The organism is Streptomyces platensis (assembly GCF_008704855.1).
GTDB lineage: Bacteria > Actinomycetota > Actinomycetes > Streptomycetales > Streptomycetaceae > Streptomyces > Streptomyces platensis.
The window spans coordinates 7,784,837-7,900,179 of sequence record NZ_CP023691.1 but is presented as its reverse complement, the minus strand read 5'-3'; the positions used below and the strand labels follow the sequence as shown (position 1 = coordinate 7,900,179).

Genomic DNA, 115,343 nt, shown 5'->3' with positions numbered 1-115,343 from the left:
TGCATCCACCCCACTCCCCACACCACTGGAGCAGCCACCCCATGGACCTCAGCACCACCCCGGACGCCCGCACCCCCGACTCCGCCGCCGGCGGCCCCGCGGACCTCGTCTTCCTCTCCGGTCCCGTGCACACCGTCGACTCCGCGCGCACGCGGGCGAGCACCGTGGCGGTGCGCGGCGACCGCATCCTCGCCGTCGGACACGAGGAGGAGGTCCGCCCGCTGATCGGGCCCGCCACGGAGATCGTCGATCTGCACGGCAAGCTGCTGATCCCCGGTTTCCAGGACGCGCATGTCCATCCGGTCGGCGGCGGGCGGGAGTTGGCGCTGTGCGATCTGAGCGCGGCGGTCACGGCCGACGCGTACCGGGAACTGATCAGCGCGTACGCGGCGGCGCATCCGGAGGTCGCCTGGATCACCGGCGGCGGCTGGTCCATGGAGGCGTTCCCCGGCGGCACACCGACCCGCGAGTTCCTGGACGCGCTGGTCCCCGACCGCCCGGTGTTCCTGGTCAATCGCGACCACCACGGCGGCTGGGCCAACTCCTGTGCCCTGGAGCGGGCCGGGCTCACCGACCGTACGCCGGACCCGGCCGACGGGCGGATCGAGCGGGACGCCGACGGCCGGCCGACCGGCATGCTCCAGGAAGGCGCCATGCAGCTGGTGGCCGACCTGATCCCGGAACCGACGCTCGCCGAGCAGACCGAGGGCCTGCTCCGCGCCCAGCGCCTCCTCCACGCGTACGGCGTCACCGCATGGCAGGACGCGATGCTGGGCTACGCCCCGGGTATGCCCGACGCCACCCCCGCCTATGTGGCCGCCCGGCGCGACGGGAAGCTCACCGCACGGGTGACCGGGGCGCTGTGGTGGGACCGGGCCCGCGGGGCGGAGCAGATCCCCGAACTCATCGCGCGGCGCGCCGAGTTGACGGCGGGTCGGCTGCGGGCGACCAGTGTCAAGATCATGCAGGACGGCATCGCCGAGAACCACACGGCCGCCATGCTCACCCCCTACCTCACCGCATGCGGCTGTGCCTCCGACAACAGCGGCATCTCCTTCATCGACCCCGAGGCGCTGCGGAGCTACGTCACCCAGCTGGACGCGGAAGGCTTCCAGGTGCACTTCCACGCCCTGGGTGACCGGGCCGTGCGCGAGGCGCTGGACGCCGTCGAGGCGGCCCGGCGGACGAACGGGCTGCGCGACACCCGGCCGCACCTGGCCCACCTCCAGGTCGTGCACCCCGAGGACATTCCGCGCTTCCGCCGGCTCGGGGCGACCGCGAACATCCAGGCGCTGTGGGCGGCCCACGAGCCGCAGATGGACGAGCTGACCATCCCCTTCCTGGGGTCCGAGCGCGCCGCCTGGCAGTACCCGTTCGGTGATCTGCTGCGGTCGGGCGCCACCCTGGCGGCGGGCAGCGACTGGCCGGTCAGCTCCCCCGACCCGATCGCCGCACTGCATGTCGCGGTCAACCGCCGTGCGCCGGAGGACCCGCCGTCGGCGCCGGTCTTCCTGCCCGAGCAGCGCATCGACCTGGGTGCGGCGCTCGCCGCGTACACGGCCGGCAGCGCCTACGCCAACCACCTCGACGAGACCGGCACCATCCAGCCGGGGAAGCTCGCCGACCTGGTGGTGCTCGACCGCGACCCGTTCGACGGCGCCGACGAGGACATCGCCTCGACCCGGGTGCTGCAGACCTTCGTCGGGGGAGAGCGGGTGTACGCGGCCGATGACGCCTGAGGGCGACGCATAGCGGGCTCGCCCGTCGGCGCGTAAGGCAGGACCGCGTCCGACGGGCCCGGCCCTCCCCCTTCCGCAGGCTCGGGGACGGGCCGGGGCGCCGCACCGCCGGGCGCGTCAGCCACGCCCCGCCCGTGCCCGTGCCTCCAGTGCCGTCCGCCACCCCGGAACCGTCACCCGCTCCCCCGGTTCGGCGGACGGGGCGGCGCGTCGCCGGCCCCCGTTGGCGAAGAAGTCCGCCAGCGGCAGGGTCGCCGCGCCGACCGTGACGGCGTCGGGGCCGAGGGTGCCGAGGCCGATGGTGACCCGGCCGGCGGGGTGCGCCAGCGCGTAGGCGGTGGCATGGGCGCGGACGGCCGGGAGGAGGTGCGGGCCGAGCTGGAGGCCGGCCCAGCCGCCGATGAGGACCCGTTCGGGGCTGAAGAGGTTGATCAGGTCGGAGATGCCCGCGCCGAGGTACTCCGCGGTCTCGTCCAGGACGGCGCGCGCGACCGGGTCGGCGGCCGGACCGCCCTCCGGTGGGTGGGCGGCGGCGACCAGGGCCGCGAGCGCCGTCTCCTCGTCGGCGTCCGCGGGCGGTTGGCCGCCCGCTTCCTGCCAGCGCTCCAGTAGCGCCTCGGATCCGGTGTACGCCTCCAGACAGCCGCGGGCGCCGCAGCGGCACCGCCGGCCGCGGACGCTGACCGTCAGATGACCCCATTCCCCGGCGCTGTCGCGTGCTCCGCCGTCGATGACGCCGTCGGTGACGAGACAGGCGCCGACGCCGGAGCCGAAGAGCACGATGGCCGCGTTCCGGGCGCCGCGGCCGCCGCCGAACCACATCTCGGCCTGCCCGAGGGCCTTGGCGCCGTTGCTGAGGAAGAAGCCCACACCGGGCGGGAGTTCGACGCTGCGGTGCAGCAGCTCCTCCAGCGGGACGGCGTCCCAGCCGATGGTCTGACCGTGCACGACCGCGCCGCCGGACCGGCTCCGGTCGAGGATGCCGGGGACGCCGACGCCGACACCGAGCAGCCGGGCGGGCGACGCCCCGCTCTCCCGCAGCACGCTCGCGATGCCGTCGGCGACATGGCGGACGACCAGGTCCACGTCGTAGCCGTGATGCCGCAACGGGAGCTCCGCGCGGGCCAGTTCGCCCATCGCGAGATCGAAGAGCTCGACCCTGACCCGGGTCTCGCCCACGTCCACCCCGATCAGACAGCCGCTCCCCGGGGCGACCCGTAGCAGGGTGCGGGGCCGCCCGCCGTCGGACCCGACCACACCGGCCTCCTCCAGCAGTCCGTCCTCGGTGAGTTCGGCGACCACATTGCTGACGGAGCCTGAACTGAGGCCCGTTGCGGGTCCGAGTTCCTGCCGGCTCATCGGACCGTCGGCATACAGCCGTTGCAGCACCGCGGTGCGATTGGCCCTGCGCAGGTCACGCACGGTGCGTTGGGTGCGTTCGGCCATCTGGTTCCCCTCCCGGCCGGCCGGTGCCGGTTTTCGCTCTCTTGACGCGCCCTTCCCCCGGGCTTTAACTCACACCCTAAGTTAAGCCATGAGGCTGTTCAGGAACGGAACATGGCCGGCCTTCGGACTCCTCAGAGAGAGGCGTATCCGTCATGCGCATACTCCGAGCCGCGACCGTCACCGCCACCGTTACCGCACTCGCCGCCGTGGCGGCCGGCTGCGGCGGCGGGTCGGGCTTCGGCGGTGGTGGCAGTGACGACTCCCCCACGTCGCTGACGTATTGGGCGTCCAATCAGGGGCCGAACGTCGAGGCGGACAAGAAGATCCTCGGACCCGAGCTGAAGAAGTTCGAGCAGCGGACCGGGATCAAGGTCGAGCTGGAGGTCATCCCCTGGCCCGAGCTGCTCAACCGGATCCTGGCCGCCACCACGTCCGGCCAGGGCCCCGATGTGCTCAACATCGGCAACACCTGGTCCGCTTCACTCCAGGCCACCGGTGCGCTGCTCTCCTGGGACCGGAAGAACTTCGCGGCGATCGGCGGACGCGACCGGTTCCTGGCGCCGGCCCTGGAGGCGACGGGCGCGGCGGGCAAGGACCCGGCCGCGGTGCCGCTGTACTCGCTGGCCTACGCGCTCTACTACAACAAGCGGATGTTCCAGGAGGCGGGGATCAGCAAACCCCCGGCCACCTGGGACGAGTTGGTCGCGGACGGCAAGCGGATCTCCAGGGACGGCAAGTGGGGCCTGGGTGCCGAGGGCGGTCAGCTGACCAACAACATCCACCAGGCCTTCGCCCTCGGCAAGCAGCACGGCGCGGACTTCTTCGACTCCGCCGGGCGACCCACCTTCACCTCGGACGGCGCGGTCGCGGCGGTCAAGCAGTACATCGACTTCATGGCCAAGGACAAGATCATCGCCCCGGGCAACGCGGAGTACGGGCAGAACCAGTCGCTCAGGGACTTCGCCACCGGCCGGACCGCGATGGTGCTGTGGCAGGCCGCGGCCACCACCTTCAGCGCCGACGGAATGCAGCCCGGCGACTGGGGCGTCGCGCCGGTCCCCGTCCCGTCCGGCACACCCGGCACCGGCCGGCAGATCAACTCCATGCTCGCGGGCATCAATATCGCCGTCTTCAAGAACACCCGCAATCTCCGGGGCGCGCAGAAGTTCGTGCGGTTCATGACGAGCGACACCGAACAGCGGCTGCTCAACAAGGCCTACGGCTCCATCCCGCCCGTCAAGGCCGCCCAGCGGGACCCGGCCTTCAGCCGCAAGGACACCAAGGTGCTGCGCGAAACGCTCACCAGGAGCGCCGCGCCGCTGCCCCAGATCGCCGGGGAGTCCCAGTTCGAGACGTCCGTCGGCACCGCCATCAAGGACCTGTTCGCCGACGCGGCCGCCGGCCACCCGGTGACCACCGCCTCGGTCAAGGCGCGGCTGGCCAAGGCCCAGCAGCAGATGGCGCAATGAGGGGCCGCACCCGGCTGCGCCGCGTCGGCCTGCCGTATCTCCTGCTGCTTCCCGCGCTGCTCCTGGAGCTGCTGGTCCACCTCGTCCCGATGGTCATCGGCATCGTGATGAGCTTCAAGGAACTGACCCAGCTCCAGATCGCCCACTGGGGCGCGGCCCCCTGGAAGGCGCTGGGCAACTACCGCGTCACCGTGGACTTCGACGCCCCGGCCGGCGCCACACTGCTGCACTCGTTCGCCGTCACCTGCGCGTTCAGCGTGCTGACGGTGGGCCTGTGCTGGGTCCTCGGCACCGCGGCCGCGATCTTCCTTCAGGAGAACTTCCGGGGCCGCGGCCTGCTGCGGGCCCTCTTCCTCACGCCGTACGCCCTGCCGGTCTACGCCGCGGTCATCACCTGGGCCTTCCTCTTCCAGCGGGACAACGGCCTGGTCAATCACGTACTGCACGATCAACTGGGGCTGACCGGCGACCGGCCCTTCTGGCTGCTCGGCGACAACAGCTTCGTCGCGCTGCTCGTGGTCTCCGTATGGAAGACCTGGCCGTTCGCGTTCCTGGTGGTGATGGCCGCGCTCCAGAGCATTCCGAAGGACCTCTACGAGGCGGCGGCGCTCGACGGCGCGGGCATCGTCCGGCAGATCCGGCGGATCACCCTGCCGTCCTTACGACCCATCAACCAGGTGCTGCTGCTGGTGCTCTTCCTGTGGAGCTTCAACGACTTCAACACGCCGTATGTGCTGTTCGGCAAGGCCGCCCCGGAGGCCGCTGACCTGCTCTCCATCCACATCTACCAGTCCTCCTTCGTCACCTGGAACTTCGGTACCGGCTCGGCCATGTCCGTGCTCCTGCTGCTCTTCCTGCTGGTGGTGACGGCCGGCTACCTCCTTGCCACCTCGCGCGGAAGGAAGTCCGCCGATGTCTAGCCCCGTTGCCCGCGCGTCCCGCCCCGGCCGCCGCAGGCGCTCCCCCACCGCTCCGCCCCGCACCTTCCGCTGGACCCGACGGATCTTCCTCACCGCACTGACCGGCTTCGTCCTGCTTCCCGTGTATGTGATGCTCAGCAGCTCGCTCAAGCCCCTGGAGGACGTCTCGGGCGCCTTCCGCTGGCTGCCGAGCGAGCTGACCGTCCGTCCCTACCTCGACATCTGGCACACGGTGCCGCTGGCCCGGTACTTCCTCAACTCGCTGATCGTGGCCGGCTCGGCCACCGTCTGCTCGGTGCTCGTCGCGGTCTTCGCCGCCTACGCGGTGAGCCGCTACCACTTCCGCGGGAAGCGGATCTTCACCGTCACGGTGCTGTCCACGCAGATGTTCCCGGGCATCCTCTTCCTGCTGCCGCTCTTCCTGCTCTACGTCAACATCGGGAACACCACCGGTGTCGCCCTCTACGGCTCCCGCGGCGGGCTGGTACTGACCTATCTGACGTTCTCGCTGCCGTTCTCCATCTGGATGCTGACCGGCTACTTCGCCTCGGTGCCCCGCGAGCTGGACGAGGCCGCGTACGTGGACGGCTGCGGTCCGCTCGGTGCGCTCTTCCGCGTCGTGGTGCCGGCCGCGCTGCCGGGGATCATCGCGGTCGCCGTGTACGCCTTCATGACCGCGTGGGGCGAGGTGCTCTTCGCCTCCGTCATGACCAACGACACCACCCGCACCCTCTCGGTCGGCCTCCAGGGCTACGCCACCCAGAACGACGTGTACTGGAACCAGGTGATGGCCGCTTCCCTGGTCGTCAGCGTCCCGGTGGTCGCCGGATTCCTGCTGCTCCAGCGCAATCTGGTGGCCGGGCTCACCGCCGGAGCCGTCAAATGACCCCTGTCGAAAGGACCTCCGTGAGCGACCCGATCGACTTCGCCGCCCTGCCGGACGACTTCACCTGGGGCGTGGCCACGTCGGCGTACCAAATCGAGGGAGCGGTCGCCGAGGACGGCCGCGGCCCGTCCATCTGGGACACCTATGCCCACACCCCGGGCATGATCGACAACGGCGACACCGGCGACCGGGCCTGCGACCACTACCACCGCTGGCGCGCGGACATCGGCCTGATGCGTCAACTGGGCGTCGGCGGCTACCGGTTCTCGATCGCCTGGCCGCGCATCCGGCCGGAAGGGGACGGCCCCGTCAACGCCGCGGGCCTGGCCTTCTACGACCGGCTGGTCGACGGGCTCCTCGAAGCGGGCATCGCCCCCTTCGTCACCCTCTACCACTGGGATCTGCCGCAGGCCCTCCAGGACCGCGGCGGCTGGCCCGTGCGGGAGACCGCCGAGCACTTCGCGGCCTATGCCGCCGTGGTCGCCGGGAAGCTCGGCGACCGCGTCTCCCACTGGGCCACGCTCAACGAGCCGCTGTGCTCGGCCTGGATCGGCCATCTCGAAGGCCGGATGGCGCCCGGCCACACGGATCTCACCGCCGCGGTCCGCGCCTCGTACCACCTGCTGCTCGGGCACGGTCTGGCCGTCCAGGCGATCCGGTCCGCGGCGCCGGACGCCCGGGTCGGCCTCGTCAACAACCTCAGCACGGTCGAGCCCGCCAGCGGGTCCGAGGCGGATGCCGCGGCGGCCCGGCGGATGGACGGGCACACCAACCGCTGGTGGCTCGATCCGGTGCACGGCCGCGGCTTCCCCGACGACATGCGCGAGGTGTACGGCGTGCCGCTGCCGGAACGCGCCGGTGACCCGGAGACCCTCGCCCAGCCGCTGGACTGGCTGGGGCTGAACTACTACTCCCCGGCCGTGGTCGCCGCCGATCCGGACGGCCCGCCCCCGTTCGCCCGCCCGGTGCGCCGGCCGCAGGTCCCCCGTACGGGCATGGACTGGGAAATCGACGCGGACGGCATCGAGACCCTGCTGCTGCGGCTGACGCACGAATACGGGGCACGCACGCTCCATGTCACCGAGAACGGCTCCGCCTACCCGGACGTAATCCGCCCCGACGGCACCGTCGCCGACCCCGAGCGCACCGACTATCTGCACCGGCATGTGGCGGCCTGCGCCCGCGCGGCCCGTAAGGGTGCCCCGCTCGCCGGATATTTCGCCTGGTCACTGATGGACAACTTCGAATGGGCCTACGGCTACGACAAGCGCTTCGGCCTGTTCCATGTCGACCGGGCGACCCAGGTCCGCACCCTCAAGGACAGCGGCCGGCACTACGCCGGGCTGATCCGCGGCCATGCGCGCCGCGGCACCCCGGGCACCTCCTGAGCCCCCCTTCCCGGCGGACCGGCCCCCCGCACCCCCGCCGGGGCCGGCCCGCCGGGCAGCACGCCGCTACTCGATGACCAGCTCGACCTCGATGTTGCCGCGGGTGGCCTTGGAGTACGGGCAGAACTGGTGCGTCGCCTCGACCAGCTGCCGGCCGGTCTCGCCCGCGAGGCTCTCCGGCAGCTCCACCCGCATGACGACGCCCAGACCGAAGCCGGTGTCGTCCTTGCCGATGGAGACCTCGGCGGTGACCGAGACGTCCTTGGTGTCGATCTTCATCTGCCGGCCGACATTGCTCATCGCGCTGGCGAAGCAGGCCGCGTATCCGGCGGCGAAGAGCTGCTCCGGGTTGGTGCCGGCGCCGTTGCCACCGAGCTCGGGAGGCATGGCCAGGGCCAGGTCGATCCGGCCGTCGGAGCTGACGGCCCGGCCCTCACGGCCATTGGCGGTGGCGACAGCGGTGTACAGCGCGTCCATCACGGTTCCCCTTCGGTAGCGCAGCGGCCGTTCCCCGGCCGCCCGATGTCCCTCACCGTCGCACAGATCTAAATTGCGCGCAACTTAGTTGCGCACAACTAAATGACCCGGCGGGCTAACCTGGGTCCATGACCCCTGCGACCAGGCCCCCGGTACCCGACGCCGAACTGCTCCGCCTCGACCACCAGGTCTGCTTCTCCCTGCACGCCGCCTCGCGCGCCTTCGGCGGCGTCTACCGGGACGCCCTCAAGGGCCTGGGCCTGACCTACCCCCAGTACCTGGTCATGCTGGTCCTGTGGGAACACGGCTCCCAGCCGGTCAAAACCATCGGCGAACAGCTCCGGCTGGACTCCGGAACCCTCTCCCCGCTGCTCAAACGCCTGGAGGCGGCCGGACTGGTCCGCCGCGAACGGAGCACCGAGGACGAGCGCTCGGTCACCATCCACCTCACCCCGGCCGGCGACGAGCTGCGCGAACAGGCCCTGCCGGTCCCCCGCAGGATGCTGGCCGCGACCGGCCTCACGATCGAGGAACTGCGCACGCTCCAGAGCCTGTTGGGCCGGGTGACAAGCGCCCTCGACGAGGCCTGACCCCGGACGGTTCACGAGTCCGCCGCCCTTCGCCCCGTACCTCCCGGCGGTCCGCGGCGTTACGTACGTAGGTGCTTTCCGCGGTGTCCGCAAGGCGAGGTGCGGACACGTTGTCCACCCCGGTCGCTCATCACCCCATTGAGCTACCAAGGTTGGGGAGTCATCGGGACAAAGGCGTATAAAGGGTGGTCAAACCAGCCGGAGCCGCCGGTGATATCCCGCCCACGACGCGGTTGGCAGCATCGCCTACGACAAGCGGAGGAGCGCCACGTGAACGCGGCAGAAGTTGTCAACACCTTGCTGGTCCAACGATTCGGGGTTTCCCCCGCCGACATCACCGACGAGACTCCGCTGCGCAGCCTGCGACTGGACTCCCTGGCCCTGGAGGAGCTCCGCGTCCTCATCGAGGAGCGGCTGGACATCGACCTCGACGAGGTGTCGCTGACCCCGCGGAACACCGTGGGCCAGCTGGTGACGGCCGTCGACGGCAACGTTCCGGCATGACGGCCCGCCAGGAGCCGTTCTCCGCGGCCGTGACAGGACTGGGACTGGTGACCGCGGCGGGCGTGGGGGCGAAGGCCACCTGGCACACCGTCACCCAGGAAACCGTGCCCGGCGGCGTGAGCCACCAGGAAGAACTCGCCGATCTGCCCTGCGACTTCATGTACACCATCGCGGATCTGGACACGACCGAGCTGCTCGGTGTGGCCACCCAGCGGCTGATGGACCGCTTCTCGCAGCTCGCGGTGATCGCCGCCCGGGAGGCCGTCGCCGATGCCGGGCTGGACCCGGAGTCCTGGGACAGCGGCCGGGTCGCGGTGGTCATCGGCTCCGCGCACGGCGGGCTGCCGTTCTACGACCAGCAGCATGTCGCGATGGCCGGGCGCGGCGCCCGCCGGGTCTCCCCCAAGCTCGCCCCGCTGACCGTCGTCAACAGTGCCGCGAGCAGCGTCTGCATGGACCTCGGCGCGCAGGGCCCCAGCATGGGCGTGGCGACGGCCTGCTCGTCCGGCACGGTCGCCGTGGGCACCGCACACCAGCTGCTGCGCGCCGGGGTCTGCGATATCGCCATCGCGGGCGGCGCCGAGTCGGTGCTGTCCCGGCTGCTGATCGCCAGCGCCTGCCAGATGAAGGCGGTCTCCACCCGCCGGGACGACCCGGCCACGGCCTGCCGCCCCTTCGACGTGGGCCGGGACGGCTTCGTGGTCGGCGAGGGCGCCGGGCTCCTCGTACTCGAACGGCCCGAGCATGCGAGCGCCCGCCGGGCCCCTGTCCGTGCCCATGTCCGCGGCTACGGCGCGTCGAGTGATGCCTATGCGGCGGTGGCCCCGGACCCCGAGGGCAACGGCATCGAGCGGGCGCTGCGCAGCGCGCTGGCGGACGCGCAGGTGCAGGGCCGGGACGTCGGCCATGTCAACGCGCACGGCACCTCGACGATCGTCAATGACCGCGTCGAGGCCACCGTGCTGCGGCGGGTCCTCGGCGATCACGCGCTGGTCACCTCGACCAAGGGGATGACCGGGCACGCACTGGGCGCCGCCGGCGGGATCGAGACCGCGCTCACCGTGCTCGCCCTGGAACAGCAGCTGGTGCCGCCGACCGCCAACCTCGATGTGCCGGATCCGCGGATCCCGATCGACATCGTCCGCACGGAGGCCCGGCAGGCGGCGTTCGACTGCGCGGTCAAGACGTCGCTCGGCTTCGGCGGGCACAATGCCGCGCTCGTACTGACCCGCTAGGGCCTGTCCGCCACCGCGCGCCCTGTCCGCCGGTGCCCCGAGAAGGAATCTGCCATGTCCGAGGAAATGATCCGTTCTCTGTCGGTGCGCGGGGTGTCCTACTCCTACCGTCGGCTGCGCCAGCCGGAGCGGATCACCGAGCCCGTTCTGGTGCTGGGCGGCGCCCTCCAGGGGATGTACGGCTGGCCTCAGATGGAGGATCACGTGGGGCCGGTGGCGGACGTGGTCACCGCCGATCTGCCGGGCATGGGCAGCGCGGACCCGCTGCCCCCGGGGCCGAGCATCGATGTCGTGTGCGCGGCGGTCGAGCGGATCATCGACGATCTGGAGGTCCCGCGAATCAACCTCTTCGGGTTCTCGTACGGGGCGGGTCTGGCCTACGGGTGCGCCCGGCGGTTCCCCGGGCGGATCGCGCGGCTCGCTCTCGGCGGGGTGCCGGCGCATATCAGCGACGCCCAGGTCGAGCTGTGGCGGCGGGCCTCCGAGCATCTCGCGCGGGGCGACAACGAAGCCTTCGCCACCCTCGTCGCGCAGGGCCTGATGTGCCTCGACGACCGCCGGCACGTGACCCGCCGGAAGCTGGCCTACCGCTATGTCCGGCGCTCGATGCTGCACGCGGCCCGGAGCTCCCAGCACGCGGTCGAGTCGCTGCGCCGCGGAATCTCGGACCGCCCGGACTTCTCCGGCGGGCTGACCGACGTCCCCACCCTCGTCTTCAGCGGCGAGCACGACACGGTGACCTCCCCGGCTCGCCAGCGGGACTTCGCGGCCACCATCTCGGACAGCCGCTTTCTGACGATCCCCGATGCCGATCACTGGGTGGTGCTCGAACGCCCGCAAGAGGTCGCGGACTTGGCGGCCCGGTTCTTCACCGACGGCCCGCTGAGCTCGGCGCCCTGTCTGGCGCCGGTGGTGCGCGAGGAGCCGTCGCCGGCCGATCCGGCCTGTGTGTGAGCCGCGGGACCTCTCAGCTGCGGGAGGCCGGGCTCGCGAAGGTCTGGGCGGCGATCACCGACCCGGCACACCTCGGGCAGTAGTTCCCCTCCGAGGTCACCGTGGAGCTCCGTCCCGGCGGCGCGATGACCTTCGCCATGCCCGGGGTGAGCGATGTCGCCATGACCGGCACGGTCACCGACGCCGAGGAGCCGCGGCTGTTCGCCTTCGATCTCGGGCGCGGGGTGGTCGAGGACACCCCGGACGGGCCGCGGGTCCGTTTCGAGCGTCAGCTCGTACGGTCCACCGAGACCGTCTGGGCCGCGCTGACCTCAGGGGACGAGCCCGCCGCGGGGGCGCCCGCGCCGGCGGGCTTCACCAGCCGGCAGGCGCCGGCCGGGCCCGTCACCGAGGTCGCGGCCCCGGCGGTGCTCGCGTACCGCTGGCACCCGGAGGGCACGGTCCGCTGGGAGCTGGGCCAGGGCACCGGCCACGGCCCCCGGCTCGTCCTCACCCAGACCGGCCCGCAGGGCTTCGACACGGACGCCGCGCTGGACGCGTGGCACGAACGGATCGAGCAGCTCGCCGCGCAGCTGAGGGCGGGCTGAATTCCCGCCTCCCCCTTTACCGCCCCATGCAAGACGCCCCCTATGGGAGTCCCATAGGGGGCGTCTTGCATGGGGCCACTCCTGGGCATCGCCGCCCCCGACACCCGCCGCGGAAATTGCCCCCGCACGGTGTGAGCCAGGCAACTCCGCGGTGCCGTGAAACGGAATGCCGTGCCCTGGCCGCGTGATGCGTGGCACGCGACGTACGTCACGTACGAGCATTCCTAGTCGCGGCTCCACCCCGCGCTTACCGCGATTCGCGGTATTTACAACGGACATTCCGCCCAATCTCACGAAGATAGGTAGTACAAGGCATCTTTGCCACCATCCCGGGCCCGCGCTAACCATGTTTCCCGTTAGCACCGAGAACGAGCCCGCGATCTCAGCCGGAGCGGCGTAACGCGGCAATGACCCTCGGTCCTCACGCGCCAACCGAAGGCCGTTTCCCCCGCCACCAAGCCCTGGAAGAGGTCACCTCCGCATGCCCAACTTCACCCTGCCCCGCACTGCCCGCCTCACCCGTACGCACAAGGTCTCCGCCGCGCTCGTGGCGACCGCGGGCTGCGCCGCCGCCCTGGCGTTCACCGCGGCACCCGGCAACGCCGCGACCACCACGGCCGCCGACGCGCCGGCCGCGGTCAAGCCGGTCAGCGCCAACGGCATGCCGCTCACCGCGAAGGACCGGGCCGACGACGGCAAGCAGGCCCGTGCGGTCGCCTCCTCCGTCGCCGCCGGCCTCAAGGTGGCCCCGGCCGAGAAGCAGAGCCACGCCGCCGAGCAGGCCGCCAACCGCTCCATCGAGCGCAAGGCCCTGGTCGCGCCGAAGGCCGCCCCGAAGGCCGCCCCCAAGGCCCCGAAGGCCCCGAAGGCCACCCCGAAGCGCTACGCGAACAACCTTGACGGCTGGATCCGCGAGTCGCTCGACATCATGAAGGCCAAGGGCATACCGGGCTCCTACGAGGGCCTGCACCGCAACATCATCCGGGAGTCCGCGGGTGACCCCAACGCGGTCAACGACTGGGACATCAACGCCATCAACGGCGTGCCCTCCAAGGGCCTGCTCCAGGTGATCCAGCCGACCTTCGACGCCTACCACGTCTCCGGCACCCCGCATAAGCTCACCGACCCGATCGCCAACATCACCGCAGCGGCCAACTACGCCGCGGACCGCTACGGCTCGATCGACAACGTCAACTCGGCCTACTGAGCCGGGGAGACGCGACCGTCAGGACGGTCGGAGCAGACTGATCCGGGAGCCGCGCCGCGGCCCCGAACACAGCAACGGCAGTGGCCCTGCCCGCATCCCGCGGGTGGGGCCACTGCCGTTGCCGTCTGCGTTCCGGCACCGGCGCCGGGCCTCGGCGCCGGAGCCCGCCGGTCAGTAGCGGTCGCGCCGGGGCAGGCCCTCGCCGAAGAGCGCGTCGAGAACCTCGGAGGCGATACGGAGTCCGTGCCGCTCCTTGGCCGTGAGGCGGTCCTGGTGGCGGCCATCGACCGGCGCCGCGGCGGCCGCACCGGTCGCGAGGAAGCCGGTGACGAGAAGACCGGTGAGCACGACGGAAATACGACGGAGCATAAGGATGTCCCTACGGTGAGTGCTGACGGTGTGCGCTGCCACCTTCCGGGGGCGGCGGGCCCGGAGTCATGCGACAGCTCCGGGGGCTGCTGCGAACGGACCAGCGGCACCGCCGTATTGCCGTAGCGGAGCTTGCACCAACGGCCGAGCAGGTCCCGCCGTCTCCTGCTCCGCACCGCGGTAAAAAAAACCGGCCGTGTCCGATCGTGAATCAGGGCACAATTGCCGCTCTTTTGGCCGCCGCCACAGTGCCCTGCGCCACATTTACGGATTACCGGCCCGCGCGGCCGTGCCCACACCCGGCCGAATTCGCTGCGACCTGCGTCCGAACCGGCGCCGGACCGCGCTAATTCCGGTGTGAGCCAGGCAACTTATGGACGGGGGGCGAGCGGCCTTTGAGGCCGTTATCGGGTGACCCGAGGCACGCGATGTATGTCACTTACGAACCTGCCTAGTCGATACCCATGCGCCCATTCCGGGTCAACGGCGCCGGGAACGCTTACCACTTCCGCGATACGGGTTTATCTCACGAAGATGAGTAGTACAGAGCACCATTGCCTCGATTCGGGACCGGCGTTAACCATGGATTCCGACGCACCGAGAGCGAGTTTGCGGTTCACGCCCCACGGCGGACGCAACAAAGACCTCCGGTTCGTTACGCGCCGCCAAAAAGGCCGCCTCCCCGTCCCCAGTACCTGGAAGAGGTCACTCTGCATGCCCAGCTTCACCCTGCCCCGCGCTGCCCGTATCACCCGCATCACCCGTACCCACAAGGTCGCCGTGGCCGTTCTGGCCGCCGCGGGTGCCACCTCGGGCCTGGCCCTCACCTCCGCCCCGGACACCGCTCAGGCCGCTTCTGAGCACGCCCCCGCCGCGGTCAAGCCTGTCAGCGCGAAGGGTCAGCCGGCCAAGGCGGACGACGTCAAGACCGGCCGCCCGGTGACCGCCTCGGTCGCCGACCACGTGAAGGTCACCGCCGTCGAGAAGCAGCACAGCGCCCAGCAGGCCGCCAACCGCTCCGCCGAGCGCAAGGACGTCAAGGAGTACCCGAACAACCTTGACGGCTGGATCCGCGAGTCCCTGGACATCATGAAGGCCAAGGGCATCCCCGGCTCCTACGAGGGCCTGCACCGCAACATCATGCGGGAGTCCGCCGGTGACCCCAACGCCGTCAACGACTGGGACATCAACGCGATCAACGGCGTGCCCTCCAAGGGCCTGCTCCAGGTGATCCAGCCCACGTTCGACGCCTACCACGTCTCCGGCACCCCGCATAAGCTCACCGACCCGATCGCCAACATCACCGCAGCGGCCAACTACGCGGCCGACCGGTACGGCTCGATCGACAACGTCGACTCGGCCTACTGAGCCGACGGAGCAGAAGAGCCGTCACGGCACCCGAGGCCGGCCGAGCCAGATGAGGCGAGGGATATGACGGACCACACAAGCGAGCCGGCAGGCTCGGCATAGAGCAGCTTGCGAAGCGGCGGAATGGCGCGTTCGCCGCTGCGCGGTGGAGCGGGTCCCGGCGGTGCCGGGGCCCGCTTCGCTCTGTCGTGCGACCGGGAGGCCCGGAACGGGGGCGTGGGGATTCCGTTTCCGCCCGCCGGACGGGTGAGATGCAGGGCCGGTCGGCGGACTGACGGGTCATTGGGTCATAGAGTCAGGCGGTTCTGCGTATATGTCTCTTATCGGCAGGATTCTGCTCAAAAGCTGCCGAACCTGACTCAACCGAAGGCCTTCGGAGGCATGCGATGCCCTTGCGCAGATCCGGTCCGGCCCGCCGTACAGTCCCCCTTGCGGCCGGAACTCTCGTTTCTCTTCTCTCCGTGCTCGCTCTGCCCCTCGCGCTGCCCGGCTCCGCCACGGCGTCGGATGCCGAGAAGAGACCCGCCCACCCCGAACAGGACTGGATGGGTTCCACGATCATGGCCCATGAGGGCGGCGACCGGGCGGCGGCCGGCGGTTCCGGGGCGCGGGCCTGGTCCAGAAGAGGCGTATCCGGCGTCGACGTCTCCAGTCACAACAAGAAGGTCAGCTGGTCCTCGCTGCGCAGGTCCGGGGTGCGTTTCGCGTACGTCAAGGCCAGCGAGGGGACCAGCTACACGAACCCGTACTTCACGCAGCAGTACAGGGGCTCGTACCACTCCGGCATGATCCATGGCGCCTACCACTTCGCCCTGCCCGACCACTCCAGCGGAGGCTCCCAGGCGCGGTACTTCGCCGACCACGGCGGCGACTGGTCCGCGGACGGCAGGACGCTGCCCGGCGCGCTCGACATGGAGTACAACCCCTACGGCGCCACCTGCTACGGCAAGAGCCACAAGGCGATGGTCAACTGGATCCGCGACTTCACGCGGACCTACCGGGAGGAGACCGGCCGCCACGCGGTCATCTACACCTCCACCAACTGGTGGAAGAAGTGCACCGGCAACTCCGGAAAGTTCGGCCGGACGAACCCGCTGTGGATCCCGCGCTACGGCTCGTCCGTGGGCGCACTGCCGGCCGGCTGGCGCTTCCACAGCATCTGGCAGCACACCTCCTCGGGCCATATGGTCGGCGACCGGAACCGTTTCAACGGCTCGTTCACCCGCCTCCAGGTCCTCGCTGACGGCAACTGACACCACCCGCAACGGCCGGTCCCCGGCGCGCCCCCCGCGGCGCCGGGGACCGGCCGTTTCCGTGGCGCGGCGACGGTCGGGCACCGTTTTTGGACAACTGCTCCGGGATGACCGCGAATTCTTGCCGCGGTACAACCATCCACGGCCGAGCGCTGTCCAACACTGCGAAATGACCACGCGACGCAGTTCACCCAACGGGGGGTTTTCCATGAAGCGTTCTCGTGCCATCGCAGGAGCCGCGGCACTGGCCGTGGCCGGTATCGCCACGATGGCGACGGCCACCACCGCGTCCGCCGCACCGGCGGCCGCCGCCACGTACAACGGAGCCTGCGGAAGCGGCTACAGCGTAGTGAATTCCGTACCGGTCACCGGAAAGGGGACCGTGTACCTGACGTACAGCGCCAAGACCGGAAAGAACTGTGTCGTGACGGTGCGGAACAGCCCCGGCAAGAAGGTGTACATGTACACCTATCTCACGGCCACCGACGGCAGTTCCGACTGGGTTTACGACAGCGGTCAGTACACCTCGTACGCCGGTCCCGTCTATCTGCCCGGAAAGGGCATCTGTGTGGACTGGGGCGGCGCGATCGAGTCGGTCAGCGTCAGCGTTTCCGGCTCCAACTGCGGCCGGATGGCGGCCGGTGTGGTGACACACCACTGATCCCCCACGACGGCGGGTTCCCGGGCAGCGTCCGCCCGGGAACCCGCCGTCGGCGTATCACGGGGCGGGGCGTGGAACTCAACTCACGTGCCCGTGCGCCTACTTGGCGAGCTCGGCGTGCGGCGCGATCACGCCGGACGGCTCCGGTGCTCGGCCGCCGCGGCGGCCGCGATGTTGCGGGCCATGCCTCCGAACACCGCGGCATGGAAGGGGGAGACGGCCCACCAGTAGGCGTGGCCGGTCAGTCCGTGCGGGTGGAACAGGGCCCGCTGGCCGTAGAGCGTACGGCCGTCGGCGTCGCGGCCGACCGTCAGTTCCAGCCAGGCCAGGCCCGGGAGCCGCATCTCGGCGCGCAGCCGCAGCAGCCGGCCCGGCTCGACCTCCTCGACGCGCCAGAAGTCGAGCGAATCGCCGACCCGCAGCCGGCCGGCGTCCCGTCGGCCGCGGCGCAGCCCCACCCCGCCGACCAGCCGGTCCAGCCAGCCGCGCACCGCCCAGGCGAGCGGCAGGGAGTACCAGCCGTTGTCGCCGCCGATGCCTTCGACCACCCGCCACAGCGCCTCGGGCGGGGCGTCGACGGCCCGCTCCCGCCGGTCGGTGTAGAGGCTGCCGCCGGCCCAGTCGGGGTCGGTCGGCAGCGGGTCGCTCGGTGCTCCGGGCACCGCGGCGTTGGACCAGCGGGTGGCGACCTCGGCGTCCCGTACCCGGCGCAGCGCCAGTTCCAGCGCGTCGTCGAAGGCGATGGGGTGGCCCGGCGGGTCCGGGTCGGGGACGTAGCGGGCGATGTCGTGCTCGTGGCAGACGACTTCGTGGCGAAGCGATTCGGCGAGCGGGCGGGCCAGGCCGGGCGGCACAGGGGTGACCAGGCCGATCCAGAGGCTGGAGAGGCGCGGGGTGAGCATCGGCACGGGGAGGATCAGCCGTTCCGGCAGCCCGGCGACCCGTGCGTAGCGCTGCATCATGTCGCGGTAGGTGAGGATGTCGGGTCCGCCGATGTCGAAGGCCCGGCTGACGTCTCCGGGGAGGCGGGCGCAGCCCACCAGATAGCGCAGCACATCGCGGACGGCGACCGGCTGGATGCGGGTGCTCACCCAGCTGGGGGTGACCATGACCGGCAGCCGCTCGGTGAGATAGCGCAGCATCTCGAACGAGGCCGAGCCGGAGCCGATGATGACGGCGGCGCGCAGTACGGCGGTGGGGACGCCGGACGCCAGCAGGATGTCCGCGACCTCGGCACGGGAGCGCAGGTGGGGCGACAGTTCCTGCTCCGGGATGCCCTCAGGGGTGAGGCCGCCGAGGTAGACGATGCGGCGGACGCCGGCGGCGCGGGCCTGCCGGGCGAAGATCTGTGCGGCCCGGCGGTCGGTGTCCTCGAACCGGCTGCCACTGCCCAGGGCGTGCACCAGGTAGTACGCGACCTCGACACCGGCCATCGCGGTCCGGACCGAGTCCTCGTCGGTGACGTCGCCGCGCAGCACCTCCGTCAGCCCGGCCCAGGGGTGATCGCGCAGCTTCTCCGGTGTCCTGGCCAGTGCCCGTACGGCGTATCCGGCGGCCAGCAGCTCGGGGACCAGTCGGCCGCCGATGTAGCCGGTGGCGCCGGTGACCAGGACGCGCGGGGGTGCCGTGGGGTGCCGCCTGGCGCCTGTGCCGGCCATCCGCGCGGCCTCCTCCGGGCTCGGTAGCAGCGTGATCAGCCTGCCCGCCAAGTCTGTCACCGGTTCCGCCACCGGGCATCACGGCGCGGGTCAGCGGGTGTCCGGCCGGGCCGTCCTGATCAGGTGCACCTGGCGCAGCGGGCGGAGCGTGCGGTCCGGGTCGGGCTGCCAGCCGTGCTCCGCGGCGACCTCCTATGTGGGACGCCTGGGACGTGGACGCCTTCTACCGCAATGTCGTCACCGATCTGACGGGCGCGGACGAGGTCGTGCTCGGCGCGGTGTCCGGGGAGACGGCGACGGTGCGCGTCACCCCGGACCTTCGGCGCCTCCCGGGTGGTGCAGACACTGACGCCGGCACGCGGACAGCGGCGGCTGGATCTCGGCACCGAGGTCGACTGGCACAAGACCGAGAAGTTCCCTGCGGATGTGGCTGCGCCCGTTCCAGATCGTGACCGTACGGCTGACCCGGGCGGACGGCCGGTAGCGGGCGGACGGGGGGCGGAGCGCCCGGGGCGTGGGTTACGCCCGGGGCCCGCCCCATCGCGACCGGGCGTCCCGGCGCAGCTCCGGCCGCCGCTCACGTCCCGAGCCGCGCCCGTTGCCCGGGCCGCCGCCACAGTCCTGGTCGCGCCCCCTCTCATGGCCGTACGCCGCCTCATGGTCCGGATCACGGCTCGGATCCAGGCCCAGCATGTCCATCAACAACGACAGGTCGTCCGCGTTCCGCGCATGGCCGGCCAGCGCCTTCCTGGCGAGCCGTCGTTCCTCGTCACACGGCACGGCGCGCGGCGCGGGGTCCTCGGCACTGCGGTGTTCATCGCTCACCGCTGCATTCTCGGCCGGACCACGGGACCGTGCCCGTCGAGCGAGCCGGGGACCGCCCCGTGGAAACCGCCCGGGAGACGCTGCTCCATACGGGTGGCACGAGCCCCGCGGCCCGGCTCGCGGCATGGGAACCCGCGGCCCCCCTTTTCCCTCTTTATGAGCACTTGATCGTGATCACTCAGCCGCGGAGTCCCCTGTGAAACGCCCCCATGCCGTCGTGCTCGCCGCCGCGCTCGCCGTCTCCTCCGTGCTGCTCGCCGGCTGCTCGGACGCCGGTCAGCCGGTCGACTTCGATGCCGGCGGGAAGGGCGACGGCGCCGCGCGGGCCAAGCCCGTCGACGACGACACCCTGATGCCGACCGGCCCGAAGAGCGACTTCCGTATCACCCGGACACTGGACGACGGCACCCATATAGCGCGGGCGACGCTGCACGGCCAGAAATCCGGCGTCACCGGAAGCGTCTGGGTCTGGGCTCCCAAGGAATACGGCGACCCGAAATACGCCAAGAGCGGATTTCCGGTGCTGATAGCCCTGCCGGGCGGTCTGGGCAGCCCCAAGGAACCCGGCGGGGTCACGAATTACTGGGTCGGCGGCGATATCGAGCTGCAGGAGAACCTCACCCGGTGGACCGAGGCGGGCAAAAGCCTGCCGTTCCTCGTGGTGATGCCGATGCTCAACCCGGACACCCACTATCACGACGCCAGCGATATACCCGGCAGCCAGAAGATGGGGACCTGGCTGACCGAGGACGTCGTCCAGCTGGCCCGGGCCAACTTCCGTACCTTCAAGTCCCGCGACGGCTGGGCCTTCATGGGGTCGTCCTCGGGCGGCTTCGCCGGGCTGAAGTCGGTACTGAAGCACCCGGACAAGTTCAAGGCGGCGATAGCCAGCGGCCCGGATCTGGCGCCCGATTCGCCGTTGTGGACGGGCCACCAGGCGGAGAAGGACGCCAACGATCCGGCGAAGCTCGCCCAGGGCCTGCTGCGGAAGGGCGGTCCGGACGTCTATCTCGCCTTCCAGGCCGGCTCCAGGGAGTCCGGCAAGGTCATCGCCCCCATCAACCGCTTCCGGCAGACCTACGGCAAGGGCCCGATCCACACCGCCCTACAGATCATCCCCGACGGCCGGCACAACGCCTGGGACTACCAGAAGGGCATGGCGGCCGGTTCGATCAAGTTCATCAGCGACCGGATGAAGGCCCCGGTCCCGAGCGGTTCCTGAACGGGGCGCCCCGACGGCCGGGGCCCCAGCGGCGCCCCTGGTGCGCGGATGCAGATCGTCTGGGAGGGGGTGATGCTGGAGTCGTGGGGGACCTTCGTGAGGAGGACGCATCATGTCCATGATGGACAAGATCAAGAGCATGTTGAAGGGCCACGAAAGCCAGACGGACAAGGGCATCGACAAGGCCGGCGACATGGCCGACGACAAGAGCCAGGGCAAGTTCAAGGGCCAGGTGGACACCGGCCAGGAGAAGCTCAGGGACGAGTTCGGCGGCGGGAAGGGCCCGGATCAGCCACCGCGGCCCTGAAACACAGCCCTGAACCGGCGGCGGCCACCGCCGCCCCACCGCTTACGCCGTACGGATGAGCACCGCGTGGTCCGCCCCGGCCGCGCGCCACACGACGGTGCCCGCCCCGGGGGTCGGGAGCGGGCACCGAGGGGCGAGTCGCCCGGACCTACGCCAACCGGATCTTCTCCGCCTGGGGGCCCTTCTGGCCCTGGGTGACCTCGAAGGTCACCTTCTGGCCTTCCTGGAGCTCGCGGAAGCCCGTGGCGTCGATGTTCGAGTAGTGCGCGAAGACGTCGGCGCCGCCGCCGTCCTGGGCGATGAAACCGAAGCCCTTCTCCGAGTTGAACCACTTCACGGTGCCTGAAGCCATATTCCGTCTCCTTCGTTCAATGGGCTCGAATCGGCTTCCGCGTGCTGCGGAACCCGGAGGTGATCGCCCTGGCCCGGAGACGCGCTACACAGCAAGGACGCCCGTGAAGGCGACACGGGCGTCCGGCACTTCGGAACCACGACAGCTGATCAGGACGCTACACCGAGCAACGCCCGGCAGGCCGCACAACCGTGGCTGACGCGTCGCCCTTCACCGGGCAAGGCCATCGGCTGTCCTCCGTCTTCCTGACCGATCGGATGGATGTACGACAGCCGGCGGCAGGGGACGGCCTCAGACGGACCCGGACCCGGACTCGCTCTCCCCGCTCGCGTTCGCGGTGCGCCGGCGCCGCCACAGCACGGTGCCGAGCCCGGCGGCGCCGATGACCGCGACGGCGCCGGCCGCGGACAGGAACCACCAGTTCCGCGTGAACAGCACGCCGTCCGTCTGCGCCGCAATCCCGGCCTTGTGCAGCGGCACCGGCCGCGGCCGGTGGGCGACGGGCCGCGGTTCACCGGTGAGCTCATCGCGCTCCATGGCGGGGAGCACGCCGACGGCCGCGGCCCGGGGAGCCGCCTCGAAGCCCCAGTCCAGCAGGGCGCGGGTCTCCTCGTAGACGGCGTTCCGGCCGCCGGACTGCGGATTCATGAGGGTGACCAGCAGCGTCCGGCCGTCGCGCCGGGCGGCGGCGATCAGGGTGTTGCCGGCATGGGTCGTATAGCCGTTCTTCACCCCGATCAGGCCGTCGTACGGTCTGACGCCGTGTGAGCCGACCAGCAGCCGGTTGGTGTTCTGGATGGTGAACGAGTCCGGGCCGCCCTCCTGCGGGAGTTGGGCCCGCTTCGTCGAGGCGAAGTGGGCGAAGTCCGCGTTGGTCAGCCCGGCCTGCCCGAAGAGCGTCAGATCGTAGGCGGACGAGACCTGTCCCGGTGTGTCGAAGCCGTCCGCGGACGCCACCCGGGTGTCGCGGGCGCCGAGGCGGCGGGCGGTCTCCTGCATATCGTCGATCGTCTTGCGCCAGCCGCCGTTCATGCTGGCCAGGGTGTGCACCGCATCGCTGCCCGAGCTGAGGAACACGCCACGCCACAGGTCGGCGACCTGGTAGGGCATGTCCTCCCTGAGGCCGGCCAGGGAGCTGCCCGACTCGATCCCGGCCAGGTCCTCCAGGGAGACCGTGTGCACCTCGCCCTGGGAGAACTTCGGCAGCACCGTCAGGGCGAAGAGCGTCTTGAGGGTGCTGGCGGGTGGCAGCGGCCGGTGGACGTCCTTGGCCGCGAGGACCTTGCCGCTCGCCAGGTCCGTCACCATCCACGACAGGGCGGTGACCTCCGGCAGCTCGGGCACGTCCGGCCGGGGCCGGAACTGCACTCCGCGCCCGTCCAGCCGGCTCTCGGCCTCGGCGGGTTCGGCCGTGTGCGCCGCGGGCCGCAGGTCGTCGATGCCGTGCGGGCCATCGGCGGCTGCCTGACCGGGCGCGGCCCACAGGCCCGCGGCACAAACGGTGGCGGCGGTAGCGACTCTGACGGAGGCCCAACTCACGCTAGACATGTGGCCCACGCTAGAAACGACCGCGGCCGCGCGCTGGTTGGCCTACTCCATCCGATGCGCGGGCGCCCCGACTGCCGTAGGCGGTGGGCCGGGCCCGGCGACATGACCGCCGGGCCCGGCCGGAAGGGCTACCAGATCTTGCCGACCCATTCGGGGTGGTCGATGAACGGGTTCCTGTTGTGCTGGTACTTGTCGAATATCACCTGGTTGCGGTGCTTTTCGAAGGTGTCCGGCGGGTCCTGCTCGCTCCACTTCTTGAGGACGGAAAGCCGGCCGATATGCGGCTGGGTGCCGTTGTCGACGTTGTCATTGGGCTCCAGATCGGGGAATCCGTCGCCCCCGTCATAGCGGACGGCCATGTACAGGATCATGCGGGCGACATCGCCCTTGACCGCGTCCCGGGGCTCGAAGGAATCGTCGTCGCTGAAGTTGCCGGGCGCCTCGTCGACCTTCGTGCCGCCGTTGTCGAAGTCCTTGTTGCCGCGGATGCTGTTGACGGACACATCCTCCGGGCGCAAATGGTGGATATCGGTACCGGGGCCGGTATCGGTACCGAAGTCACCGTGCGACTTCGCCCAGACGTGCTCACGATTCCAGTCGTCCGGGTTGCCGCCGTTGGCGTCCTTGCTCTGCGAACGGCCGGTGTACAGCAGAATGACATTTCCGCTGTTGTCCGGGTCCTGGTCGGTTTCCTTGAGGGCGTCCCAGACCTGGTCGTACGTCAGCTTTCCGGTCTGAGTGGTGCTGATGATCCGGTGCAGCGCGTCCTTGAGTGCCTGGCCGGTCTTGCCCTCGGCGTCCTTGTAGTACGTGTCGTCATACGACGTACCGTCAGCCGTGCCGGCGGACCGGGACGCATGCTGAGCTGCGGATGCGGCAGCGGCCCGGTGCGGTGCGGCCTGACCGGCCGTCGCATTCGCCGGAATTTGTGCGACCACCGCCGTCAATGCCGTGCCACCGGCGAGCGCCAGCGCGATACGGGCGCGACGGGTCACGCGTTTGTTGTCCACGAGGGGTGTCCTCTCCCCGAATTGTGGCGCCGAGTCGTGAAAATGTGGGGCACGACCGGCACCGGCCGTTGGGAGCGGCCGTTAACAGCTTTCCATCGCAGTAATCACCACAGTGTGAACACCTGGGGAGAGTTATGTGTCCGCCCCGTGGCAATCACCGAATTCACCAGAAAATGCCGCCGGTTCGCCAAGGGCCGTGCGCTGTCGGCGAGTTGAATGCTTTCGGCGCGGCGGGGCCGGTCCCGCGGCCGCCGGGGGCGAGCAGTTCGGCCAGCCGATGGGCCGCAGCGGCGAAGTCCGGGTGATGAACGACCGCCACGGCGGTGCGGAGGTCGAACGAGACGAGGACGGCGGCAGCCCTTGAGCCCATCGGGTGAACTCACGCACCGTGCGCAACCGAACAGGCGCCGCCCGGCTTCCGGAGAAGTGACAGCCGCATTCTCCGAATCCCTTGGATTCTTCGGACCGTGAGTTGTGGAGGCCCCATGGCGCACTTTCGCCCCACTCCCCCGCCGTACGGCGTGACGCCGGATTATGTGCTCGCTCCCCCGCGCCCCGAGGAACGCCTCGGCGCGCCCATGGATCCGCAGGGGGCGCCGCCCCCGTCCCGTGTGGACCATGTGCTGCCGCCGCCGCGCCCTGAGGACCGGCTTTCCTTCGGCCCCCGGCAGCCGCAGGACCGCCCGTTCCTGCCCCCGCGCCCCGAGGAGCAGCGGCAGGGGCCGGTGGCCCTGCCCGATCGCCGGCGGCAGGACCTCCAGGCGGCGCTGACCGCGGCCGGTGTGGCTCCGACGGACGGGGACCTGGCCGCTCTGGCGCAGATCGCGGCCCTGGGCGACACCACGGCCGGTGCCGTCATCAACTGGCTCGGGACCGCCGCACGCGCGTCATGGCCACGGCCGCACGCGGTGTGAGCGGCCGGCCGGCCCGCCACCGGCCCGGGGCTCACCCCGGGCCGTTCCCGGCCGACGGGACGCGGCGGCGGGCAGCGGGCGGGCGCGGTCCGGGTCGAGGAGCGGGGCGAGCAGATCGCCGTACCGGGCACAGCGGGGCTCGATCTCGTCGAAGAGAAAGGTGAGTTGCCGCGGCTCAGTGCATCCGGCGATCTCGTCCCAGGTGACCGGGGCGGAGACGGTGGGGGTGGCACGGGCGCGCAGGGTGTAGGCGACCGCGGTGGTCTTGGCGGCGGCGTTCTGGGAGAAGTCGATGAAGACCTTGCCGGGGCGCAGCGCCTTGGTCATCTTGTGCACGACCAGGTCCGGGAGGGCCGCCGCGGCCTCGACGGCGAGGCTTCTGGCGTAGGCGGTGGTCCGCTCGGACGGCGTGGGCTCGACGGGCACGATGAGGTGCAGGCCCTTGGAGCCGCTGGTCTTGGCGTAGACATCGAGGCCGTCGGCGGCCAGCCGGTCGTGCAGCCACTGTGCCGCGGTGCAGCACTCCACGATGGTGGCCGGGGCGCCGGGGTCGAGGTCGAAGACGAGCCGGTCGGCGATGCCCGGCGCCTGCCGGGTCCACTGCGGGGTGTGCAGTTCGACGACCAGGTTGGCGGCCCAGACGAGCGCGGGCAGGTCCTGGAGCAGCACCTGCCGGGTGGGCCCCGACCTCGAATGGGGGACCTCGCACGTCGTCACCCAGGAGGGCGTGCCGGGCGGAACGTTCTTGGTGAAGAAGCGCTGGCCGTCCGGCCCGTCGGGGTAGCGCAGGAAGGAGAGCGGCCGGTCGTGGAGGTGGGCGAGCAGCGGGCCCGCGGTGGTGGTGCAGTAGTGCAGCACCTCACCCTTGGTGGTGCCGGTCTCGGGATAGAGGACCTTGTCCAGGTTGGTCAGCGAGAGGCGCCGCCCCTCCACGACGGTGATCGGCGACATACGATGAGAATCCCACACAAGGGATGAAATATGCGTTCTATATGGAATGGGTCCATATCGTTCGGTCTGGTCACCATCCCCGTGAAGACCTACAGCGCCACCGACCGCACCTCGTCGGTGTCCTTCGTGCGCATCCACGAGAAGGACGGCGCGCAGATCCAGTACCGGAAGATCTGTGAACTGGACGGCGAGGAAGTCCCGAACGAGGAAGTCGGCAAGGGCTACCAGGCGCCGGGCGACGACACCATCGTGCCGATCACCGACGACGATCTGTCCCGGCTGCCGATGCCCACCGCCAAGACGCTGTCCATCCTCTCGTTCACCGACCCCGACGAGATCGACCCGCTCCAGATGGACAAGGCCTACTACCTGGGGCCCAACGGGGCGGCCGCCACCAAGCCGTATGCGCTGCTGCGGGAGGCGCTGGAGGACCACCGCAAGGTCGCGATCGGCAAGGTGGCGATGCGGGGGCGGGAATCCCTGGCGATGCTGCGGGCGCACGACGGGGCGCTGGTGATGCATACGCTGCTGTGGCCGGATCAGATCCGGCCCGTCACCGGTGTGGCCCCCGACGATGTCGAGCTCCGCGAGAACGAGCTGACGCTGGCCGAGACCCTGATGGACTCCCTGGGCGAGCTGGACCCCGCCGAACTCCACGACGACTACCGCGAGGCCGTCGAGGAGCTGGTGGCCGCCAAGCTGGAGGGCGAACCGGTCGCCCCCGCCGCGTCGGGCACGTCCGGGGCCCAGGTCATCGATCTCACGGCGGCGCTGGAGAAGAGCGTGCGGGCGGCCCGGGGCGGCGGGGAGGCCGACGCGGAGGCGGAGTCGGCGTCCGTGACGCCCATACGGGGGCGGAAGACGGCGAAGAGAGGCGAGGCGGAGCGGGGCGCCGCCAAGAAGGCTCCGGCGAAGAAGGCGGCAGCTGCCCCGAAGGCGGCCGGCGGCCGGGCGAAGGGCACTTCGACGGCCAGGAAGACCGCGTCCGCCGGCACTTCCCAGAAGAGCACGGCCTCGAAGAGCACGTCGACGAAGACCACATCGAAGAGCACCGCGTCGAAGAGCGCCACCAAGAAGGCCACCGCCAAGAAGACGGCGGCCAAACAGACCGCGGCCAAGAAGACGGGCAAGAGGTCGTCCGCGTAGGGCCGTCGGGCCGCCCTACCGGCGGGCGTCCGTTCTAGAGTCTTGGTATGGCTTCAGACGAGGGGACCATCCGCATCGACAGCTGGATCTGGTCCGTACGGCTCACCAAGACGCGCTCGCTGGCCGCGGCCGCCTGCCGCGCGGGGCACGTACGGGTCAACGGCGAGCGGGTGAAGCCGGCCCATGGCGTGCGCAACGGTGACGAGGTGCGGCTGCGGCACGCGGGCCGGGAGCGGATCGTGGTCGTCTCGCGGCTGGTGCGCAAGCGGGTGGGCGCGGCCGTCGCCGCGGAGTGCTTCATCGACAACAGCCCGCCGGCCCCGCCGCGCGAGGAGATTCCGGCGCTCGGGCATCGCGACCGTGGTACCGGCCGTCCCACCAAGCGCGACCGCCGCGAGATCGACCAGCTGCGCGGCGGACGGTGATCCGGCCCGGCCGCTGCGAGCACGGGGGCGGGCCCGCACCGGCGGGTGCGGGCTACGCCGACGGCAGCGCGTCGAGATAGACCCACTGGCCACCCTCGCGGACGAAGCGGCTGTGCTCGTACTGGCTGTCGGCCTGGCCGTGCAGGCTGTAGTGGGCACGGAATTCCACGGTGCCTTCGGTGTGGAACGCGCTGCCGCCGGTCGTGCCGAGGATGTCCAGGCCGGTCCAGTGCTGCGCGGGTTCGAGGTCGAGGCCGGCCGGGCGGGTCGTCGGGTGCCAGGTGCGCAGCAGATATGCGGTGTCGCCGACGGCGAAGGCGCTGTAGCGCGAGCGCATCAGGCGCTCCGCCGTCGGGGCCGCGGCCTGCCCCTGATGGATCGGGGCGCAGCAGTCGCGGTAGGTCCCGGCGCGTCCGCAGGGGCACGGCGAGGCGGGGGTGACGGCGGCGGGGCGGCGGGGCTTGTTCTTCTGCTTCGACACCCCACGATTGTGCCGGGTCGGCGGGGCCGGTCCGCGACACGCCGAGCACACCCGGACCCGGCGCGCCCTGGAGCTGCACCCATTTAGGGAATTTCCCTGACAAATCACCCATTTGCAGCTTTTCGTGGCTTGATACGTACTGTGAGGCTGGAAGAGCTCATGGTGACCGTCCCCACCACCCAGGAGAGAACCCCCATGATTCTGTCCATTTCCGGCGTCGTCCTGCTCGGTGTCATCGTCTTTCTCTTCTTCCGGAAAGACGGCCTGAAGTTGTCCCACGCTCTGGTCTCCGCGCTCTTCGGGTTCTATCTCGCCAGCTCCGCCATCGCGCCCAGCATCAAAGCCGGCGGGGCGAGCCTGGCGAGCCTCCTCGGGGGGATCAAGATCTAGGGCCTGTAGCCGCCGTCCGCTTCCGGCGCACCGCCACGGGTCCCGCCCGAACGGGCCGCACCGGCTCCCGTCCGGGCGGCTCCGTGTGCCGCCCGCTCCCCGGCCCGCAGCCCCCGCCGATCCCCCACGACCACCGCACGAGCAACAGGAGAAGATGTGGCCCGGCGCCCCCTGCCCCGCATCCTGACCAACAGCGCACCACTTGCCCGTATGGCACACAGCGCCTCGCTCGCCCGCAGCCGCGAATTCGCGCGCAGCGCCGCCGACAGCGCCTCCGATGTGTTCCATCCGCTGATCACCATCGGCCGGGGGCTGCGCCGGCTGGGCGCGGCCGCCCGGGGACGCTGGGCCGACACCCCCAAGGATCAGCGCGGGCCGCTGGCGTTCTTCGTGGCCGCGTGTGTGCTGGTGGTGTGGCTGGTGCCGTACGGGCCGCTGCTCGCCCTGATCGGAGTGATGGGCGCGGGGGCCTGGGCGGGGCGGGAGCGGACGCCCGTGGTGACCGGCCCCAGCGAGGCCGAGACCGAGCGGCTGCGGGCGCTCTACGAGGCGCTGGTGCCCTACCTCTCCGCCGAGGGCGACCCCAGCCCGCTGTATGCGCACGGCGGGGACTGGGAGCGGGCCTTCGCCGAGTACGCCTTCGACGACAGCGGGCGGCTGGAACGGCTCCAGCTGAAGTACCCGGCGTACTTCACCGACGGTGAGGACCGGTCCCGGGTCCGCATCGAGCAGGTGCTGTACGCCAAGGCCGGCCGGGGCCGGGAGTACCGCTTCGCGTGGGACGAGCTGGCCAATCAGCTCACGCTGACCGTGCTGGACGCGCTGCCCACGGATATCGCCGCCCAGCGCTTCGTCACCTCGCCGGGCGAGACGGTGCTCGGGTTCACCGACCCGGACTCCGTACAGCGGACCCTGCCGGTCACCGGCGGGGAGGAGACCCGGGACGCCCCGCCGGTGGTCTGGCGTACCGGGCAGCGCTCCACCGAACCGCATCTGCTCGTCCTGGGGCAGCCGGGGACCGGCGCCACGACACTGCTGCGCTCGATCGCCCTCCAGGCGCTCCAGCACGGCGATGTGCTGATCATCGACGGCAGCGGCACCGGTGAGTACGGGTGTCTGGTCGGGCGCCCCGGCGTGCTCGGGGTGGAGAGCGGGCTGGCGGGGGCGCTGGCGACGCTGGAGTGGGCCTCGCACGAGACCGAGCGGCGGCTGATCGCGGGGAACCGTGCGCGGCAGGCCGGCGGGGCGGCGCCGGACGACACCCGGCGGCCGCTGTGGATCATCGCGGACCGTCCGACGGCGCTGTCCCATATCGCGGTCGCGGAGGAGCGGGACGATCCGCAGCGATGGCTACAGGTGCCGCTGCGGCACGGCCGGGCCGCCCAGGTCACCGTCGTCGTGGCCGACCAGTTCGAGACCGCCGAGCTGCTGAGCGATCCGGTGCGGGCGCACACCAAGGCGCGGGTGGTGCTCGGCCCCGCCACGGCGGAAGAGGTCCGGGCGGTGCTGGGGGCGCCGCCGCACACCACGCCGCCGGCGCAGGTGCCGCCGGGCCGGGGCTATGCGCGGCTGGGGAACGCGCCCGTGCTCCGGCTCCAGGTCCCGGCCACGCCCGATCCGCTCGACGACGCCACCGGCCAGGCACACCGGGAGGCGGTCACGGCGCTGCTGCCGGAGCACACGGCCCCGGCCGACGGGGCGGAGCCCGGCGAGCCGGTGACCGGCGGCAAGCGGATGGACGTCGGCAAGGCGGTGGCGGCCGGCCCGTCCGTGCGCGCCGAGGGAGCGGAAGCGGACGACGGGCCCCCGGCGGACGAGGGGCCCGCGGCGGCCGCGGCGGCACCTGAGGCCAAGGAGTCCGGGTCCACGGCCGAACCGTTGGGCGCGAGCACGCGGGTGCGGACCGACAAGGGCGGCGAGCCCCGGGTGATCAAGGGGTCGGTGGAGGCCGTGCGAACGGAGGGGTGAGTCCTTGGGGCGCACCCGCTCCTGACGGCCGCCCAGCCCTGAACTACGGGGCCGGCCCCGCCCGTCAGGCCACGAACGTGTGCCGCAGCTCCGCCTCCACCGGCGCACCCGTCGCCACCAGTCGCGCCGCACCGGCCAGCCGGACCGCGGCCTCGTCGGCCACCGCCCCATTGACCGTGAACGGCAGCCGTACGAAGCCCTCGAAGGCGCCGTCGACACCGAAGCGCGGGCCGGAGGGCACCCGTACGCCGAGCCGCTCCCCCGCCTCCGCGATCCGGGAGCCGGAGAGTCCGCCGGTCCGCGCCCAGAGGGTGAGGCCGCCGCGGGGCACGCTGAATTCCCAGTCGGGCAGATGCCGGTGCAGCGCCTCGACGATGGCGTCGCGATTCTCGCGGGCCTGCTCGCGGCGGATGCCGATGGCCTGCTCCCAGCCTCCGGTCTCCAGGAGCGAGGCGATGGCGAGCTGTTCGAGAACCGGTGAGCCCAGGTCGGAGTAGGCGCGGGCGGCGACCAGGCTGCGGATGATGTCAGGGGCGGCGCGCACCCAGCCGATCCGCATCCCGGCCCAGAACGCCTTGCTCGCCGAGCCGACGGTGATCACCGCACTGCCGGCCGGGTCGAACGCGCAGACCGGCCGGGGCTGTTCGGTGTCCTCGTCCAGCCGGAGCTCGGTCATGGTTTCGTCGACGACGAGCAGGGTGCCGGCCGACCGGGCGGCGTCGACGAGGCGGCGGCGCTGGTCCTCGGTGGCGAGGGTGCCGGTGGGGTTGTGGAAGTCGGCGACGACATAGGCCATACGGGGCGCCGCGTCGCGCATCACCTGGCGCCAGACGGGGATGTCCCAGCCGGCCAGCTTGTCCCCGAGGGCGACCGGTACGAGCCGGGCGCCGGCGTCCCGCATCAGCTGGAGGATGTTGGCGTACGACGGCGAATCGACGGCCACCCGCTCGCCGGGGCCGGTACAGAGCCGGCAGATCGCGGCGACGGCGCCCATCGCACCGGTGGTCACCATGATCTGTTCCGGCATGGTGGGGATACCGCGGGCGGTGTAGCGGTCCGCGAGGGCCTGCCGCAGGACGGGGAGCCCGGCCGGGTAGTCGCCGTGGGTGTGGGAATAGAGCGGAAGGTCGGCCATGGCGCCCTGGACGGCGCGGGTGAGCCAGGGCTCGGGGGCCGGGAGGGCGGCGCAGCCGAGGTCGATCATGGAGCCGGCGGCTTCCGGGGGCAGTGGTTCCAGACCGCGGGTGGGCAGTGGGTTGCCGGCCGGGACGGCGGTCCAACTGCCCGAGCCGCGCCGGGACTCCAGGAACCCCTCGGCGCGCAGCGCCTCGTAGGCGGCGGCGACGGTGGTGCGGCTGACGCCGAAGGCCGCGGCCAGTTCCCGCTCGGCAGGCAGCCGGGCGGCGACCGGTATCCGGCCTTCCAGCACGAGCAGGCGCACACCGTCGGCGAGGCTGCGATACGCGGGCAACCGGCGGCCGCCGACCGCGAGTTGGGCATCGCGCGGGTCCTGCGACCGGAGCAGCCGGGCGAGTTGGGCCGCGCCAACCGCTGAAGTCCACTGAGCCATGAAGATCAGTCCACCTTCCCCGAATTGGCTCTACTTCCCGAGCCCGGACACGCCACATGGTGTCATGCGTCGGTCCAATCCTGCCAGGAGGGGGAAAAGTCGTGTCCATGATCAGTGAGCCCGGCCCGCGGAGGATCCTGCCGGTGCGCCGCCTGGTCCAGCTCTATACGGGGCTGACGCTGTACGGCGTGAGCATGGGCCTGATGCTGCGGGCCGAGCTGGGGCTGGAGCCATGGAGCGTGCTGAACCAGGGCATATCCCGCCATACGGGGCTGTCGATCGGCACGGTCACCATCGTCTCCGGCGCGCTCATCCTGCTGCTGTGGATCCCGCTGCGCCAGCGCCCCGGCCTGGGCACGGTGTCCAATGTGGTGATCCTCGGGCTGGTGATGGACGCGACGCTGGCCTGGGTGCCGGAGCTGGATTCGCTGGGCGCCCGTATCCCGCTGCTGGCGGGCGCCGTCCTCCTGAACGGCGCCGCGACCGGGCTGTACATCTCCGCCGACTACGGCCCGGGGCCGCGCGACGGGCTGATGACCGGCCTGCACCGGCGGACCGGCCGCCCGGTGCGGCTGGTGCGGACCTGCATCGAGGTGACGGTGCTGGCGGCGGGCTTTGCGCTCGGCGGGTCCGTCGGCGTCGGCACGGTCGTCTACGCGCTGGCCATCGGCCCCCTGGCGCAGTTCTTCCTCCGCCGTTTCGCGGTCCCGGGCGCACCCGTGAAACCGTCCCCGGTGGTGGCCCGCGGAGAGGCTTCACCTGAGCCCGCCATACTGCCGGAGTGACCTCAGCGATACGCATCCGCCACGCCTATCTCGACCACCCCGGACCGCTCCCCTTCGCCCACCGGGGCGGGGACGCCGAGGGCCTGGAGAACACCGCCGCCGCCTTCCGGCGCGCGGTCGGCCTCGGCTACCGCTACCTGGAGACCGATGTGCACGCCACATCGGACGGCCGGCTCGTCGCCTTCCACGACGCGACACTCGACCGCGTCACGGACACCCGCGGCGCGATCGGAGAGCTTCCCTGGCAGGCGGTGCGCCGGGCCCGGGTCGGCGGCCGGGAGCCACTGCCGCTGTTCGAGGAGTTGCTGGAGGAGTTCCCCGAGGCGCGCTGGAACGTCGACCTCAAGGCCGAGGCCGCGCTGCCGCCGCTGCTGGACCTGCTCCGGCGCACCCGCGCCTGGGACCGGGTGTGCGTCGGCTCGTTCTCGGAGGCCCGGGTGGCGCGGGCCCAGCGGCTGGCCGGCCGGCGGATGGCGAGCTCGCTCGGCACCCGTGGGGTGGCCGGTCTGCGGCTGCGCTCATACGGCCGTGGAGTGCTGCCGCTCGACCGGCTGCTGGGCGCGGCGGTGCGGCGCAGCGCGGTCTGCGTCCAGGTCCCCGAGAAGCAGTCCGGCCTCCCGGTCGTCGATCCGCTGTTCCTGCGCGCCGCGCATGCGCTGGGCATGCAGGTGCACGTCTGGACGGTCAATGACGCGGATCGGATGACCGCCCTCCTGGATCTCGGCGTGGATGGCATCATGACCGATCACATCGAGACGCTGCGGACGGTGCTGACCGAGCGGGGGTGCTGGGTCTGAGCCGCCCGTGGGCCGTCGGCCGTCCGCCGCGGTGAACGGGGGCGGGATGACGAGGACAGGCGTGCACGGCGCACCGGCGGAGGCTCTGGACGAGTCGGCCGACCGGCGCCGCGAACAGCGCGGCTGGTACTGGTACGACTGGGCCAACAGCGTCTACTCGACGACGGTCCTGACGGTGTTCCTCGGGCCGTACCTGACCTCGGTGGCGAAGGCCGCCGCGGACGCGCACGGCTATGTGCACCCGCTGGGCCTCCCGGTACGCGCGGGCTCCTTCTATGCGTACACGGTGTCCGCGTCGCTGCTGCTGTCCGTAGTGGCGATGCCGCTCGCCGGGGCGCTGGCCGACCGGACCGGCCGCAAGAAGCCACTGCTGGGCTGCTGCGCCTACGCGGGCGCGGCGGCGACGGCGGGGATGTTCTTCCTGGCCGGCGAGCGCTATCTGCTGGGCGGGGCGCTGCTGATCATCGCGAATGTGTCGTTCGTGGTGTCGATGATGCTCTACAACTCCTTCCTGCCGCAGATCGCCCGGCCCGACGAACGGGACGCGGTCTCCTCCCGGGGCTGGGCCTTCGGCTACGCGGCCGGGGCACTGGTCCTGGTCGCCGATCTGGCGCTCTACGGCAAGCACGAAGCCCTCGGCATATCCGAGGGCACCGCGGTGCGCATCTGCCTGGCGTCGGCGGGGCTGTGGTGGGCCACCTTCGCGCTGATTCCGCTGCGCCGGCTGCGCGACCGGCGAACGGCCGCCGCCCAAGCGCCCGGCACCTCGCCCCGCCAGGGATGGCGGCAGCTGCGGGAGACGCTGCGCGGGATGCGCCGCCACCCCCTCACCCTGTCCTTCCTCCTGGCCTATCTCGTCTACAACGACGGGGTTCAGACGGTGATCACCCAGGCGTCCGTATACGGCTCCGAGGAGCTGAAGCTGGACCAGACGACGCTGATCGTCGCGGTCCTGCTGGTGCAGGTGCTGGCCGCGGCGGGTGCCCTGCTGATGGGCCGCTTCGCCAGGCGGTACGGCGCACAGCGGACGATCCTGGGCTCGCTGGTGGCCTGGGCGCTGACCCTCGCGGCCGGGTACTTCCTGCCCGCGAAGGCGCCGCTGTGGTTCTTCGCGCTCGCCGTGGGCATCGGGCTGGTCCTGGGCGGCAGCCAGGCGCTGTCGCGTTCGCTGTTCTCGCATCTGGTGCCGCGCGGCAAGGAGGCGGAGTATTTCTCCGCGTACGAGATCAGCGACCGGGGTGTGAGCTGGCTGGGACCACTGGTGTTCGGGGTGGCCTATCAGCTCACCGGGAGCTACCGGGACGCGATCGTGTCCCTGGTGGCGTTCTTCGCAGTCGGTTTTGTCCTGCTGGCGCGGGTCCCGGTGGGCCGGGCGATCGAGGCGGCCGGAAATCCGGTACCTGACCGGATTTAGCCTCCGGGGGTGCGGGGCGGTAGTGTACGCCTTTGGCTCACCAGGCGGACCGTTACTGCGCGCTCAAGCATGGCAGGCGCTGGGTGACATCTGCTGCCAGATGTGACAAACCGGGCGCCGGTGGGTACAACAAGGGGCGGCACGAAGGTAGGCAGCGGCGCACAGCGCCTCCGTCAATGGCGGTGGTGGGCGACGGGTGGGCTCATATCCCGAATTCGGGAATCTTCACCGCCGACCGGACGTTGACCGGATGACGACGACAGCGACACCTGTCCTGTGGGCGACAAGCCCGGGAGGCACGATTCATGAGTGAGCGAGCTCTCCGCGGCACGCGACTCGTGGTGACCAGCTACGAGACCGACCGCGGCATCGACCTGGCCCCGCGCCAGGCGGTGGAGTACGCATGCCAGAACGGACATCGATTCGAGATGCCGTTCTCGGTTGAGGCCGAGATTCCGCCGGAGTGGGAGTGCAAGGTATGCGGTGCACCCTCTCTTCTGGTGGATGGCGACGGCCCCGAGGAGAAGAAGGGTAAGCCCGCGCGTACGCACTGGGACATGCTCATGGAGCGACGCACCCGCGAGGAGCTCGAGGAGGTGCTGGCCGAAAGGCTGGCCGTCCTGCGCTCCGGCACCATGAACATCGCCGTGCATCCGCGCGACAGCAACCGCAAGTCCGCCTGACAACGGACCTGCGCCAAGCAAGTACGCAAGGGCCGGGGCCACTGCATCACGCAGTGGCCCCGGCTTTTGTCGTCTCCGCGGCCGGGCCCCGACGCGCTCAGCCGGTCAGCCGGTCAGCCGGTCAGCCGGTCAGCCGGTCAGCGGCGGATCCTGGCGGCGCGGGGCCGGTGGCTCGTCGTCGCGGATGACCTCGCCCTGGACGACCTTGCCGTCCGGCCGGTGCATCCGGGCCTGCTGGAACGCGTCACCGAACGAGCCCGGGGCGTAGCCGGCCCGCCGGGACAGCAGCTTCTCGGCGCGGCGCTGCATCAGCTTCCCGGTCGGCGGGAAGAGGCAGAGCAGCCCCAGGGCGTCGGACACCAGTCCCGGCAGCATCAGCAGCAGCCCGCCGACCATGGGGAGCGTATTGCCGCTGCCCGACTTGTCGTTGCCGGATCTGCCGTTGCCGGACGAGGAGTTACCGGCCGGGGAGTTGCCGGACGCGGCCGGATCGCCGGCGGTCTGAAAGCTCTCGGTGAGGTTCCGCCAGGCGCGACGGCCGGCCCGCTTGGTCACATAACCGCCGACGATCACACCGGCGACCAGCAGAAGCAGCACCGTCAGGCCGTTGGTGGCACCGGCGACGACGGTCAGCAGCCAGATCTCCAGCACCATCCAGGCGGCGATGCCCAAGGGGACGAACCTTCGGGCGCGCGAACGCTGGGGCGGGCGGGGACTCGGCGATGGCGTGGCTCCGAACGTCATGCCTCAAGTGTGCCTGGCCCGTCCGGCCGCTTTTCCCAAGGGTCGCCGGAGAGATCAACTCCCGGCGGCCGGGCGGTGGCGGGCCGGGCGTCAGCGGCCGCGGAGCTTGTCCACCCGTGAGCCGACGCCCCAGGCCGTGACGCGCCACAGCGCCTCCACGACGATGTCGCGGCTCATCTTGCTGTCGCCGTACTCACGCTCGACGAAGGTGATCGGGACCTCGACGACGTGATAGCCGGCCTGCACGGCGCGGCGGGCGAGGTCGACCTGGAAGCAGTAGCCCTGGGAGGCGACATCGTCCAGGCCCAGCCCCTTGAGGGCCTGCGCGCGAAAGGCCCGGAAGCCACCGGTGACGTCGCGCAGCGGCAGATCCAGCGCCAGCCGGGAGTAGGTGCTGCCGCCGCGGGAGATCAGCTGGCGGTACTTGGGCCAGTTGACGGTACGGCCGCCGGGCACCCAGCGCGAGCCGAGGACGAGATCGGCTCCCTTGAGGGCGGTGAGCAGCCGGGGCAGTTCCTCGGGCTGGTGCGAACCGTCGGCGTCCATCTCGACCAGCACGCCGTAGCCGTTGTCGATGCCCCACCGGAAGCCCGCGAGATAGGCGGCGCCGAGGCCTTCCTTGCCCTTGCGGTGCAGGACGTGGATCTGGTCGTCCTCGGCTGCCAGCTCATCGGCCAGCTTGCCGGTGCCGTCGGGGCTGTTGTCGTCCGCGACCAGGACATGGGCCTCGGGGACGGCGGACCGCACCCGCGAGACGATCGGCTTGATGTTCTCCGCCTCGTTGTACGTCGGAATGATCACCAAGGTGGTGCCGAGCGGACCGTACTGCCGCTGACCGTCTGTCACTGCTGCCCCTTCTCGTCCTTCGTACGCCCACGCCGGCCGATGACTGCCGCGGCGGCGCAGGAGAGGAGGCCCACGATAGCGAGCGCCCACTCCGGAGCGGCGCCGACGCGGTCGGCGAGCGTCGTTTCGTCCCGCAGCGGGATCCGCGCGGAGACCACGCCCTGGGTGAACTCGGGGATCCGGTGGGTGATCGTGCCGTCGGGGGCGACGACCGCGCTGATTCCGCTGGTGGCGGCGGTGACCACGGCGCGGCCGTGTTCGACGGCGCGCAGCTTGGACATCGCCAGCTGCTGCTCGGGCTGGCCGGTGCGGCCGTAGGTGGCGTTGTTGGTCTGGATGACCAGGGCGCGGGCGCCGGCGTTGACGGTGTCGTGGACGATCTGGTCGTAGGCGACCTCGAAGCAGATGACGTCGCCGAGCCGGGCGGGGCCGACCTTGAGCACGCCGGTGTGGTCGCCGGGGTAGAAGTTGCGGGTCACCCGCTGGAACCGCGTGATGATCTTGCTGAGCTGCTCCTTGAACGGCACAAACTCACCGAACGGCACCGGGTGCTGCTTGGTGTAGGAGGCGCCCGGCCCCTTCTTCGGATCCCAGACGATGCCCTCGTTGAAGACATAGCCCTCCTTGGTGGGGTGATCCACCAGGGCGCCCACGAGGACGGGCACGTTGACGGCCTTCACGGCCTCGTCGATCCGGTCGTACGCCTGCGGGTACTTGAACGGATCGAGGTCGGAGGAGTTCTCCGGCCAGATGACCAGGTCCGGCTTCCTGACCCGGCCGGCCTTGACGTCCGCGGCGAGCTTCTCGGTGGCGGTGGCGTGGTTGTCGGTGATCATCATGGGGCGGCCCAGGAAGTCCATACCGGGTGACTGGACGTTGCCCTGGACGACAGCGATGTCAACGGTGTCATCGGCCTTGGTGGGCACGGGCACCAGCACACCGGCCGCGGTGATCGCGGCGGCGAGTCCGAAGGCCTCCACGGCCGGCACGGCCCGGCGCAGCGACCCGTTCCCGCGCAGCCCCCAGAGGGTGGCGGCGCAGGCGGCGAGCAGGGCCCCGGCCAGCGCGACGGCGAAGGTCACCAGCGGGGCGCCGCCGAGCGCGGCGAGCGGGGTGAACGGCGAACCGGTGTTGGCGAACGCCAGCCGGCCCCACGGGAAGCCACCGAGCGGCAGCCGGTCGCGGGCCCACTCCTCGGCGACCCACAGACAGGCGGTCCACACCGGCCAGACCGGCAGCCGGGAGGTGACGGCGAGCGCCGCGCCCAGCAGCGCGACGAAGAACGCCTCGGCGATCGAGAGGCCCACCACCGCGTCCCAGCCGACGACGTGCAGCCACTTCAGCAGGATCAGGAAGAACGGCAGCCCGAACGCGAAGCCCGTCCAGGCGCCCTGGCGGGCGGTCCGGCCGCGGGTCAGCAGCGACAGCGCGGCGACGGACACCAGGGACAGCGGCCACAGGTCGTACGGCGGGAAGGCGAGTCCGAGCACGAGACCGGCGACGACCGCGAGGCCGGTGCGCGGCGCCTCACGGCGGGCCAGTGCGGCGAGCCGCCGGGCACGTCCGGGGCGGGCGGGCGCGGCGGCCGGGGAGTCCGTCCCGGCGGGGAGCACCGGGCCGTCGGGCGTGCTGCCGCTGACGGCTTCTTCGGTGGTGTCGGAGCCCGATGGCACGGTCGCGAGCCTTCCTGCAGGTCGTGGTGGTGAGCTGACCGTACATCGGGAGGCCGGGGTTACGGATGCGGGGTGCACAAAACGTCAAGGGGCGTCCGGGGAGGGCGCAGAGATGCGGTGCGGTGCGGATAGGGGCCCGGCGCCCTTCGGGCCGACCTGGGACCCGCTGGCTGCGGGTCGACCGAGAGCCGTTGTCTACTGAGCGTCCGGGCCCCACCCGGGTCGCACCCGCCGGCCGGCCGAAACCTTCCGTCGCCCCGTGTCGCGGGTCCTGGACCTGGCTCCCAGTGGCGGAGTGCCCCAGTGGCGCACCGCCCCATGGCCCAGCTGCGTTCGACGACTGCGCGGAGATCTACCGGTCGGACGTCCTGTGGTGGACTCGGCCGAACCTACCGGCCGCCGACCGCCTGCTGTCAACAGGTGCTCCGCCTGCGTCGTTTTCGCGTCGCCCCAGGTCAGCCGCGAGCGCCCGCGTGTGGGCCAAGGAGCAGCAAGCACGGTCCGTGGTGGCACCTGCCTGCGTGATGTCACTCGTTCGGCGGCCCGAAGACCGTCCGCCCGCCGACGACCGTGCGCAGGCACACCGGGAGGTCGTTGCCGGGAGTGAGATCGGGCAGGCCGGGGGTGCCGGAGCGGGGGTCGGTGGACCAGCGCTCCACCCGCTCGTCGGGCGCCTGGACGAGCAGTTCGCCGGTGCGCCAGACCGCGTAGTCCGCGGGCGCGCCGGGCACCAGGACGCCCGCGTCGTCCCGGCCGATGGCGCGCCAGCCGCCGCGGGTGTGGGCGGTGAACGCGGCGCGGGCGGAGATGCCATGGGCGCGGGTGCGGTGGAAGACGGCGGCCCGCACGGTGCCCCAGGGGTCGAGCGGGGTGACCGGGCTGTCGGAGCCGAGGGCCAGCGGGACCCCGGCCTTGAGCAGCGCGGCGTACGGGTTGAGGGTGCGGGCCCGGTCGGCGCCGAGCCGGGCGGCGTACATGCCCTCCGCGCCGCCCCACGCCGCGTCGAAGGCGGGCTGGACGGAGGCGGTCAGGGCCAGGTCGGCGAAGCCGGCGATGGTCTGCTCGGTGAGCATTTCGGCGTGCTCGACGCGGTGCCGGGCGGCCCGGATCCGGTCGAGGCCGATGCGCTCGGCGGCGGCCCGTACGCCGTCGACGACGCCGGTCAGGGCCGCGTCACCGATGGCGTGGAAGCCGGCCTGGAGTCCGGCCTCGGTGCAGGCGGCGACATGGGCGGCGACGGCTTCGGCGTCGAGGTGCCCGGCGCCGGTGTGCCCGGCGTCCGTGTACGGGGCGTGCAGATGCGCGGTGTGCGAGCCGAGCGAGCCATCGGCGAAGAGGTCGCCGGCAGCGCCGATGGCGCCGAGTTCCCGGATCCGCTCCGCGTCCTTTGCGGACGTGATCAGCTCGGCCCAGTAGCCGACGACGCGCGGGGCGTTGCCCTCCCGGGCCAGGGCGAGCAGTGCGGTGAAGTCGTCCTCGCCGGAGATGTCCGGGCCGGCGCACTCGTGGATGCTGCCGATGCCGAGCGAGGCGGCGCGGGCGAGTGCGGCGGCCTGCGCCTCGGCGCGCTGGACGGGGGTGACGGTGGCGTACGCGGCCTGCCGCACCGCGTGGTGGGCGTCGCCGGTCAGCGGGGCGTCGGCCCGGAATCCGGCCAGCTCACGCACGCCGGGGACCAGATCGAGCAGCGCCGTCGTGACGACCGCGGAGTGCACATCCACCCGGGTGAGGTAGAGCGGCCGGCCGCCGGTGGCCGCGTCCAGTTCGGCACGGGACGGCGGGCGGCCCTCCGGCCAGGCGCTGGCGTCCCAGCCGTGGCCGAGCAGGATCCGGTCCGCCTCCCGCGCGGCCGCGTACGCGCGGATACGGGCCAGCGCATCGGTCAGCGTGCCGGCGCCGGAGAGATCGAGGCCGGTGAGCGCGAGCCCGGTCGCGGTGGTGTGCACATGTGCGTCCGTGAACGCCGGGGTGACGAGCGCGCCGTCGAGCGGGACGACCTCGTCCACACCTTCGGCGAAGGAGTCGGCCGCGCCCTCCTCGCCGACCCAGGCGATGCGGTCGCCCTCGACCACCATGGCGGTGGCGAAGGGGTCCGCGGGGCTGTGCACCTCACCGCCGCGCAGCAGGACCGTACGGGGACGTGCCGGGCCGGTGGGGTGCGGTCGGGCCGGATCGGGAATGCGCTCGCTCATACCGGACAGTTTGGCCCCTGTGCGCGGACGGGCCGCGCGCAGGGGGGCGATCACCGGTCAGATGCGCGGCGGGCGGGCCTCGTAGGGCGTGGAGAGCACGACCGTGGTGCGGGTCGAGACGCCGGCGAGGGTCCGTATACGGGTGAGCAGATGCTCCAGCTCCAAGGGGGTGGCGACCCGCACCTTGAGGATGTAGTTCTCATCGCCCGCGACGCTGTGGCAGGCCTCCAGCTCGGGGACCTCGGCCAGGCGGTCGGCGATATCGTCCGGCGCGCTGGGGTCGAAGGGTTTGACCGAGATGAAGGCGGTGAGCGGCAGGCCCACCGCTTCGGGGTCCACGATGGCGGCATAGCCCCGGATGACACCGCGCTGCTCCAGGCGGCGCACCCGCTGGTGCACCGCCGAAGTGGACAGGCCGGTGGCCTTGCCCAGGTCGGTGTAGCTCATCCGCCCGTCCTTGACGAGCAGATCCACGATTTGTCGGTCCAACTCCTCCACGCACTCAACCTACTGCGCGCGGGCGCGTGTGCGCACCGCGCGCCGGATCGTGGACACCTTTACGCCGGGCCGTGTGACCAATGCCACACACGTGATCCGGTGTCGATGGGGTGCCGGCGATTATGCGTGCGGCATGAAGGGAATTGCTGCTGGTGGCCGGGACCGCCCGTCACAGGAAGTCAGCGGTACGACCGGCCCACCCGAGGGGGATGGACATCATGCGACGCCTTAAGCAGGACTCAGCTGCCGCGCACATCGGCGCCCAGGAGGGCGACAGTGCCGGCCTCTCCGGCGACGACGGTGCGTACGACTCTTTCGACACCTATGAGATCTACCGAGTGACCTGCCCCGACTGCCTTCAGCCGATCGCGCTGCTGGCGGGCGAGGACACGCTGCCGGAGCACGCCCTGTGCGCCTCGCCGTGGAACCCCTTCGGGCTGACGGTGTGCCAGGGCTCCGGCCGGGCGGCGTCCGAGGCGCCGGAGTCCGAGGACACCCTGGACGCCCAGGAGCAGGACGTGGCGATGCTGCTGACGCTCCCGGAGAGCCTGGACTGGCGCCGTCAGCCGTTCTCGCACATCGGCGGGCCCGGCACCCGCCCGGCCCGGGTGCCGGGGATGCGTCCGGGCGCCTGAGAGGTTTCGGGGTCTTCACGAGGGGCCGCACTCACCAGTAGCGGCCCTCGATCATCGCCTCCAGCGTCTCCCGGTGGAGGATCAGCGCATCGGCGTCGGCCGGAACCGGCATCTCACCGAAGTGGACCTGGCGATAGGCCACTCGCAGCATGACGATGGCGTGCCGCAGGGCCGCGTAGAGGGTGTGGAAGTCCATATCGCGGGGCCGGTGTCCGGTGAGTGCGGCATAGCGGCTCTCGACGCGGTCGCGGGTCAGGAGGCCGGGCAGTCCCCGTTGACCGCCGGCCTCGGCGAGATCCTGGAAGAAGCGGTGGAGATAGACCATCCACCCCAGGTCGAGTTCGCGGGGGCCGAGCGCGGCCATCTCCCAGTCGAGGACGGCGGCCGGTTCGAACCCGTCGTAGACGATATTGCCGATCCGGGCATCGCCCCAGCTCAGCACGGTCTCACCGGGGTCCGACGGCCAGTGGTCGGCCAGCCGGGCGAAGCCCCGCTCGATGAGCGGTGAGCGCGGACGGCCGTCAACGACCCAGGCGTAGTAGTCCCGTTGGGTCTCGACGTGCCGGTGCAGCGCGCTCCCGGTGCCGGGCGTAGCGAGGAAGTCGGCCGCCGCGGGCGGGACTTGGTCGTGCAGCCGGGCGAGGACCGAGACGCTGGCGGTTTCCAGGTGGTCGCGCTGGGCGTCGGTGGCGTCGTGCAGCCAATTCCCCTCGTACGTATAGGGCATGACGTCCGGGGGGACGCGGCCGTCGGCGCGGGCCATGACGAAGAACGGCGCGCCGAGGTGGGCCGGGTCCTCCTCCAGCCAGAGGGTGCGCGGCACCGGGAGGTCGGTGTGCGTGGCGACCAGCCGCATGGTGCGGTATTGCCGGGCCATGTCGTAGCGCGGGAAGACGGTGTACGCGGCGGGGTCGGCGGCGAGCCGCAGTGCGCAGGAGGCGGGAGCCGCTCCCCGCTCCGGCCCGGCCGAGGGCGCGGGGGACCGCGGCTCGGGGTGCTCGATGTCGAAGAGCAGCGTCTCGCTGGACATGCCGTTGGAGTCCGGGACGGTCGCGGCGACGGCGCGGGCGCCGGGCAGCCGGGTGCCGAGCCAGGCGGTGAGCCGGCGGGTGAGGGCTTCGGGGTCGCGGGTGGTGGTGCGGGGGCGCCGCCCGGCGGGCACTCCCCCGGGCTCGTTTCCGCCGGGGGGCGCGGCGGGCGGCGGATGCGCCGTCATCGGCCGGCCTCCCGCGCGACGGAGTCATAGCCGGTGAAGCCGCTGGGATCGTGCCGGCCGAAGCTGCCGTGCTCGAAGATGCCGTAGCCGGTCCGGCCGTCGAGGGTGAAGCGGGCTGCGTGGTCGGTGACTCCGTAGGCGGCGAGGGGGTGTGCCGCCGGGTCGGTGAGGTCGTAGCTGCGCCGGTCGGTCCAGCCGCGGCCCCGCCAGGTGCCGTGCTGCCAGTCGTCGGCGGGAGGGTAACCGGCCCCGAGGGCGAGGGGCGAGGACGTGAGGATCTCGGCGGTGAGTTCCAGGGGCTTGCGGCCGGGGCCGGTGAGGTGGAGGACGGCGCGTTCGGGGTGGCGGGTGCCGTGTCGGTAGCCGATGTCCGTGTGCGGCCAGCCGAGTTGGACCTCGCGGCCGTCGTCGTGGACCACCAGGGCCTCGTTGAGGGTGCGGTAGCCGTCGGCGTCCTCCTGGACGATGACCATCACGAAGCGGTCGTCGAAGCGCACCGGGCACCAGATCCAGTGGAAGCCCTCGGGCCGCAGCTCTTCCGCGGCCCGTCCGCCGTCCTCGCCGGGTATCGGGCGCACGCCCCAGCTGCGGTCGCGCGTACCGGTCCACTCCCCCGGCGTGACGGCGAGCTCCTGGCCGGCGACGCGGATGCTGCCGGTGCAGGTGCCCGCCTGGACGAACCGGCGGCCTTCCAGCATCAGCCGGTCGCCGCGGTACTGGGTGTGGTGCGGCTCCCAGGTGGCGGGAAACGCCGCGTTCCAGGTCAGGTCGCAGGACAGGCCGTCCGGGTCCCCGGGGTCCGCGGCGCAGGTCAGCCGGAGGCGGGCGAGCGGCTCCTCAACGGTGATCGTGAGCGGGCCGACGGTGAGCGCGAGGCGGTCGTCGGTGAGGGCGTCGGAGGCCCGTACGGCATACAGCCGGTCGCCGAGGCGGAGGGTGGCATAGGCGTCGATGACACCGGTGTTGGGGTACACGCCGAGGCCGACGATCAGCAGGGCGCGGCCGGAGTGGTCCATGACGTGGAAGATGCACCGGTCGTAGGCGTTGCGGTCACTGGTGGCGACATGCCGCAGGGACAGCGGGGCCTGATGGATCGGGTACTCGTCGAGCGCGATCGGGCGGTCGGGCACGGTCTCCTCCTGGGCGCGCGGGCGGCCGGGCATCACCCCGGTACGACGCTCACAAACGGGAATTGACGGTACGTCAGCTATCAGCGGACGGCCAGACCCGGAAGGGCAAGCAGGGGCCCGTACATCCGGCGCGCTGGTGGTGGCGATCGGAACGGCGACGGGGCTCAAGGGGCCGGTGGGCTGAGACCGCGGCCCGGTCGGGCGGGAAGCCACGGGCTGGGCGGGAAGTCCCCGCCCACCCCGTCCCGCTCAGCGCTTCTCGGGGCCGGCGAGATGCCGGGCGATGACCATCCGCTGGATCTGGTTGGTGCCCTCGACGATCTGGAGGACCTTGGCCTCGCGCATATAGCGCTCGGCCGGGAAGTCGAGGGTGTAGCCGTAGCCGCCGAGGAGCTGGACGGCGTCGGTGGTCACCCGCATCGCGGTGTCGGTGCAGAACAGCTTGGCCATCGCCGCTTCCTTGGAGAACGGCAGACCGGCGTCGCGCAGCCGGGCGGCGGTGAGGTAGAGGGCGCGGCCCGCCTCGATCTGCGTCGCCATGTCGGCGAGCATGAAGCGCAGACCCTGGAAGTCGGCGATCGGGCGGCCGAATTGCTGTCGTTCGGCGGTGTACGCGAGTGCTTCGTCCAGCGCCGCCTGGGCGACGCCGACGGCACAGGCCGCGATGCCCAGGCGCCCGGAGTCCAGGGCGGACAGGGCGATGGCGAAGCCCTGGCCCTCCTCCCCGATGCGGCGGGAGTCGGGGACCCGGACGGCGTCGAAGTGCAGCTGGGCGGTCGGGGAGCCCTTCATGCCCATCTTGCGCTCGGGGGCCGCGGCGCTCAGGCCTTCGGCGTCGCCGGGCACGAGGAAGGCGGTGATGCCATGGGCCCCGCTGCCGCCGGTCCGGGCCAGCACGGTATAGAAATCGGCCACGCCGCCGTGGGTGGTCCAGGCCTTGGTGCCCTCCAGCGTCCAGGTGTCGCCGTCGCGGGTGGCCCGGGTGGTCAGGGAGGCGGCGTCGGAGCCCGAGGAGGGCTCGGAGAGGCAGTACGCACCGAGGAGTCCGCCGCCGAGCATGTCCGGGAGGCGCTCGGTGCGCTGCTCCTTGCTGCCGAATCCGGCGAGCGCATGACAGGCCAGGGTGTGCACGCTGACGCCGAGGCCGATGGTGAGCCGGGCCGCGGCGAGCTCCTCCAGCACCTGGAGGTACACCTCGTACGGCTGGCCGCCACCGCCGAATTCCTCGTCGTAGGGCAGCGACAGCAGGCCGGATTCCGACAGCAGGGTGAAGGTCGCGCGCGGGAAGTGACCGGCGTCCTCCTCCTCGGCGGCCGTTGGCCGGATCTCGCGGTCGGCGAGCTCGCGTACGAGCGTCATCAGGTCACGGGCTTCTTCGGTGGGCAGCCTGCGGTCCACCGGCCGGGGGCCGTACTCGGTCATGGCGGCGCTCTCCTCCCTGTCGGGCGCTGCGGCGACACGCGCGGGGTGGGCGGCGGCGCCGGTTTCCGTAGTGCCAGGCCGATGATCGCGTTCCGGGTCTCGGAAGGCGATGACCTGCGACTGTGGCGCTAGGAGTATGCCCGATCGGAGGCTCCGCGTCACGGGTTGATCATCACTGGCCAAGAGGATCCGGCCTTGGGAATGGCCGGACGCGAAATTGGTCCGAACCATTGACTCACTGGTCTAGTCCTTCTACCTTCTCCTCCAACGTTCCACGCGTTCATGCCAAATTCGGAACGCAGGTCAGGCTCCCCCCCCAGGGAGTGTCCGCAGAGCCCCGCCGCCCGTCCGGAGCGCGGGCCGTTGGGGAGCGCGGGCACCCCTACCCCCCTCCGAGGAGACGACATGCCCCTACCGCACCGGCTGCGCGCCCCGCGCAGAGTGATCGCCGCCGTGACCGCGCTGTGTACGGCGGCGCTGGCCGGCACCCTGCTCGCCGGACCGGCCTCCGCCAGCCCCGCGAACGCCCCCACCGCACCACGCGACACCGCCCGGTCGGCACCCGCGGCGGCAGGCGGCAAGGTCGTCGGATACTTCACCAACTGGGGTGTCTACGACCGCAATTACCACGTCAAGAACATCGAGACCTCGGGCTCGGCGGCGAAGCTGACGCACATCAACTACGCCTTCGGCAACGTCCAGGGCGGCAGGTGCGCCATCGGCGACTCCTACGCCGACTACGACAAGGCCTACACCGCCGACCAGAGCGTCGACGGCAAGGCGGACACCTGGGACAACGGCGCACTGCGCGGCAACTTCAACCAGCTGCGCAAGCTCAAGAAGCTGCACCCGAACCTCAAGGTGATCTGGTCGTTCGGCGGCTGGACCTGGTCGGGCGGCTTCGGCGAGGCCGCCAGGAACCCGGCCGCCTTCGCGCAGTCCTGCTACGACCTGGTCGAGGACAAGCGCTGGGCCGACGTCTTCGACGGCATCGACATCGACTGGGAGTACCCCAACGCCTGCGGCCTGACCTGCGACACCAGCGGCCGGGACGCCTTCACCAAGGTGATGCGGGCGCTGCGGTCGAAGTTCGGCGGGAGCAATCTGGTGACCGCCGCGATCACCGCGGACGCCTCGGCCGGCGGCAAGATCGACGCCGCCGACTACGCGGGCGCGGCGCAGTACGTCGATTGGTACAACCCCATGACCTACGACTACTTCGGCGCCTGGGACGCCAAGGGCCCGACGGCTCCGCACTCCCCGCTGACCTCGTACAGCGGCATCCCCAAGGCCGGCTTCAACAGCACCGACACCATCGCCAAGCTCAAGGGTCTGGGCGTGCCGGCGAGCAAGCTGCTGCTGGGTATCGGCTTCTACGGCCGCGGCTGGTCCGGCGTCACCCAGGACGCGCCGGGCGGTACGGCGACCGGCGCGGCACCGGGCAAGTACGAGGCCGGCATCGACGACTACAAGGTGCTCAAGAGCCGTTGCCCGGCCACGGGCAAAGTGGCCGGCACCGCCTACGCCAAGTGCGGCGACCAGTGGTGGAGCTATGACACCCCGGAGACCATCGGCACGAAGATGGCCTTCAAGGACGCGCAGGGGCTGGGCGGCACGTTCTTCTGGGAGCTGAGCGGCGACACCACCAATGGTGAGCTGATCAAGGCGATCAAGTAGCGGCAGCCGGTACGGAGTCGGGCGGGAGGCAGCGGCCTTCCGCCCGTTCGCCGTCCGGCGGCACCGGCCCCGCGAGCTGCCGTAACAGCGCACGACCGCTCGACGCGCGCCCCTCGATGACGCCCGGTGCGCCCCGCGGGGTTTACGGTCCCGCCCGCTACGAGCACCATCGGCCGTACGGGGGCAGGAGCGCATCGGAGAGGTGACACGTGGTCAACCCTTGGCTGGCGATGGAGGCCGGAGCCGATCCGGTGGAGCGCACCCGCACGGTGCGCAGGGCCCATGCGGCCTTCCTGGCCGACGGGACGGTCGCGCCGCCGGTCCGCCAGGTCGTCGCCGACTCCTGGCGCCGTTCCGCCGACGCGCAAGCAGCGGCGGACGGCGCCGTGCCCATCGAGCTGGACGAGGCCGCTCTGAGCGCCTACCGGGACGGGCACCCGCTGGCCCGCGCCATGCCGGTCTTCCGGGAGCTGCTGGGCAGCTTCGCGCAGGACGGCGCGCATCTGCTGGCCGTCTGCGATCCGCAGGGGCGGCTGCTGTGGGTGGAGGGGCACCCCGGGGTGCGGCGCAGCGCCGAGCGGATGAACTTCGTCGTCGGCGCCCGCTGGGACGAGCGGCACGCCGGTACCAATGCCCCGGGCACCGCCCTCGCCGCCGATCACGCCGTACAGATCTTCGCCGCCGAGCACTACAACCGGCAGGTGCAGCGCTGGAGCTGTGCCGCCGCCCCGCTGCACGATCCCCGGACCGGCCGGCTGCTGGGCGCGGTGGACCTCACCGGCGGGGACCATGTGGCCAGTCCGCACAGCCTGGCGCTGGTGCAGGCCACCGCCCGCGCCGCCGAGTCCCATCTCACCTCTGACGCACCGGAGTTGGGCGTCTGCCTCGCCGCCCTCGGCCGGGACGAGGCGCTGCTGGTCATGGACGGGGAGCGGCTGCGGCTGGGCCGCCGGCACAGCGAGATCATCACGCTGCTGGCCCGGCACCCCGAGGGACTGACGGGCGATCAGCTCTCGGTGCTGCTGTACGGCGAGCGCGAGAGGCGCCCGGTGACGCTGCGGGCCGAACTGTCCCGGCTGCGGCAGTTGGTCGGCACCCTGCTGCACTCCCGTCCGTACCGGCTCAGCCGGCCCGTCGAAACCGATCTCGACGCGGTCGAGGAGGCTCTGGCGGCCGGTGAGGTGCGTTCCGCACTGAACGCCTATCGCGGTCCGCTGCTGCCGTCGTCGGAGGCGCCCGGCGTCCAGCGGCTGCGCGGCGCGCTGGCGGACCGGATGCGGGCCGCGCTGCTCGGCGCCCGCGATCCCGGTCTGCTGCGCGAGTGGTCGCGCACCCCCTGGGGCGAGGACGACCTGGAGGTCTGGGAAGCCCTGGTCGACGCCCTGCCGGAGCGCTCCCCGGCCCGCAGCGCACCGCTGGCCACCGCGCACCGGCTGCGCGCGGCGTACGGCCTGACCGGTGGTGGTGCGGTGGGTGCACCGGCCGCCGCGCGCGTCGCAACGTTCACGCAACCTCCCCGGTTCTAGCCTGCGCGCAACGCCCGTCACACGGGAGTGGCGGGCACCGCGCCGAGAGCGATTGGGAGGCCGCACCATGGCCCGTTACGCCAGCCCGGGTTCCGCCGATGCCGTGATGAGCTATCTGCCCCGCTACGACCACTGGATCGGCGGCGAGTATGTGGCGCCCGCCCTGGGCCGGTACTTCGAGAACCCGACCCCGGTCAACGGAGCACCGTTCACCGAGGTCGCCCGCGGCACCGCCGAGGACGTCGAGCGCGCCCTGGACGCGGCCCACGCGGCCGCTCCCGGCTGGGCCCGCACGGCCGCCGCCGAACGCGCCGCCGTCCTCAACAAGATCGCCGACCGGATGGAACAGAATCTGGAGGCCCTGGCGGTCGCGGAGAGCTGGGAGAACGGCAAGCCCGTACGGGAGTCCCTGGCGGCCGATATCCCGCTCGCCATCGACCACTTCCGCTACTTCGCGGGCGCCATCCGCGCCCAGGAGGGCTCGCTGTCGGAGATCGACGAGGACACCGTCGCGTACCACTTCCACGAGCCGCTCGGCGTCGTCGCCCAGATCATCCCCTGGAACTTCCCCATCCTCATGGCGACGTGGAAGCTCGCCCCTGCCCTGGCCGCCGGCAACGCCGTGGTCCTCAAGCCGGCCGAACAGACCCCCGCCTCGGTGCACTTCTGGATGAGCCTGATCGCGGATCTGCTGCCCCCCGGCGTGATCAACATCGTCAACGGTTTCGGCGCGGAGGCCGGCAAACCCCTGGCCTCCAGCCCACGGGTCGCCAAGGTCGCCTTCACCGGTGAGACCACCACCGGCCGGCTGATCATGCAGTACGCGTCCGAGCACCTGCGCCCGGTGACCCTGGAACTGGGCGGCAAGAGCCCCAACATCTTCTTCGACGACGTCTCCTCCGCCACGGACGACTTCCACGACAAGGCGCTGGAAGGCTTCACCATGTTCGCCCTCAACCAGGGCGAGGTGTGCACCTGCCCGTCCAGGGCGCTGATCCAGCGCGGCCACTACCAGGACTTCCTGGAAGCCGGCGTGGCCCGTACAGAGAAGATCGTCCAGGGACACCCGCTCGACACCGACACCATGATCGGCGCCCAGGCCTCCAACGACCAGCTGGAAAAGATCCTCTCCTACCTGGACATCGGCCAGAAGGAGGGCGCCCGCATCCTGACCGGCGGCTCCCGCGCGGAGCTCGGCGGCGAGCTGGAGGGCGGCTACTACGTCCGCCCGACCATCTTCGAGGGCAACAACGACATGCGGGTCTTCCAGGAGGAGATCTTCGGCCCCGTGGTGGCCGTCGCCCCCTTCAGCGACTTCGACGACGCCATCGGCATCGCCAACGACACCCTCTACGGCCTGGGCGCAGGCGTCTGGACCCGCGACGGCTCCACCGCCTACCGCGCAGGCCGCGCCATCCAGGCCGGCCGCGTCTGGACCAACTGCTACCACGCCTACCCGGCCCACGCGGCCTTCGGCGGCTACAAGCAGTCCGGCATCGGCAGGGAGACCCACAAGATGATGCTGGATCATTACCAGCAGACGAAGAACGTTCTTGTTTCATACAGTCCGAAGAAACTTGGCTTCTTCTAGAGCCTGAAGTCGGGTCGCCTGGGGCATCATTGCGCTCCAGGCAACCCGCCGTAAAAGGCACCCACCGCAATCGATTGAATTCATAAAGCTACCGTCTGGCATCCAAGGGAGTTCCCCGCCGGACCATCCGCGGACCAGGAGCGCCGAAGGACACAACCCACGAGCCGCCCGCCCACGAGCGCGGCGATCCGTCGATACCCGTACGCAGCGCCGAACCGTCGACAGCATTGGGAGAGCTCTTCGACCTCATAGCCGCCCTGAACGAATCTGTATCACGAGCGAAGTCTCCTCACGGCGAGAACAGCCCTGCCGACGTCCACGAGCTGCCGAAGACCACGAAGAGAGGACAGCCCGGAAGGGCCGGGCAAGGAGGCCGCCGCGAGGAAGCCCGCCCCAAGCTCCTGACGTGAGCAAGGCCGTTGTCAGTGCCGCGCGAGATCCTCACCCCGGAAGCCGGCACTTCAGAAGGAGGCCGAGTGGCGACGGGACGTCCCCGGAAGGATCCACGCGATCCGGTACTGATTCTGCGGGATGCCGGGCTCGAACCCCTGGAGCCCTATCCAGGAAGCGATAAGCCCTGGCGCTGCCGCCATGAAGCGTACGGGGGGAAAGCGTCACCGCGGCCAGACAACATTGCCGCGGGCCGACAGGGCGGCTGCCGGTACTGCTCGGGCACGGCTCCGATTCTCCGGAGGAGGCGGTGGCGTTGATGCGCTCGGCCGGCCTGGAACCGCTGGAGCCCTATCCCGGGCCGACACCCGCTTGGCGCTGCCGGCACGTGCCGTGCGGTCGAGAGGTCAAGCCGCGCTACTCGTACATCAAACGCGGAGGGGGACCGTGCCGATGGTGCGCGCCGAACGCGCCGGTCGATCTCGACCAGGCCGTCGCGCTCATGAGGTCGGCGGGTCTGGAACCGCTCGAACCATAGGCCGGGCGTCGTGACAAGGCATGGCGGTGTCTTTGCAACGGCTGTGGGCGTGAGACGTCACCGACGTCTGGGCGGCATTCTGGCGGGCCAGGGGGCTGTCGGCACTGCGCCGACGTGCGTACGGCAGCGGGCAGAAAGATCGACCCGGACAACGCGGTGGCTGCCATGCGCGCGGCCGGAATGGAGCCGCTGGAGCCCTGACCCCGCAAAGCGCCGCGAACGACGCCTCATTGCACAGCGTTCTGGGTTGCCCCCCATCGTGATCAACAAGGTAGCGGCAGTATCCGGGCCGATGCCCACCGGGATAAGCAAGTGCGGAAAGTGGCGCTGCACCAGAGCGGTCAGGCGCCGCTCCAGATCAAGAATCTGCCCGCTCAGCTGATCGATCCGCTGGGCCAACAGGCACAGGGCGGTGCGGGTAGCCTGCCCGACGGCATCCTTCACGCCGTCGTCATCCTCACGATCGTCGAACTGCGCGCAAGTTCTGATCAAGGCCGGAGTCTTCAGGCCGGCTCCTCGAACGCCTCGACCCGGCGGGCCAGCAAATAGCGGGAGACGGCAGCGCCGTAGCTGCCGGACCCTTACACCCCGGCCCTGTGCACCGTTCCCAGCCGGCTGACCCACTCCCAGAGTTCGCGATAGACCACCGCCGTGGCGGGAGTGGACGCGCACGACGATGAGCTCCAACTGCTGCATGCAGATCCTCCATCCGTGCGGCCGGCCTGGTTACTGCTCCAGATCATCCCGACTGGCAGTGAGGACGGCACGTGACTTTCGTGGACGCCGCGAGGAAAACCCTGACTCCGGCCGCTGCCCGCGGTGGCCGGAAGCGGTATGCACTCGGATGATCAAGGCGTGGAGCGGCGAGGTGCCGTGCTTCGGGAATACTCGCGGGCGCTCGCCTACGAGTCCTTCATGATCACCGGCGCCGGCCGACGCCGCCACGAATCTACGATCCCAATGGCGTCCGACCGCCCAAGCGCGGCGGCGAGTTTGCCTTCGGCGACCCCGGAACCTGGGGCGTCGAGCACGCAGTGTGCACCGTCGACACCGCGCCGCTGAGCAAGGCGAACACCAGGGTGGTGACTCCGGCCGCCGTCGCCTGGCTGCGATCCCGACACATATGGTTTTCCGGCCAATGTATGACGGAAAGTCCACGCCTCCTACACTCCTTCTTTACACTTCTCACACATGTGACGTGGGTTGTGAGCTCGGCATTTGCACACATTGCGCGGCGAGAGCCCAAGTAAGCGCTTTCCCCGCCCGGGGTTCGACGCTCCCTCAGCCCTCCAGGCCTGCGGTTAAAGTTGATGGCACGCACGCGGAATATTTTCCGGTCGCGACGCGTGCACGTCACTCGGCGGTGGGGGGCATGCCGTCAACGGGGAGGGACGCGTTGTCATGCCGCGATGCCGGCTCATTTTGAATGCCGCCTCGGGTGCCGCTGCCTTCCCTATGTCGTGACTGCGGGCTGACCATCCGCGCTTCGTCACCGTTCTCCTCGGGCAGTTGCCCCCGCCTGCCCTCATTCGACATGAAGGATGCTTCCTTGCGTCTCAGACCGGGGTTGTTCACACCCAGAAATCGATTATCTGCCACGTTGACCACCACCGTGGCCTCCGTCGCCGCGCTGGCGGTCCTCAGCGGCTCGGCCGTGCAGCCCGGAGGGCTCGACCGGTCCGCCGGAGCGCGCATGGCCCCGGTGGCTGACTCCTACGACGGCTACGACATCGAGGCGGCCGAACGGCTCCGCGAGGACCAGTGTGTGGCCGCCGAGGCTCTGCGCAAGGGCGGACCCGAGGTGTACGCCCTCGCGCAGAACGCCATGACGCTGCCGCCGGACCAGCTCCACCAGAAGCTCGAACGGAACATCTTCAGCGACCAGACCCCGCTGCACCTGGCCAACAAGGCTGATAGCGAGAGCGAGAGCCAGTGGGTCGAGAAGGTCCAGAAGCAGGGGTACGCGTGGTCGAGCGCCACCAGCGGCCTGGAGTCCTACCCCGGCAAGCCGCAGGACGCGACCAAGATCTACGACAGGATCGGGCTGCTGTCGTGGTTGTGGCAGTCGTACGCCGATCCGGACGAGGTGTTCTCCCCGTTCTTCGACCCGTCGCCGACCGCTGACGACAAGACGAAGGCCGCCGCGATCGCGATCGGTGACCCGCAGTACTCCACCGGTGGTACGCCGAAGGAGCAGGAGGCATGGGCGCTGTGGAAGAAGAACTCCGGGAAGATCGAACCGAACCAGATGTTCGTTCCCCGGGTGTTCGCCGATGACGCCCGGATCTTCCTCGGCTCGGGCGGTTTCCCCCGCACCGCCCCCGAGCTGGACACGACGGAGTTCCGCATCGCGGTCGAGGACCTGAAGTCGCGCTTCGCGTCGTGTGCGTGGCATGACCCGATCGACCCGAACCGGGTGCTGGGCAAGGAGGTCGCGCAGGCCTCCGCGGAGTGGCAGCAGGAGATCGCCTCCCAGGCCACGCAGCGCAACCAGGTTCTCGGCGCCAGCAAGGATGCGACGAAGGCGCTGCAGGACGGCACGTTCACCCTGGGGCAGGTCGTCGGCCAGTCATGGCTCGCCGACTACTACACCCGTTGGCAGGACTACTGGTCGGCAGGCGGACTCGGTTGGGTCGGCGACAGTCATGTGGCCATCGAGGTGCCGGGCGCCAAGGGCATGTGCCTTGACGTGCAGGGTGGCGGCAAGACCAACGGCACGCCGGTGCAGGTCTACACCTGCAGCGCCAGCGCCGCCCAGCAGTGGACGCTCGAAGGCGGGGAGGACGACCTCCACCTTCGCAACGTCGGCTCGCAGAAGTGCCTGGACGTGGCTGGCAACGCGTCGGCGAACGGCACGAAGATCGTGATCTCGGACTGCTACAAGTCCAAGGGCCAGTCCTGGAAGGGCGACGTACGTGCTTCTTCCCAGCTGAAGAGCATCTCGACCGGCAAGTGCCTGGATCTGAGTGCGTTCACGAAGAGCACGGACGCGCGGCTGTTCGACTGCAAGGACGCGAGCGCACAGAAGTTCCTGATCAAGCCGTCCGGCCACCAGGGCACCGACGGCCCGTTGTACCCGGAGAAAGCGCAGTTCGACAAGGCGAAGAAGGGTGTCGCCGACGCCCAGGCGGCGGCGAAGAAGCTCGTCACCACCCTCAAGGCCCAGTTGGAGAGCGCGAAGAAGGCTGCGACCACGTCGGACGCTGCTGAGCAGGCGGCGTATGAGATCGCGGATGCGGCGGGTGCGCCACGGGGTCGTGGCCTGCTGGTGGGGCAGCAGAAGGCTCAGGTCACCAAGGGTGCTGTGGCGGCGCTGACGGCGATGGTGAAGGCGGCGGAGACCGCCGAGGCCGCGACGCGTGCGATCGCGGGTGACAGCGCGACGATCGCGCAGCGTGCGCTGGCGCAGGCGGCGCAGGTGAATGCGGAGTTCCGCAAGGAGGCCGCGCATATCGCCGAGTTGCAGGCGAAGGCGGCGGCCGATGCGGCGAAGGTGCACCGGGACAACGCGAAGAAGGACAAGGAGACGGCGGAGGCCAAGCTCTCCGAGGCGCTGAAGGCCGAGGGCGACGCGAAGGCCGCGGCGGCGGACGCGAAGGCGAAGCGGCTGGCGGCGGAGGCCGAGGAGAAGACGGCCAAGGCGGAGAAGGAGACCGCCGCGGCCAAGCAGGCCGAGGCCAACCAGCACAAGCAGACCGCGCAGACCGAGGCGGCGAACGCGAAGGACGCCAAGGAGAAGGCGGAAGCGGCCGAGGCGACGGCGGTCGCGCGGAAGAACGACGCGGTCAAGGCCCGCGACAACGCGCGCGATCTGAATGACGACGCGTGGGACGCGGCGCAGAAGGCGGACGCGGCCCGTGCCAAGGCCGTTGCGAAGGAGGCGTTCGCGCAGGCGCATGAGTCCGATGGCAGTGCTCAGGAGTCGCGGGCGGCGGCGGACGCGGCCGACACGTACGCGACCAACGCCGAAGCTGCGGCGGGCCGTGCCCGCTCCGCGGCGGATGCGGCTGGCGAGGCGGCGGCCGAGGCGGATGCCGCTGCCACTCGTGCCGAGGCGGCTGCCAAGCGGTCGCGGGCGCACGCGGACGCTGCCCAGGCCGCGAAGCTGAAGGCCGACGCAGCCGTGCGGACCGCCACCAGTGCCGCCGCCGACGCCATCAAGGCCTCCCAGCACGCTTCTGAGGAAGCGAAGCAGGCGGTCAAGATGGCCGAGGAAGCGGAGAAACTCGCCAAGTCCGCTCGTGCAGATGCGGACGCGGCAAGCAAGGAGGCCGACAAGGCCCTGGCAGCTTCGGCGAAGGCGGCGGGCTTCGCGCATGTCACCGCCCAGGCCGCGGTCGACGCGGGCAAGGCGGCCGTGCAGGTCGTTAAGCCGGCCAACGACGCGATCCAGCTCGGCTCGCCGTATGTCACCACCGACTCGGCCGCGAGCCTGGTCGTGCTGACCGGGCAGGCGTCCAAGACGATCGCCGACCAGCAGAAGGCCGTCGCCGACGCCCACGCCAAGAACGCGCAGGACGAGGCGGCCGCGGCGAAGAACATCGCCGACCAGGCGGCGGGCGACGCGAAGGTCGCCTACCAGTACGCGGCGAACGCCGCCGGTCATGCCGCGACGGCCCGCGGCTACTCGAAGGAGGCTCTCGGCTACGCGGCCGAGGCTGCCGCGGCCGCGTCGAAGGCCTCGGCGTCCCTGGCCCGCACCGTCGAGTACGACCGCCAGGCCACCGTCGATGCGGAGGCCGCCGACAAGGCCGCCGGGCGCGCCGAAGGCTACGCGCGCGAGGCCCGGGAGTCCGCCGACCAGGCCGCTCTCGATGCCGCCGCCGCACGCGAGGCCGCTGCAGCGGCAGAGCAGTCCGCCAAGGACGCCCGAGCCGCCGCCACCCGCGCCGACGCCGCGGCCACCGAGGCGGAGGAAGCGGCGAAGGACGCACTCAAGTACGCCCAGCAGGCGCAGAAGGCAGCCCAGGAAGCAGCCCGCAACGCCGCCAACAAGCAGGTCTCGACCGGTGCGGGCACCGGAGTGGGCGGCACGTGGTACGTCGTCGACGACGACAGCATCGAGATCACCGACACCAAGCAGCACAACGACTGCGTTCTCAAGCCCGGCTTCGAAGGCTGTGAAGTCACCTTCACCGTCACCTTCAGCGCCGTCGCCGACTTCTTCCTCTGCACCAACCCGGACATCTCGGAAGGCAGCGCCTGCCCCCAGGAGGACACACTGCTCATCGAGAGCAAGCGCTTCCCGGGCTTGAAGAAGGACGTCACCGAATACTTCTCCAAGTGGCAGCTCATCGAGATGACTGCTACCTACAAGGTCATCAAAGCGGCCCTGGTCCAGGACTTCGTCGACTGCTACCACGGCAGCGTCAGCGGCTGCGCCTGGGCGGCGAGCAACTTCATCCCCGGCAAGGCGTTCGAAAAGGTCGCCGAAGGAATCCGCGCCCTGGACGCCGCGATGAAGACCGGTGCCGGCGTCGCTGACGCGTTCAAGGCCCTCAAGGCCCTGGATGTGAACCCCGCGACCCTCGCGGACCTCCAAAAGTCGCTGAACGCGTATGAGGACGCATTCACCGCTTGCAAGGTGAACAGCTTCCCCAGGGCTACCCAGGTGCTGATGGCAGACGGCACACGCAAGGCCATCGGCGACATCCGTCGAACCGACGAGGTACTGGCAACCGACCCTGTCACCGGTGTCCTGCGCCCGAAGCCCGTAGTCAGCACCTTCGAGCATGACACCGACCGCCTAGTGGACATCAGTGTGGCCGGGGGCGGCAACATCTCCAGCACCGCGGGACACCGCTTCTTCGTCGTTGACCGTGGATGGACCGTGGTGTCCGACCTGCGTGTGGGCGACAGACTGCGAACTCCGGAGGGTTCTGTCCGGGATGTGACCGGGCTCAAGGACCGGCGGGACCTGACTGACCGTCGGGTCTTCGACCTGACCGTTGGCGAACTGCACACCTTCTTCGTCTGGTCGGGCAGCTCCGCGGTCCTGGTTCACAACTGCAGTGATCTCGTCTCCGACGCACAGAAGTTCCCGGGCCAGGCCCACATGCTCGACGAGCACGTGAAGCCGACACAGGCGGAAGCCCTTGTCATCGCACAACGAAAGGGAACAGAGAACTCGGTGTTCGTCGACCTACAAACAGCCCAGCAGGTCGTGGACTACGCCTTGGCCAACAAGGCCAACGAGATCAGCAAGTGGCTTCGCAGCGGTGGCGACTCGAATAGGACCCTGAGAGGCACGTTTGGTGCGAGAAACTCCCTCGGCTTCGTGGCTCACCCCGACGGCAGGACAATCACTCAGGCTGGTAATGCTTACGTCATCGTGCTCAAGAAGGCTCGCGGGCACCGCCTGGGATACTACGTCTACACCGGACATCCGGTCTAAGGAGGGGACGGCGGTAATGGAACGGTCTACGGACTTCACGTTCGGCATCCCGTGGATCATGAACTTCTTCCACCAGGACTGGACATTGGACGCAGCTTCGGAACCAGAAGCCGTGAGCAACCAGTTTGTGGAGGAGCTGCACCCGGCATCGGTGCTCCTGGTCCGCCGGGACGCTCGATCCCTGCTCAAGGGACTTCCCGCCAAGCACATCACCGTGCTGTGGGAAGCATGTGCGCAGAACGGCGAGTACTTTTTCCGGCCCGACAGGGTCCCGGACGGCGCCGAGTGGATGAGACAGGTGATCCAAGTATGCGACGCCTGGCTCTCCCGCCGCCCGGACACGCCGACACTCACCGGCCCTGACCTCGACGAGGGCCGTGGACTGGCCGATGAGGTCCTGTCCACGGTGACGGAGTTCAACGGCATCCTCGACCAGAAGGTGACCGCCGCACTGACCGAGTGCGTCCGCGGCTGTACTCCCGATCTCGCCTTCCGCCTGCTACTCCAAGCCCTGCCCATCAAGAGCGCCGCGATGTTCCCGGACGCCGTGAACGTGTCCGAGGCCCAATACGCAAGGCTGGAAGCCCTGGGAAGAGCGTTCCACTACGGGGAGTTCGTAGTAAGCGACGTCAAGCACCTCACCGAATAGGCCAGCACCCGAGGAGCCCGCCCTCACCACTGGAGAACCACCGTCGGCCCGCATCCTTCGTCAAGGGTGCCGGCCGACCGCGCGCCCTGGTCTCAGAACCGCTATCCGTTGCTGATGGTCATCGCCGCCATCGAAGCGGCTACCTCTTCCCGGCCTGCCCACACATCTGGCGCCCATCGTGCCCGAGGAGGTCGCCGCCGAGTCACCGGAGGACGAGCGCGGCAACTATGCCGCCCCGTACAGCCTCGGTCCGACCACGGAAGGGATGGTCGGGCCGTCCTTGATCGCCGGCGGGGTGGTGGTGGCTGCAGGCTCGGCCGGCTGGACGGCCCTGGCGGTGCTCTTCCTGGCCGCCGGGCTGGGCGCGCACGCCGTGGCACGGCGGGCCGCACCTCAGCCCTTGACAGCCACCTCGAAGACGGTCAGTTCGACGGCGGACCGGCATGCAGAATCCGCTGGAACAGACGGTGATCCCGCCATTCCCCATTGATGTGCAGATAACGCGAAGCCATACCGATCGGTTCGAAACCGCTTTTCTCCAGCACGCGTTGCGACGGGTCGTTGTCAAGCAACGTGGTGGCCTCGATACGGTGCAGACCGATGGCTTCACGGGCCGTGCGGCAGACGCTCGCCACACCTGCACTGGCCTGCCGGGTCCAGCTCCTCGTTGGCCGCCGGAGCATTCCACCTGAGCCCGTTGAGAGGGTTCTCAGCGAAGTACCCTTTTTCAACTGCGGTGTTGAGAACCTCGTTGAACGCGGCTCTCTTGCGCCGTGCCGTCTTGGCCGCAGCTGCCCTCCCGTCCAACTTGCGACACAGGGCGTCCAGCGTCCGTCGCAGCACATCGACTTCCGCGAGAGCGCTGACGGGCAGGGAGTTCCGCCTTACAGCGGCTCACACAATGAGGTGGGTCGGTCCTGGTTGCCGTGGCCGGGGCGGGAGTTGAGCGTTCGGTCTGGTGTGGGGACGTCGCCTTGGATCGTGTCGGATGAGCTGTGGGCCGCTTGGAGCCGTTGCTGCCGCAGCGTGAGCGCAGGTTCCGCTACCCGGGCGCGCAGGGCATTGCCGGACCGGGAGGTGCTGTGCGGGATCTTGTACGTGCTACACACCGGAATCCAGTGGGAGTACCTGCCGCAGGAGTTGGGGTTCGGCTCGGGCATGACGTGCTGGCGCAGGTTGCGGGACTGGAACGAGGCCGGCGTCTGACAGGGGCTGGACCAGGTCCTGCTGGACGAGCTGAATGCGGCCTCGCGGCTGGACTGGTCCCGCTGCGTGGTCGACTCCTCTCACGTCAGGGCGTTAAAAGGGGGCAGCACACGGGCCCGTTGCCCATCGACCGGGGTCGGCCCGGTTCGAAACACCATCTCATCACCGACCGCCACGGCACCCCGCTCGCGGTCCTGCTGACAGGTGGCAACCGCATCGACGTCACCCAGCTGCTTCCCTGCTCGACGCGATCCCACCGGTCCGCGGCCGGGTTGGCCGTCCCCGCCGCAAGTCTGACTCGCTCTTCGCGGACCGCGGCTACGACCACGACATCTACCGCGACCAGGTCCGCGCCCGAGGCATCGTGTCGGCCATCGCCCGCCGCGGCACCCGGCACGGCACCGGACTGGGCACTTACCGCTGGGTGGTCCCAGATGATCCACCCGGTCACGCTCGCGCCCAGGGCGCCGGCGCCGCCGCGGACGATGCCGTGGCCCGCCGTTCGGGCGGGGCGCGCAGACGGCGGACTCCACCCTGTGGCGGCGCTGACGACGGCGCAAGGCTGACGTATGGACCCTGGGCCCCCACGGTTCGCGGTCGAGGGCTCGGCTGTTCTACGGAGTTGGGCTGATGTCGCCTTTGGTGTTCATGTCGAAGATGCCCTGGGTCTTGCCGTCGACCTTCAGGTGCTTGAGCCAGTGCTTCGAGAGCGTGTTCGACGTGCCGTCGGGCGGGAAGATCGGCGCCAGCAGGAACAGGCTCGACACCTTGCCCGGGTTCTTGACCGCTTACGGCCCCATCGTGGACGCGGCCGCGGACCAGCCGATGAAGGCGACCTTGTTGTTGCTCGGTTGCCCTCGAAGCTCGTCCGTTGCCGCCCGGGCCACGGGGTACCCGTCGAGCGTCTGCAGCAGGTCAGCGTGCGGTGCGGGTGTACGGCCGGGACATACCGTCGCGCCGGGCAGTGGCCGACGGTGACGTCCGGTCGGTTCAGCGGACGAAGTCGACCTCCGGGTAATGGCGCGAGGGGCCGTCGAGGAGGCTGCTGTGCTGGTGGCGCAGATGCTTGTCGAAGAAGGCGGCGACGTAGGTGCGTTGGACCTCGATGGAGCGGTTGGGGTCGATCGTGCCGAGTGCCTGCTGCATCGCTTCCGGGGTCATCCCGAATGCGCCCGGCGCCTGGGGGAACAGGACCTGGTTGTCGACGAAGGAGTTGTGCCCGGAGCCGCGCAGCTTCAGGTCGAGCCGCTCTCCGTGCAGGTTTTCCCAGAGCCGCGCCCAGCTCGGGTCGGTGTTGCGGTTGTGGTGCTCGGAACTGAACAGCATGTAGGGGCGGTCGAGCCGCTGGTGTTCCGACCGGCCGAAGAGCTGGCCGTCCAGGTTCACGCCGGCGTCGATCCTGGAGTCCGCGTGCATGGCGGCGGCCACTGATCCGCCGCCGAGGGAAGCGCCGAACATCCCGATGTGCTTCGTGCTCACGGCCTGGGTCAGCCCGTGGGGGAGCGGCTTGTGTTCCACGTCCGGGTTGCGGCCGCGGGCGATCTCGGCCAGCTGGTTGATGACGAAGTGGCTGTCCGCCGCCCGGACGTCGATCAAGTCGCGCGATTTGGTGCCTGGCGGCAGCATGCTCACCTCATGTCGCCCGCCGGGGAACACCACATCGCCGGTGTCGTGGGTGTGGTCGATGGTGACGACCAAGTAGCCGCGGCTGGCCAGGTCCTGAACCAGTGCCGTACCCGTCGCACGGTTCCCGCGCCCGCCGGGCGAGTACAGCAGCACCGGCAGCTTGCCGTCCTTGCGGGCGACCGGAGCGCCGGTGTGCCCGGCCGTGGTGGGCAGGGTCACCCCGCCCGGCAGCACCTGCTGGCTGTTGGGGAGGAGTGCGGCGGGGTACTGGCTCGTGTGTGTCGCCGGGTACCACAGCGAGACCATCAGCTCGCGTTGCTGTCCGGGCACCCACGGATCCATGCGGGACGAGTCGCGCAGGTGGAGGTCGACCGTCCCGACGCGATGGCGACCGGTCGGAGCAGGGAGAGTCAGCTGGCCCGGGGCTTGGGGCGGTTCCACGGCCGCTTCCGTGTCCGCGGACGCCGCTGTGTCCAAGGCCGCCGCCGCGGCCATGGGCGTATGGGCGGTCTTCTCCGCGGCGGTGGCCGGCGCGATCCCGGCGCCCAGGGCAAGGGTCAGTAGTCCTGTGGTGCCGGCGACCCGGGTGCGCAACCGGCTGTGGCGCCTTCGTGCGTGCTTCATGGGCAGCCCCCCTCCATGGTGGTGATCGCCACGTGATCAGCGATCGGCTGGCGGTCATCGTATATGCAGTTTTGCCATGGCCCAGCCAACCCACTTGAAAGTGCGGGGAGTTATCCACGGCGGTGGGTGAGGTGAGTGCTCATGACGCGTCCGGAATTGCGCGGTGTCGGCTTCGTACACCGTCCGTCGCCGGGCCCCTGTGACCGGCCTTTTGCGCTGGACCCCAATGCGCTGGGCACTGTCTGTCCGCGCTGGTGGTGCATGCCACCGAGTTGAGCAACGTGGAGTGTCCGTGCGGGCTGCGCTAAGGGGAAATCCCCTGGTGCGGCCGGTGGCAGTTGTCAGTGCCGGGCCACTCGGTATCCCTGGGCAACCAGTTGCAGCAGCAAGGTCCAAGCCGGGGGAGGCCGGACGTGCACGACCGTTTCGTTGCCTCAGTACGTTGACTGAAGGAGCGTCAGCCCCGGCCAGCAGGCCGCTGTGAAAGGTGGCTGGTTCACGCCATCGGATGATGGTGGCCATCGGATCAAGGTTTGCTTCGACTTTGCTCACCGTTTTCACTGAGCGCTTTTATTACGCGTCAGTTCGTAACTGCCGACCGGGGCGACCACCCCCTGTGGAATTGCGCATTTTCCCGGGAAGGGGCAGTTTCGGTGGCCGCCTTCGGCGCAACCGCGACTGTGCGTGAGGGATCGAATGCAGACGGGGAACGAAGGAGCAAACGACCCTGTCGGCTGTTGCGTGGGAAATTCCATACGCCGGGACGAGGTCGAGACCGCGTAAGCGGCTGCTTCTCAGGGCGAGTTGAGCCAAGTTCCGTACGGGACGGCATAGAGGGCACAGAACGAACACCCTTGTGATTATCCTGTGTTCCCAGTATTCATACTGGTTGAGTTGCCGCACGGCCATTCCCCACATGCCGAGAGGACCCTGTCCTGCACGCCGTTGCCCGCGCACCCCGTCCGCACCGCGCCCGACGCCGCGCCGACATGCCCATGCTCGGAGGCGTCCGCCCACCGATCGCCGCACTGCTCTGCGGCCTGCTGGCAGTTTCCGCGTTGACCGCTCTCGGTCTCGGTACCGTTCACGAACAGGATGTGCCCCAGGCCCTGAGCGACGCGGAACGCCAGATCGCCCAGGATGCCGCCGACTCGGTCGGGACCTCCATCAACGCAAGTGCCAGGTCCGTGCGCCGCTCCGCTGCGTCGGCCACACCCGCCGGCAGCAGCAAACCGGCGACAGTTCTGCGGTCCCTTCTCCCGACCGGGCACCCTGCGGCGGGCGGTGTGCTGCTCGACCCGCGCACCGGCAAACCGCTGGCGGCCAGTGGGGAGAAGGTGCCGCTGACCGGGGTGGATGCGAAGGATCTGGCGCGGCCCGATACCGGCAACATCGCGCCCCGGGTGGTCGCTTCCGGCACTGGCGCACCGCGGATGTTGCTCTTCGCCCGGGTGAGCGTCCCCGTTGCGGACCGCAAGCAGGACGAGAACCAGGATCAGGCGGGGGACCTGAGAGGGGATCAGGACGCGGAGGAACGCGGACTCCTGTTTGTCGTCTCCGAAAAGGTCGCCGCTCCAGCGGTGTACGGAGCGGGGCGCACCGGGCAACTGGTGGACCGGAACGGCAAGGTGTGTGCTTCCGCCCCCACCACCGGCGCGGCCCTGGCGGCCGCTACCGGCCACCGCGCGCTGCCTGCCGCTGCGGCGAACGCCGCGAACACCAGCGTGCACACCGGCGACGTCTCGGGCAGCGTGCTCGGTGACGGTCGCCACGGGCTGCGCAGGGTCACGGGGTGGGCCTCGGTCGTCTCGGAGGACGGCAAGGACGACGCCTCCGGCCTGGGACTGACCGTCCTGACGGCCCGGGAGGTGCCTCCGGCGAAGGCGGGAGCCGACCACATGTGGTTCGCCCTGGTGGCCGCGGGTGCGCTGGTGGTGATCGCCGTGCTGGTCACCCTGGCGCTGTGGGGCACGATGCAGCGTCCGCTGCTGCGGCTGCATCTGTCCGCCGCCCGGCTGGCCAGGGGGGTCGGCGAAGTGCCGGAGAGGCGTGCGGAGTTGGCGCGGCCGGTGCCGGTTCTCGGGTTCGGCGAGCCCGGCAGGGCCGGCCGGGCGCTGGAGTCGATACGCCGCCAACTGCTCGGCGAGACGGGGCCGGAGCCGGCGCAGGAGGTGCGGCGCCGTCCCGGTGTCCGGGCGCTGGTGCTCGTCTGCGCTCTCGTGATCGCCGCGTGGGGGGTGCCGCTGCTGTTCCTGCTCAACCGGGTACCGGCGGCCAAGGCCGTACCGGCAGCCGCCGTCGCCGATCAGCAGGCCCGCACCGAGGCCGCCGCCGACCGGGTGCAGCGTTCCCTCGGCGGGAGCCGCACCGACCTCGCGGCGGCGGCGTCGGCCCTCTCCGGTGCGTCACGCGAGCGGGCGGCGGAGGTGCTGCGGCGCGAACGCGCCGACCACCCCATGTTCCGGTCGCTGTATGTGCTGGACCGCACCGGTGCCCTCGTGCAGCAGGTGGGCAAGCAGCCGGTGCGCCCCCTCGTCCCGCCAATCGGCGGGGGAATCACCCAGGTCAACACGTCGGGCAAGATCCCGGCGATCGCCGCCTACGCCCGGATCCCGGCGCCCGGGAAGGCCAAGGGCGCCAGGAAGGCCGAGGACACCGCCCCGGCTGTCGTCGTCGCGGAGATCGGCGTGGACGTGCTGGACGACCTGGTTTCCCGGCCCGGGCTCGGCAGCGTGTGGCTGACCGACGAGCGCCACAGAGTGCTTGCGGCGAGCGCCGGCTTTGAAGCCTTCCAGTCCCTTCCCAGCCGGCGCCTCACCCGTCTGGTGGCGAAGACCGACGCGGCCCCCGGCGGCGCGGGCAAGTCGGCATCGGCCGTACTGCACGCGGGGACCTCCCCGGGCGAGGGCCTGTCGGTCGCGGCCGCCGCGCCACTGGCACAGAAGGGGCCTGCCGCCGGACTCGGCTGGCGGGTGGTTTCCGCCGAGCCGGCCGCGGCGCTCAAACTGGCGGCATATCAGGTCCAGGCACGCACCATGCTGGCCGGGCTGCTCGCCCTGACCGCGGGCGGCGCCTGCCTGGGCTGGCTGCACATCGTGGTGGTCAGACCGCTGCGCACGCTCACCGGATGCGCGGAACGGCTCGCCGCCGGTGACCGCCGCACCGTGCTGTTCCCGGTCCACCACGACGAGTGCGGTTCGGTCACCCGCAGTCTGGAACTGCTCCGGCAGGCGCTGGTGGAGCGGGACCGTGGCGCGGGAGCCGATCTGGCCGCTGTCCCTGCCCCCTCGTTCCAGTGCGACAGCGCACCGTAGTGAAGGATCGACCGACGTGCTTTTCCTCTATGTTGTCCTGCTGCTGAGCTGTGCCGTGCTGCTGGTCGCCGGCGTGCTGGAGCAGCGGCGCCACTACGCCGCGCTGGCGCAGATCCCCACCCGGGTGCTGGTCAACGGCATTCGCGGCAAGAGTTCGATCACTCGGCTGTGCGCGGGGGCGCTGCGCGGCGGCGGTCTGGTCACCGTGGCCAAGACCACCGGCACCGCTGCCCGGTTCATCCACCCGGACGCCACCGAGGAGCCGGTGTACCGGAAGTTCGGCATCGCGAACGTCGTCGAGCAGATCGGCATCGTCCGGCGCGCGGCGGCGTACCGGCCGCACGCCCTGGTGATCGAGTGCATGGCGGTGATGCCCGCGCTGCAGGAGGTCAACCAGGAGAAACTGATCCGCTCCACCATCGGCGTGCTGTGCAACGTGCGCGAGGACCACCTCGCCGAAATGGGGCCGACGCTGGACGATGTCGCCCGCTCGCTGTCCCGGTCGATGCCGTTCGACGGGGTCTGCGTCACCGCCGAGCAGGAGCGGCTGCACATCCTCGAAGAGGAGGCGGACAAGCGGCGGTGCCGGCTGATCGCCGTCGATCCGGAGTCGGTCACCGACGAGGAGCTGCGCGAGTTCAGTTGGTTCACGTTCAAGGAGAACGTCGCCATCGCGCTGGCCGTGGCCGAACTGCTCGGTGTGGACCGGGCCACCGCCCTGCGCGGTATGTGGGACGCGCCGCCGGACCCCGGCGTGCTCTCCGTCGAGCGCTACCGCACACCGGACGGCAAGCGGCTGCGCTTCGCCAATGTCTTCGCCGCCAACGACCCCGAGTCGACGTTGATGAACGTCCGTCAGCTGGAGGAACTCGGGGCGATCCGGCGCCCGCTGAACCTCGTCATCAACTGCCGCCCGGACCGGGTGGAACGCAATGGGCAGATGGGAGCGATCGTCCCCGACCTGGCCCCCGAGACGGTCTTCCTCATCGGGCATCCCACCAAGAGCGCCCGCGACGGCATCCCGCCGGGCTCGCCGGGACGGGTGGTGGACCTGGGCGGCGACCGGCGCGACGCGCAGGAGCTGACCCAAGCCCTCCTCGCCGAACTGCCCCCGGATTCCTCGCTGGTGGCCGTCGGCAATATCCACGGCCAGGGCGAACTCCTCCTGGACCACCTCGGCAAGCTGCCCCCGGACCACGCCGACGAGCCGCTTCCGGTCGCGCACCCGCCCGAGGCGGAGCCGTACAGCTGGGTGGGGTCGATGAACGGCCCGACGTCCGGCGCACACACCCAAGGCCCCTCCCCCGCCCATGCCGATGCCCCTGCCGACGCCCGGTACGAAACCGCAAGGAACCCGCTGTGATCCCCGTCATCGTCACTCCGCAGACCGCCGCACTGGGGATCGCCCTCGGACTGCTCTTCTCGCTGATCTGCTATCTGACCACCAACCTCTCCCCCGGCGGCATGATCACCCCCGGCTGGCTGGCGCTGACCCTCGTCACCGATGTGGTCCGGGCCGCGATGATGATCGGCGTCACGGCCCTCACCCTCGCCGCGACCAAGCTCCTCCAGCGTCATGTGATCCTTTACGGAAAGCGGCTGTTCGCCGCCGTGGTGCTGTCCGCCGTACTGCTCCAGACCACGGTGATGCTCGCCCTCCAGCACGAGTTCCCGCTCCTGTACACCGCGCAGACCCTGGGCTTCATCGTGCCCGGCCTGATCGCCTATCAGCTGGTCCGCCAGCCATTGGCGGCCACCGTGGTCTCCACCACGGCGGTGACCCTCGGCACGTACGTGGTGCTGGTCGCCGGGCTGCTGCTGGGGGCCCTGCCCGTCGGCTGATCCAGGGGACACCCCCTAGCCGCACGCATCCGCCGTACCCGTCCACACGTCGAGGAGGTCACATGGGCACCCGCCCCACCCCGTCCGGCAGGCCCAGTCGCCGCCAGGTCCTGGTCTGTGCCGCCGGTCTGGCCTCCGCCGGAGCGGTCACCGGATACGCCTGGCACCACTTCCGCAGCGGCGTACCGGGCAGTGACGTCCCGGTACCGGCCGGCGGCTACCGCTTCGAGCGCCGCGCCGCGCCCGGCCGTACGGTGGTGCGCGCCGCCGACGACCGCGTGCTGGCCACCTTCACCGACGGCGCCCGCACCGCGCTGCTGACCGGCCCGACCCGTACCTGGAGCGAGCCGCGCACCACCAGTGCGGTGGTGCGCAGCGACGCCTGGATACGGCTGATGGGCAGCGCATGGAGCCAGGGCAAGGAGCACACCCGATGGTTCCGGGAATGGTTCCCCAAGGCCCTGGCCGACCGCAGTCCGGACGCCTTCGCCGTGGCCTTCCAATACGGCGACGGGGCGCACGATCTGCACACCGCCTCGGGTCTGCGCTACGCCGGCAAGGCGCACTTCGGGCCGCGTGTTCCCGGCCAGTCGGAGACGTCGTTCCACTACCGCGACGAGCAGTCCGACTTCTACGACTACCTCGGCACTCCCTGGACCTTCCCGGACGGCACCCGCAAGCACCCGGAGAAGGAGCGCTACGGCGACGTGGACTGCTCCGGCTTCATGCGCCTGGTCTGGGGCTACCGGATGGGCTACCCCATGCACGCCACCAACGACGCGGGGATCGGCCTGCCCCGCCGGGCCTACGCCATCGCCACCCGGGCCCCCGGCGTGCTGCTGATCCCGAACACCGGCCGGCCGCCCGCCGACTTCAGTCAGCTGCTCCCCGGCGACCTCGTCTTCTTCGCCATCGACATCGGCAGACCGCACGGCATCGACCACTGCGGCATCTACCTGGGACCGGACACCGAAGGGCGCCCGCGCTTCTACTCCAGCCGCTCGCGGGCCAACGGGCCCACCATGGGCGACTGGGCCGGCCGCGCGACGCTCGACGGCTCCGGCTTCTACGCCCAGGGATTCCGCATGGCCCGCCGCCTGTGAAGCCGACGTCCCCAGCCCGCCGCCCCAGGAGAGACCCCGCCATGGCCACCGTCCCCCTCACCCGGGACCCCACCGACCGCCACGACCGCATCCGCGACATCAGCCGCGCCGTCCGCGCCAAGCTCCGGCAACCCACCCCCCTCAGCCGGGAGTCCTACGCCCTGCTGCTGATCCTGGCAGTTGCCGCGGTGCTCTACACCTGGGCCATCGGGCGTACCGGGGTGCACCCGTACTACAGCGCGGCCGTGCGGTCGATGGCAGCGGACTGGCACGCCTTCGTCTTCGGCGGGCTCGACCCGAGCGGCTCGATCAGCCTGGACAAGATCCCCGGAGCGCTGTGGCCGCAGGCCCTTTCCGTCCGGATCCTCGGGCCGTACAACTGGGCGGCAGTACTGCCGCAGGTGCTGGAGGGCCTCCTCGCCGTCTGGGCGCTGCACCGGATCGTGCGTGCCTGGGCCGGGCCGTTGGCAGGGCTGCTGGCCGCGCTGGCACTCACCCTCACCCCGGTCACCGTCGCGCTCAACCGGCACAACATCCCCGACACCCTGCTCGTCCTGCTGCTGGTCCTGGCGGCGGGGTCGCTGCAGAAGGCCGTCCGTACCGGGAGACTGCTGCCGCTGCTCTTCTGCGGGGCATGGGTGGGACTGGCCTTCCAGGCCAAGATGCTCCAGGCCTGGCTCGTCCTGCCGGTCTTCGCCGCGGTGTACCAGTTCGCAGCGCCCGGCCCCTGGTGGGACCGGGCCCGGCGGCTGCTGCTCGCCGGGTTCACCGCACTCGTCGTCTCCTGCTCCTGGCTGCTGCTGGTATGGGCCTCCCCCGCCGCGAACCGTCCCTACCTCGACGGAACCAGCAACAACAACCCCTTCACCCTGGTCTTCGGCTACAACGGGCTGAGCCGCTTCGGCCACGACCCGCAGGCGCTGGGCGCCGTCGCCGGGACCGCCGCCAGCCGCACCAGCGGGAACACGGGGTGGAGCATGGTGGTCAACCATGACGTGGGCCCGCAGATCGCCTGGCTCCTGCCGCTCGCCGTGCTGGCCTTGGCGCTGGGCGTGTGGTGGCGCGCCGGACGACCGCGCACCGACGGGCCGCGGGCCGGGTTCCTGCTCTGGGGCGGCTGGCTGGTGATGCACCTCGTGGTCTTCAGCAACTCCAACGGCAACCACGGCTACTACACGGCCGTACTGGCCCCGGCCCTCGCCGCGCTGACCGGTGGCGGAATCGCGCTCTTCCGGTCCGAGTACCGCGCCGGCGGCCGACGCCGGGCGGCGCTGCCCGTCGCTGTCGGGCTCACGGCACTGTGGGCCGCGGTCATCGACGGCCCGCACAGCGAATTCGCGCCCTGGCTGCTGCCGGTGGTGCTGATGCTCGGCCTGTGCGGGACCGTCGGACTGTGGACCAGCGGGCCCCGCACCACACGAGCGGCCATGCACAGCGCCCTGGCGGCGTCGCTGGCGGCCGTACTCCTCGCGCCGGCCGTCTGGGCCGCCTCCTGCCTGAACCCGCGCTACCCCGGCTCACCGATCGAACCCCTGGCCGGCCCCGTCGGCCCCGGCTTCCACGGTACGCACCATCACCGGGCCAAGGTCCTCCGGAACCCCTTGAACACACCGTCCGCACGGGACACCGCACTGCTGGACTACCTCTCCGCGCACCGTTCCGGGGAGAAGTACCTGCTCGCCACCCAAGCCGCGTACGGCGCCGAGCCCCTGCTGCGCGCCACCCCCCAACCCCTCCTGGTCATGGGCGGCTTCACCGGCCTGACCCCCTATCCGACCGCACCACGGCTCAGGGACCTGGTCTCCGCCCACCAACTGCGCTACGCCCTCCTCACCACGCGCCGACCGTCCACTCCGGCGTCGGTCTGGGTGAAGAAAAGCTGCACCCCCGTCTCCCCGAGCGCCTACGGTCAGCTCTCGGACGGAAGCTTCACCCTCTACGACTGCGCTGGAGCCACATGACCTCCTCCCACGGCGAGTTCCGCGGCCCACACACTCACGGACCGCGACGGCTCCCGTACGCAGGGGGCTGCATCGTCACTCCGCATCCGGGACAGACGACGGCTTCGCCCCCTCGCTGATGGGGCGTCATCTACGTCGGCCCAAGGCCCGGCAACCGCCGCACGTTGCCGGGCCCTCTCTGTGTGACGACGCAGGAATGGTGGGTCCGGGGTCAGACCGCCAGGCCCGAGCACATTGCGCAGATTGTGTACCGCCAGGGTCTGCTGGACGACGATCACCTGGCTCGCCGCAATCCGCGGCGTGGTGTCCCCTTCCGCGGCCCCGGTGATCTCGGCGAATGCCGCACTGAGACTGTCTTCCATCCGCCCGCTCTGCTCCATCATGCGCAGTCGCAGGCGAGGAGAGCCGAGAACCATTCGCTGGAAAGCGATGTACTCCGCCCGGTCGTTGAGGCCGGTGATCGCTTCCCGCGCGCTGAGGCCGGCCAGGAAGTGGCGGCGCAGCGCAGCGAGTGGGGTCACCGTCACACAAGGACCACCGTTACCCGATGGAGGCCATCTCGCACGGTGAGGTGATGCCCTCTGTTGAGCACCGCCACCTGACGCCGGCCGGACCACAGGGAAAACCACGCCCCGACACATTCTCGAAGCCGGCCCACCCCCACACCGTGACAACGCCTCCAAAGGCGTTTGGGGTCAGGGTGCGGACCCGAGCACCTCCTGCTGTGCGCGCCGCAGCTCGTGCGAGGGGCCCAGGCCAAGTTCGTCGCGCAGGAGGACACGGGCTTCCTGGTAGGCGTGCAGCGCCTCGACCCGGCGCCCGGCCTTGTTCAGGACCCGGACAAGCTGGGTGTGGAACCACTCGTTGAAGGGATACTCCATCACCAACGACCGTAGCTCGGTGATCAGATCGCGGTAGCGCTCCAGGTCCATGGCGGCTCGTACGGATAGCTCCTGGGTGGAGACGCGCTTCTCCTGCAAGTTGCTGACGTAGTCCTGTAGCACACGCCCGCAGGGTATGTCCGCGAGCGGGCTGCCGCGCCACACCCGAAGCGCCGCCTGCGTCCAGCGCGCCGTGCCCTCGGCGTCTCCGGCCGTGCTGCAGGCGTGGGCGCGGTCGGCCAACCGCTCGAAATTGTGGACATCCAGGGATCCCTCGGGGACGCTGAGCACATAGCCGGGCCGGGCGGTGACGATGATCCGTTCTCCGCATTCCTCGCCGAGTTCGACAACGAAATCCTTGCGCAGTTGGTAGATGTACGTCTGGGCCGTGGTGACGGCGGTGCGCGGGGCGTGGTCGCCCCATAGTTCGTCGATGATGGATTCCAGCGTGACGATCTGGTTCGCCCGCATCACCAACAGAGCGAGAACCTGCTTCACCTTGGGAGCGCTTGGTGTGTAAGCCAGTCGTTCGTTGGCTACTTGGATAGGGCCGAGCACCTTGAATTCCATCGCCTCTCCTGCCTTCGCTGGATTGCCATGGCCACATGCGACCAAACCGGTCAGACGGTAACCAGTGGCGGGAGAGGGTTCCAAGGGAGGGGAACGGAAGTGACGTAGGGGCCGGGTAAGGCGGGGCGCACACTGCTACCTTGGAGGAGGTTTCCGTTCCCCCCTGCCCTCGTCGTCGCGCGACCCGTTCTCGTCCCCGCACCTGTCTGTGCGCTCGTCCCTGTGATTGCCGTTCGGGACGGCTGGGAGTTCAGGAGCTAGGAGCCCAGGGGCCCGGGGTGCGGTCACCGACCCTTTTCCCCACCCGGGCGTTGCCGTCAGGCTTCCTGGCTCTGCGGGCTACCCCCCGCCGCTGCACCGCTGTCGCTCTCCTGCGCGGTGGGCGCCTCCTGTGTCCCGTCCGGCAACTCGCGCAGGAACCACGTCAGGACGAACCCGGCCAACAACACCGCGCCGCTGACGAGGTACATGATGTGGAAGCCGTGGGCGAAGGACTCCATGACAGGGTGCGCCAAGCGGGAGTCGATGCCCTGCAGGAAAGAGGTGTCGTTCAAATCGATCTTCGAGCCGTTCCCTGATGCGACCACCTGCAGGAAGTGGTGGTTGGCGGGGTTGGCGGCCATCGCAGGATCGTCGATCAGCCGGGAGAAGGCGGGGCTGTTCCACAGGTCGGCCAGGCGTGCGATGACCGCCCCGAACATCACCGAGAACAGCACCGCGATCCCGGTCGAGCCGCCGATCTGGCGGCACAGCCCGGAGGCGGCATTGGCCACGCCCAGCTCGCTCTTGGGCGCCGCGTTCTGTATGGCGAGGGTGATGACCGTCTGGGACAGGCCGATGCCCACGCCCAGCCACAAGACGATCAGGGTGAGGCCCCACATCGGCGTGGAGACGTCGGACGTGGACAGCGCCATCAGCGCGCCCGCCATGCAGCCCAGGCCCACGATCGCCTGCTTCTTGAACTTCCCCGACGCGGAGATGAGTTTGCCGGAGACCACCTGCGAGGCGATGGTGCCCACCATGAACGGGATCACCACCAACCCGGCCTCGGAGGGGGTGCGGCCCTGCACCATCTGCAGGAAGAGCGGCAGGGTCGTGACCGTACCGAAAATACCCACGCCGATGGTGAAGTTGATGGTTGAGCACAGGGCGATCCCGCCGCGCCTGAAGAGCCGGAGCGGCAGTACGGCCTCCGCACCCCGGCGCAGTTCGACCGGGATGAACAGCGCGAGCCCGGCCACACTCAGCGCGAACATCGCCAGGGAGACGGGGGCACCCCAGCCCCATGCCCGGCCCTGCTCGGCCACGACCAACAGGGGTACGAGGAACAGCGCCAGCGCCACCGCGCCCAGCACGTCGATGCGGTGCTCGCGCCGCTCGTGCGGCAGGTCGAGCGCGCGGCGCACGGTGACCAGCGCCAGCGCGCCCAGCGGCACATTGAGCAGGAAGACCCAGCGCCAGCCGTCGATGCCGAGGACCTCCCCGGCCTCCGCGAAGGCGCCGCCGGCCAACGGGCCGACGATGCTCGCCGCGACCCAGGCCATCTGCAGATACGCGAAGTAGCGCCCACGCTCGCGCACCGGGGCGAGATCAGCCACCACGGCCGTCGGCAGCGACATCAGCCCGCCGCCGCCCAGTCCCTGTACCGCGCGGAAGAGCGCCAGCGTCACCATCGAGTCGGCCATACCGCTCAGCAGTGAGCCCACGACGAAGACGACGATGGCGATGAGGTACATGGGCTTGCGCCCATAGATGTCGGAGAGCTTGCCATAGAAGGGCATCGCCAGCACCGAGGCGATCAGATACGCCGTGGTGGCCCAGGCCTGCTCGGTCTGGCCGTGCAGCTGGTCCGCGATGGTGCGCATCGCGGTGGCGATGACGGTCTGGTCCAGGGCCGCGAGAAACACCGCCACTAACAGTCCCGACATGGCCGTCATGATCTGCCGGTGTGTAAGCCCACCGCCGTCCGCTCCCGCCGCAGCGGGAGTGGAGCGCGGATTCGTGGATGACAAGGTTCCTCACTTTCCGTGGTCGGCGGGGCTCCGGTGCTCGACAAGCCCTTGTCGAGCACCGAGCGTAGCCAAGGATCGAGACTTCGACAAGCTCTTGTCATTTTCGACACCGCCGGCACATACTCTGAGGCCATGGATTCGTCAACACCCGAAGCGGACACCCTTGTCGAGGTAACCGCCGAGGTCTTCGCGGTCAATGGCCGGCTGCTGCGCGCGGGAGACCGGCTCTCCGCCAGCGCCGGGCTCACGTCGGCCCGCTGGCAGGTGGCCGGTCTGCTGTTGGACGGCCCCTCCACCGTCGCCGGGCTCGCTCGCGAGCGCGGGCTGCGCCGCCAGGCAGTCCAGCAGACCGTCGACCGGCTGCGGGCCGAGGGCATCGTCACCACCAGCCCTAACCCCCAGGACCAGCGCAGTCCCCTGGTCGAACTGACCGACCGCGGCAGACAGGCACTGGACGATCTGCTTCCCCTGGAGCGGCAGTGGCTCCACCAGCTCACCTCAGGCATCGCCCACGACGACCTGCGCACCACGGCCCTCGTCCTGCGCCGGCTGCGGGAGAAGCTCGACGCCCAGCTGGACGAGAGCCCCACCGCCCCGCACCAGGGCCACTGACCCCACCGCCCCGCGCCCGTGCTCCTCAGGCGCCCGGGGCCCGCACGCTGCCCCAAGCCGCCTCCAAAGCGGCTTGAACACGGCGGGTCACTCTGGCCTCGACGCGCCCTTGCCACCTCGTGGCCCCGGGCGTGACGACGGCTAAGGAGACGCAGTGTCCAAGACACATGACGCTCGACGCGTCGTGATCACGGGTATCGGCGTGGTGGCCCCGGGCGACGTGGGCACCAAACCATTCTGGGAGATGCTCACGGCGGGGCGAACCGCCACCGGCACCATCTCCTCATTCGACGCCTCGCCGTTCCGCTCCCAGGTGGCGGCCGAGTGCAACTTCGATCCGGCGGCCGAGGGCCTGAGCCAGCGGCAGATCCGGGCCTGGGACCGCACCACCCAGTTCGCGTACGTGGCTGCGCGGGAGGCGCTGGAGGACAGCGGGATATCCGGCGAGACGGACCCGCTGCGCACCGGCGTCATGGTGGGCACCGCCTGCGGCATGACGATGAGCCTGGACCGCGAGTACGCGGTGGTCAGTGACGAGGGGCGGCTGTGGGAGGTGGACCCCGCCCACGGAGCCCCGTATCTGTACGACTACTTCCTGCCCTCCTCCATGGTCAGGGAGATCGCCTGGCTGGCCGGGGCCGAGGGCCCGGCGGGGGTGGTCTCTGCGGGCTGCACCTCGGGGATCGACGTGGTCACCCACGCCACGGACCTGATCCGCGACGGCGCGGCGGAGGTGATGGTCACCGGGGCCTCGGACGCGGCGATCTCACCGATCACCGTGGCCTGCTTCGACGCGATCAAGGCCACCACCCCGCGCAACGACGAGCCGGAGACGGCCTCCCGCCCCTTCGACCGCACCCGCAACGGCTTTGTCCTCGGCGAGGGCGCTGCCTTCTTCGTCCTGGAGGAACTCGGCCACGCGCAACGCCGCGGGGCCCGGGCATACGCGGAGATCGCCGGGCACGCCGCGCGCTGCAACGCGTACAGCATGACGGGCCTGCGTTCGGACGGTAAAGAGATGGCCGACGCCATCCGCGCGGCCCTGGACCGGGCGCGGATGGACCCGACAGACATCGACTACGTCAACGCCCATGGCTCGGCGACCAAACAGAACGACCTCCACGAGACGGCGGCGCTCAAGCGAAGCCTGGGCGAGCATGCCTATGCCACCCCGGTTAGCTCGATCAAGTCGATGATCGGCCACTCGCTCGGCGCGATCTGTGCACTGGAGGTGGCCGCCAGCGCACTGACCATCGAGCACTCGGTGATCCCGCCGACCGCCAACCTCCACGAGCCGGACCCCGCCCTGGACCTGGACTATGTTCCGCTGCGGGCCAGGGAAGCCCAGGTGGACAGCGTGCTGTCGGTGGCCAGCGGCTTCGGCGGATTCCAGAGCGCGATCGTGCTCACCGGACCGGGGAGGACGCAGTGAGCGGCCGCACCGCCCCCGCCCCGGCCCCCACGGCCTCCGGCATGACGCCCGCTCTCGCGGCCGCGCCACCCGCCGTAGTCACGGGACTTGGCGTCATCGCCCCTAACGGCACAGGCACCGAGGAGTACTGGCGCGCAATGCTTCGCGGCGAGAGCGGGATCGGCCGGATCACCCGGTTCGACCCGTCCCCCTACGCCGCCACGCTCGCCGGCGAGGTGAAGGGCTTTGAGCCCAAGAAACACCTGCCCAACAGGCTGCTGCCGCAGACCGACCCGATGACCCGACTCGCGCTGGTGGCCGCCGAGGAGGCGCTGGCCGACGCGGACCTGGATCCCCGGCAGCTGCCCGAGTACGCGGCCGGGGTGGTCACGGCCGCGTCCGGCGGAGGCTTCGAGTTCGGCCAGCGGGAGCTGGAGGCGCTGTGGAGCCGGGGCGGCGACCACGTCAGCGCCTACCAGTCGTTCGCGTGGTTCTACCCCGTCAACTCCGGTCAGATATCGATCCGTCACGGGATGCGTGGTCCCGGTGGGGCTCTGGTGGCCGAGCAGGCCGGAGGGCTGGACGCGGTGGCCAAGGCCCGCCGCCATGTGCGCGACGGCACGTCGATGATGGTCACCGGCGGGGTGGACGGGGCGCTGTGCCCCTGGGGCTGGCTGTGCCAGACCCGTTCGGGAGGGCTGTCCCCGCACGCCGATCCACGCCGTGCCTATCTCCCTTTCTCCACCCATGCCAGTGGCTATGTGCCCGGCGAGGGCGGGGCGATGCTGGTCCTGGAAGACGCCCACTCGGCCGCCGAGCGCGGCGCGGTCCACGTCTACGGGGGCATCGCCGGCTATGCCGCCACCTTCGACCCCCGCCCCGGGTCCGGGCGCCCTCCCGGGCTGCGCCGCGCCATCCAACTGGCCCTCGCTGATGCCGCATTGAGTGCGGACGCCATCGACGTGGTCTTCGCCGACGCCATGGGACTGCCCGAGGCGGACGCGGTGGAGGCCAAGGCGCTGGCCGACGAGTTCGGGCCGCGCGGCGTGCCGGTGACCGCACCCAAGACGATGACCGGGCGGCTGCTGGCGGGCGGCGCCTCGCTTGATCTGGCGACCGCACTGCTGTCGCTGCGCGACCAGGTGATTCCGCCGACGGTCAATGTGCACGACCGGGCGACGCCGCATGCGCTGGACCTGGTGACCGGCGGTCCGCGCGCGGCGGAACTGAACTGCGCCCTGGTACTGGCGCGTGGGCACGGCGGCTTCAACTCGGCGATGGTGGTACGCCGCACGGCGTGACCCCATGGCCGCTGCCGCCCCCGCTCGCGTACAGACCAGACCTCCGGTACGGGCCACGGCCACGCACAGCGAATCCCACCCTCACCACCGCTGACGAAAGGAACACCACTCATGACCTCCCTGACTCTCGACGACCTGCTGACCCTGCTGCGCGAGTGCGCGGGCGAGGACGAGTCCGTCGACCTGGACGGCGATGTCCTCGACCTCCCCTTCGACAACCTCGGCTATGACTCACTGGCCCTTCTCAACACCGTCGGCCGCATCGAGCGCGACTACGGCGTCCGCCTGGGCGACGACGCGCTGGAAAGCGCAGGTACACCGCGCGAGCTGATCGAGATGACCAACGCGGCGCTCGCCGGCTCCCGGCGGCCCGCGCCCGGCGCCGCGCGGGAGAAGTGAGAGGCTGACACATGTGCGGAGTCACGGGATGGGTCGACTTCGAACGGGATCTCTCGTCCGAACACGCGACGGCCGGGGCCATGACCCGGACCATGGCCTGCCGCGGCCCGGACGACGAGGGGCTGTGGCTGGGCAGGCACGCGGCGCTCGGCCACCGCAGGCTTGCGGTCATCGACCCGGAACACGGCCGCCAGCCGATGCACACCACTGCGGGCGACGGCTCAGCGGTGGTCATCACCTTCAGCGGAGAGATCTACAACTTCCGTGAGTTGCGAGCCGAGTTGGCCTCCTACGGGCACCGGTTCCATACCCACTGCGACACCGAGGTGGTACTGCGCGGCTACGTCCAGTGGGGCCGTGGCCTGGCCGAGCGACTCAACGGCATGTACGCCTTCGCCGTCTGGGACGAGGCGCGCGAGGAACTGCTGCTGGTGCGCGACCGGATGGGTGTCAAACCGCTCTACTACCACCCCACCCCGCACGGGGTGCTCTTCGGTTCCGAGCCCAAGGCCGTCCTCGCCCACCCGTCGGTGACCCCTCGGGTGACGGCGGATGGCCTGTGCGAGGTGCTGGACATGGTCAAAACGCCCGGGCGGACGGTGTTCTCCGGGATGTACGAGGTGCGGCCCGGCGAACTGGTCGTGGTCGGGAGCACCGGCCTTACCCGCCGTACGTACTGGAAGCTGGAAGCCCACGAACACCCCGACGATCTCAACACCACCATCGCCACCGTGCGCGACCTGCTGGCGGACACGGTCACCCGCCAGCTGGTCTCCGATGTCCCGCTGTGCACGCTGCTGTCGGGCGGTCTGGACTCCTCGGCGGTGACCGCCCTCGCAGCGAGAGGACTCCGCGCGGATGGGAAGGGCCCCGTGCGGACCTTCTCCGTCGACTTCACCGGCGCCGGCTCCGAATTCGAGCCGGATGCCGTGCGCAAGGGCACGGACGCGCCATTCGTCCGGGAGATGGTGCGGCATGTGGGCGCCGACCACACCGCAGTCCTCCTGGACAGCGACCGCCTGGCCGCCTCTGCCGTGCGCGACGCGGTGCTCGCGGCCACCGATCTTCCTCCCGCCTACTGGGGCGACATGTGGCCCTCCCTCTATCTCTTCTTCCAGCAGGTGCGCAGGCACTGCACGGTGGCGTTGTCCGGCGAGGCGGCCGACGAACTCTTCGGCGGATACCAGTGGTTCCACCGTCGGGCCGCCGTCCAGGCCGACACCTTTCCCTGGCTGACCTCCGGCTCGGCCCGCTACTTCGGCGGCCGCGGGCTGTTCGACAGAACGCTGCTCGACAAACTGGACCTGCCCGGCTACCAGCGGGCCCGGTACGAGGAGGCCCGCGACGAGGTTCCGGTATTACCCGGAGAGAACGAGCGGGAGCGCACACTGCGCCGGGTGTCGTATCTCAACCTGACCCGCTTCGTGCAGACCCTCCTGGACCGCAAGGACCGGATGAGCATGGCCACCGGACTGGAGGTGCGGGTGCCGTTCTGCGACCACCGCCTGGTGGAGTACGTCTTCAATGTGCCCTGGGAGACGAAGACCTTCGATGGCCGGGAGAAGAGCCTGCTACGGGCCGCGGCAACCGATCTGCTGCCGCACTCGGTCCTCACCCGGGTCAAGACGCCCTACCCCGCCACCCAGGATCCGGCGTACGAACGGCTGCTGCGCCAGGAGCTGGCGGACGTGCTGGCCGACGGAGAGGCCCCCATAAGGGAGTTGCTGGATCTGGAGAAAGCCGGAGACGTGCTGCGGCGTCCGGTAGGCGCCGTCAGCCGCCCCTACGATCGCGGCAGTATGGAGCTGGTGCTGTGGATGAACACCTGGTTGAGCACGTACAACATCCGGCTGGAGCTGTGAAACCCGGTGCCGGTCGCCCCGCCGAGGTGTACGCGGATGTGTGCATCGTCGGCGGCGGCCCGGCCGGGCTGACCCTGGCGCTGCTGATGCTGCGCTCGGGCGCGCGGGTCGCGCTCGTCGAACGCAGCCGCTCGCTGGAGCGCGAGTACCGCGGGGAGATCCTCCAGCCCGGCGGGCAAGAGCTCCTGGCCACGCTCGGCGTCCTTGAGGGGGCCCGCGAGCGTGGATGTCACGAACACGACGGTTTCCGTCTGGAGGAACACGGCAGGGTCCTGATCGACGGGAACTACCGCCGGCTGCCGGGGACGTTCAACTGTCTGCTCAGCCTCCCCCAGCGGCATCTGCTGACCGAGCTGCTGCGCCGCTGCCAGGCCCATCCGGGCTTTGTCAGTCTGACCGGCACCAGGGTCAACGGGCTGGTGGAGGAGGCGTCCGCGGTCCGCGGGGTGGTCTGTTCCGGTACGGGGAGCGAGCCGGACACGCGCGTCGTGCGCGCGGCATGTGTGGTGGGGGCGGACGGACGGTACTCCACCGTGCGCCGCCTCGCCCGGATCCCTTACGACCGGGTGGAACTCTTCGACCAGGACGTGCTCTGGTTCAAACTCGCCGCCCGCGCCACCCGCACGGTGCGGATCTTCCGCGCCGGAGGCAGCCCTGTGCTGGCCTACACCTCCTTCCCCGACCAGGTTCAGCTGGGCTGGACCCTGCCGCACCGCGGCTACCGGGAGCTGGCATCCCGCGGTTTCGGAGAAGTCAAGGACCGGATCCGCGCCGCGGTGCCCGAGTACGCGGACGCCGTCGAAGAGCAGATCGGCGGCTTCAAGGATCTCTCCCTGCTGGACGTGTTCGCGGGCAGTGCACGGCAGTGGGCGCGGGACGGCCTGCTGCTGATCGGGGACAGCGCACACACCCACAGCCCGATCGGCGCCCAGGGCATCAACCTGGCCGTCCAGGACGCGGTCGCGGCCCACCCAGTGCTGTGCGAGGGCCTGCGGCGGCGCGATCTCAGCGCCCGCATGCTGGCTCCCCTGGTCGCCCAACGGCAAGACGAAACAGGGAAGATGACGAGGTTGCAGGTGATGCAGAGCAGGATGATGCTCTCCAGCGGCCGCCTCTCCGGCTTCGTCAGGCCCAAGGCCGCGCTGCTGGTCTCACGCACGCCCGCCTACCGCTCAGTGCTGCGACGCATCGCCTACGGCGACCGTGGTGTGGCGGTCCGCTCGGATCTCTTCCACGAGACCGAGACCGGTCCTGCCTGATCCCCGTCCCAACCTGCCCGCACCTGTCCGGTTCTCTTCAACCCAGCTTCCTCTATGGATGCGGAGGGTACGGGAAGCCCCCGGCCGCATGTTCTGCGGCCGGGGGTTTCTCCTACATGCAGTCGGTACCTCAGCGTTACGCCTGGACCCTGCTCTCGAACAGGTGGAGATACGAGTTGACCGGCCGGACCGACTCCAGCTGCAGACCCGCCTCCTGGATGAGGGCGCTGAGCCCGGCCTTGGTGTGCTTACGGCCGCCCACGTTGAGCAGCAGCATCAGGTCCATCGCCGTAGTGAAACGGGCCTCGGGGCTGCCGTCGACGAGGTTCTCCATGACCACCACCCGCGCCCCTGCCGGGGCCGCCTCGGCCACGTTCCGCAAGGTGCGCACCGTGCTCTCATCGTCCCACTCCAGAATGTTCTTCAGCAGGTACAGATCGGCGCCCTCGGGGACCGTACGACGGCAGTCGCCCGGCACCAGCCGCGCCCGGCCGGCAAGCGAACCGCCGTCGCGCAGCCGCGGGTCGGCGTCGGCCACCACCTCGGGCAGGTCGAAGAGGGTACCGCGCAGGCCGAGGTGCTTCTCCAACAGCGTGGCCAGCACCATGCCCTGGCCACCCGCGATGTCCACGATCTCCCGCGCGCCGTCGATCGTGACCACCTCTGCGATGGCCCGTGCGGACAGGATGCTCGACTGCGTCATGGCCTTGTCAAAGACCTCGGATGACTCCCGGGCCTCCTCTGTGTGCAGCCAGGAGAAGAACTCGCTGCCGTACAGTCCGGCAAAGACCTCCTTGCCGGTGCGCACCGCCTCCTCCAGGTGAGGCCACAGCGCCCAGGTCCACGGTTCGGTGGCCCACAGGGCGGAGTAGCGCAGGCTGCGCGGAGCGTCCTCGCGCAGCAGCCGCGAGGTCTCGGTGTGTCGGAACCGCCCGTCGGGCAGCTCGGCGAAGATGCCATGCGCGGCCAGGGCACGCAGCAGCCTTGCCAGGGCGTGGGCATCGGCGTCGACGGTGGCGGCGAGGGCCTGCGCGGTAGCGGGCTCGTCGCCGAGGGCGTCGGCCACGCCCAGACGGGCCGCGGCCCGGACGGCCGCGGCACAGGCGGCGCTGAGCGCGAGCTCGCGCAGCTGCATGACGGCGGGCGGGAGCACGGTTCCGGGAGTGCCGGCGGCGCCGGAGGTGCCGGGCGTACCAGGGGTATCGGTCGCACCGGACATACGGGCTGTGCTGGTCACGGATGAATTCCCTTCGTTCGTGGGGTTGCCAGGCATGCGATGCGTGAAAGGCGGGCTAGGGGGTGGCTGCGTGGGTGGTGACCAGCGTGTACGGGGCGGGGTCGGCACTCGCCAGCTTCTGCACTTGGCGTACCGCAACAAGGAACTCCTCGGTACGCGCGGCACGTTGGTGGTCGGCGGCGTGCTCCCACTCAGCCACCTCCACGTAGACCTTGGGGTCCTTGCCTGAGTGGTAGAGGCGGTGGGAGCGGAAACCGGGCTGCTGGGACATATGGGCCGTGATGTCCGCCAGCCGCCGTTCGAACTCCTCGGTGCCGCCTTCGACGGTGAACCGGTTGATGAAAGTGAACATGCGCATTCCCTTCTGCTGGGTGGTGAGTTGAGAGGGGAGGTGATGAGATGAGATGCGGCGATCACGCCGTCAGGCCGAGTCGCGCCGCGCGAGGGTGGCGTTCCGCAGCTCGCGACGCTGGACCTTGCCCGTGGGCGAGCGGGGAATCTGCCCGACCACGTCGCAGTACTTGATGTGCTGGTAGTAGGGCAGTTGATCGTTGGCGAACCGCGTGATGGCAGCGACCACGTCGACGGATGCGGAGGCTGCGGCTTCGACTGCCGGTCCGCCTTCGACCCCGCCGTCCGGGTTCCTGAGAACCACCAGTGCATGCGCCACGGCCCCGCTGAACTCGTCCGGGTGGTCGAAGACCGCGCAGTCGGCAACCGCGGGGCTACGCAGCAGCACGTTCTCGATCTCCAGCGGCGACACCAGCCAGTTGTCGCACTTGAAGACGTCCTTTACGCGATCGACGACGAACAGCCGACCGTCTGCATCCGCATAGCCGATGTCCCCGGTGGAGAACCAACCGTCCGGAGCCACGACCTGCGCGGAGCGCCCCAGATATCCCTTCATCAACTGTGGTCCACTGACCTGGATCTCACCGCGCTCACCCACCGGCAGCACCGCCCGGGTCTCCAGGTCCACGATCCGGCACCGGGTGCCGGGGACAGGTGGCCCCGAGGAGCCCGTGACCGGGTGGTCCAGGCTGTCGAAGTGGGTGGACGGCGAGGTCTCGGCGAGCCCGTACCCCTGGATGACCGGGACACCGAAGTGCCCACCCAGGATGTCGGCGGTACGGGCGGGCAGCGCTGAACCTCCGGAGAGCACCGCCCGCAGTGTGGGCACGGCCAGACCGGACAGGCTAGGGTGCACGGCCAGCCGGGAGAGCCGAACCGGCAGACTGTAGAGGTGTGTTGCCCCGCGCCGGGCCGCCTCCCGCACCGCCTGCTCGCCGTCGTCCCCAGGGCACAGGATGTGGGTCGCTGCGACGGTGACCGCGATGTTGAGATGCATCAGGTGGAAGGTCGGCAGGTGGTTCAGTAGGACGGAGTCCTCGGTCAGCCGGTGGGCGTGGGCTGTCTGGGCCGCGTTCACTGTCAGGTTCCGGTGGGTGAGCATCACCGTCTTGGGGGCGCCCGTGGTGCCGCTGGTGAACTGCAGATTGGCCACTGCCCCGGCGTCGGTGGCCACCGCCGGCACCACGGGCGCGGCGCGGTCGATCAGCTCGGCGAGGGTGGGCACGTGGTCGTTGTCCACGCGCTCCTCGCCTTCCGCCTCCCGGTGGGTGAGCACCACCGTGCGTAGGGAGGGCAGGTGTGGGCGGACCGCCTGGATACGTGCGTACATGGCGGGCGGCACGATCACGACCCGGGTGCCCGAGGACTTCAGTACGTGCTCCAGGCGCTCCTCGCGCAGCAGCGGATTGAACATGGCACTGACCAGCCCGGCCCGGGCGGCGCCGAAGTATGCCAGCGCAAAGGGCAGATCGAGTACCGCGGCGATACCGATCACCGTGTCGGGGCCGGGCTCACCGGCCAGGGTCCGCAGCGCGGCGGCGCACCGGGTCACCCGCTCGTCCAGGGCGGCATAGGACAGCTCTCCCGATTGGCCGGCCAGCGCGAGCCGTTCGGGGGCGCGCTGAGCGGCGCGCCGCAACAGATCGTCAATGCGGGGGCCGCCCACGAGGTGGTCGATGCTCTCCAGAGGAGCGCCCGTAGCGGTGCTGTCGCCCGCACGGCCGATTCCACTGTTGCACTCCGGGATTCCTGTGCCGTTCCCTTCCTGATCAGGCCCCGGGTTCCCTTTCGATATGGCGTACGTCACCGCAGATCGTCCCTTCGGACCTCGCGACGGCGGACGCGCAGTCCGCCTTCCTCCCGGACCAGCACGTCATCACACGTGGTGCTCAGGTGTACGGCCGCCTGGCCGCCGCGCGGAGTGCTGAGGATCAAGGCGTACGTCCGGGCGTGCACGGTTCCGTCGGGGTGCTCGTCGGCCTCCAGCATGCCCAGCCAGTGGCGGCGTTGGATCCCCTGCTCGGCCAGCTGCTCGGCAGCCTTGCGGGCACCGCCGGCAATGGCTGCACAGCCAACGGACGGCTCGGGATGGGCGTTGGCGGTGAACACCCCGTCGTCGGTGAAGGTCTGTGCCCACTCCTCCACCATGGCCTGGTCCAGGAACCGCATCTGGCGCGCGTAGAAGTGCTGGATCTCCTGATAGAGCGCACTGTCCACGGGAGTTGGCGCCGCGGAGTGCGATGCGGGCTGCTTCGATGGCGACATGGGGTCTCCTCTCCGGCGACCGCGCGTACCGCGGCCACCCGGCGTGAGCGTGACAGCAGCGCTTCGACCCGTCTTAGAGCGGCGAACCGGCGGCCGCCGAGCGCGTCCGGCCCGGCTACGGCCCCAACTGCGCTCGGTTCCAGCTCGAACCTCCGATTGCAGGCTGGTGGCGCGCCATACCCCAGACGAATTCCCGGACAACCGGAGGAGCCTCATGAGCAGTACCACTACTCCCGCCGGCAGCACTCCCCCCACCGCCCTGGTCACCGGCGGTACCAGCGGCATCGGCCTGGCCGTCGCCAAGACCCTGGCCGCCCGCGGGCTTCGGGTGTTCCTGTGCGCCCGCAGCCGCGACGCCGTCGAGACGGTGGTCAAGGACCTGCGGACGCAGGGGTACGAGGTGGATGGCTGCGAGGGGGACGTCCGCTCGCGCGAGTCGGTGGACCGGGTTGTCCGTACGGCCGTCGACCGTTTCGGCACGGTGGGCGTGCTGGTGAACAACGCGGGCCGCAACGGCGGCGGAACCACCTCCACCCTCACCGACGAGCTGTGGTACGACGTGATCGACACCAACCTCAACAGCACCTTCCTGGTCACCCGCGAGGTTCTGACCACCGGAGGGCTGGAGCAGGCCGGGTGGGGGCGCATCATCAACGTCGCCTCCACCGGCGGCAAGCAGGGCGTGCCACTGGGCGCGCCCTACTCGGCGTCCAAGGCCGGAATGATCGGCTTCACCAAGGCCCTCGCCAAGGAACTGGCGCCCTCCGGTGTCACCGTCAACGCGGTGTGTCCGGGGTACGTGGAGACACCGATGGCCGCTCGCGTCCGGCAGGCGTACGCCACCACCTGGCAGACCACCGAGGAAGAAGTGCTCGCCCGCTTCAACGCCAAGATCCCGTTGGGGCGTTACTCCACCCCCGAGGAAGTGGCCGGACTGGTGGGCTATTTGGTGACCGACGAGGCCGCCTCCATCACCGCTCAGGCTCTCAATGTATGTGGAGGGTTGGGCAGTTACTGACCCTTTCCCTACTCCCCTCTTCCCTCTTTTGCGCGCCCTGAGAAAGGAACCCCATGCCCGTACCCCGCACCCACCATGCCGTCCACGACACGGTCATCGACGCCTCGACCGATCGGGTGTACGCGCTCGTCGCCGACGCCGTGTCCTGGCCGCAGCGCTTCACGCCCACCGTCCACGTCCGGCGCGAGGAAACCGGCACCCAAAGCGAGCGTCTGCACATCTGGGCGACCGCCAACGGCGAGGTCAAACACTGGACCTCGCACCGCACCCTGGACCCGCACCGGCGACGTGTGGCGTTTCGTCAGGAGGTTTGCTCTCCCCCCGTTGCCGCGATGGGCGGAGAGTGGATCATCGAGGAACAGTCCGGCGGAGGCAGCAAGCTGACGCTGCATCATGACTACGCGGCAGTGGACGACCTGCCGGCCAATGTCACCTGGATCACCGCTGCCACCGACCGCAACAGCCGCACCGAGCTCGCCAACATCAAGACGCTGGCGGAGTCTTGGCGAGAGCCGGAGTCGGACGATCTGCTCTTCTCCTTCGAGGACCACGAGACGGTCCATGCCCGGACAGAGACGGTCTATGACTTTCTGCGTGACGCCGATCAATGGCCCACCCGCCTGCCCCATGTCTCGCGCATGGAGCTGGCCGAACCCTCGGACGGCGTCCAGCAGATGACCATGGTGACCCGCGCGGGCAGCGGCGGCTCGGAGCACACGACCGAATCGGTGCGAGTCTGCTTCCCCGCTGAGCGGACCATCGTCTACAAGCAGGTGACCACCCCGCCCCTGATGGCCCTGCACACCGGGCGGTGGACGGTGACAGACACCGGCAAGGGGCTGCGGGTCACCTCACAGCACACCATCCGGCTCAACGCGGCAGCCATCCCCGCCGTCCTCGGCGAGGGCGCGACACCGGCCCAGGCACGCAGGTACGTCCGCGAGGCGGTTGGCGGCAACAGCGCCGCCACGCTCGCGCTCGCCAAGGAGTTCGCAGAGGCACGGCATGCCGCCTGAGCCGCCGCGGCCGGCCCACCGCGCACCGCATCGGTCCGCGGCGGGCGGCGACACCGAGGTGCTGATCGTCGGCGCCGGTCCAGTCGGCCTCACCCTCGCCCACGAACTGGCCCGCAGACGAGTTCGGGTGCGGGTGGTGGACAGGGCGGCAGGCCCGGCGACCACCAGCCGGGCGCTGGCCGTCCACCCACGCACACTGGAGATCACCCACCAGATGGGCCTGGCCGACGCCCTGCTGGCGCACGGGCAGCGCGTCACGCACTTCACCCTGCATCTGCGCGGCCGCGAACTGATCCGCTTCGACACGAACTATGCACATCTACCCACCTGTTACCCCTTTTCCCTGATGCTGGATCAGGTCCGTACGGAGCAGGTCCTCAGGGACCGGCTGGCCGGATTGGGCGTGGGAATCGAATGGGGGGTGGAGTTGACGGGCCTCCGTACGGACGGGGAGCGGGTGACCGCCCGGCTGCGGCACGGCACCGCTTCCGGCCGAGTGGCGGAGGTGGAAGAGCGCGAAGCGGGCGGCGAAGCGGTCGTCGACGAAGAGGCAGAGGTGCCCTGGTTGGTGGGCGCGGACGGCTCGCGCAGCACCGTACGCGAGGAACTCAGGCTGCGGCTGGTCGGCGATGCCACCCGGACCTGGCTGAACGCGGATGTGGTGCTGGACACGGACCTACCGCGCGACAGCAACCATCTGCTGCACACCGGCTCCGGCACCGTCCTGCTCGTCCCCTTCCCCGACCCGGGCAAGTGGCGGGTGGTGGACACCGAGGAGACGGACGGGGCGGCCGACACAGAGGCGGTGCGCCGGCGGCTCGGCGCGAAGATCTCCCGTGCGCTCGGCCGCCCGGTCGCGGTCGGCGTGCCGACCTGGGTCTCGGTCTTCCGCGTACAGCAGCGCATGATCACCGCCATGCGCTCCGGCCGCTGCTTCGTGGCCGGGGACGCGGCCCATGTTCACAGCCCGGCCTCCGGCCAGGGTATGAACACCGGGATGCAGGACGCCTACAACCTGGCGTGGAAGCTGGCCGATGTCGTGCGCGGCCACGCCCGTGAGGCCCTGCTCGACTCCTATGCGGCCGAGCGCATCCCAGTGGGCGGCAGACTGCTCTCCTCTACCCGCAAGGCCACCGCGCTGGTCGCGCTGCGCAATGCGGCCGCCCCCGTGCTCATGCCGGTGGGGCTCACTGCCCTCAAGGCGCTGCGCCCGGTCAAACGGCGGGTCGAGCACCGGATCATGGCGGGCCTGTCCGGTCTCGCGCTGCAGTACGCGGACGGTCCGCTCAGCCCGGCCCCTGCCGGAGGCACGGACCGCGGGCTGCGGCCGGGGTACCGGGTGGGGTGTACGGCACGTGACGAGGCGAACCATCCAGGGTGGCGGGCCCTGCGCGCGGCGCTGACCGACCCCCGCTGGACGCTGCTGCTGTTCCCGGCGGCCCCCGCGCCCCCCGGTCATGCCCCCACCGGGCTTGATGCCCCCGACCGGCACGACGCCGACCGCGCCGTACGAGCGCAGCTGACGCGGCACTTCGGCCGGGCTGTGGGCGTCCGCTGCGTCCACCCGGGCAACGGGGAACGCTGCGAGCCGGACGCCCTGCCCGATCCGGACGGCGCCCTGCGGCGCGGCCTCGGCGTCCCTCCGGGCGGCTATGCACTGATCCGGCCGGACGGCTATCTGGCGGCCAAGGGGCCGTACGCCCCCGCCGCGGCAGTGGGCGAGGTGCTGCGCGGCCTCCATCTGATCCCCGAGCACCTGGTAGCGCACTCCCCGCGGCACGAGCACGAGGACGGCGGCCCACGGCAGGACGCGCGGACCGAATGAGGGCCGTACGACCGACACATACGGCAGGGACGAAAACGACGAAGAAGGGCACTTCTATGACTGATGCGGCGGCGAAGGTGACAACACGGGCGGGCGCGCACTCGGCAGACCGCTCCGACGCACCGTCCCTCACCCTCAGCGGCTCCGTGGCTTTGGTTACCGGGGCCACCAGCGGCCTCGGCCGCACCATCGCGGGCAAGCTCGCCGCTGCCGGCTGCGAGGTGCTGCTCAACTACGCGCACGACGACCACGCCGCACGCGACACCGAGCGCCAACTGGCCGAGGCGGGCGGCAAGGTGCGCCTGATGCGGGCCGATATCGGCACGCCCTTAGGCGCGGTGCGGCTCCTCGACGACATCCGCCGCACCCACGGACGGCTGGACGTCCTGGTGCACAGCGCCGCCTCCTTCCACCCGGCCCCCACCACCGCACCGCACATCGGAAAATCGCTGCGCGACGGTGCCGTGACCCTTGGGCCGCTGCTTTACGGAGCCTCCCGCCTCGGGGAGTTGATGACGGCCGGCGCGGGCCGGATCGTGGCGATCTCCAGTACGGGGACCCACGCTGTGGTGCCAGGCTACGCGGGCACGGCCATGGCCAAAGCGGCGCTGGAGACCCTGGTCCGCTATCTCGCGGTGGAGCTGGCCGGGCGGGGCATCGCGGTCAACGCTGTGGCGGCGGGCAAGCTGGCCGACCTTGGTGCCGATGCCCTGCCCGCCATCGTGCGGGAGCAGTTGGTGCGGCGGTCCGCGACCGGGCACCTGGCCACCCGGGACGAGGTGGCCGATGTCGTGTCGCTGCTGTGCCGCCCGGAGGCAGGCGGACTGCACGGGCAGGTACTCACCGTGGACGGCGGAGCAACACTGCGCTGACCTGCCCTTTCCCGCACGCGGATACCCCGTCCGGATTCCCTGCCGGTACACATCCGGCAGCCACCAGCGAGTTGACAACGGAACAGAGGACAGTCATGCACATTGTCGATCTGTCGTCGGCCGTGGACGCGAACCAGTGGGAAATCGACCCGGTGGAACACCAGGTCCTCTCCCCCGCCGAGGGCGGCCGCCACATGGCCGAGGGGATGCGGCGCGACTACGGCATCGAGTTCGACCCGGCCGAGCTGCCCGACGGCGAACTGCTCTCCCTGGACACCCTGAAGCTGACCACCCACACCGGCACCCACGTCGACGCCCCCTCGCACTACGGGTCCAAAGCCCGCTACGGCACCCCCCGACATATCGACCAGATGCCGCTGGACTGGTTTCTGCAGCCCGGCCTCAAGCTGGATCTCACCGACGCGCCGACCGGGGTCATCGGCGCCGACCGGCTGCGGCGGGCGCTCGACGAGGCCGGACGCACCCCGCGCCCCCTGGATATCGTGCTGCTGCACACCGGGGCCGACCAACGGGCCGGCACACCCGCGTACTTCACCGAATTCGCGGGGCTCGACGCCCAGGCCACCCATCTCCTGCTGGACTTCGGGGTGAAGGTCATCGGTACCGATGCCTTCAGCCTGGACGCCCCCTTCGGCCACATGCTCACCGAGTACCGACGCACCGGAGACCGCGGGGTGCTGTGGCCGGCCCATTTCGTGGGTCGGGAGCGCGAGTACTGCCAGATCGAGCGGCTGAGCAATCTCGGTGGTCTGCCCGGCCCGACCGGATTCGTGGTGTCGTGCTTCCCGGTGAAGATCGCGGGCGCGGGCGCGGGCTGGACCCGCGCGGTGGCGCTCGTCGAGGAGGACACCAAGAGCGACACCGAGGACCAGGGCGCGTGACGGCTGCCTCCCACGCGTCCATGCATGAGGGGCGCCCCGCGATGGTGCGGGGCGCCCCTCATGCTCGTACGCATGTATACGAGCCCGCTAGGGCACCGTATGTCCTTCCTCCCTCAGCTCATCCAAAGCGGCCTTGAGGCAGGCCCGTTCGCACTCCGGCGCCCCTGCCCCTTTCGGTGACAGGGCTACCACACGGCTGTGTCCGCGCCGTACAGCCGGGTGTCGGCGGGCCACGCTCGACAGCGCCCGCCCGGGCCCGGCCTCGACCAGGACGTAGGCGCCGGCGGTCAGCAGGGCGTCCAGAGCGGGCCAGAACCGCACCGTGTCCACGGGCTGGGCGGCCCAGAACGCGGAGTCCGCGCACCGGGCCGCCGTCAGCGGTGCTGCTGTGTAGCACGAGTACACCGGCACCCGGGGGGCGCGCCGCTCCACCGTAGCCAGCAGTTGCTCGGCCCCTTTGGCATACGGGGCGATCGCCGGGCTGTGGAAGGGACTCAGCGCGGGAACGCGTCGGGCGGCCAGGCCATCGGCACGCAGCCGTTCGTCGACCGCCCGCAGCGCGTGCTCCGGCCCGGCCAGCACCGTCTGCTGCGGGGCGTTGACGGCGCCGACCACCAGTCCGCTACTTGGATCGTCGCCCGAGGCCAGATATGGCTCCAGCCTGCCGGGGGCCGCCGCCACCGCGAGCAGTCCGCCCGGTGGGGCCTGTGCCAGCCGTACCACCCGGTCCAGCACGACCCTGGCGGCATCCTGCACCGTGAACACCCCGGCGAGGGTGGCCGCGGCCATCTCACCGATGCTGTGGCCCAGCAGGGCGGCGGGGCGGATGCCCCAGCTCTCCACCAGCCGACCGAACGCGAAGTCTACGGTGAACAGCAGGGGTTGGGAGCGCAGGACGTGATCCATCGGTAGTCGTGGCCGCGGGACGCGCCGCTCGCCCTCGCCAGGCTCATCGTCCCCGGCAAGCCAGTCTTCCCGTATCCGCTCGCCCTCCGCCCCCATCGCCTCCAGGACCTCATCGACCGCGTCCGCGAAGACCGGCTCCGTCTCATACAGACCGGTGGCCATGCCGGGGTACTGGGAGCCCTGCCCCGGCAGCAGCAGAGCCACCGGCCGGGGGTCGGCAGCAGGACGCGGAGCGGAACTCGACGCAGCGGGCGCGCTCATCGCAGCCGAGCGGCTGCTGCGGCAATCCGCTCATCGCTCGCCGTGATCGCGATGCGGACATGACGCTCCCCGGCCTGGCCGTAGAAGGCGCCGGGGGCGACGAGGATGCCGCGGTCAGCGAGTTCCTTCACCGTCGCCCAGCACGACTCGCCACGGGTCGCCCACAGGAAGAGCCCCGCCTGCGAGTGCTCGACGGTGAAACCGGCCGCGAGCAGCGCCGCGCGCAGGGACCGCCGACGGCGCTGGTACCGCGCCCGCTGCTCCTCCACATGCGTGTCGTCGGCGAATGCGGCTGTCATGGCGGTCTGCACCGGCGCCGGGACTGCGTGCCCGGCATGCTTACGGATGCCGAGCAGCCGTTGTACGAGAGCCGGGTCCCCGGAGCAGATCCCGGCCCGGTATCCGGCGAGGTTGGAGCGCTTGGACAGCGAGTGCACCGCCAGCAGCCCCTCGTGACTGCCCCCGCACACCTGCGGGTTCAGGAGGGAAACGGGCCGGGTCTCCCAGCCATACTCGACGTAGCACTCATCGTTGACGAGCACGGTGCCGCGCTCCCTGGCCCAGGTAACCAGCGCGCGCATCTCGTCGGGGGAGTGCACCCTTCCCTCCGGATTCGAGGGCGAGTTGAGCCAGACCACCGCCGGGCGCTCCGTGGCAGGCAGGTCGGGTGGCCAGGCCACGGGGCGGGATACGGCCCCGGCAAGCCGGGCGCTCACATCGTAGGTGGGAAAGGCAAGTTCCGGGAAGGCAACCGTGTCTCCGGGGCCGGCGCCGAGCATGGAGGGCAGCCAGGCGATGACTTCCTTGCTGCCTATCACGGGCAGCACGGCCGAGGGGTCCACACTCACGCCCAAGCGGCGGTGCAGCCAGGCAGCGGCCGTCTCGCGCAAGGTCGGGGTTCCCTCAGTCAGAGGGTAACCCGGAGCGTCGGACGCCGAGTTGAGGGCTTCCCGTACCGGCCTCGGGGTGGGGTCGACGGGCTCCCCCAGGGCGAGATTGACGATTCCGTCGGGGTGTTCGGCCGCGCGCCGCTTGTGCGGCAGAATGACATCCCACGGGAATTCCGGCATTTCCCTCATCGCCGCGCCCCCTCCTCCGCCTTTTCGGTCTTTTCCGCCTTCACGGTCTCCTCGCTCGCGATCCGGCGGGAGTGGGCACCGGTGGACAGGTCGCCTTCGATGCCCCAGCTGATGATCCGCAGCGGGCGAATCGCGATCATCTCCTCATCGCAGTGCGGGCGGCGGGCTTTTCCGCCGGCGGTCAGCGCCCTTGCCCGCCCGTGGACGACCACGGCCCGTACCACTTCCGGATCACGACAGGGAATGTCATCGACGACGAAGGCAACCCTGTCGTTCGCCAGCACATTGCGGTACTTCTGACTACGTCCCATATTCCTCCCGGTGATCTCGATAACGCCGTTACCGTCGTCGAACTGGAACGAGACGGGGACATTGTGCGGTTCTCCGTTCGGGCCAACCGTGGCCAGCCGGCCGTAACCTTGGGACCGCATATAGCTGATTTCTTTCGGGGTGAACGGCATATCGCTTCCCTGGGTGTCCGTAGGGGTCCAGGGAACGTTACGCAGCCCCCTTCGAGCGCCCTTCGAGTCCGCAGCCCCGGATTCCGGCTGGACGGCGGCTCTAAGGCACAGGTCCAGCATGCGTCACGGAAACGGAATCCCTGGATGCCCCTGGGGTGACCCTGGATAAGGAGGTTTCTGGTGCAGTACGACGTAGTGGTGGCCGGTGCTGGACCCACCGGCCTGATGCTCGCCTGTGAACTGCAACTCGCCGGGGCCCGCACCCTGGTGGTGGACCGCCTTGCGGAACCGGTCGATTTTTCCAAGGCGTTGGGCGTGCATGCCCGCACCGTGGAACTGCTGGAGATGCGCGGCCTGGCCACGGCCTTTCTGCGGGATGCCCCGAAACTGCGCGGGGGGAACTTCGCCAGCCTCGGCGTGCCGCTGCAGTTCGAGTCCTTCGACACCCTGCACCCCTACGCCCTGTTCGTTCCCCAGGTCCGTACCGAGGAGCTGCTGACCGAGCGCGCTCTGGAACTGGGCGCACAGCTGCGCCGGGGCCATGCCCTGACCAACCTGGGGCAGGACGAGCACGGCGTGACCGTGCAGGTCGAGGGGCCCGACGGGCCGTACGAGATCGACGCCGCGTACCTGGTGGGGTGTGACGGGGGCAGCAGCACCGTACGCAAGCTGCTCGGCATCGACTTCCCAGGCCAAGATCCCCATATGTTCGCTGTGATCGCGGACGCCCGGTTCCGGGAGGAGCTGCCGCACGGCGAGGGCATGGGGCCCATGCGGCCGTACGGCGTGATGCGGCACGATCTGCGCGCCTGGTTCGCGGCCTTCCCACTGGAGCCCGGCATCTTCCGGGCCACCGTCGCCTTCTTCGACCGGCCCTACGCCGACCGGCACGCTCCCGTCACCGAGAATGACGTACGCGCCGCGCTGACCGAGGTGGCCGGCAGCGACTTCGGGATGCACGACGTGCACTGGCTCTCCCGGCTCACCGACACCTCACGGCAGGCCACCCGCTACCGGGATCAGCGGGTACTGCTGGCAGGGGACGCCTGCCATATCCACCTCCCCGCCGGCGGCCAGGGCCTCAACCTCGGCTTCCAGGACGCCGTCAACCTCGGCTGGAAGCTGGGCGCGGTCCTTGCGGGAACGGCCCCGGAGGGTCTGCTGGACACCTACGAGTCCGAGCGGCGCCCCGTCGCGGCGGGTGTGCTGCGCAACACCCGGGCCCAGGCCGTCCTCATCGACCCCGACCCGCGGTTCGAGGGATTGCGGGAGCTGATGATCGAGCTGTTGCACGTACCGGAGACCAACCGTCATCTGGCGGGCCTGATTTCGGCACTGGACGTGCGCTACGACATCCCCGGCGAGCACCCGCTGACCGGGCGCCGGGTCCCGGACCTGCTGCTGGACACCAGCGAGGGCAGCCGCAGGCTCAGCAGCTACTTCCATGAGGCCCGGGGGCTCCTGCTAGCCCTGCCGCCGGACCGTGGACAGGCCGACGCGATCACCGGCTGGAAGGACCGGGTCGACCTTGTCCCGGTGCACGCGGTTCGGATGCCCGGCACCGCGCCCGCCGACTTCACGGCACTGCTCATCCGCCCGGACGGTTACGTCTGCTGGGCCGGTACGCCCGGCGGAGGCGTGGACGGCCTGACCGAGGCGCTGCACACCTGGTTCGGAGCCCCCACTACGTAACACCACCGCATCTTTCGCACACCTCGTGCACCACCTGCACCTCTGGTGATCACTTCAGGCCAAGGGAGACCCATGACCACCTCACCGCTCGCGCCGGTCGATCAGGCCCGCTCACTGCTCCTGCTCAACACCGCCTACCATCAGGCCAAGATCCTGCACACGGCAGTGGAGTTGGGTCTGTTCGAGAGGCTCGCCGGCGGGTCGGCGACCGTCGAGGAGCTGCGTCAGAAGCTGTCGCTGGCTCACCCGTTGGCGGCGGAGTTCCTCAATGCCCTGGTAGCCCTGGGGCTGTTGGAGGCGGAAGACGGCGACCCCCGCCGCTACCGCAACTCCGCTACGGCGGCCGCCTTCTTGGTGCCCGGCTCCTCCGAGTACCTCGGGGGCAGCATCCTGCAGCACGCCCGCAAGCATTACCACGTCTGGGCCGGGCTCACCACGGCGCTGCGCGAGGGCGAGGCCGGCTCGGGGGCCGAGGCGCACGGCCCCGAGGCTTATCCGCAGCACTATGCGGACCTGGACCGTGCCCGCCAGATCATGGCGCATTTCGACACCTTCACCACATTCACCGCCGATGAGCTGGCGCGCCGCGTCGACTGGGCCCCGTACCGCTCGTTCGTCGACATCGGCGGTGCGCGCGGAAACCTGGCGACCCGCCTGGCACTGGCCCACCCGCACCTGTCCGGCACCGTCTTCGACCTGCCCGCGCTGGCACCGCTCTGCGCCGAGCTGGTGACCGACCGCGGTCTGGACGGCCGGGTCCGCTTCCAGGGCGGCGACTTCCTCACCGACCCTCTGCCCGCGGCGGATGCCGTGGTCATCGGGCATGTACTGCCCGACTGGCCCGTACCGCAGCAGCGAGCGCTGCTGCGCCGGATCCACGACGCACTGCGCCCGGGCGGCGCCCTGGTGATCTACGACCTGATGACCGACCCCGCGTCCGAGACCGTGCACGACATCCTGCAGCGCCTCAACCACGGGCTGATCCGCGGGGACAGCTCATCCTCCAGCGTGGCGGAGTACCGGTCGTCCGTGGAGGAGGCCGGGTTCACCGTCCGGCAGGCCGAGCGCATCGACAATCTCCTCGGTGACTGGCTGATTGTCGCTATCAAGTCCTGACCTGCGACAGGCCCACTTGTTAACGTAACCGCACCCGCCGGGACGCGTCCCGGGTCGCTTTGAGCGATGACAGGCCCTTATAACGGCCCCGGGCAGCGGCGAAACCAGCCACACCAGCAGCTTCATCGGAGAACGGAGAAGGTCGAAAGAAATGCGGCAGGCAACCATCCACCCCCGCCAGGAAAAGGACATGACAACTTTCAGGACATCGAAGAGTCTCTATGAAGAAGAAGCTGAACCTGGGGATCCTCGCGCACGTTGACGCGGGAAAAACCTCCCTCACCGAACGGCTGCTGCACCACACCGGTGCGATCGCGGAGTTCGGGAGCGTGGACGCGGGCACCACGCAGACCGACTCCATGGAGCTGGAGCGGCGCCGCGGTATCACCATCCGGTCCGCCGTGGCCACCTTCGTCACCGACGGACTGAAGGTCAACCTCATCGACACCCCCGGCCACTCCGACTTCATCGCCGAGGTGGAGCGGGCCCTTGGCGTGCTCGACGGTGCCGTGCTGGTCGTCTCTGCCGTGGAGGGAGTGCAGCCACAGACCCGCATCCTGATGCGGACGCTGCAACGCCTGCGGATTCCCACCCTGATCTTCGTCAACAAGATCGACCGCCACGGCGCGCGCTACGACGGCGCCCTGGAGGAGATCACCAAACGCCTCACGTCCTCCGCGGTAGCGGTATCGGCAGTCACGGACATCGGCGCCCCCACGGCCCAGGCAATGCCACGCCGCCTCGACGACCCGGCGTTCGCCACCGAGCTCGGCGAACTGCTTTCCCTGCACAACGACGCTTTCCTCGCCTCCTATTTGGAGCTGGACGACGGAGCGCCACTGACCGACAAGGAGTGCGCCGAGGAACTGGCCCTGCAGACCTCGCGCGGCCAGGTGTACCCGGTGTTCTTCGGCTCTGCGCTCAAGGGCGAGGGTCTGGAGGAACTGCTACGCGGCATCCGGGAGTTCCTGCCCTCGGTGCACGATCACGGGGAGGGCCCGCTGCTCGGCACCGTCTTCAAGATCGAGCGCGGCCCGCGCGGGGAGGCCATCGCCTATCTGCGCCTGTGGTCGGGCTCGCTGGGCACCCGCGACCATGTCACGCTGCACCGCGCCCACCACGCAGGCCAGGTGACCGAGCACCCCGGCAGAATCACCTCGCTGCGGGTCTACGAAGACGGCTCCGCTACCACCGAAACCCGGGCCACGGCCGGGGACATCGCCAAGGTCTGGGGGCTCAAGGACGTCCGAATCGGTGACCGCGCGGGTTACAGCGACGAGAAGCCGCCGCGAAACTTCTTCGCCCCACCCAACCTGGAGACGGTGGTCAGGCCCGAGCGCCCAGCCGACGCTGGCCGGCTGCATACCGCCCTGCGGATGCTGAGCGAGCAGGACCCGTCCATCGAGCTGCGACAGGACGAGCAGATCGCACACGGGGCGGTGCTCCGCCTGTACGGGGAGGTGCAGAAGGACATCATCCACACCACGCTCGCCGAGTCCTTCGGCGTCCGGGCCGTCTTCGAGGAGACCCGGAGCGTGTGCATCGAAAAACCCGTCGGAGTCGGTGCGGCGCTGGAGGAGTGGGACCTGCGCAAGCTCAACTACTTCTGGGCAACGGTGGGCCTGCGGGTGGAGCCCGGCGAGGAGGGCAGCGGCATCGTCTTCCGCCTGGCAGTCGAACTGGGCTCGCTGCCCAGGGCGTTCCACAAGGCCATCGAGGAGGCGGTACACACCACCTTGCGACATGGGCTGTACGGCTGGCAGGTCACCGACGTCGTCGTCACCTTGAACCGCTCCGGCTTCGCCAGCCCTGTCAGCGCGGCAGACGACTTCCGCAAGGTGACGCCCCTGGTCCTGATGGGCGCGCTCAAGCAGGCGGGGACGCGGGTGTACGAGCCGGTCAGCTCGTTCGAGCTGGAGATCCCGGCTGCCACGCTGAGCACCGTCTTGGCGAAGCTGGCGGAGTTGGGCGCCACCCCTGACATCCCCACGGCCCAGGGGGACGTGTTCCTCCTGGAGGGCACCCTGCCCTCCAGCCATGTCCATGAGCTCGGCCGGCGCATCCCCGGACTCACCAACGGAGAAGGGGTGTTCCTGTCCCAGCTGCACGGCCACCGGCCGGTCAGCGGAGGTTTCCCCGTCCGCCCCCGCCCGTCGGGACCCGACCCGCTGAACCGGGAGGAGTACATCCTGCACGCGGTCAAGCGCCTGTGAGCACGTACCGCACCTGTCGCATCTGCTGCATCTGCTGCATCTGCTGATGTGCGTCGGGCCGTTCTTCCCCGAAACCCCAGGAAGACAGGGCAAGAACGGCCCCCTGCGTTTCGTACATCCCGTACGTCAGGATCCCGCCATCACCCCCAGTGGCGCCCGGTACGGCACCACGGGCTCGTGCCCGTTCGCGCGGGCAGCTCCGGACACACTCCCCCGTCCCTTCCCAACCCCACGAGAGGCCGCGTTCACACCCCCCTTCTCCCTACTCCCGTTATCGTTCGTCTGCCCGTTGCCGTTCACACTCGCGGAGGATCCGAGTACGAGCATCGATTTCGCCTTGTTGACCGCATCGATACGGGAAACCGCCCCCAGCTTCTCGAAAACATTCCGCAGATGGCGTTTTACCGTGGACTCGGTGATGGCCAGCCGACTGGCAATCTGACCATTGCTGAGACCCAGTGCCACCTTCTCCATAATCTGCAGTTCCCGCGAGGAAAGACGCGCTTGCGAATCCCGCAGTACAGCCGCCAGACTTTCCTTTGGGACGGCCAGTAAAATCTGGTCGGGATGCCTGCTGACGCTACGGATTGCGGAGACCACTTCTTCCCGGTTGAGGCTCTTCGTCAGAAATCCGCTCACCTGCAGCCGCAGGGCGTGCTCGATGAGCGCAGGGTGATGCAGAGACGTCAGGACAATGCAGTGCGACTCCGGTGACACCTGCCGCAGTCCGGCGATGCGGGAGATGATCTCGCACGGCTCCGTGCCATCCAGGAGGATCACGTCGGGTTTCGTCTTGGCGGCCACATGGATGGCCATCTCGTCATTGGTCACACCGCCAATGACCTCGATGTCGGACTGGGCCGCCAGCGCATGGCACAGCGTTTCCCTGAGCAGGGTCTGATCGTCGACCAAAAGGACAGTAATGCCGTTGATACCCATAATGACGTTCTACCCATCGACTTCTCCCGCGCATACCGTGGGCGTTGTCACATATTTGTTAAGGTGCGCTGGTATTGAGGGCGTACTGTGGCGCGGTTTTCTGTTGTGGCACGGTCCATCGACAGATGGTCTCCGTTCAGCGGCGTCCAACCCTAGCGTGGAGGCGCTCGCACATTTCGTGGATAGTCGCGGATGGTGCGGAGATGACGGCGAGACACTCCCACTGCAGGGTGGGTCAGCGGCTTTCCTCCGCCCGCTCGTTGGCGCATTTCGAGAATCGATGCTCGACGGAGAGCTTCACCTCACGCTGCGCAGTGCCGCAGGAACGGCAGCGCTGCCGAGCTCAGCCAGATTTACACACGCCTGATCCATGGATGCCTTTTGGGTTCCAGCATAGGCAATCTAATGCAGATCAACTGCATTCCTCACGGCCCACCGCGTTCATTAATGTGATGAACAGATGCTCTCACCGAGAATCATGGATTTTCAAGACGTATCGATGCGCATGGCTTGATCGTTGCTCATGCCCGGAGGGGGCGGCCCCACGACTCCGTATCGCCGGGGTGCGTCAAGGCAGGTCAGGAACTGCGGTGGGAGGGCATGACAGGTAGCGCCACTCTCGACCGCGCGTCACAAAACAAGACATCTGCGTATCTTTTTAAGGGCCCTTACCTGCTCGATCCAAGACGGTGGGAGACGTCACCAGGACACGCGCATCCGGGCCAGGCCCCCTGGTGGTCGACAGCGGTGGTGGTGCCGGGTCTCCCGGTCGGTGGCGTTCCACGTTCCACCCGGCCACCAGCCGCCGGTCGGTCTCGCCACAAGGCTCCAGCTCGCGCAGCCGCCGTTCGGATGCTTTGCCAAGGCCCGCGAATGGTTGGCGGGGTTGGCTCCCATGCCGTCGGCGAGGAGCATCTTGTCCTCGTGGCAGCCGCGGGCGATCAGCCAGGACTGGGCCGTGGACGGCAGCGGCAGCATCTGGTGGGTGAACCGGAAGGTGTGCGCTGCCGTGCCAGAACTGCCCACCTCTCCCCAGCCCTCCCCGCCCGACGACCGCCCGGACCAAGATCCGGACCATTTCCGGACCGGCCTTCGTCAGCCGCCTTTCTTCGTGCGGCCCGCTCGGAGCAAGGCCCCGGGGGTGCCCGCTCAGTGGGCGAAGCCCCAGTCGAGCATCTTGGTTGCGTCGTCGAAGCGGCCTTGGTCGTCCTTGAGAATCGCGCCGACCAGGGTGCGGTTGTCCCGCTCGGCGGCAAAAACGAGGGCGTAGCCGGCCTCCGGGCCGCTGCCCGTCTTGATGCCTAGGGCACCGTCGTAGCTGCTCAGCAGCTTGTTGGTGGTGTTCCAGGTGTAGTACCGGATGTGCCCGTTGGCGGCCACGGCCTCGGTCTTGAACTGCTTCTTCTGCACGATGTCGGCGAACACCGGCTTCAGCATCGCGCGCTGGCCGAGCTTGGCCAGGTCGCGGGCGGTGCTGTGGTTGTTGCCCTGCGAGACACCGTCGAAGCTGTCGAAGTTCGTGCCGGTCAGGCCCAGTTGCTGCGCCTCGACGTTCATCTGGTGCACGAAGTCGGCGATCCGCGCCTCCGCGGTGTCCCCCCTGCCGAGATTGTCGGCCAGGGCCATCGCGGCGTCGTCGCCGGACGGGATCAGCAGGGCGTGCAGCAACTGCTCAACGGTCAGCGTGTCGCCGGTCTGGAGGTCGGCGGTGCTGCCGCCGACCTTCTGCACGTAGTCCCGGTACTCCTGCTTCACCGTGATCTGCCGGTTCAGCAACTCCGGATGCTTGAGCACCACCAGGGCCGTCATGATCTTGGTGGTGCTGGCCATGGACACGCTCTCGTCCGCCTTGGCCCCGCCCCACAGCTCCCGCTCCTGGCTGCCGTCGCGGGCGTCCAGCAGGAAGGCGTGGTCGGCGTTGATCTGAGGAGCGTCCTGGACGTTCGCGTCCTGCGCACCGGCGGCCTCGCCCCCCTGCCGCCCGTTCTCGTCCGCGGAGTGCGTGGCATCGGGCGTGGCCGCCTGGGCGAGGCCGCCGGCGCTGATCGGCAGGGCGGCACCGACGAGTGCCACCATCGCGATACGGACTCCGGTGCGGTGTATGCGGTTGGGGCGGGCGTGGGCACCCATAGGGCATCCCTCCTCCCGGCGAGGGACGCCGGTGCATAGTCGTAACTCGGTTCGTGGTGAATCTACTTGCAGGATACGAGCGACGATCAAGCAGGCCACGTCAAAACCACGTGACCGGGTTCATCTCTGGGGAGGTGGGGTGCCCGGCCCGGTGTAGTGGTGCGCTGCATGGTCTGTATGGAGCTCTTCCGGCAGTTGAACTGACGGGTCGGGGCCGGGCCGAGGCGGCGGGGGAACGCCCATCCCCACGCCACTCGCGGACACCCGCCGGACGCGGCGGCCCCTTGCCCTTCACCCGAACTGGCCGATATCAACCGGGCAGATGCGCACAGGCGAACGCGATCGTCGCCCCGATCTGTTTGATGCGTTCGTCGGCGACGAGTGAGCCGTGACCCGCGTCGTAGCGGTATACCTCGTGCTGCTTGCCCAGTGTGGCGAGGCGGTTGACGTAGTTGTCGATCTGGCGGATCGGGCAGCGGGGGTCGTTCTCGCCTGCGATCACCAGGACCGGTGCGGTGACATGGTCCGCGTAGGTGAGAGGGGAGGACGCCCGGTACCGCTCGGGTACTTCGTCGGGCGAGCCGCCGAAGAGTGAGCGGTCGTACGCGCGCAGGGCCTCCATTTCGTCTTCGTAGGCGGCGAAGTAGTCCGCGACCGGCATGGTGCTGATGCCGACGGCCCAGTTGTCCGGGCGGGTGCCGAGGCCCAGCAGGGTGAGGTAGCCGCCCCATGAACGGCCGGACAGGACAAGGCGCTTGGGGGCAGCGAGGCCGCTGGTGACGGCCCATTCGCGGACGGCCTCGATGTCCTCCAGCTCGGTGAGGCCGGGGCGTCCCTCGATCGCGTCGCGCCATCGGGAGCCGTAGCCGGTGGAGCCCCGGTAGTTCACCTGGACGACTGCGAAGCCGTGGTCGACCCAGGCGGCGACCACGGGGTCGAAGGCGTCGTCGTCGTAACCGATCGGGCCGCCGTGTACCTCGAAGACGCACGGGAGGGGGCCGTCGGCGCCCGGGGGACGGGAGATCAGGGCGTGGATACGGCCGCCGGGGCCGTCGACCCAGGCGTCGGTGACCGGGACGGAGGGCGGGGCCGTCGGTCCCGGCGGGGCCAGCACGGTGCCGCCGGAGGTGGACCTGACGACCGGCGGGTGTGCGGCGCTCGACCAGGCGAACTCCACGGTGCCGTCGGGACGTGTCCCGGCACCTCTGATCACGCCCTTGGGGGTGTCCAGTCGGATCAGGCCGCCGGCTTCCGCGGTGTTGAGGTCCAGTCGGTAGAGCTCGTCGCGGGCGTGGTGGGTATGCCAGATCAGCAAGGCCGAGCCGTCCTGGTACCAGGCGGCGCTGACCTCGCCGGGCAGGTCGAGGGCGATCTCGCGCTGCTCGCCGGTGGCGATGTCCAGGATCATGGGCTCGGGCCTGCTGTGGCGCTCGTGCTCGATGAGCAGTCTGTTGTCGCCGGGGACCGGGGAGAACGCCATTCCGCCGAGGCCCTTGCCCGGGCCGTCCCAGATGCCGCCGAGGCCGCGCCCCGCACCGTCCCACAGGTCCGCGACCACCGTGCCGTCCAGGCGCAGTACGCGCACCGCCTTGTGCCGGCTGTCGCCGTGTTCGCTGTGGCCGATCGCGACGAGGGTGTCGTCCGCGGACATGGCCCCGACGTGGGCGTCCGAGGGGTGGGTGTAGAGCGTCCGTGGTGCGGTTCCCGGGCGGCAGACGTGGATGGTGGTGCCGCCGGACGTGGTGGTACCACCGGTCATGGTGGTACCGCCGGTCGTAGTCGTACCGCCGGTCGTAGTCGTACCGCCCGTCATCGTGGTGCCGATTACGGCGAGGCCGTTCGTGCCGAGGGCCAGTCCGGCCTGGTGGGCGGGGCCCAGAGCGGGCACGGCGGGTTCGTCGTGGTCACCGCCGAACGGTCGGCGCATCCAGACGCCGCGTTCGTCCCCGTCGGTATCGGCGAACCACCACACCCAGGCGCCGGCCGGGTCGAGAAAGCCCAGGGCGGTGCCGTGGGGGCGGTCGGTGAGCCTGCGTCGTGCGTCGCTCGCCCGGTCCCACTCGTACAACTCCCATGTACCGGTGGCGTTCGACCGGTAGACGCAGCGGTCGGGAGCATCACGCGCCCAGCGGGGCACCGTCACATGGGCGACTCCGATGCGTGCCTTCCATCGCTCCTCATCGGTCCCGCCACCCGTCTCAGCCACTGACGACTCCGTCCGCACTCCTGGGACTCCACTTCTCGGTGTCGAACACCGCGCCACGCAGCAGCAGGACGACGGCGAACAGGCCGGCCACCGCCCCCGCGCAGATCACGGCGCTCGGACTGAACAGCTCGGCCACCGCGCCACCCGCGGCGAAGCCGAGCCCCTGCCAGAACATGAGCCCGGCCGTCTGGAGGCTGAGCGTCCTGGCCCGCAGTTCCTCGGGCACCACCTGGAGCAGCAGCCGGTCCTGGCCGAGCTGGGTGCTGAACCCCAGGCCGCACGCGAACAGCACAGCGATCGCGGGCACCAGGCCCGGGCGGAGCGCGAAGAGCAGCATGGGCGCGAACACCAGCAGGGCGGCCGGCCCGATCATGCGGATCTGCCGTTCCTTCGGGACCAGCCAGTTGGTGAGGACTTCGCCCGCCACGGTCCCCAGCGGGATCGCGGTGAGCAGCAGGCCCGCGGCGGTCGCCCCTCCCCCGAGCCCGGCGGTGTACGGCACCGCCAGGGCTTCCGGGATCACTCCCAGTGCGGGGACCGCCCAGCCGAGGAGCAGCGTGCGGCGTACGGCCGGAACCCGCATCACCGCGCCGATCCCGTTGAGGGAGTCGCGCAGCAGAGAAGTCCGCCCGGTGGTGCCGTCGTCGGGGTGCAGCCTTCGTTCCTTGGTGCCCAGCCGCAGTACGAGGGCCGAGAAGAGGAAGCAGCCGGCGTTGATGAGCAGCATCACCTGCGGCGAGAAGGCCGCCATCAGCAGGCCGCCGACCGCGAATCCGCCCAGCTGTGCGCCCTGGGCGACCAGTCGCATGAGGCTGCGGCCCGGCACGTACGCGTCGCCGGGGAGTACGTCGGGCAGGGTGGCCGCGCGGGCGCCGGAGAACACCGGCTCGATCAGGCCAAGGGCGAAGGCCAGCGCCAGTACGGCGGCCACCGGGGTGCCGGACAGCGAGATGACGAGGACGAGCCCCGCGGAGAGCAGATTGCAGCAGACCAGCAGCCGCCGGGCCGGGAGCCGGTCGATGAGCGCGGACAGCAGGGTGCCCGCGATCAGATGCGGTGCGAGGACCAGCGCGAAGACCAGCGCGGACAGCAGCGACGAGCCGGTGCGGGAGTAGACGAGCATCGCCAGCGCGAAATTCGCGGTGACCGCTCCGACCATGGAGACGATATGTGCCGTGAAAATCGCGCGGAATTCGCGTATGCCCAGCGCAGTGCGGTACCTGCTCATTTACCGAGTTCCAGGGGAAGTTCTGCGAGGGTGCGGACGGTGGCGAGTTTCTTGTGTACGGCGGGCCCGGCCGGCTTGAGTGTCGTGCCACGCTCCACGAGTACGGTCAGCAACTCCCGCAGGAGCAGATGGGCGAGCAGCGATCCGGTGCAGGCGTGGGCGCCGTAGCCGAAGGTGAGATGGTGGTTCGGCCACCGGTCGAGCCGTACCGTGTCGGGGGCATCGAATTGCTCGGGGTCGCGGTTGGCGGCGGCGAAGAGCATCAGCATTCCCTGGCCGCGGCGCACCTTTACGCCGTTGAATTCGAGGTCCCGGACGGCCAGGCGGGTGGTTCCCTGGATGGGCGCCTCGTAACGGAAGAACTCATGCGGCGCCCGGTCGATCGCCTCGGGGCTGCCGAGCTGGTCGGCAAGGAGGCTCGGATCCCTGGACAGCAGGTTCAGCGCGTTGCCGAGGGAGGCCGGTACGGCGGTGAAGCCGTTGACGACCAGGGTGCGCAGCGAGTTCATCGCGATATGGCGTGGGACGCCGGCGGCCAAGGCATTGGCCACCAGTACGCGGATGGGGTGGCCCGCGTCCATCCCGGTCACCCAGTCCTCGATCATCGCGGCCAGTTGACGCTGTGCCGCGACGCCCGGCTCCCTGGCTGCCGGGTTGAGGCCGGAGTCCATGGCCTGGGTGATGGCTTCGGCCATCGGCCGCACGGTGGTCAGGTCGAAGGGCGGAACGCCGATGGCCTCAGGGATGAACCAGCGGGCCAGCGGCTCGGTGAATTCGGTGATCGCGTTGAAGGGCCCGTCCGGCCGCTCGTCGAGCATGGCCGCGATGTGGTCCCTGGTGCGGGCGGCGAGGCCGTCCGAGGCCATGTCCCGCAGGGAGTTGGCGAGCACTCCGTAGATCGCGGTGTGGTCGGGCGGGTCGATGGTGTGGACATCCAGCGCGGGGTCGGGGACGGTCTCACCGGCCCGCCGCCAGTCGGCCGCGAAGTTCTCGTGATCCAGGAGGACTTGGCGGCAGTCCCGGTACGAGGTGAGCACCCAGCTGTCGAGCTTCTGGCTCCACACGGGTGCGCCGGCCGCCCGCAGGGACGCGTACACCGGATAGGGGTCGAGCAGGGTGTCCGGGTCGAGTGGGTGGTATTCGACTGCGGCGTCAGTGGTCATGGCTCTCACTCTCAGCGTTCGGGCTCAGCGTTCTGGAACGTGACGGGCAGCCGGTCCGGGTAGCGCAGGGTGGCCCGCGGCACCCTGACGGGCGGGGCGGCGAGACGCGGGGGCGCGGGGGCGGCCAGCAGCTCCTGGACGAGGGCCCTGATGATGATCCGGGCGAGGAGGGCGCCCGAGCAGGCATGCGGGCCCCAGCCCAGGGAGAGATGCCGGTTGGGGTGCCGGTCGAGCAGCAACTCGTCGGGGGCCGCGAACCGTTCGGGGTCGCGGTTGGCGGCGCCGAACAGCGCCAGCACCAGCCGGCCGCGCTCCACGGTGACGCCGTCGATCGTTGTGGTTTCGACACAGGCGCGGGTGGTGCCCTGAACCGGTCCGTCGTACCGGAGGAGTTCCTCCACTCCGGAATCCAGCAGGGCCGGGTCACGCAGGCGTTCCAGCGCGCCGGGATGTTCGAGGAGGGCGAGCACGGCGTTGGCGGCCGCGCCGACAGTGGTACTGAATCCGGCCAGGAAGAGCACCCGGACGTTGTTCCACACCGCGTCTTCCGTGACGCCCGCGGCGCCCGCGCCGTGGAGGACCTGGGTGAGCAGGCCCGGCCGGCGGTGCGCGGTGAACCACTCGGCCATGAGCGCGTTGATCCGGCCGCGGGCCGCCATCGCCGGTTCCAGTACCTCCGGCAGCAGGCCGGCGTCCATGCCGCGTACGAGCGCGTCGGACAGCTCGGCGAACGCGGCGACCGGCGGGGGCTCCACGCCGAGCAGCCGGCATACCGCCTGGAGCGCCACCGGACGGGCCACTTCGGCGGTGAAGTCGAAGGACGGCGCGTCGGCCAGCTGCTCGAAGACCGCGGCCGTGTCCCGGACCGCGAAGGCCGCGATCGCGTCGAGATCCTGGTCGCGCAAGGCCGTGGTGAACAGCCGGCGGACCGGTGTGTGGTCGGGCGGATCGAGTTCCTGCATGCTCAGGGCCGCGGTGGGTGGCGCCTCATGCCCCGCCCGGCGCCAGTCGCTGGCGAATACGTCCACCTCGCTGAGCACGCGGTGACAATCCGAGTAACGCGTCACGATCCACGAGCCGAAACGCTCACTCCAAAACACCGGCGTATTCTTCCGCAGCCGCTCATAGACGGGATACGGATCGGCCACCGTGGCCGCGTCAAGCGGATCGTAGTCAGACACATTCCGTCCTGAGCGAGTGAGACGAACACGAGGGCTACACACATCAAAAGTCGCGCGGGCCGGGGCCCAGTGACCCCGGCCGACGCCTCATATACCTCAGTACGCGTAACGCATAATGGCACCCCCTTGCCGTAGCGCAACGGCCCATTGAAACGGAATCCGGAAATCCGCGAAGGGGAATCAGAATTTCCGTTCCCAAGGGCAACCGGCGAACTCCCGCCGGACACCAGGACTCTATTCACACAGGAATTCGCCGCACGAGCTGCCCGACATGGCCGAAATGGTGGGTTGCTGAAGTAGGGGCGACTTTGAGCCTTCGGCAAAGCCCACCAAAGGGGTGCACATCGGCGTCAAAACGTGACTCACATCACGGGAGGGAGTGGCGTTTCTCGGCCACTGAGGCCGAATAGCGCTTACGGAATGAGGAATTCGGCCTTGGGAAAATACTGCGGTTTAACGATCTCCGCGACCGTACGGTGGTATCCGTCGGAGACCCGGGCGATGGCCCCGTCGTCGGCCCGGTGGGACTGACCCCTGAATTTGATGTTGCACCGCGCCCCCTCGCGCGATCATGCCCGCCCCTACGGACAAGCGCCCCTCCACCCCCAGCTGTGACGCGTCTCATGCGGTGATCTCCCGGGCCGCCGATGAGTGGCGGCCGGGGAGTGAACGGGCCGCGCGTGCGGGGCCGTTGGGCCGGGGATTGTGGTCTGCCGGGGCCCAGCCGGGCGATGTTCTGGCAGCTCAGCGGCGTTCTCGAGGGTTGGCCGGAAATAAGGTGGTCGGCGGCAGACGAGAGCGGCCCCGCCGATGTGCGGGGGTATGCGCACCACCAGGACGGACAACACTTCCCATGGATATGAGCGCCGGCGAGCGCAAGGGGCTCAGCCTCTTCGCCCTCATCATGATCGGCATCGGTTCGATCTTCGGCTCCGGCTGGCTCTTCGGGGCCGGCTCCGCTGCCCAGGTGGCGGGCCCGGCGGCGCTGGTCGCCTGGGTGATCGGCGTCATCTTCATCGGGATGATCGCGATGTCGTACGCGGAGGTCGGTTCGGCCTACCCGATCCCCGGCGGTATGGCCCGCTACGGGCACCTCTCGCACGGTCCGGTTCTCGGCTTCCTCACGGGCTGGGCGGTGTGGATCGCGACCGCCTCGCTGATCCCGATCGAGTCGATCGCGGCCACCCAGTACATGACGTCCTGGAGCTTCGGCTGGGCGAAGGGCCTGGTCGATCCGGCCACCCACCAGCTGACTCTCTCCGGCACGGCGGTCTCGCTGGTTCTGACCCTCGCGCTCTGGCTGACCTGCTTCTGGTCGGTCCAGCTGCTGGCCCGCGCCAACACCGTGCTCACCCTGGTCAAGTTCGCCATCCCGGTGCTGGCGGTGCTCGCCCTGGTCGGGTCCGGCTTCCACACCTCGAACTTCACCGACCACGGCGGCTTCGCCCCGTACGGCTGGCCGGCCGTGCTCACCGCCGTCACCACCTGCGGTGTGGTCTTCGCCTTCAACGGATTCCAGGCCGTGGTCAACCTCGGCGGGGCCGCGAAGAACCCGGGCCGGGCCATTCCGGTCGCGCTCATCGGTGCGCTCGCACTGGGCCTGGTGATCTACACGGCGCTCCAGGTCGCGTACCTGGGGTCGGTGCCGCCCGAGCTGCTGGAGCGGTCCGGCGGGTGGCAGGGCGTGAACCTCAACTCGCCGTTCGCCGACCTGGCGGGGCTGTTGATGCTGCACTGGGTGGTCACCATGCTCCAGTTCGGCGCGTTCATCTCGCCGGCCGGGTCCAACATCGCCAATGTCGCCTCGGCCGCGTACATGGTGACCAACCTGGCCGAGACCGGGTTCTTCCCCCGGAAGCTGGCGGCCGTGCACCCCCGCTACGGCACCGCCCGCCCCGCGATGTGGCTCAACCTCGCCTTCTCCGTCGTGCTGCTGCTCACCGTCGGCCGCAGCTGGCAGGCGCTGGCCGGTGTGGTCTCGGCGGCCATGGTCATCTCGTATCTGATCGGCCCGATCGCGGTGGGCGTGCTGCGGCGAACCCGCCCGGAGCTGCCCCGCCCCTTCCGGCTGCCGGCCGCCGGGGTGCTGTGCCCGGTCACCTTCGCCTTCGCCGCCTGCGCGCTGTACTGGTCGAAGTGGCCGGAGACCGGAAAGATCACCGTGCTGACGCTGGTGGCGGCACCGATCGCGGCCGTGGTGCTGTGGCGCCGCGGTGAGCGGCAGCTGCTGCGGCAGTTCGCGCCGGCCTGGTGGATGATCGCCTTCCTGGTGTGGACGGCCACGGTGTCCGCGCTGGGCGGCGAGGAGTTCGGCGGCCGGGGCGTCCTCCCCGGCGTACTCGGCACCGCCCTGATCGCGGTCACCGCCCCGGTCTTCTACTTCTGGGCCGTGCGCTCCGGGGTCAAGGCCCACGAACGCGGCCTGACCAGCGATCCGACCCCCGCGGAAACCGCCCCGAGCTCCACTGTCACCCCCGACGACGCCCGCCCGATGGCGTCCGTCTAAGACACCTCGCCGGGTCCGGGGCACGCTCGGGCCCGGTGTCATATCTCCTCTCAGCGCCGGTCCATCCGGGCCGGCTCCAAGATCACCATGAAGATCGACCTGGACGGGGTCAAGGGCGGCCAGGGCATCACCGGTGTCCAGTCCAAGACGGTCTCCTTCACCATCGGGCGCTGGCAGGTCTCCACCGTCGACATGAACACCCAGACCATGACGGTCAAGCGCGACGGCAAGCCCCTCAAGAACGTCCCGATCTCCGGCGGCAGCCGTCGGCTACCTACGGGACGTGCCCGGGAAGCGGGTGACGGCCGGGACGAGGTCGCCGTGGGTGGCGATACCCGCGGCCCACAGTTGGGAACTCTTCGGGACGGTCGTGAATCCGCGGACGACGATGCCTGGGCCAGTGGTTTGCTGCCACTTGGCCGGTGCGTTCCATTGCAGGGCCACGGGAGCGCTCCCCTTCCCGCCCACCGCCCGCAGCGTGCCGTCCGCGGCCCGGCCCACGGCACGCAGCCGGCCGTCCGGGACGTCGGGAGTCGTGGTCGTGGTCCACTTCGTGCCGTCCCAGTGGACCGCGTACGGGCGCTCGGAGCCGTCGGTCGCGCTGCCGCCGACCGCCCAGATGTCATCGGCAGCGAGCGCGGTGGTGCCGGTCAGCCAGTGGTGGGCGCCTGCCGGGTCAGGAGCGCTGATCTTCTTCCAGGCGGTGCCGTCCCAGTGCAGCAACAGAGCGGTCTGAGGCGTCTTCTCGTCCGCTGTGTACGACGTGCCCACGGCCCATACGTCATCGGCGGCGACAACCGTCACCGCGCTCAGCTCACCGATGCCCACGTCGGGCAAGGTCTGTCGCTTCCACGACGTGCCGTCCCACAGCTGGATGGCCGGCACACCGTCCTTGACCGAGCGGGACATGGCCCGCCCCACCGTCCATGCCCGACCCCCGGGCGCTGTCGCCACGGCGTCCGGGACGACCCGGCCTGCCGGATCCCGGTCCAGGGGACGGGTGGTCCAGCTGCTGCCGTCCCAGTGTTCCGTCGCGGAACCGACCGCCCAGATGTCGCCGGCCGACCGGACGGCGAGGGCCTGCGGAAAGCTGTTCGCCGGCAGCGTGGACTCCTGCGTCCAGGTGGCCCCGTTCCAGCGCAGGGCGACCGCGTCGAGGGCGGTGGCGCTCTTCAGCCGGTAGCCCACGGCCCACGCCTGGGTGTCACCGAGTGCGGCGATGGCGGTCAGATCGCCCTTCGCCACGGGTACCGGCGTGCGCTGCCATGTGCCTGCGTGCGCAGCCACTACAGGTGTCGCGGGCGCGGCCGACGCGGCGGGGTCGCCGGCCAGGGCGGCCAGACCGACGGGTGCGGCGACAGCGGCGGCGGCGAGCGCAACGAGCAGGGGCGCCCGGCGGCGCCTCGGCTCCGGTGCCGGGGTGGTGGATGGGTGCGAGGGCGTCATGGAGTCCTCCGTCGGGTGGGGAGTCATGGGCGGTGGTCGGCAGGGGCTCAGGCGGTGGTTTTGAGGACGAAGTCGAAGGTGCCGGAGTAGCCCCCGCCGGGCCGCGCGGTGAGTGCGATGGTGCAGGCGCGGTTGCGCAGCCGGTCCGCGGCGTTGAGGGCGGCGAAGTCCCGGCCGTACGCCTCGGTGTCGTCGGGGAAATACAGCTGGGTGACCAGGACGGGACTCCCGGGAGCCTGGACCTGGGTGTGGATATGCGGTGCCCGCTGCCCCCAACGGCCCCAGTAGTCACGGGGGATGATGGTCCGGAGCAGGTAGGCGCCCCGGTTGTTGGTGTACTGGTGGCCGCGGAGGGCGAATCCCGAGGTGTCGTAATCACCGTTCTGGTCGCACTGCCAGAATTCGAGGAGGGTGCCCGGCAGCGGGGTGCAGGCGGTGTCGTAGACGACGCCGGCGAGGTCGACCCGCACCCCCTGGGTGCCGGGCGTGACGACATCACCGCGCTCGGGGGAGGCGGGCTTGAAGAGCGGGCCTTCGATGGAAGCCGGGGTCTCCTGGCCCGAGCAGGCGGGCGTGACGGGCTTCGTGAGCCCTGCGGGGCGCATCCGTGACGGCTGCTCCGGCGCGGCGGCCGGTACCGGCTGCTGCGCCGAGGCGGCCGAGGTCGCCACAGCGGTGACCGTCGCCGCCAGGGCCGCGGACGTCACACCCGCGGAAGTGGTCCTGAGGAACGCCCTTCGGGAGGTGCCCTGCTTGCCGTCCGTTGTGTCCGGGACGTGCAGGGCGTCCGGGCGCCGGGCGCCGCCGTGGGCGTCCGGCGCCTTCGCTTCGTCGTCGTACCGCATTGCGCCTCCAGGTGGAATCGGCGTCGAGTCGGGCATCGGCTGCAACTCGGTGGGCGGGGCTCCCCGGCGGGAAGGAAGCCGCAGGGTCCGGCAGCCCCGGAGCGCCCCGTTCCGCACAGTTTCCGGGGCCGCGCCGTTCCGTACACGGATCGGATGACCGGTGACTTGCGCGCGTAACGAAACCGCGGGGCCGCCGGGCCCCGTCGCCACCGATCAGCAGGCGCAGGGCGTCACCGAGCGGGCCGAGGGTTCCGCCCGGTGATCCACAGGGCGATCTGCGTGCGGGTACGAAGCCCCGACTTGTCGCGGACCCGGTCGAGATGGCCGCCCACGGTGCTCGGGGAAAGGCCCAGGTGCGTGGCGATCTGCCGGTTGGTCAGGCCCTCGGCGACCAGTCGGGCGACCGCCGCCTCCCGAGCGGTCAACGCCGGCCCGGCGCCCGGGTATCCGTAATCGATCCCCGCCCGGCTGCCGCGCTCGCCGACCCCGAGGGCGACCGCCACGGCCTGCGGCAGGAGCTCGCCGTCACGGAGCGAGGCCAGCTCGACCAGCTGGGCGCGTCCCGGGCGGCCGTTGCGCATCCGGCTCGCGAGCTCCAGCGCGAGCCGGGTCTTGCCGACCCCGCCGGGACCGACCAGGGTCAGCAGACGGGAGGAACGCAACAGAGTGCGCAGGCGCACCAGTTCACGCTCCCGTCCGATGAACTCGTCGAGTGGCTGCGGCAATCCGTGGCGCGGCCGGTCCGCCGTACCGTCCGGTGGCTTCCTGGCGTCTTGCCGGCCGGCATCCTGACTGCCAACGCCTTGCCGACCGGTGCGCTGCCGGAACGCGCGTTGCCGGCAGGCGCCGGAACAGTAGCGGGCGGGCCGCCCGCCCCGGTCCTTGCCGTCTCGCGCGCGTGGGGTGGTGGAGCGCAGCTCGATGCCGCACGTCTCACACGTCCGCGTGATGGTCACCCACGGCATCCTTCCGCAACTCCGGGAACCGGCCTGAGACGCCTTCGTCACACCGGGGTGCCTCCTGCACGCCCGCTTCCGGAAGGACGGCCGCCGGCGAACACCGCCCCGGCATCGAGCCGCGGCCTGCGGCGCCGAGCCGCAGTCGCTCCCACCAGCGGAGACGGGCCGTACCGGAATTCCACGAACCGTTTCTCCGAAATCCCCGTCTTACCCTCCAGCAGGCCGGAACGCCCTTGCTCCGGCGGTGCAGGGACCCCTTGGCTCCGAGATCCGGGCCGGCTCTCCGCGCACCGCTCCCCCGGTAACCCGTGCATACGAAAGGTCGCCGCCGCCCGGTGTTGTGTCCCGGGCCGGCGCGTGGCCGCACGTCACAAAAAGGAGTGTGGCTATGGCAGATTCCCCGAAGCCGCAGGCGGGAGCCCCCTGCGGAGACGCCTCCCCGCTTGCCGACTCCCGCGGGGGCCCGGCCGCGCCGGACTCGGACTCCCCCGGACCGTCTGCTCCCCGCCCCAGGCCGCCCCGCAACGGCCTCGGCATCGCCGCCCTCACCTTCGCCGCCCTGGGCCTTCTCCTCCTCGCGACCCTCGGCGTCGTCGGCGCGGCCGGCCCCGCCCGGATCCTGTTCTGGGTGGCGGGGTTGTTCGTCACCACCGCGCTGGTCCTGGGGCTTCTCGGGGCCCGGCGGGCGAAGCAGGGTTACGCCGGCCACCGGGCCAAGTGCGTGACCGGCGCGGTCCTTGGCGGGCTGGCCACCGTGTGGTGCCTCAATGGCGCCGTGGCCGTCGCTGACCCTCTCCACCAAGTCTCCTGCCGACCGTCCCAGCCGCAATCAAAGACCTCCGCGGCAACCGGTAGCAGCCCGGCGAGCTTCCACACCACCTACTGCTTCAAGAACGGGGTCCAGGCGACGGTCTCGGCACCCAAGCCCTACACCCCCCGCCAGATGAAGCACGACTGGGAACGCGGATACACACCGGGCAACCGCACCGTGGCCGTTGAGGTCACGATCCGCAACGGCTCAACCAACGTGGTGGATCTGGCGGAGTTCTTCGGCATCGCGGCCAAGGACGCCAACGGGCGCACGGCCGAAGCCGTCTTCGAAGGGGACGACCACTCCCGCGGCCTGGGCAAGACACTGCTGCTCCCCGGAATGACAAAGGTGGTCACTCAGGGATTCGCCCTGCCCCCGAACGCGTCGAAGAGCATGGCGGTGGAGGTGAGCCTGGCCCTGGCCTCAGACAGAAGGGCAGTGTGGAGCGGCCCGGACGAAAGCGCGTGGTGGAGCGGGCGCGTGCGCTGATCGGAGCGCGGGCCTCGTCACTGTGGTGGAGCCTCAACTGTCGGATGGGCGGGGGCCGTACGTCCGGTGGGCCTGGCCGCCAAGCCAGCGCAGGACTTCGCCCTGAGAGGCGCAGACCCCACTCAGATGGGTGGCCTGTACCCCCGCGCGCCATCAGGGCCCACGGGCACGGAGCAGCCTTATTGCATACCCTTCGCAATAACGAAACCTTGGCAATAGCCGGGGTCGCGGTGCGCGAGAAGGGAACGGAACGGCATGCAGGGAACGCCCGTGGTGTTGGGCATCGAATCGTCCTGTGACGAGACAGGGGTGGGGCTGGTGCGCGACGGCCGGCTGCTGGGGCATGCCGTGGCGTCGAGCATGGCGGAGCACGCCCGGTTCGGTGGGGTGGTGCCGGAGATCGCGGCCCGTGCCCATGTCCACGTGTTCACTCCGGTCGTGCACCGGGCGCTGGCGGAGGCCGGGTTGCGGATGTCCGACATCGGGGCAGTTGCGGTGACCACCGGGCCGGGGCTCTCCGGCGCGCTTCAGGTCGGGCTGGCCGGTGCGAAGGGGCTGGCGTATGCGCTGGGCGTTCCGCTGTACGGCGTGCACCACTTGGCGGGGCATGTCGCCGCCGACACCTTGGCGCACGGACCGCTGCCCGACCCCTGCGTGGTGCTGATCGTCTCCGGCGGCCACACCTCGCTGCTGCTCGTCCGCGATCTGGCCCGCGATCCGATCGTGCACCTCGGCGACACCCTCGACGACGCGGCGGGCGAGTGCTTCGACAAGGTGGCGCGGGTCTTCGGGCTGCCGTATCCCGGCGGGCCGGCCATCGACCGGGCGGCGCGCGGAGGCGACGCCCGCGCGGTCGCTTTCCCACGGCCGCTCACCGGGCCGCGTGATGACCCGTACGCCTTCTCGTTCTCCGGGCTGAAGACCGCCGCGGCACGGTGGGCGGAGCGGCATCGAGGGCAGGCCCTGCCGGTGGCCGACGGCGCTGCCGCGCTTCAGGAGGCGATCGCCGATGTGCTGACCCGCAAGGCGGTCGCCGCCTGCACCGCTCACGGCGTCGGCACCCTCGTCGTGGTCGGCGGGGTCGCCGCCAACTCCCGGGTGCGGGCGCTGGCGGAGGAACGGTGCGCGGCGGCCGGCCTCACTCTGCGCGTCCCGCCGCTGAAGCTGTGCACCGACAACGGCGCCATGATCGCCGCCATCGGGGATCTCCTGGTCCGGGCGGGCGCCGCACCCGCGCCGCTCGATGTCTCGATCGACCCGTCGGCGCCCCTGGAGTACGCGGCACTCCATCCGGTCGCCCGCCCCCTCACGGGACAGGCCGGGGATGTCGCCCCTCCCCGTGCGCGACCGGAGAACGCGATAGCGCACCGCAGCTGAACGGGGCCGGGGCGCCCGGCGCCGGCTTGCTCGCCGGGCGCCCCGTGTCACGTACGGCGCGGGAAGGCCGTGACCGGCACCCTGGCGTCAGGGCCGGTATGCCTGCCGAAGCGCACAGGTCCAGATGACGGCGCGGGTGGTCGACCTGGCATCGGCCGCGGAGCCGCCGACGCGCTGGTCGTCGCTGACGGCGTACGCCTGGGAGGCGCCCTCCGGGGAGAGCCGGGGCAGCGCCAGCAGGGGGCC

General features: G+C 70.4%; 98 protein-coding genes and 2 pseudogenes (1 of these 100 cut by a window edge). 57 read left to right on the top strand and 43 right to left on the bottom strand.

Going from position 1 to position 115,343, the window contains the following annotated elements; all coding sequences use genetic code 11:
• The first annotated feature begins 41 nt into the window (after positions 1 to 41).
• The gene (locus tag CP981_RS34850; RefSeq protein WP_085922206.1) at positions 42 to 1,739 is read left to right on the top strand and encodes an amidohydrolase; all 1,698 of its coding nucleotides are present in this window, start codon (positions 42 to 44) and stop codon (positions 1,737 to 1,739) included.
• Positions 1,740 to 1,856: 117 nt separating this feature from the next.
• On the opposite strand, the gene CP981_RS34845 is transcribed toward CP981_RS34850, so the two are convergent.
• Entirely contained in the window at positions 1,857 to 3,185 is a 1,329-nt protein-coding gene (locus CP981_RS34845; RefSeq protein WP_085922207.1) for an ROK family transcriptional regulator, read from the bottom strand.
• A gap of 152 nt (positions 3,186 to 3,337) precedes the next feature.
• Between CP981_RS34845 and CP981_RS34840 the strand changes: the two genes are divergently transcribed.
• The 4 genes from CP981_RS34840 to CP981_RS34825 are packed head-to-tail and all read left to right on the top strand — an operon-like array spanning position 3,338 to position 7,848.
• Complete coding sequence (locus CP981_RS34840; protein WP_085922208.1) at positions 3,338 to 4,654, top strand: ABC transporter substrate-binding protein; 1,317 nt, start codon at positions 3,338 to 3,340, stop codon at positions 4,652 to 4,654.
• Complete coding sequence (locus CP981_RS34835; RefSeq protein ID WP_085922209.1) at positions 4,651 to 5,574, top strand: carbohydrate ABC transporter permease; 924 nt, start codon at positions 4,651 to 4,653, stop codon at positions 5,572 to 5,574. The genes CP981_RS34840 and CP981_RS34835 overlap by 4 nt, the downstream gene beginning before the upstream one ends.
• Positions 5,567 to 6,460 carry a carbohydrate ABC transporter permease gene (locus CP981_RS34830; protein WP_085922210.1) on the top strand — a complete coding sequence of 298 codons (894 nt, stop codon included), beginning with the start codon at positions 5,567 to 5,569 and terminating at the stop codon, positions 6,458 to 6,460. The genes CP981_RS34835 and CP981_RS34830 overlap by 8 nt, the downstream gene beginning before the upstream one ends.
• Entirely contained in the window at positions 6,457 to 7,848 is a 1,392-nt protein-coding gene (locus CP981_RS34825) for a GH1 family beta-glucosidase (RefSeq protein ID WP_085922211.1), read from the top strand. Before CP981_RS34830 ends, CP981_RS34825 begins: the two co-directional genes overlap by 4 nt.
• 66 nt (positions 7,849 to 7,914) lie before the next feature.
• Here CP981_RS34825 and CP981_RS34820 read toward each other — a convergent pair whose 3' ends face one another.
• A complete protein-coding gene (locus CP981_RS34820; protein ID WP_085922212.1) occupies positions 7,915 to 8,325 on the bottom strand; it encodes an organic hydroperoxide resistance protein in 411 nt (136 codons plus the stop codon).
• Between the two features lie 128 nt (positions 8,326 to 8,453).
• Here CP981_RS34820 and CP981_RS34815 point away from each other — a divergent pair, with 128 nt between their 5' ends.
• The 6 genes from CP981_RS34815 (at position 8,454) to CP981_RS34790 (ending at position 13,402) form a co-directional block, all read left to right on the top strand.
• Complete coding sequence (locus CP981_RS34815; RefSeq protein WP_085922213.1) at positions 8,454 to 8,915, top strand: MarR family winged helix-turn-helix transcriptional regulator; 462 nt, start codon at positions 8,454 to 8,456, stop codon at positions 8,913 to 8,915.
• Positions 8,916 to 9,185: 270 nt separating this feature from the next.
• A complete protein-coding gene (locus CP981_RS34810) occupies positions 9,186 to 9,419 on the top strand; it encodes an acyl carrier protein (RefSeq protein WP_042158118.1) in 234 nt (77 codons plus the stop codon).
• Positions 9,416 to 10,654, top strand: coding sequence for a beta-ketoacyl-[acyl-carrier-protein] synthase family protein (locus CP981_RS34805; RefSeq protein WP_085922214.1), 1,239 nt, complete (start codon positions 9,416 to 9,418; stop codon positions 10,652 to 10,654). Before CP981_RS34810 ends, CP981_RS34805 begins: the two co-directional genes overlap by 4 nt.
• A 54-nt stretch (positions 10,655 to 10,708) precedes the next feature.
• Positions 10,709 to 11,608, top strand: coding sequence for an alpha/beta fold hydrolase (locus tag CP981_RS34800; protein WP_085922215.1), 900 nt, complete (start codon positions 10,709 to 10,711; stop codon positions 11,606 to 11,608).
• A 101-nt stretch (positions 11,609 to 11,709) separates the two neighbouring features.
• The gene (locus CP981_RS34795) at positions 11,710 to 12,195 is read left to right on the top strand and encodes an SRPBCC family protein (protein WP_143658795.1); all 486 of its coding nucleotides are present in this window, start codon (positions 11,710 to 11,712) and stop codon (positions 12,193 to 12,195) included.
• Positions 12,196 to 12,676: 481 nt separating this feature from the next.
• Positions 12,677 to 13,402, top strand: coding sequence for a transglycosylase SLT domain-containing protein (locus CP981_RS34790; protein ID WP_085922217.1), 726 nt, complete (start codon positions 12,677 to 12,679; stop codon positions 13,400 to 13,402).
• Between the two features lie 171 nt (positions 13,403 to 13,573).
• On the opposite strand, the gene CP981_RS34785 is transcribed toward CP981_RS34790, so the two are convergent.
• The gene (locus CP981_RS34785) at positions 13,574 to 13,771 is read right to left on the bottom strand and encodes a hypothetical protein (protein ID WP_085922218.1); all 198 of its coding nucleotides are present in this window, start codon (positions 13,769 to 13,771) and stop codon (positions 13,574 to 13,576) included.
• 714 nt (positions 13,772 to 14,485) lie between these two features.
• Between CP981_RS34785 and CP981_RS34780 the strand changes: the two genes are divergently transcribed.
• From CP981_RS34780 to CP981_RS34770, 3 genes are all read left to right on the top strand, one after another.
• Complete coding sequence (locus CP981_RS34780; protein ID WP_085922219.1) at positions 14,486 to 15,139, top strand: transglycosylase SLT domain-containing protein; 654 nt, start codon at positions 14,486 to 14,488, stop codon at positions 15,137 to 15,139.
• A gap of 386 nt (positions 15,140 to 15,525) precedes the next feature.
• On the top strand, positions 15,526 to 16,392 hold the full coding sequence (locus CP981_RS34775; RefSeq protein ID WP_085922220.1) for a lysozyme: 867 nt from the start codon (positions 15,526 to 15,528) through the stop codon (positions 16,390 to 16,392).
• Between the two features lie 208 nt (positions 16,393 to 16,600).
• A complete protein-coding gene (locus CP981_RS34770) occupies positions 16,601 to 17,053 on the top strand; it encodes a spore-associated protein A (RefSeq protein WP_085922221.1) in 453 nt (150 codons plus the stop codon).
• Positions 17,054 to 17,181: 128 nt separating this feature from the next.
• Here CP981_RS34770 and CP981_RS34765 read toward each other — a convergent pair whose 3' ends face one another.
• Positions 17,182 to 18,711 carry an SDR family oxidoreductase gene (locus CP981_RS34765; protein ID WP_085922222.1) on the bottom strand — a complete coding sequence of 510 codons (1,530 nt, stop codon included), beginning with the start codon at positions 18,709 to 18,711 and terminating at the stop codon, positions 17,182 to 17,184.
• 155 nt (positions 18,712 to 18,866) lie between these two features.
• Between CP981_RS34765 and CP981_RS39020 the strand changes: the two are divergent.
• Positions 18,867 to 19,146, top strand: a pseudogene (locus CP981_RS39020) (glycoside hydrolase family 38 C-terminal domain-containing protein); the annotation flags it as partial.
• Between the two features lie 84 nt (positions 19,147 to 19,230).
• Here CP981_RS39020 and CP981_RS34755 read toward each other — a convergent pair.
• Positions 19,231 to 19,536: a hypothetical protein gene (locus tag CP981_RS34755; protein WP_085922223.1), complete on the bottom strand. Its 306-nt coding sequence runs from the start codon at positions 19,534 to 19,536 to the stop codon at positions 19,231 to 19,233.
• A 196-nt stretch (positions 19,537 to 19,732) separates the two neighbouring features.
• Here CP981_RS34755 and CP981_RS34750 point away from each other — a divergent pair, with 196 nt between their 5' ends.
• Complete coding sequence (locus CP981_RS34750; RefSeq protein ID WP_085922224.1) at positions 19,733 to 20,758, top strand: alpha/beta hydrolase; 1,026 nt, start codon at positions 19,733 to 19,735, stop codon at positions 20,756 to 20,758.
• A 112-nt stretch (positions 20,759 to 20,870) separates the two neighbouring features.
• The gene (locus CP981_RS34745; protein ID WP_085922225.1) at positions 20,871 to 21,065 is read left to right on the top strand and encodes an antitoxin; all 195 of its coding nucleotides are present in this window, start codon (positions 20,871 to 20,873) and stop codon (positions 21,063 to 21,065) included.
• A 148-nt stretch (positions 21,066 to 21,213) separates the two neighbouring features.
• Here CP981_RS34745 and CP981_RS34740 read toward each other — a convergent pair whose 3' ends face one another.
• From CP981_RS34740 to CP981_RS34730, 3 genes are all read right to left on the bottom strand, one after another.
• A complete protein-coding gene (locus CP981_RS34740; RefSeq protein ID WP_085922226.1) occupies positions 21,214 to 21,417 on the bottom strand; it encodes a cold-shock protein in 204 nt (67 codons plus the stop codon).
• Positions 21,418 to 21,708: 291 nt separating this feature from the next.
• Positions 21,709 to 22,965 (bottom strand): D-alanyl-D-alanine carboxypeptidase family protein, encoded by a 1,257-nt coding sequence (locus CP981_RS34735; RefSeq protein ID WP_085922227.1) that lies wholly within the window; start codon positions 22,963 to 22,965, stop codon positions 21,709 to 21,711.
• 128 nt (positions 22,966 to 23,093) lie between these two features.
• Positions 23,094 to 23,975 carry an endonuclease I family protein gene (locus tag CP981_RS34730; protein ID WP_085922228.1) on the bottom strand — a complete coding sequence of 294 codons (882 nt, stop codon included), beginning with the start codon at positions 23,973 to 23,975 and terminating at the stop codon, positions 23,094 to 23,096.
• Between the two features lie 485 nt (positions 23,976 to 24,460).
• Between CP981_RS34730 and CP981_RS34720 the strand changes: the two genes are divergently transcribed.
• The gene (locus CP981_RS34720; RefSeq protein WP_143658796.1) at positions 24,461 to 24,889 is read left to right on the top strand and encodes a hypothetical protein; all 429 of its coding nucleotides are present in this window, start codon (positions 24,461 to 24,463) and stop codon (positions 24,887 to 24,889) included.
• On the opposite strand, the gene ligD is transcribed toward CP981_RS34720, so the two are convergent.
• Positions 24,863 to 25,840 carry a non-homologous end-joining DNA ligase gene (gene ligD, locus CP981_RS34715; protein WP_244329931.1) on the bottom strand — a complete coding sequence of 326 codons (978 nt, stop codon included), beginning with the start codon at positions 25,838 to 25,840 and terminating at the stop codon, positions 24,863 to 24,865. The genes CP981_RS34720 and ligD overlap by 27 nt on opposite strands.
• Positions 25,841 to 25,870: 30 nt before the next feature.
• Between ligD and ku the strand changes: the two genes are divergently transcribed.
• The gene (gene ku / locus CP981_RS34710) at positions 25,871 to 26,986 is read left to right on the top strand and encodes a non-homologous end joining protein Ku (protein ID WP_085922230.1); all 1,116 of its coding nucleotides are present in this window, start codon (positions 25,871 to 25,873) and stop codon (positions 26,984 to 26,986) included.
• A 47-nt stretch (positions 26,987 to 27,033) separates the two neighbouring features.
• Complete coding sequence (locus CP981_RS34705; RefSeq protein ID WP_085922231.1) at positions 27,034 to 27,411, top strand: RNA-binding S4 domain-containing protein; 378 nt, start codon at positions 27,034 to 27,036, stop codon at positions 27,409 to 27,411.
• 52 nt (positions 27,412 to 27,463) lie between these two features.
• Here the strand turns inward: CP981_RS34705 and CP981_RS34700 are convergent, their stop codons facing one another.
• Complete coding sequence (locus tag CP981_RS34700) at positions 27,464 to 27,892, bottom strand: YchJ family protein (protein ID WP_085922232.1); 429 nt, start codon at positions 27,890 to 27,892, stop codon at positions 27,464 to 27,466.
• 195 nt (positions 27,893 to 28,087) lie between these two features.
• On the opposite strand from CP981_RS34700, the gene CP981_RS34695 reads away from it, so the two are divergent.
• Both CP981_RS34695 and CP981_RS34690 read left to right on the top strand, forming a co-directional pair.
• On the top strand, positions 28,088 to 28,282 hold the full coding sequence (locus CP981_RS34695) for a hypothetical protein (RefSeq protein WP_018092434.1): 195 nt from the start codon (positions 28,088 to 28,090) through the stop codon (positions 28,280 to 28,282).
• A gap of 156 nt (positions 28,283 to 28,438) precedes the next feature.
• Positions 28,439 to 30,250: a hypothetical protein gene (locus CP981_RS34690; protein ID WP_085922233.1), complete on the top strand. Its 1,812-nt coding sequence runs from the start codon at positions 28,439 to 28,441 to the stop codon at positions 30,248 to 30,250.
• 64 nt (positions 30,251 to 30,314) lie between these two features.
• Here CP981_RS34690 and CP981_RS34685 read toward each other — a convergent pair whose 3' ends face one another.
• On the bottom strand, positions 30,315 to 31,820 hold the full coding sequence (locus tag CP981_RS34685; RefSeq protein WP_085922234.1) for an SCO1417 family PLP biosynthesis transcription factor: 1,506 nt from the start codon (positions 31,818 to 31,820) through the stop codon (positions 30,315 to 30,317).
• Between the two features lie 107 nt (positions 31,821 to 31,927).
• Between CP981_RS34685 and yczE the strand changes: the two genes are divergently transcribed.
• The 4 genes from yczE to CP981_RS34665 all read left to right on the top strand — a co-directional run bounded on the left by yczE (position 31,928) and on the right by CP981_RS34665 (position 35,499).
• Entirely contained in the window at positions 31,928 to 32,605 is a 678-nt protein-coding gene (yczE, locus tag CP981_RS34680; RefSeq protein ID WP_244330105.1) for a membrane protein YczE, read from the top strand.
• Positions 32,602 to 33,402 carry a glycerophosphodiester phosphodiesterase family protein gene (locus CP981_RS34675; protein WP_085922235.1) on the top strand — a complete coding sequence of 267 codons (801 nt, stop codon included), beginning with the start codon at positions 32,602 to 32,604 and terminating at the stop codon, positions 33,400 to 33,402. The genes yczE and CP981_RS34675 overlap by 4 nt, the downstream gene beginning before the upstream one ends.
• A 46-nt stretch (positions 33,403 to 33,448) precedes the next feature.
• The gene (locus tag CP981_RS34670) at positions 33,449 to 34,816 is read left to right on the top strand and encodes an MFS transporter (protein ID WP_085922236.1); all 1,368 of its coding nucleotides are present in this window, start codon (positions 33,449 to 33,451) and stop codon (positions 34,814 to 34,816) included.
• A 305-nt stretch (positions 34,817 to 35,121) separates the two neighbouring features.
• Positions 35,122 to 35,499, top strand: coding sequence for an RNA polymerase-binding protein RbpA (locus CP981_RS34665; protein ID WP_026170122.1), 378 nt, complete (start codon positions 35,122 to 35,124; stop codon positions 35,497 to 35,499).
• Between the two features lie 129 nt (positions 35,500 to 35,628).
• On the opposite strand, the gene fxsA is transcribed toward CP981_RS34665, so the two are convergent.
• The 5 genes from fxsA to CP981_RS34640 all read right to left on the bottom strand — a co-directional run bounded on the left by fxsA (position 35,629) and on the right by CP981_RS34640 (position 41,452).
• Positions 35,629 to 36,243, bottom strand: a complete 615-nt coding sequence (gene fxsA / locus CP981_RS34660) for an FxsA family membrane protein (RefSeq protein WP_085922237.1) — start codon at positions 36,241 to 36,243, stop codon at positions 35,629 to 35,631.
• Positions 36,244 to 36,333: 90 nt separating this feature from the next.
• On the bottom strand, positions 36,334 to 37,089 hold the full coding sequence (locus CP981_RS34655; RefSeq protein ID WP_085922238.1) for a polyprenol monophosphomannose synthase: 756 nt from the start codon (positions 37,087 to 37,089) through the stop codon (positions 36,334 to 36,336).
• Entirely contained in the window at positions 37,086 to 38,762 is a 1,677-nt protein-coding gene (lnt, locus tag CP981_RS34650; protein WP_085922239.1) for an apolipoprotein N-acyltransferase, read from the bottom strand. Before lnt ends, CP981_RS34655 begins: the two co-directional genes overlap by 4 nt.
• Before the next feature lie 527 nt (positions 38,763 to 39,289).
• Entirely contained in the window at positions 39,290 to 40,954 is a 1,665-nt protein-coding gene (locus tag CP981_RS34645; RefSeq protein ID WP_085922441.1) for an amidohydrolase, read from the bottom strand.
• Positions 40,955 to 41,011: 57 nt separating this feature from the next.
• Positions 41,012 to 41,452: an Lrp/AsnC family transcriptional regulator gene (locus CP981_RS34640; RefSeq protein ID WP_026170119.1), complete on the bottom strand. Its 441-nt coding sequence runs from the start codon at positions 41,450 to 41,452 to the stop codon at positions 41,012 to 41,014.
• Between the two features lie 209 nt (positions 41,453 to 41,661).
• On the opposite strand from CP981_RS34640, the gene CP981_RS34635 reads away from it, so the two are divergent.
• Positions 41,662 to 42,087, top strand: a complete 426-nt coding sequence (locus CP981_RS34635; protein ID WP_107429475.1) for a hypothetical protein — start codon at positions 41,662 to 41,664, stop codon at positions 42,085 to 42,087.
• Between the two features lie 31 nt (positions 42,088 to 42,118).
• On the opposite strand, the gene CP981_RS34630 is transcribed toward CP981_RS34635, so the two are convergent.
• The 3 genes from CP981_RS34630 to CP981_RS34620 all read right to left on the bottom strand — a co-directional run bounded on the left by CP981_RS34630 (position 42,119) and on the right by CP981_RS34620 (position 45,855).
• Positions 42,119 to 43,303: a phosphotransferase family protein gene (locus tag CP981_RS34630; protein ID WP_244329930.1), complete on the bottom strand. Its 1,185-nt coding sequence runs from the start codon at positions 43,301 to 43,303 to the stop codon at positions 42,119 to 42,121.
• Positions 43,300 to 44,433, bottom strand: a complete 1,134-nt coding sequence (locus CP981_RS34625; RefSeq protein WP_085922443.1) for an Rv3169 family protein — start codon at positions 44,431 to 44,433, stop codon at positions 43,300 to 43,302. Before CP981_RS34625 ends, CP981_RS34630 begins: the two co-directional genes overlap by 4 nt.
• 249 nt (positions 44,434 to 44,682) lie before the next feature.
• Positions 44,683 to 45,855, bottom strand: a complete 1,173-nt coding sequence (locus CP981_RS34620) for an acyl-CoA dehydrogenase family protein (protein ID WP_085922241.1) — start codon at positions 45,853 to 45,855, stop codon at positions 44,683 to 44,685.
• A 405-nt stretch (positions 45,856 to 46,260) separates the two neighbouring features.
• Between CP981_RS34620 and CP981_RS34615 the strand changes: the two genes are divergently transcribed.
• The 4 genes from CP981_RS34615 to CP981_RS34600 all read left to right on the top strand — a co-directional run bounded on the left by CP981_RS34615 (position 46,261) and on the right by CP981_RS34600 (position 52,126).
• On the top strand, positions 46,261 to 47,532 hold the full coding sequence (locus CP981_RS34615) for a glycoside hydrolase family 18 protein (protein WP_085922242.1): 1,272 nt from the start codon (positions 46,261 to 46,263) through the stop codon (positions 47,530 to 47,532).
• Positions 47,533 to 47,741: 209 nt separating this feature from the next.
• A complete protein-coding gene (locus CP981_RS34610) occupies positions 47,742 to 49,058 on the top strand; it encodes a GAF domain-containing protein (protein WP_085922243.1) in 1,317 nt (438 codons plus the stop codon).
• 67 nt (positions 49,059 to 49,125) lie between these two features.
• Positions 49,126 to 50,649, top strand: coding sequence for an aldehyde dehydrogenase (gene adh / locus CP981_RS34605; RefSeq protein ID WP_085922244.1), 1,524 nt, complete (start codon positions 49,126 to 49,128; stop codon positions 50,647 to 50,649).
• Between the two features lie 1,249 nt (positions 50,650 to 51,898).
• Positions 51,899 to 52,126 (top strand): hypothetical protein, encoded by a 228-nt coding sequence (locus tag CP981_RS34600; protein ID WP_143658797.1) that lies wholly within the window; start codon positions 51,899 to 51,901, stop codon positions 52,124 to 52,126.
• Positions 52,127 to 52,930: 804 nt separating this feature from the next.
• On the opposite strand, the gene CP981_RS37995 is transcribed toward CP981_RS34600, so the two are convergent.
• Entirely contained in the window at positions 52,931 to 53,188 is a 258-nt protein-coding gene (locus CP981_RS37995) for a hypothetical protein (protein ID WP_167536028.1), read from the bottom strand.
• Between the two features lie 214 nt (positions 53,189 to 53,402).
• On the opposite strand from CP981_RS37995, the gene CP981_RS34595 reads away from it, so the two are divergent.
• Together CP981_RS34595 and CP981_RS34590 are read left to right on the top strand one after the other, a co-directional pair.
• On the top strand, positions 53,403 to 57,971 hold the full coding sequence (locus CP981_RS34595) for a ricin-type beta-trefoil lectin domain protein (protein WP_428843828.1): 4,569 nt from the start codon (positions 53,403 to 53,405) through the stop codon (positions 57,969 to 57,971).
• Between the two features lie 16 nt (positions 57,972 to 57,987).
• Positions 57,988 to 58,620 (top strand): contact-dependent growth inhibition system immunity protein, encoded by a 633-nt coding sequence (locus tag CP981_RS34590; protein ID WP_085922246.1) that lies wholly within the window; start codon positions 57,988 to 57,990, stop codon positions 58,618 to 58,620.
• 422 nt (positions 58,621 to 59,042) lie between these two features.
• Here the strand turns inward: CP981_RS34590 and CP981_RS37990 are convergent, their stop codons facing one another.
• On the bottom strand, positions 59,043 to 59,255 hold the full coding sequence (locus CP981_RS37990; RefSeq protein ID WP_425282190.1) for a GNAT family N-acetyltransferase: 213 nt from the start codon (positions 59,253 to 59,255) through the stop codon (positions 59,043 to 59,045).
• Here CP981_RS37990 and CP981_RS39015 point away from each other — a divergent pair.
• Entirely contained in the window at positions 59,221 to 59,826 is a 606-nt protein-coding gene (locus tag CP981_RS39015) for a transposase (RefSeq protein ID WP_107429478.1), read from the top strand. The two genes, CP981_RS37990 and CP981_RS39015, sit on opposite strands and share 35 nt — an antisense overlap.
• A 614-nt stretch (positions 59,827 to 60,440) precedes the next feature.
• On the opposite strand, the gene CP981_RS39010 is transcribed toward CP981_RS39015, so the two are convergent.
• Complete coding sequence (locus CP981_RS39010) at positions 60,441 to 60,593, bottom strand: hypothetical protein (protein ID WP_244329929.1); 153 nt, start codon at positions 60,591 to 60,593, stop codon at positions 60,441 to 60,443.
• Positions 60,594 to 60,816: 223 nt separating this feature from the next.
• Entirely contained in the window at positions 60,817 to 62,076 is a 1,260-nt protein-coding gene (locus tag CP981_RS34565; protein WP_244329928.1) for an alpha/beta hydrolase family protein, read from the bottom strand.
• 989 nt (positions 62,077 to 63,065) lie between these two features.
• On the opposite strand from CP981_RS34565, the gene CP981_RS34560 reads away from it, so the two are divergent.
• The 5 genes from CP981_RS34560 (at position 63,066) to CP981_RS34540 (ending at position 70,296) form a co-directional block, all read left to right on the top strand.
• On the top strand, positions 63,066 to 65,390 hold the full coding sequence (locus CP981_RS34560) for a cache domain-containing protein (protein ID WP_085922248.1): 2,325 nt from the start codon (positions 63,066 to 63,068) through the stop codon (positions 65,388 to 65,390).
• Positions 65,391 to 65,406: 16 nt separating this feature from the next.
• Positions 65,407 to 66,753, top strand: a complete 1,347-nt coding sequence (pgsB, locus tag CP981_RS34555) for a poly-gamma-glutamate synthase PgsB (protein ID WP_085922249.1) — start codon at positions 65,407 to 65,409, stop codon at positions 66,751 to 66,753.
• Positions 66,750 to 67,232, top strand: coding sequence for a poly-gamma-glutamate biosynthesis protein PgsC/CapC (locus tag CP981_RS34550; RefSeq protein ID WP_033269075.1), 483 nt, complete (start codon positions 66,750 to 66,752; stop codon positions 67,230 to 67,232). The genes pgsB and CP981_RS34550 overlap by 4 nt, the downstream gene beginning before the upstream one ends.
• A gap of 62 nt (positions 67,233 to 67,294) precedes the next feature.
• Complete coding sequence (locus CP981_RS34545) at positions 67,295 to 68,335, top strand: C40 family peptidase (RefSeq protein ID WP_085922250.1); 1,041 nt, start codon at positions 67,295 to 67,297, stop codon at positions 68,333 to 68,335.
• Between the two features lie 41 nt (positions 68,336 to 68,376).
• On the top strand, positions 68,377 to 70,296 hold the full coding sequence (locus CP981_RS34540) for an ArnT family glycosyltransferase (protein WP_085922251.1): 1,920 nt from the start codon (positions 68,377 to 68,379) through the stop codon (positions 70,294 to 70,296).
• Between the two features lie 695 nt (positions 70,297 to 70,991).
• On the opposite strand, the gene CP981_RS34535 is transcribed toward CP981_RS34540, so the two are convergent.
• Positions 70,992 to 71,747 (bottom strand): AfsR/SARP family transcriptional regulator, encoded by a 756-nt coding sequence (locus CP981_RS34535; RefSeq protein WP_085922252.1) that lies wholly within the window; start codon positions 71,745 to 71,747, stop codon positions 70,992 to 70,994.
• A 317-nt stretch (positions 71,748 to 72,064) separates the two neighbouring features.
• Positions 72,065 to 73,675: an MDR family MFS transporter gene (locus tag CP981_RS34530; RefSeq protein WP_244329927.1), complete on the bottom strand. Its 1,611-nt coding sequence runs from the start codon at positions 73,673 to 73,675 to the stop codon at positions 72,065 to 72,067.
• A 216-nt stretch (positions 73,676 to 73,891) separates the two neighbouring features.
• On the opposite strand from CP981_RS34530, the gene CP981_RS34525 reads away from it, so the two are divergent.
• The 6 genes from CP981_RS34525 to CP981_RS34500 all read left to right on the top strand — a co-directional run bounded on the left by CP981_RS34525 (position 73,892) and on the right by CP981_RS34500 (position 80,603).
• Positions 73,892 to 74,371: a MarR family winged helix-turn-helix transcriptional regulator gene (locus CP981_RS34525; protein ID WP_085922254.1), complete on the top strand. Its 480-nt coding sequence runs from the start codon at positions 73,892 to 73,894 to the stop codon at positions 74,369 to 74,371.
• Positions 74,372 to 74,525: 154 nt separating this feature from the next.
• Complete coding sequence (locus CP981_RS34520; RefSeq protein WP_085922255.1) at positions 74,526 to 75,803, top strand: beta-ketoacyl-[acyl-carrier-protein] synthase family protein; 1,278 nt, start codon at positions 74,526 to 74,528, stop codon at positions 75,801 to 75,803.
• A gap of 41 nt (positions 75,804 to 75,844) precedes the next feature.
• On the top strand, positions 75,845 to 77,083 hold the full coding sequence (locus CP981_RS34515; RefSeq protein ID WP_085922445.1) for a ketosynthase chain-length factor: 1,239 nt from the start codon (positions 75,845 to 75,847) through the stop codon (positions 77,081 to 77,083).
• A gap of 111 nt (positions 77,084 to 77,194) precedes the next feature.
• Positions 77,195 to 77,482 (top strand): acyl carrier protein, encoded by a 288-nt coding sequence (locus CP981_RS34510; protein ID WP_085922256.1) that lies wholly within the window; start codon positions 77,195 to 77,197, stop codon positions 77,480 to 77,482.
• A gap of 11 nt (positions 77,483 to 77,493) precedes the next feature.
• Complete coding sequence (asnB, locus tag CP981_RS34505) at positions 77,494 to 79,344, top strand: asparagine synthase (glutamine-hydrolyzing) (protein ID WP_085922257.1); 1,851 nt, start codon at positions 77,494 to 77,496, stop codon at positions 79,342 to 79,344.
• Positions 79,341 to 80,603 carry an FAD-dependent monooxygenase gene (locus tag CP981_RS34500; protein ID WP_085922258.1) on the top strand — a complete coding sequence of 421 codons (1,263 nt, stop codon included), beginning with the start codon at positions 79,341 to 79,343 and terminating at the stop codon, positions 80,601 to 80,603. The genes asnB and CP981_RS34500 overlap by 4 nt, the downstream gene beginning before the upstream one ends.
• 136 nt (positions 80,604 to 80,739) lie before the next feature.
• On the opposite strand, the gene CP981_RS34495 is transcribed toward CP981_RS34500, so the two are convergent.
• From CP981_RS34495 to CP981_RS34480, 4 genes are all read right to left on the bottom strand, one after another.
• Entirely contained in the window at positions 80,740 to 81,822 is a 1,083-nt protein-coding gene (locus CP981_RS34495; RefSeq protein WP_085922259.1) for a methyltransferase, read from the bottom strand.
• Positions 81,823 to 81,895: 73 nt separating this feature from the next.
• Positions 81,896 to 82,192, bottom strand: coding sequence for an antibiotic biosynthesis monooxygenase family protein (locus tag CP981_RS34490; RefSeq protein ID WP_085922260.1), 297 nt, complete (start codon positions 82,190 to 82,192; stop codon positions 81,896 to 81,898).
• Between the two features lie 69 nt (positions 82,193 to 82,261).
• Positions 82,262 to 83,857 (bottom strand): class I adenylate-forming enzyme family protein, encoded by a 1,596-nt coding sequence (locus tag CP981_RS34485; protein ID WP_244329926.1) that lies wholly within the window; start codon positions 83,855 to 83,857, stop codon positions 82,262 to 82,264.
• A 137-nt stretch (positions 83,858 to 83,994) separates the two neighbouring features.
• The gene (locus tag CP981_RS34480) at positions 83,995 to 84,456 is read right to left on the bottom strand and encodes a nuclear transport factor 2 family protein (protein ID WP_085922261.1); all 462 of its coding nucleotides are present in this window, start codon (positions 84,454 to 84,456) and stop codon (positions 83,995 to 83,997) included.
• 214 nt (positions 84,457 to 84,670) lie between these two features.
• Between CP981_RS34480 and fabG the strand changes: the two genes are divergently transcribed.
• From fabG to CP981_RS34455, 5 genes are all read left to right on the top strand, one after another.
• Positions 84,671 to 85,474: a 3-oxoacyl-ACP reductase FabG gene (fabG, locus tag CP981_RS34475; RefSeq protein ID WP_085922262.1), complete on the top strand. Its 804-nt coding sequence runs from the start codon at positions 84,671 to 84,673 to the stop codon at positions 85,472 to 85,474.
• Positions 85,475 to 85,527: 53 nt separating this feature from the next.
• On the top strand, positions 85,528 to 86,490 hold the full coding sequence (locus tag CP981_RS34470; RefSeq protein WP_085922263.1) for an aromatase/cyclase: 963 nt from the start codon (positions 85,528 to 85,530) through the stop codon (positions 86,488 to 86,490).
• Positions 86,480 to 88,315, top strand: coding sequence for an FAD-dependent monooxygenase (locus CP981_RS34465; protein ID WP_085922264.1), 1,836 nt, complete (start codon positions 86,480 to 86,482; stop codon positions 88,313 to 88,315). The genes CP981_RS34470 and CP981_RS34465 overlap by 11 nt, the downstream gene beginning before the upstream one ends.
• Positions 88,316 to 88,371: 56 nt before the next feature.
• Positions 88,372 to 89,187 (top strand): SDR family oxidoreductase, encoded by an 816-nt coding sequence (locus tag CP981_RS34460; protein WP_085922265.1) that lies wholly within the window; start codon positions 88,372 to 88,374, stop codon positions 89,185 to 89,187.
• Between the two features lie 95 nt (positions 89,188 to 89,282).
• Positions 89,283 to 90,089, top strand: coding sequence for a cyclase family protein (locus tag CP981_RS34455; protein WP_085922266.1), 807 nt, complete (start codon positions 89,283 to 89,285; stop codon positions 90,087 to 90,089).
• An 87-nt stretch (positions 90,090 to 90,176) separates the two neighbouring features.
• Here the strand turns inward: CP981_RS34455 and CP981_RS34450 are convergent, their stop codons facing one another.
• From CP981_RS34450 to CP981_RS34440, 3 genes are read right to left on the bottom strand one after another with little or no spacing between them, the layout of a single operon-like run.
• Positions 90,177 to 91,199 carry an acyltransferase domain-containing protein gene (locus CP981_RS34450; RefSeq protein WP_341873696.1) on the bottom strand — a complete coding sequence of 341 codons (1,023 nt, stop codon included), beginning with the start codon at positions 91,197 to 91,199 and terminating at the stop codon, positions 90,177 to 90,179.
• Between the two features lie 53 nt (positions 91,200 to 91,252).
• Positions 91,253 to 92,335: a succinyldiaminopimelate transaminase gene (dapC, locus tag CP981_RS34445; protein ID WP_085922268.1), complete on the bottom strand. Its 1,083-nt coding sequence runs from the start codon at positions 92,333 to 92,335 to the stop codon at positions 91,253 to 91,255.
• The gene (locus CP981_RS34440; protein ID WP_085922269.1) at positions 92,332 to 92,796 is read right to left on the bottom strand and encodes a PPOX class F420-dependent oxidoreductase; all 465 of its coding nucleotides are present in this window, start codon (positions 92,794 to 92,796) and stop codon (positions 92,332 to 92,334) included. Before CP981_RS34440 ends, dapC begins: the two co-directional genes overlap by 4 nt.
• Before the next feature lie 180 nt (positions 92,797 to 92,976).
• On the opposite strand from CP981_RS34440, the gene CP981_RS34435 reads away from it, so the two are divergent.
• The 3 genes from CP981_RS34435 (at position 92,977) to otr(A) (ending at position 97,817) form a co-directional block, all read left to right on the top strand.
• A complete protein-coding gene (locus CP981_RS34435; RefSeq protein WP_244329925.1) occupies positions 92,977 to 94,488 on the top strand; it encodes an FAD-dependent monooxygenase in 1,512 nt (503 codons plus the stop codon).
• A gap of 72 nt (positions 94,489 to 94,560) precedes the next feature.
• Positions 94,561 to 95,604, top strand: a complete 1,044-nt coding sequence (locus CP981_RS34430) for a methyltransferase (RefSeq protein ID WP_085922270.1) — start codon at positions 94,561 to 94,563, stop codon at positions 95,602 to 95,604.
• A 221-nt stretch (positions 95,605 to 95,825) separates the two neighbouring features.
• Entirely contained in the window at positions 95,826 to 97,817 is a 1,992-nt protein-coding gene (gene otr(A), locus CP981_RS34425) for a tetracycline resistance ribosomal protection protein Otr(A) (RefSeq protein ID WP_085922271.1), read from the top strand.
• 126 nt (positions 97,818 to 97,943) lie between these two features.
• Here the strand turns inward: otr(A) and CP981_RS34420 are convergent, their stop codons facing one another.
• The 7 genes from CP981_RS34420 to CP981_RS34390 all read right to left on the bottom strand — a co-directional run bounded on the left by CP981_RS34420 (position 97,944) and on the right by CP981_RS34390 (position 106,523).
• Entirely contained in the window at positions 97,944 to 98,756 is an 813-nt protein-coding gene (locus tag CP981_RS34420; RefSeq protein WP_085922272.1) for a LuxR C-terminal-related transcriptional regulator, read from the bottom strand.
• Between the two features lie 699 nt (positions 98,757 to 99,455).
• Entirely contained in the window at positions 99,456 to 99,782 is a 327-nt protein-coding gene (locus CP981_RS34415) for a hypothetical protein (RefSeq protein WP_085922273.1), read from the bottom strand.
• A 123-nt stretch (positions 99,783 to 99,905) separates the two neighbouring features.
• Positions 99,906 to 100,886, bottom strand: a complete 981-nt coding sequence (locus CP981_RS34410; protein ID WP_085922274.1) for a D-alanyl-D-alanine carboxypeptidase family protein — start codon at positions 100,884 to 100,886, stop codon at positions 99,906 to 99,908.
• Between the two features lie 310 nt (positions 100,887 to 101,196).
• A complete protein-coding gene (locus CP981_RS34405; protein WP_208853021.1) occupies positions 101,197 to 103,092 on the bottom strand; it encodes an alpha/beta hydrolase family protein in 1,896 nt (631 codons plus the stop codon).
• Positions 103,085 to 104,320 (bottom strand): MFS transporter, encoded by a 1,236-nt coding sequence (locus CP981_RS34400; protein WP_085922275.1) that lies wholly within the window; start codon positions 104,318 to 104,320, stop codon positions 103,085 to 103,087. The genes CP981_RS34405 and CP981_RS34400 overlap by 8 nt, the downstream gene beginning before the upstream one ends.
• Complete coding sequence (locus CP981_RS34395; protein ID WP_085922276.1) at positions 104,317 to 105,483, bottom strand: cytochrome P450; 1,167 nt, start codon at positions 105,481 to 105,483, stop codon at positions 104,317 to 104,319. The genes CP981_RS34400 and CP981_RS34395 overlap by 4 nt, the downstream gene beginning before the upstream one ends.
• An 11-nt stretch (positions 105,484 to 105,494) precedes the next feature.
• Positions 105,495 to 106,523 (bottom strand): cytochrome P450, encoded by a 1,029-nt coding sequence (locus CP981_RS34390; RefSeq protein WP_143658799.1) that lies wholly within the window; start codon positions 106,521 to 106,523, stop codon positions 105,495 to 105,497.
• A 994-nt stretch (positions 106,524 to 107,517) separates the two neighbouring features.
• On the opposite strand from CP981_RS34390, the gene CP981_RS34385 reads away from it, so the two are divergent.
• On the top strand, positions 107,518 to 109,170 hold the full coding sequence (locus CP981_RS34385; protein WP_085922278.1) for an APC family permease: 1,653 nt from the start codon (positions 107,518 to 107,520) through the stop codon (positions 109,168 to 109,170).
• A 66-nt stretch (positions 109,171 to 109,236) separates the two neighbouring features.
• Positions 109,237 to 109,449 (top strand): annotated as a pseudogene (locus CP981_RS39005) (hypothetical protein); the annotation flags it as partial.
• Here the strand turns inward: CP981_RS39005 and CP981_RS34375 are convergent.
• The 3 genes from CP981_RS34375 to CP981_RS37975 form a co-directional block, all read right to left on the bottom strand.
• Complete coding sequence (locus CP981_RS34375; RefSeq protein ID WP_085922279.1) at positions 109,441 to 110,616, bottom strand: hypothetical protein; 1,176 nt, start codon at positions 110,614 to 110,616, stop codon at positions 109,441 to 109,443. The pseudogene CP981_RS39005 and the gene CP981_RS34375 overlap by 9 nt on opposite strands.
• A gap of 47 nt (positions 110,617 to 110,663) precedes the next feature.
• Positions 110,664 to 111,461, bottom strand: coding sequence for a dioxygenase family protein (locus tag CP981_RS34370; protein WP_085922280.1), 798 nt, complete (start codon positions 111,459 to 111,461; stop codon positions 110,664 to 110,666).
• 230 nt (positions 111,462 to 111,691) lie between these two features.
• Positions 111,692 to 112,141, bottom strand: a complete 450-nt coding sequence (locus tag CP981_RS37975; protein WP_158092603.1) for a helix-turn-helix transcriptional regulator — start codon at positions 112,139 to 112,141, stop codon at positions 111,692 to 111,694.
• Positions 112,142 to 112,808: 667 nt separating this feature from the next.
• Between CP981_RS37975 and CP981_RS34360 the strand changes: the two genes are divergently transcribed.
• Positions 112,809 to 113,720: a hypothetical protein gene (locus tag CP981_RS34360; RefSeq protein WP_085922282.1), complete on the top strand. Its 912-nt coding sequence runs from the start codon at positions 112,809 to 112,811 to the stop codon at positions 113,718 to 113,720.
• Between the two features lie 255 nt (positions 113,721 to 113,975).
• On the top strand, positions 113,976 to 115,097 hold the full coding sequence (gene tsaD, locus CP981_RS34355) for a tRNA (adenosine(37)-N6)-threonylcarbamoyltransferase complex transferase subunit TsaD (protein ID WP_244329924.1): 1,122 nt from the start codon (positions 113,976 to 113,978) through the stop codon (positions 115,095 to 115,097).
• Between the two features lie 87 nt (positions 115,098 to 115,184).
• On the opposite strand, the gene CP981_RS34350 is transcribed toward tsaD, so the two are convergent.
• Positions 115,185 to 115,343: the end of a hypothetical protein gene (locus CP981_RS34350; protein ID WP_143658800.1), read on the bottom strand. The gene runs 975 nt beyond the window's last position; the window shows 159 of its 1,134 coding nt (coding positions 976–1,134); its start codon lies beyond the right edge, outside the window; its stop codon occupies positions 115,185 to 115,187.

Coding starts and splice junctions, on each gene's coding strand:
- CP981_RS34785 (WP_085922218.1), bottom strand. CDS start 13,771: ATGCTCCGTCGTATTTCCGTCGTGCTCACCGGTCTTCTCGTCACCGGC.
- fxsA (WP_085922237.1), bottom strand. CDS start 36,243: ATGACGTTCGGAGCCACGCCATCGCCGAGTCCCCGCCCGCCCCAGCGT.
- ku (WP_085922230.1), top strand. CDS start 25,871: ATGCGTTCTATATGGAATGGGTCCATATCGTTCGGTCTGGTCACCATC.
- CP981_RS34840 (WP_085922208.1), top strand. CDS start 3,338: ATGCGCATACTCCGAGCCGCGACCGTCACCGCCACCGTTACCGCACTC.
- CP981_RS34645 (WP_085922441.1), bottom strand. CDS start 40,954: ATGAGCGAGCGCATTCCCGATCCGGCCCGACCGCACCCCACCGGCCCG.
- asnB (WP_085922257.1), top strand. CDS start 77,494: ATGTGCGGAGTCACGGGATGGGTCGACTTCGAACGGGATCTCTCGTCC.
- CP981_RS34595 (WP_428843828.1), top strand. CDS start 53,403: ATGACGCTGCCGCCGGACCAGCTCCACCAGAAGCTCGAACGGAACATC.
- tsaD (WP_244329924.1), top strand. CDS start 113,976: ATGCAGGGAACGCCCGTGGTGTTGGGCATCGAATCGTCCTGTGACGAG.
- CP981_RS34790 (WP_085922217.1), top strand. CDS start 12,677: ATGCCCAACTTCACCCTGCCCCGCACTGCCCGCCTCACCCGTACGCAC.
- CP981_RS34850 (WP_085922206.1), top strand. CDS start 42: ATGGACCTCAGCACCACCCCGGACGCCCGCACCCCCGACTCCGCCGCC.
- CP981_RS34410 (WP_085922274.1), bottom strand. CDS start 100,886: ATGGGTGCCCACGCCCGCCCCAACCGCATACACCGCACCGGAGTCCGT.
- CP981_RS34510 (WP_085922256.1), top strand. CDS start 77,195: ATGACCTCCCTGACTCTCGACGACCTGCTGACCCTGCTGCGCGAGTGC.
- CP981_RS34440 (WP_085922269.1), bottom strand. CDS start 92,796: ATGCCGTTCACCCCGAAAGAAATCAGCTATATGCGGTCCCAAGGTTAC.
- CP981_RS34615 (WP_085922242.1), top strand. CDS start 46,261: ATGCCCCTACCGCACCGGCTGCGCGCCCCGCGCAGAGTGATCGCCGCC.
- fabG (WP_085922262.1), top strand. CDS start 84,671: ATGAGCAGTACCACTACTCCCGCCGGCAGCACTCCCCCCACCGCCCTG.
- CP981_RS34830 (WP_085922210.1), top strand. CDS start 5,567: ATGTCTAGCCCCGTTGCCCGCGCGTCCCGCCCCGGCCGCCGCAGGCGC.
- CP981_RS34685 (WP_085922234.1), bottom strand. CDS start 31,820: ATGGCTCAGTGGACTTCAGCGGTTGGCGCGGCCCAACTCGCCCGGCTG.
- CP981_RS34535 (WP_085922252.1), bottom strand. CDS start 71,747: ATGGAATTCAAGGTGCTCGGCCCTATCCAAGTAGCCAACGAACGACTG.
- CP981_RS34545 (WP_085922250.1), top strand. CDS start 67,295: ATGGGCACCCGCCCCACCCCGTCCGGCAGGCCCAGTCGCCGCCAGGTC.
- CP981_RS34470 (WP_085922263.1), top strand. CDS start 85,528: ATGCCCGTACCCCGCACCCACCATGCCGTCCACGACACGGTCATCGAC.
- CP981_RS34630 (WP_244329930.1), bottom strand. CDS start 43,303: ATGACGGCGCATCCGCCGCCCGCCGCGCCCCCCGGCGGAAACGAGCCC.
- CP981_RS34420 (WP_085922272.1), bottom strand. CDS start 98,756: ATGGGTATCAACGGCATTACTGTCCTTTTGGTCGACGATCAGACCCTG.
- CP981_RS34720 (WP_143658796.1), top strand. CDS start 24,461: ATGGCGCACTTTCGCCCCACTCCCCCGCCGTACGGCGTGACGCCGGAT.
- CP981_RS34375 (WP_085922279.1), bottom strand. CDS start 110,616: ATGACGCCCTCGCACCCATCCACCACCCCGGCACCGGAGCCGAGGCGC.
- CP981_RS39015 (WP_107429478.1), top strand. CDS start 59,221: ATGGCTTCACGGGCCGTGCGGCAGACGCTCGCCACACCTGCACTGGCC.
- CP981_RS34490 (WP_085922260.1), bottom strand. CDS start 82,192: ATGTTCACTTTCATCAACCGGTTCACCGTCGAAGGCGGCACCGAGGAG.
- CP981_RS34385 (WP_085922278.1), top strand. CDS start 107,518: ATGGATATGAGCGCCGGCGAGCGCAAGGGGCTCAGCCTCTTCGCCCTC.
- CP981_RS34745 (WP_085922225.1), top strand. CDS start 20,871: ATGTCCATGATGGACAAGATCAAGAGCATGTTGAAGGGCCACGAAAGC.
- CP981_RS34620 (WP_085922241.1), bottom strand. CDS start 45,855: ATGACCGAGTACGGCCCCCGGCCGGTGGACCGCAGGCTGCCCACCGAA.
- CP981_RS34805 (WP_085922214.1), top strand. CDS start 9,416: ATGACGGCCCGCCAGGAGCCGTTCTCCGCGGCCGTGACAGGACTGGGA.
- CP981_RS34780 (WP_085922219.1), top strand. CDS start 14,486: ATGCCCAGCTTCACCCTGCCCCGCGCTGCCCGTATCACCCGCATCACC.
- CP981_RS34495 (WP_085922259.1), bottom strand. CDS start 81,822: ATGTCCGGTGCGACCGATACCCCTGGTACGCCCGGCACCTCCGGCGCC.
- CP981_RS34825 (WP_085922211.1), top strand. CDS start 6,457: ATGACCCCTGTCGAAAGGACCTCCGTGAGCGACCCGATCGACTTCGCC.
- CP981_RS34370 (WP_085922280.1), bottom strand. CDS start 111,461: ATGCGGTACGACGACGAAGCGAAGGCGCCGGACGCCCACGGCGGCGCC.
- CP981_RS34430 (WP_085922270.1), top strand. CDS start 94,561: ATGACCACCTCACCGCTCGCGCCGGTCGATCAGGCCCGCTCACTGCTC.
- CP981_RS34705 (WP_085922231.1), top strand. CDS start 27,034: ATGGCTTCAGACGAGGGGACCATCCGCATCGACAGCTGGATCTGGTCC.
- CP981_RS34465 (WP_085922264.1), top strand. CDS start 86,480: ATGCCGCCTGAGCCGCCGCGGCCGGCCCACCGCGCACCGCATCGGTCC.
- CP981_RS34565 (WP_244329928.1), bottom strand. CDS start 62,076: ATGAAGCACGCACGAAGGCGCCACAGCCGGTTGCGCACCCGGGTCGCC.
- CP981_RS34460 (WP_085922265.1), top strand. CDS start 88,372: ATGACTGATGCGGCGGCGAAGGTGACAACACGGGCGGGCGCGCACTCG.
- CP981_RS34775 (WP_085922220.1), top strand. CDS start 15,526: ATGCCCTTGCGCAGATCCGGTCCGGCCCGCCGTACAGTCCCCCTTGCG.
- CP981_RS34670 (WP_085922236.1), top strand. CDS start 33,449: ATGACGAGGACAGGCGTGCACGGCGCACCGGCGGAGGCTCTGGACGAG.
- CP981_RS34530 (WP_244329927.1), bottom strand. CDS start 73,675: ATGTCGGGACTGTTAGTGGCGGTGTTTCTCGCGGCCCTGGACCAGACC.
- ligD (WP_244329931.1), bottom strand. CDS start 25,840: ATGTCGCCGATCACCGTCGTGGAGGGGCGGCGCCTCTCGCTGACCAAC.
- CP981_RS34770 (WP_085922221.1), top strand. CDS start 16,601: ATGAAGCGTTCTCGTGCCATCGCAGGAGCCGCGGCACTGGCCGTGGCC.
- adh (WP_085922244.1), top strand. CDS start 49,126: ATGGCCCGTTACGCCAGCCCGGGTTCCGCCGATGCCGTGATGAGCTAT.
- CP981_RS34360 (WP_085922282.1), top strand. CDS start 112,809: ATGGCAGATTCCCCGAAGCCGCAGGCGGGAGCCCCCTGCGGAGACGCC.
- CP981_RS34740 (WP_085922226.1), bottom strand. CDS start 21,417: ATGGCTTCAGGCACCGTGAAGTGGTTCAACTCGGAGAAGGGCTTCGGT.
- CP981_RS34815 (WP_085922213.1), top strand. CDS start 8,454: ATGACCCCTGCGACCAGGCCCCCGGTACCCGACGCCGAACTGCTCCGC.
- dapC (WP_085922268.1), bottom strand. CDS start 92,335: ATGAGGGAAATGCCGGAATTCCCGTGGGATGTCATTCTGCCGCACAAG.
- CP981_RS34515 (WP_085922445.1), top strand. CDS start 75,845: ATGACGCCCGCTCTCGCGGCCGCGCCACCCGCCGTAGTCACGGGACTT.
- CP981_RS34590 (WP_085922246.1), top strand. CDS start 57,988: ATGGAACGGTCTACGGACTTCACGTTCGGCATCCCGTGGATCATGAAC.
- CP981_RS34765 (WP_085922222.1), bottom strand. CDS start 18,711: ATGGCCGGCACAGGCGCCAGGCGGCACCCCACGGCACCCCCGCGCGTC.
- CP981_RS34455 (WP_085922266.1), top strand. CDS start 89,283: ATGCACATTGTCGATCTGTCGTCGGCCGTGGACGCGAACCAGTGGGAA.
- CP981_RS34695 (WP_018092434.1), top strand. CDS start 28,088: ATGATTCTGTCCATTTCCGGCGTCGTCCTGCTCGGTGTCATCGTCTTT.
- CP981_RS34735 (WP_085922227.1), bottom strand. CDS start 22,965: ATGTCTAGCGTGAGTTGGGCCTCCGTCAGAGTCGCTACCGCCGCCACC.
- CP981_RS34400 (WP_085922275.1), bottom strand. CDS start 104,320: ATGAGCAGGTACCGCACTGCGCTGGGCATACGCGAATTCCGCGCGATT.
- CP981_RS34540 (WP_085922251.1), top strand. CDS start 68,377: ATGGCCACCGTCCCCCTCACCCGGGACCCCACCGACCGCCACGACCGC.
- CP981_RS34560 (WP_085922248.1), top strand. CDS start 63,066: ATGCCCATGCTCGGAGGCGTCCGCCCACCGATCGCCGCACTGCTCTGC.
- CP981_RS34835 (WP_085922209.1), top strand. CDS start 4,651: ATGAGGGGCCGCACCCGGCTGCGCCGCGTCGGCCTGCCGTATCTCCTG.
- CP981_RS34525 (WP_085922254.1), top strand. CDS start 73,892: ATGGATTCGTCAACACCCGAAGCGGACACCCTTGTCGAGGTAACCGCC.
- CP981_RS34480 (WP_085922261.1), bottom strand. CDS start 84,456: ATGTCGCCATCGAAGCAGCCCGCATCGCACTCCGCGGCGCCAACTCCC.
- CP981_RS34665 (WP_026170122.1), top strand. CDS start 35,122: ATGAGTGAGCGAGCTCTCCGCGGCACGCGACTCGTGGTGACCAGCTAC.
- yczE (WP_244330105.1), top strand. CDS start 31,928: ATGATCAGTGAGCCCGGCCCGCGGAGGATCCTGCCGGTGCGCCGCCTG.
- CP981_RS34635 (WP_107429475.1), top strand. CDS start 41,662: ATGGACATCATGCGACGCCTTAAGCAGGACTCAGCTGCCGCGCACATC.
- CP981_RS34845 (WP_085922207.1), bottom strand. CDS start 3,185: ATGGCCGAACGCACCCAACGCACCGTGCGTGACCTGCGCAGGGCCAAT.
- CP981_RS34820 (WP_085922212.1), bottom strand. CDS start 8,325: ATGGACGCGCTGTACACCGCTGTCGCCACCGCCAATGGCCGTGAGGGC.
- CP981_RS34395 (WP_085922276.1), bottom strand. CDS start 105,483: ATGACCACTGACGCCGCAGTCGAATACCACCCACTCGACCCGGACACC.
- CP981_RS34800 (WP_085922215.1), top strand. CDS start 10,709: ATGTCCGAGGAAATGATCCGTTCTCTGTCGGTGCGCGGGGTGTCCTAC.